The sequence below is a fragment of the Herbaspirillum sp. SJZ106 genome (assembly GCF_006715495.1).
GTDB lineage: Bacteria > Pseudomonadota > Gammaproteobacteria > Burkholderiales > Burkholderiaceae_D > Herbaspirillum.
In genome coordinates this window covers 1-111877 of sequence record NZ_VFNI01000002.1, presented here as the reverse complement: position 1 = coordinate 111877, position 111877 = coordinate 1, and the positions used below count along the sequence as shown (strand labels likewise).

108 protein-coding genes and 1 pseudogene (1 of these 109 cut by a window edge) are annotated in these 111877 nt (G+C 64.6%); 60 read left to right on the top strand and 49 right to left on the bottom strand.

The window, feature by feature from the left end:
• Together FB598_RS05730 and FB598_RS05725 are read right to left on the bottom strand one after the other, a co-directional pair.
• On the bottom strand, window positions 1-518 hold the 5' portion of the coding sequence (locus FB598_RS05730; protein ID WP_141914071.1) for an SDR family oxidoreductase. 289 nt of this gene lie to the left of the window's left edge; only the first 518 of its 807 coding nucleotides appear in the window; the start codon lies at window positions 516-518; its stop codon lies beyond the left edge, outside the window.
• Between the two features lie 251 nt (window positions 519-769).
• Window positions 770-1330, bottom strand: coding sequence for a TetR/AcrR family transcriptional regulator (locus FB598_RS05725; RefSeq protein WP_141914072.1), 561 nt, complete (start codon window positions 1328-1330; stop codon window positions 770-772).
• Window positions 1331-1664: 334 nt separating this feature from the next.
• On the opposite strand from FB598_RS05725, the gene FB598_RS05720 reads away from it, so the two are divergent.
• Complete coding sequence (locus FB598_RS05720; protein ID WP_370455009.1) at window positions 1665-2255, top strand: glutathione S-transferase family protein; 591 nt, start codon at window positions 1665-1667, stop codon at window positions 2253-2255.
• A 23-nt stretch (window positions 2256-2278) separates the two neighbouring features.
• Window positions 2279-3274, top strand: a complete 996-nt coding sequence (locus FB598_RS05715; RefSeq protein WP_141914073.1) for a pyridoxamine 5'-phosphate oxidase family protein — start codon at window positions 2279-2281, stop codon at window positions 3272-3274.
• Between the two features lie 184 nt (window positions 3275-3458).
• Here the strand turns inward: FB598_RS05715 and FB598_RS05710 are convergent, their stop codons facing one another.
• Window positions 3459-4109, bottom strand: coding sequence for a 3-oxoacid CoA-transferase subunit B (locus FB598_RS05710; protein ID WP_141914074.1), 651 nt, complete (start codon window positions 4107-4109; stop codon window positions 3459-3461).
• Window positions 4110-4119: 10 nt separating this feature from the next.
• Entirely contained in the window at window positions 4120-4821 is a 702-nt protein-coding gene (locus FB598_RS05705) for a CoA transferase subunit A (protein WP_141914075.1), read from the bottom strand.
• Between the two features lie 180 nt (window positions 4822-5001).
• Here FB598_RS05705 and FB598_RS05700 point away from each other — a divergent pair, with 180 nt between their 5' ends.
• The gene (locus FB598_RS05700; RefSeq protein ID WP_141914076.1) at window positions 5002-5562 is read left to right on the top strand and encodes a PAS and helix-turn-helix domain-containing protein; all 561 of its coding nucleotides are present in this window, start codon (window positions 5002-5004) and stop codon (window positions 5560-5562) included.
• A 17-nt stretch (window positions 5563-5579) separates the two neighbouring features.
• Here FB598_RS05700 and FB598_RS05695 read toward each other — a convergent pair whose 3' ends face one another.
• Complete coding sequence (locus tag FB598_RS05695; RefSeq protein WP_141914077.1) at window positions 5580-6479, bottom strand: LysR family transcriptional regulator; 900 nt, start codon at window positions 6477-6479, stop codon at window positions 5580-5582.
• 119 nt (window positions 6480-6598) lie between these two features.
• Between FB598_RS05695 and FB598_RS05690 the strand changes: the two genes are divergently transcribed.
• Genes FB598_RS05690 through FB598_RS05680 form a run of 3 tightly spaced genes read left to right on the top strand, consistent with a single transcriptional unit; the run spans window position 6599 to window position 8869 of the window.
• Window positions 6599-7486 carry an MBL fold metallo-hydrolase gene (locus tag FB598_RS05690; RefSeq protein WP_141914078.1) on the top strand — a complete coding sequence of 296 codons (888 nt, stop codon included), beginning with the start codon at window positions 6599-6601 and terminating at the stop codon, window positions 7484-7486.
• A gap of 55 nt (window positions 7487-7541) precedes the next feature.
• Window positions 7542-8153 carry an NAD(P)-dependent oxidoreductase gene (locus FB598_RS05685; RefSeq protein WP_141914079.1) on the top strand — a complete coding sequence of 204 codons (612 nt, stop codon included), beginning with the start codon at window positions 7542-7544 and terminating at the stop codon, window positions 8151-8153.
• Window positions 8154-8155: 2 nt separating this feature from the next.
• Window positions 8156-8869 (top strand): DsbA family protein, encoded by a 714-nt coding sequence (locus FB598_RS05680; RefSeq protein WP_141914080.1) that lies wholly within the window; start codon window positions 8156-8158, stop codon window positions 8867-8869.
• A 277-nt stretch (window positions 8870-9146) separates the two neighbouring features.
• Here FB598_RS05680 and FB598_RS05675 read toward each other — a convergent pair whose 3' ends face one another.
• Both FB598_RS05675 and FB598_RS05670 read right to left on the bottom strand, forming a co-directional pair.
• Entirely contained in the window at window positions 9147-9791 is a 645-nt protein-coding gene (locus FB598_RS05675) for an HAD family phosphatase (protein ID WP_141914081.1), read from the bottom strand.
• Between the two features lie 82 nt (window positions 9792-9873).
• Window positions 9874-11292: a PLP-dependent aminotransferase family protein gene (locus FB598_RS05670; protein WP_141914082.1), complete on the bottom strand. Its 1419-nt coding sequence runs from the start codon at window positions 11290-11292 to the stop codon at window positions 9874-9876.
• Window positions 11293-11638: 346 nt separating this feature from the next.
• Here FB598_RS05670 and FB598_RS05665 point away from each other — a divergent pair, with 346 nt between their 5' ends.
• The 12 genes from FB598_RS05665 (at window position 11639) to FB598_RS05615 (ending at window position 25395) form a co-directional block, all read left to right on the top strand.
• Complete coding sequence (locus FB598_RS05665) at window positions 11639-12961, top strand: aspartate aminotransferase family protein (RefSeq protein ID WP_141914083.1); 1323 nt, start codon at window positions 11639-11641, stop codon at window positions 12959-12961.
• A gap of 57 nt (window positions 12962-13018) precedes the next feature.
• Window positions 13019-14512: a CoA-acylating methylmalonate-semialdehyde dehydrogenase gene (locus FB598_RS05660; protein WP_141914084.1), complete on the top strand. Its 1494-nt coding sequence runs from the start codon at window positions 13019-13021 to the stop codon at window positions 14510-14512.
• 339 nt (window positions 14513-14851) lie between these two features.
• Complete coding sequence (locus FB598_RS20670) at window positions 14852-14992, top strand: hypothetical protein (RefSeq protein ID WP_183405691.1); 141 nt, start codon at window positions 14852-14854, stop codon at window positions 14990-14992.
• Window positions 14993-15052: 60 nt separating this feature from the next.
• The gene (locus tag FB598_RS05655; protein ID WP_141914085.1) at window positions 15053-16246 is read left to right on the top strand and encodes an ABC transporter substrate-binding protein; all 1194 of its coding nucleotides are present in this window, start codon (window positions 15053-15055) and stop codon (window positions 16244-16246) included.
• 167 nt (window positions 16247-16413) lie between these two features.
• Complete coding sequence (locus FB598_RS05650; RefSeq protein WP_141914086.1) at window positions 16414-17280, top strand: branched-chain amino acid ABC transporter permease; 867 nt, start codon at window positions 16414-16416, stop codon at window positions 17278-17280.
• 22 nt (window positions 17281-17302) lie between these two features.
• Complete coding sequence (locus FB598_RS05645) at window positions 17303-18298, top strand: branched-chain amino acid ABC transporter permease (RefSeq protein WP_141914087.1); 996 nt, start codon at window positions 17303-17305, stop codon at window positions 18296-18298.
• On the top strand, window positions 18295-19062 hold the full coding sequence (locus FB598_RS05640; protein ID WP_141914088.1) for an ABC transporter ATP-binding protein: 768 nt from the start codon (window positions 18295-18297) through the stop codon (window positions 19060-19062). The genes FB598_RS05645 and FB598_RS05640 overlap by 4 nt, the downstream gene beginning before the upstream one ends.
• A complete protein-coding gene (locus FB598_RS05635) occupies window positions 19059-19763 on the top strand; it encodes an ABC transporter ATP-binding protein (RefSeq protein WP_141914089.1) in 705 nt (234 codons plus the stop codon). Before FB598_RS05640 ends, FB598_RS05635 begins: the two co-directional genes overlap by 4 nt.
• A gap of 144 nt (window positions 19764-19907) precedes the next feature.
• A complete protein-coding gene (locus tag FB598_RS05630; RefSeq protein WP_141914090.1) occupies window positions 19908-21164 on the top strand; it encodes a Zn-dependent hydrolase in 1257 nt (418 codons plus the stop codon).
• Window positions 21161-22654, top strand: a complete 1494-nt coding sequence (locus tag FB598_RS05625) for a M81 family metallopeptidase (protein WP_141914091.1) — start codon at window positions 21161-21163, stop codon at window positions 22652-22654. Before FB598_RS05630 ends, FB598_RS05625 begins: the two co-directional genes overlap by 4 nt.
• 64 nt (window positions 22655-22718) lie before the next feature.
• The gene (locus tag FB598_RS05620; RefSeq protein WP_255463843.1) at window positions 22719-23639 is read left to right on the top strand and encodes a DMT family transporter; all 921 of its coding nucleotides are present in this window, start codon (window positions 22719-22721) and stop codon (window positions 23637-23639) included.
• 190 nt (window positions 23640-23829) lie between these two features.
• Complete coding sequence (locus tag FB598_RS05615; protein WP_141914092.1) at window positions 23830-25395, top strand: methyl-accepting chemotaxis protein; 1566 nt, start codon at window positions 23830-23832, stop codon at window positions 25393-25395.
• 97 nt (window positions 25396-25492) lie between these two features.
• Here FB598_RS05615 and FB598_RS05610 read toward each other — a convergent pair whose 3' ends face one another.
• The 5 genes from FB598_RS05610 to FB598_RS05590 all read right to left on the bottom strand — a co-directional run bounded on the left by FB598_RS05610 (window position 25493) and on the right by FB598_RS05590 (window position 29293).
• Window positions 25493-26020, bottom strand: coding sequence for a peroxiredoxin (locus tag FB598_RS05610; protein ID WP_141914093.1), 528 nt, complete (start codon window positions 26018-26020; stop codon window positions 25493-25495).
• A gap of 248 nt (window positions 26021-26268) precedes the next feature.
• Window positions 26269-26928, bottom strand: a complete 660-nt coding sequence (locus tag FB598_RS05605; RefSeq protein WP_141914094.1) for a BON domain-containing protein — start codon at window positions 26926-26928, stop codon at window positions 26269-26271.
• Window positions 26921-27517 (bottom strand): phosphoheptose isomerase, encoded by a 597-nt coding sequence (locus tag FB598_RS05600; protein WP_141914095.1) that lies wholly within the window; start codon window positions 27515-27517, stop codon window positions 26921-26923. The genes FB598_RS05605 and FB598_RS05600 overlap by 8 nt, the downstream gene beginning before the upstream one ends.
• A 197-nt stretch (window positions 27518-27714) precedes the next feature.
• A complete protein-coding gene (locus FB598_RS05595; RefSeq protein WP_141914096.1) occupies window positions 27715-28134 on the bottom strand; it encodes a YraN family protein in 420 nt (139 codons plus the stop codon).
• Window positions 28135-28144: 10 nt separating this feature from the next.
• A complete protein-coding gene (locus tag FB598_RS05590; RefSeq protein WP_370511656.1) occupies window positions 28145-29293 on the bottom strand; it encodes a penicillin-binding protein activator in 1149 nt (382 codons plus the stop codon).
• 79 nt (window positions 29294-29372) lie between these two features.
• Here FB598_RS05590 and rsmI point away from each other — a divergent pair, with 79 nt between their 5' ends.
• Window positions 29373-30266, top strand: coding sequence for a 16S rRNA (cytidine(1402)-2'-O)-methyltransferase (rsmI, locus tag FB598_RS05585; protein ID WP_141914098.1), 894 nt, complete (start codon window positions 29373-29375; stop codon window positions 30264-30266).
• A gap of 18 nt (window positions 30267-30284) precedes the next feature.
• On the opposite strand, the gene FB598_RS05580 is transcribed toward rsmI, so the two are convergent.
• From FB598_RS05580 to FB598_RS05550, 7 genes are all read right to left on the bottom strand, one after another.
• The gene (locus tag FB598_RS05580; protein ID WP_141914099.1) at window positions 30285-30617 is read right to left on the bottom strand and encodes an SMR family transporter; all 333 of its coding nucleotides are present in this window, start codon (window positions 30615-30617) and stop codon (window positions 30285-30287) included.
• Window positions 30618-30636: 19 nt separating this feature from the next.
• Window positions 30637-31815: a septal ring lytic transglycosylase RlpA family protein gene (locus tag FB598_RS05575; protein ID WP_141914100.1), complete on the bottom strand. Its 1179-nt coding sequence runs from the start codon at window positions 31813-31815 to the stop codon at window positions 30637-30639.
• A 151-nt stretch (window positions 31816-31966) separates the two neighbouring features.
• Window positions 31967-33076, bottom strand: coding sequence for a rod shape-determining protein RodA (gene rodA, locus FB598_RS05570; RefSeq protein WP_141914101.1), 1110 nt, complete (start codon window positions 33074-33076; stop codon window positions 31967-31969).
• Window positions 33077-33169: 93 nt separating this feature from the next.
• Window positions 33170-35125 (bottom strand): penicillin-binding protein 2, encoded by a 1956-nt coding sequence (gene mrdA, locus FB598_RS05565; RefSeq protein ID WP_141914102.1) that lies wholly within the window; start codon window positions 35123-35125, stop codon window positions 33170-33172.
• 35 nt (window positions 35126-35160) lie between these two features.
• Window positions 35161-35673 (bottom strand): rod shape-determining protein MreD, encoded by a 513-nt coding sequence (mreD, locus tag FB598_RS05560; protein WP_141914103.1) that lies wholly within the window; start codon window positions 35671-35673, stop codon window positions 35161-35163.
• On the bottom strand, window positions 35670-36725 hold the full coding sequence (gene mreC / locus FB598_RS05555) for a rod shape-determining protein MreC (RefSeq protein WP_141914104.1): 1056 nt from the start codon (window positions 36723-36725) through the stop codon (window positions 35670-35672). Before mreC ends, mreD begins: the two co-directional genes overlap by 4 nt.
• Before the next feature lie 279 nt (window positions 36726-37004).
• A complete protein-coding gene (locus FB598_RS05550; protein ID WP_141914105.1) occupies window positions 37005-38048 on the bottom strand; it encodes a rod shape-determining protein in 1044 nt (347 codons plus the stop codon).
• Window positions 38049-38430: 382 nt separating this feature from the next.
• On the opposite strand from FB598_RS05550, the gene gatC reads away from it, so the two are divergent.
• The 3 genes from gatC to gatB all read left to right on the top strand — a co-directional run bounded on the left by gatC (window position 38431) and on the right by gatB (window position 41788).
• Complete coding sequence (gene gatC, locus FB598_RS05545; protein WP_141914106.1) at window positions 38431-38733, top strand: Asp-tRNA(Asn)/Glu-tRNA(Gln) amidotransferase subunit GatC; 303 nt, start codon at window positions 38431-38433, stop codon at window positions 38731-38733.
• A 71-nt stretch (window positions 38734-38804) separates the two neighbouring features.
• On the top strand, window positions 38805-40271 hold the full coding sequence (gene gatA / locus FB598_RS05540; protein WP_141914107.1) for an Asp-tRNA(Asn)/Glu-tRNA(Gln) amidotransferase subunit GatA: 1467 nt from the start codon (window positions 38805-38807) through the stop codon (window positions 40269-40271).
• Window positions 40272-40327: 56 nt separating this feature from the next.
• A complete protein-coding gene (gene gatB / locus FB598_RS05535) occupies window positions 40328-41788 on the top strand; it encodes an Asp-tRNA(Asn)/Glu-tRNA(Gln) amidotransferase subunit GatB (RefSeq protein WP_141914108.1) in 1461 nt (486 codons plus the stop codon).
• Between the two features lie 280 nt (window positions 41789-42068).
• On the opposite strand, the gene FB598_RS05530 is transcribed toward gatB, so the two are convergent.
• Entirely contained in the window at window positions 42069-42986 is a 918-nt protein-coding gene (locus FB598_RS05530; RefSeq protein ID WP_141914109.1) for a cupin-like domain-containing protein, read from the bottom strand.
• A 196-nt stretch (window positions 42987-43182) separates the two neighbouring features.
• Between FB598_RS05530 and FB598_RS05525 the strand changes: the two genes are divergently transcribed.
• Complete coding sequence (locus tag FB598_RS05525) at window positions 43183-44073, top strand: TauD/TfdA family dioxygenase (protein ID WP_141914110.1); 891 nt, start codon at window positions 43183-43185, stop codon at window positions 44071-44073.
• A gap of 212 nt (window positions 44074-44285) precedes the next feature.
• Window positions 44286-44783, top strand: coding sequence for a LapA family protein (locus FB598_RS05520; RefSeq protein ID WP_141914111.1), 498 nt, complete (start codon window positions 44286-44288; stop codon window positions 44781-44783).
• Between the two features lie 100 nt (window positions 44784-44883).
• On the opposite strand, the gene pyrE is transcribed toward FB598_RS05520, so the two are convergent.
• Window positions 44884-45543, bottom strand: a complete 660-nt coding sequence (gene pyrE, locus FB598_RS05515) for an orotate phosphoribosyltransferase (RefSeq protein ID WP_141914112.1) — start codon at window positions 45541-45543, stop codon at window positions 44884-44886.
• A gap of 148 nt (window positions 45544-45691) precedes the next feature.
• Between pyrE and FB598_RS05510 the strand changes: the two genes are divergently transcribed.
• The gene (locus tag FB598_RS05510) at window positions 45692-46468 is read left to right on the top strand and encodes an exodeoxyribonuclease III (RefSeq protein ID WP_141914113.1); all 777 of its coding nucleotides are present in this window, start codon (window positions 45692-45694) and stop codon (window positions 46466-46468) included.
• Between the two features lie 86 nt (window positions 46469-46554).
• Here the strand turns inward: FB598_RS05510 and FB598_RS05505 are convergent.
• The 3 genes and pseudogenes from FB598_RS05505 to FB598_RS05495 form a co-directional block, all read right to left on the bottom strand.
• A pseudogene (locus FB598_RS05505) lies at window positions 46555-47522 on the bottom strand (TIGR03571 family LLM class oxidoreductase).
• A gap of 13 nt (window positions 47523-47535) precedes the next feature.
• Window positions 47536-48339 (bottom strand): 2,5-didehydrogluconate reductase DkgB, encoded by an 804-nt coding sequence (gene dkgB, locus FB598_RS05500; protein ID WP_141914114.1) that lies wholly within the window; start codon window positions 48337-48339, stop codon window positions 47536-47538.
• Between the two features lie 58 nt (window positions 48340-48397).
• Window positions 48398-49561, bottom strand: a complete 1164-nt coding sequence (locus FB598_RS05495; protein WP_141914115.1) for an MFS transporter — start codon at window positions 49559-49561, stop codon at window positions 48398-48400.
• A gap of 125 nt (window positions 49562-49686) precedes the next feature.
• On the opposite strand from FB598_RS05495, the gene FB598_RS05490 reads away from it, so the two are divergent.
• A complete protein-coding gene (locus FB598_RS05490) occupies window positions 49687-50589 on the top strand; it encodes a LysR family transcriptional regulator (protein WP_141914116.1) in 903 nt (300 codons plus the stop codon).
• Window positions 50590-50676: 87 nt separating this feature from the next.
• On the opposite strand, the gene FB598_RS05485 is transcribed toward FB598_RS05490, so the two are convergent.
• The 5 genes from FB598_RS05485 to FB598_RS05465 form a co-directional block, all read right to left on the bottom strand.
• Window positions 50677-53304, bottom strand: a complete 2628-nt coding sequence (locus tag FB598_RS05485; RefSeq protein ID WP_141914117.1) for a DNA topoisomerase III — start codon at window positions 53302-53304, stop codon at window positions 50677-50679.
• A 346-nt stretch (window positions 53305-53650) separates the two neighbouring features.
• Entirely contained in the window at window positions 53651-54127 is a 477-nt protein-coding gene (locus FB598_RS05480; RefSeq protein WP_050467425.1) for a DUF494 family protein, read from the bottom strand.
• A 99-nt stretch (window positions 54128-54226) separates the two neighbouring features.
• Window positions 54227-55375 (bottom strand): DNA-processing protein DprA, encoded by a 1149-nt coding sequence (gene dprA, locus FB598_RS05475; protein ID WP_141914118.1) that lies wholly within the window; start codon window positions 55373-55375, stop codon window positions 54227-54229.
• Window positions 55376-55439: 64 nt separating this feature from the next.
• A complete protein-coding gene (locus FB598_RS05470; RefSeq protein ID WP_141914119.1) occupies window positions 55440-56156 on the bottom strand; it encodes a hypothetical protein in 717 nt (238 codons plus the stop codon).
• Between the two features lie 110 nt (window positions 56157-56266).
• Entirely contained in the window at window positions 56267-56512 is a 246-nt protein-coding gene (locus FB598_RS05465; protein WP_141914120.1) for a hypothetical protein, read from the bottom strand.
• 23 nt (window positions 56513-56535) lie between these two features.
• Here FB598_RS05465 and def point away from each other — a divergent pair, with 23 nt between their 5' ends.
• Window positions 56536-57060: a peptide deformylase gene (gene def / locus FB598_RS05460; protein ID WP_141914121.1), complete on the top strand. Its 525-nt coding sequence runs from the start codon at window positions 56536-56538 to the stop codon at window positions 57058-57060.
• Window positions 57061-57443: 383 nt separating this feature from the next.
• On the opposite strand, the gene FB598_RS05455 is transcribed toward def, so the two are convergent.
• On the bottom strand, window positions 57444-57683 hold the full coding sequence (locus FB598_RS05455; RefSeq protein WP_141914238.1) for a hypothetical protein: 240 nt from the start codon (window positions 57681-57683) through the stop codon (window positions 57444-57446).
• Between the two features lie 159 nt (window positions 57684-57842).
• Between FB598_RS05455 and FB598_RS05450 the strand changes: the two genes are divergently transcribed.
• Entirely contained in the window at window positions 57843-59243 is a 1401-nt protein-coding gene (locus FB598_RS05450; RefSeq protein WP_141914122.1) for a PLP-dependent aminotransferase family protein, read from the top strand.
• 227 nt (window positions 59244-59470) lie between these two features.
• The gene (locus FB598_RS05445; RefSeq protein WP_141914123.1) at window positions 59471-59968 is read left to right on the top strand and encodes a hypothetical protein; all 498 of its coding nucleotides are present in this window, start codon (window positions 59471-59473) and stop codon (window positions 59966-59968) included.
• Window positions 59969-60034: 66 nt separating this feature from the next.
• On the opposite strand, the gene FB598_RS05440 is transcribed toward FB598_RS05445, so the two are convergent.
• The gene (locus tag FB598_RS05440; protein ID WP_141914124.1) at window positions 60035-61099 is read right to left on the bottom strand and encodes an MBL fold metallo-hydrolase; all 1065 of its coding nucleotides are present in this window, start codon (window positions 61097-61099) and stop codon (window positions 60035-60037) included.
• A gap of 255 nt (window positions 61100-61354) precedes the next feature.
• On the opposite strand from FB598_RS05440, the gene FB598_RS05435 reads away from it, so the two are divergent.
• From FB598_RS05435 to FB598_RS05395, 9 genes are all read left to right on the top strand, one after another.
• Window positions 61355-61777, top strand: coding sequence for a MerR family DNA-binding transcriptional regulator (locus FB598_RS05435; RefSeq protein WP_141914125.1), 423 nt, complete (start codon window positions 61355-61357; stop codon window positions 61775-61777).
• A 102-nt stretch (window positions 61778-61879) separates the two neighbouring features.
• Window positions 61880-63064, top strand: coding sequence for an isovaleryl-CoA dehydrogenase (locus FB598_RS05430; protein WP_141914126.1), 1185 nt, complete (start codon window positions 61880-61882; stop codon window positions 63062-63064).
• A gap of 27 nt (window positions 63065-63091) precedes the next feature.
• Window positions 63092-63694: a 2-hydroxychromene-2-carboxylate isomerase gene (locus tag FB598_RS05425; RefSeq protein ID WP_141914127.1), complete on the top strand. Its 603-nt coding sequence runs from the start codon at window positions 63092-63094 to the stop codon at window positions 63692-63694.
• The gene (locus tag FB598_RS05420) at window positions 63694-64119 is read left to right on the top strand and encodes a YchJ family protein (RefSeq protein ID WP_141914128.1); all 426 of its coding nucleotides are present in this window, start codon (window positions 63694-63696) and stop codon (window positions 64117-64119) included. Before FB598_RS05425 ends, FB598_RS05420 begins: the two co-directional genes overlap by 1 nt.
• A gap of 78 nt (window positions 64120-64197) precedes the next feature.
• Entirely contained in the window at window positions 64198-65832 is a 1635-nt protein-coding gene (locus FB598_RS05415) for a carboxyl transferase domain-containing protein (protein ID WP_141914129.1), read from the top strand.
• 23 nt (window positions 65833-65855) lie between these two features.
• Window positions 65856-67871, top strand: a complete 2016-nt coding sequence (locus FB598_RS05410; protein ID WP_141914130.1) for an acetyl/propionyl/methylcrotonyl-CoA carboxylase subunit alpha — start codon at window positions 65856-65858, stop codon at window positions 67869-67871.
• Window positions 67872-67880: 9 nt separating this feature from the next.
• The gene (locus FB598_RS05405) at window positions 67881-68810 is read left to right on the top strand and encodes an MBL fold metallo-hydrolase (RefSeq protein ID WP_141914131.1); all 930 of its coding nucleotides are present in this window, start codon (window positions 67881-67883) and stop codon (window positions 68808-68810) included.
• Window positions 68811-68882: 72 nt separating this feature from the next.
• Complete coding sequence (locus FB598_RS05400) at window positions 68883-69398, top strand: YbaK/EbsC family protein (RefSeq protein ID WP_141914132.1); 516 nt, start codon at window positions 68883-68885, stop codon at window positions 69396-69398.
• 47 nt (window positions 69399-69445) lie between these two features.
• Complete coding sequence (locus FB598_RS05395; protein ID WP_141914133.1) at window positions 69446-70354, top strand: hydroxymethylglutaryl-CoA lyase; 909 nt, start codon at window positions 69446-69448, stop codon at window positions 70352-70354.
• Window positions 70355-70520: 166 nt separating this feature from the next.
• Here the strand turns inward: FB598_RS05395 and FB598_RS20665 are convergent, their stop codons facing one another.
• Window positions 70521-70673, bottom strand: a complete 153-nt coding sequence (locus tag FB598_RS20665; RefSeq protein WP_183405690.1) for a hypothetical protein — start codon at window positions 70671-70673, stop codon at window positions 70521-70523.
• Between the two features lie 294 nt (window positions 70674-70967).
• Between FB598_RS20665 and FB598_RS05390 the strand changes: the two genes are divergently transcribed.
• Window positions 70968-71939, top strand: coding sequence for a nitronate monooxygenase family protein (locus FB598_RS05390; protein WP_141914134.1), 972 nt, complete (start codon window positions 70968-70970; stop codon window positions 71937-71939).
• A 327-nt stretch (window positions 71940-72266) separates the two neighbouring features.
• Entirely contained in the window at window positions 72267-72524 is a 258-nt protein-coding gene (locus FB598_RS05385; protein ID WP_141914135.1) for a hypothetical protein, read from the top strand.
• 129 nt (window positions 72525-72653) lie between these two features.
• Here the strand turns inward: FB598_RS05385 and FB598_RS05380 are convergent, their stop codons facing one another.
• Window positions 72654-73349 (bottom strand): alpha/beta fold hydrolase, encoded by a 696-nt coding sequence (locus FB598_RS05380; RefSeq protein ID WP_141914136.1) that lies wholly within the window; start codon window positions 73347-73349, stop codon window positions 72654-72656.
• 111 nt (window positions 73350-73460) lie between these two features.
• The gene (locus FB598_RS05375; protein WP_141914137.1) at window positions 73461-74618 is read right to left on the bottom strand and encodes an MFS transporter; all 1158 of its coding nucleotides are present in this window, start codon (window positions 74616-74618) and stop codon (window positions 73461-73463) included.
• A 102-nt stretch (window positions 74619-74720) separates the two neighbouring features.
• Here FB598_RS05375 and FB598_RS05370 point away from each other — a divergent pair, with 102 nt between their 5' ends.
• Both FB598_RS05370 and FB598_RS05365 read left to right on the top strand, forming a co-directional pair.
• On the top strand, window positions 74721-75338 hold the full coding sequence (locus FB598_RS05370; RefSeq protein WP_141914138.1) for an HD-GYP domain-containing protein: 618 nt from the start codon (window positions 74721-74723) through the stop codon (window positions 75336-75338).
• A gap of 92 nt (window positions 75339-75430) precedes the next feature.
• Window positions 75431-76642, top strand: a complete 1212-nt coding sequence (locus FB598_RS05365; RefSeq protein ID WP_141914139.1) for a YbfB/YjiJ family MFS transporter — start codon at window positions 75431-75433, stop codon at window positions 76640-76642.
• 18 nt (window positions 76643-76660) lie between these two features.
• Here the strand turns inward: FB598_RS05365 and hisC are convergent, their stop codons facing one another.
• The 3 genes from hisC to FB598_RS05350 form a co-directional block, all read right to left on the bottom strand.
• The gene (gene hisC / locus FB598_RS05360) at window positions 76661-77737 is read right to left on the bottom strand and encodes a histidinol-phosphate transaminase (RefSeq protein ID WP_141914140.1); all 1077 of its coding nucleotides are present in this window, start codon (window positions 77735-77737) and stop codon (window positions 76661-76663) included.
• A gap of 95 nt (window positions 77738-77832) precedes the next feature.
• Complete coding sequence (locus tag FB598_RS05355) at window positions 77833-78498, bottom strand: hypothetical protein (RefSeq protein ID WP_141914141.1); 666 nt, start codon at window positions 78496-78498, stop codon at window positions 77833-77835.
• 82 nt (window positions 78499-78580) lie between these two features.
• On the bottom strand, window positions 78581-79255 hold the full coding sequence (locus tag FB598_RS05350) for a Crp/Fnr family transcriptional regulator (RefSeq protein WP_141914142.1): 675 nt from the start codon (window positions 79253-79255) through the stop codon (window positions 78581-78583).
• Window positions 79256-79436: 181 nt separating this feature from the next.
• On the opposite strand from FB598_RS05350, the gene FB598_RS05345 reads away from it, so the two are divergent.
• Entirely contained in the window at window positions 79437-81071 is a 1635-nt protein-coding gene (locus FB598_RS05345) for an acyl-CoA synthetase (RefSeq protein ID WP_141914143.1), read from the top strand.
• Window positions 81072-81089: 18 nt separating this feature from the next.
• Here FB598_RS05345 and FB598_RS05340 read toward each other — a convergent pair whose 3' ends face one another.
• The 7 genes from FB598_RS05340 to FB598_RS05310 form a co-directional block, all read right to left on the bottom strand.
• Window positions 81090-81689: a molybdopterin-dependent oxidoreductase gene (locus FB598_RS05340; RefSeq protein ID WP_141914144.1), complete on the bottom strand. Its 600-nt coding sequence runs from the start codon at window positions 81687-81689 to the stop codon at window positions 81090-81092.
• Window positions 81690-81699: 10 nt separating this feature from the next.
• Window positions 81700-82986 carry a branched-chain amino acid ABC transporter substrate-binding protein gene (locus tag FB598_RS05335; protein WP_255463841.1) on the bottom strand — a complete coding sequence of 429 codons (1287 nt, stop codon included), beginning with the start codon at window positions 82984-82986 and terminating at the stop codon, window positions 81700-81702.
• A 464-nt stretch (window positions 82987-83450) separates the two neighbouring features.
• On the bottom strand, window positions 83451-84365 hold the full coding sequence (locus tag FB598_RS05330) for a bile acid:sodium symporter family protein (protein WP_141914146.1): 915 nt from the start codon (window positions 84363-84365) through the stop codon (window positions 83451-83453).
• A gap of 266 nt (window positions 84366-84631) precedes the next feature.
• The gene (locus FB598_RS05325; protein WP_141914147.1) at window positions 84632-84910 is read right to left on the bottom strand and encodes a hypothetical protein; all 279 of its coding nucleotides are present in this window, start codon (window positions 84908-84910) and stop codon (window positions 84632-84634) included.
• 305 nt (window positions 84911-85215) lie between these two features.
• Entirely contained in the window at window positions 85216-86883 is a 1668-nt protein-coding gene (ettA, locus tag FB598_RS05320) for an energy-dependent translational throttle protein EttA (protein WP_141914148.1), read from the bottom strand.
• Window positions 86884-86917: 34 nt separating this feature from the next.
• Window positions 86918-87790 carry an EamA family transporter RarD gene (gene rarD, locus FB598_RS05315; protein ID WP_141914149.1) on the bottom strand — a complete coding sequence of 291 codons (873 nt, stop codon included), beginning with the start codon at window positions 87788-87790 and terminating at the stop codon, window positions 86918-86920.
• Between the two features lie 441 nt (window positions 87791-88231).
• Window positions 88232-89473 carry a Bcr/CflA family multidrug efflux MFS transporter gene (locus tag FB598_RS05310; protein WP_141914150.1) on the bottom strand — a complete coding sequence of 414 codons (1242 nt, stop codon included), beginning with the start codon at window positions 89471-89473 and terminating at the stop codon, window positions 88232-88234.
• A 228-nt stretch (window positions 89474-89701) separates the two neighbouring features.
• Between FB598_RS05310 and FB598_RS05305 the strand changes: the two genes are divergently transcribed.
• The 14 genes from FB598_RS05305 to FB598_RS05240 all read left to right on the top strand — a co-directional run bounded on the left by FB598_RS05305 (window position 89702) and on the right by FB598_RS05240 (window position 102775).
• On the top strand, window positions 89702-90529 hold the full coding sequence (locus FB598_RS05305; protein WP_141914151.1) for a ferritin-like domain-containing protein: 828 nt from the start codon (window positions 89702-89704) through the stop codon (window positions 90527-90529).
• Between the two features lie 304 nt (window positions 90530-90833).
• Window positions 90834-92087, top strand: coding sequence for an urea ABC transporter substrate-binding protein (gene urtA, locus FB598_RS05300; protein WP_141914152.1), 1254 nt, complete (start codon window positions 90834-90836; stop codon window positions 92085-92087).
• 239 nt (window positions 92088-92326) lie between these two features.
• The gene (gene urtB, locus FB598_RS05295) at window positions 92327-93943 is read left to right on the top strand and encodes an urea ABC transporter permease subunit UrtB (RefSeq protein ID WP_141914153.1); all 1617 of its coding nucleotides are present in this window, start codon (window positions 92327-92329) and stop codon (window positions 93941-93943) included.
• Window positions 93940-95082 carry an urea ABC transporter permease subunit UrtC gene (urtC, locus tag FB598_RS05290; protein ID WP_141914154.1) on the top strand — a complete coding sequence of 381 codons (1143 nt, stop codon included), beginning with the start codon at window positions 93940-93942 and terminating at the stop codon, window positions 95080-95082. The genes urtB and urtC overlap by 4 nt, the downstream gene beginning before the upstream one ends.
• Window positions 95079-95957, top strand: a complete 879-nt coding sequence (gene urtD / locus FB598_RS05285; RefSeq protein ID WP_141914155.1) for an urea ABC transporter ATP-binding protein UrtD — start codon at window positions 95079-95081, stop codon at window positions 95955-95957. Before urtC ends, urtD begins: the two co-directional genes overlap by 4 nt.
• A 4-nt stretch (window positions 95958-95961) precedes the next feature.
• The gene (gene urtE, locus FB598_RS05280; protein WP_141914156.1) at window positions 95962-96660 is read left to right on the top strand and encodes an urea ABC transporter ATP-binding subunit UrtE; all 699 of its coding nucleotides are present in this window, start codon (window positions 95962-95964) and stop codon (window positions 96658-96660) included.
• 174 nt (window positions 96661-96834) lie between these two features.
• Window positions 96835-97758 carry an urease accessory protein UreD gene (locus tag FB598_RS05275; protein ID WP_141914157.1) on the top strand — a complete coding sequence of 308 codons (924 nt, stop codon included), beginning with the start codon at window positions 96835-96837 and terminating at the stop codon, window positions 97756-97758.
• 69 nt (window positions 97759-97827) lie between these two features.
• The gene (locus tag FB598_RS05270) at window positions 97828-98130 is read left to right on the top strand and encodes an urease subunit gamma (protein ID WP_141914158.1); all 303 of its coding nucleotides are present in this window, start codon (window positions 97828-97830) and stop codon (window positions 98128-98130) included.
• A gap of 22 nt (window positions 98131-98152) precedes the next feature.
• Window positions 98153-98473 (top strand): urease subunit beta, encoded by a 321-nt coding sequence (locus tag FB598_RS05265; protein ID WP_141914159.1) that lies wholly within the window; start codon window positions 98153-98155, stop codon window positions 98471-98473.
• A gap of 4 nt (window positions 98474-98477) precedes the next feature.
• Window positions 98478-100178 (top strand): urease subunit alpha, encoded by a 1701-nt coding sequence (gene ureC / locus FB598_RS05260; protein WP_141914160.1) that lies wholly within the window; start codon window positions 98478-98480, stop codon window positions 100176-100178.
• 5 nt (window positions 100179-100183) lie between these two features.
• Entirely contained in the window at window positions 100184-100711 is a 528-nt protein-coding gene (gene ureE, locus FB598_RS05255; RefSeq protein ID WP_141914161.1) for an urease accessory protein UreE, read from the top strand.
• 5 nt (window positions 100712-100716) lie between these two features.
• Entirely contained in the window at window positions 100717-101397 is a 681-nt protein-coding gene (locus FB598_RS05250) for an urease accessory protein UreF (RefSeq protein ID WP_141914162.1), read from the top strand.
• A gap of 63 nt (window positions 101398-101460) precedes the next feature.
• On the top strand, window positions 101461-102093 hold the full coding sequence (gene ureG / locus FB598_RS05245; protein WP_141914163.1) for an urease accessory protein UreG: 633 nt from the start codon (window positions 101461-101463) through the stop codon (window positions 102091-102093).
• Window positions 102094-102163: 70 nt separating this feature from the next.
• On the top strand, window positions 102164-102775 hold the full coding sequence (locus tag FB598_RS05240; protein WP_141914164.1) for a HupE/UreJ family protein: 612 nt from the start codon (window positions 102164-102166) through the stop codon (window positions 102773-102775).
• On the opposite strand, the gene glpD is transcribed toward FB598_RS05240, so the two are convergent.
• The 5 genes from glpD to phnD form a co-directional block, all read right to left on the bottom strand.
• On the bottom strand, window positions 102757-104352 hold the full coding sequence (gene glpD, locus FB598_RS05235; protein WP_141914165.1) for a glycerol-3-phosphate dehydrogenase: 1596 nt from the start codon (window positions 104350-104352) through the stop codon (window positions 102757-102759). The genes FB598_RS05240 and glpD overlap by 19 nt on opposite strands.
• Before the next feature lie 13 nt (window positions 104353-104365).
• Window positions 104366-105199 (bottom strand): phosphonate ABC transporter, permease protein PhnE, encoded by an 834-nt coding sequence (gene phnE / locus FB598_RS05230; protein ID WP_141914166.1) that lies wholly within the window; start codon window positions 105197-105199, stop codon window positions 104366-104368.
• Entirely contained in the window at window positions 105192-105995 is an 804-nt protein-coding gene (phnE, locus tag FB598_RS05225) for a phosphonate ABC transporter, permease protein PhnE (RefSeq protein WP_141914167.1), read from the bottom strand. Before phnE (FB598_RS05225) ends, phnE (FB598_RS05230) begins: the two co-directional genes overlap by 8 nt.
• On the bottom strand, window positions 105992-106762 hold the full coding sequence (phnC, locus tag FB598_RS05220; RefSeq protein ID WP_141914168.1) for a phosphonate ABC transporter ATP-binding protein: 771 nt from the start codon (window positions 106760-106762) through the stop codon (window positions 105992-105994). Before phnC ends, phnE (FB598_RS05225) begins: the two co-directional genes overlap by 4 nt.
• 159 nt (window positions 106763-106921) lie before the next feature.
• Window positions 106922-107911, bottom strand: coding sequence for a phosphate/phosphite/phosphonate ABC transporter substrate-binding protein (phnD, locus tag FB598_RS05215; protein ID WP_141914169.1), 990 nt, complete (start codon window positions 107909-107911; stop codon window positions 106922-106924).
• A gap of 313 nt (window positions 107912-108224) precedes the next feature.
• On the opposite strand from phnD, the gene FB598_RS05210 reads away from it, so the two are divergent.
• The 3 genes from FB598_RS05210 to FB598_RS05200 are packed head-to-tail and all read left to right on the top strand — an operon-like array spanning window position 108225 to window position 111515.
• Window positions 108225-108908: a response regulator transcription factor gene (locus FB598_RS05210; protein ID WP_141914170.1), complete on the top strand. Its 684-nt coding sequence runs from the start codon at window positions 108225-108227 to the stop codon at window positions 108906-108908.
• A 4-nt stretch (window positions 108909-108912) separates the two neighbouring features.
• Entirely contained in the window at window positions 108913-110319 is a 1407-nt protein-coding gene (locus FB598_RS05205; RefSeq protein ID WP_141914171.1) for a sensor histidine kinase, read from the top strand.
• Window positions 110320-110369: 50 nt separating this feature from the next.
• Entirely contained in the window at window positions 110370-111515 is a 1146-nt protein-coding gene (locus FB598_RS05200; RefSeq protein ID WP_141914172.1) for a J domain-containing protein, read from the top strand.
• Window positions 111516-111877 lie beyond the last annotated feature (362 nt).

The following is a 111877-nucleotide window of genomic DNA, read 5'->3' as shown; positions in this document are numbered from 1 at the left end:
TCCTGCTGCATCGACTGGCTCAGGTTCAGCACGTAGGCCTTGGTGCCGCTGTAGGCGCCATTGAACATTTCCGGCGCCAGCGCCAGCACCGAGGCGACATTGATGATCGCGCCGCTGCCGCGCCGGCCGAAGTTGGCGGCGGCCGCCGCGGCCAGGCGCGTGACCGCCACCACGTTCAGCTGGAGCATCGCCTCGTAACGGTCGATGTCGGCCTCGATCAGCTTGCCCTGCACCGCCATGCCGGCATTGTTGAGCAGGAGCGTGATATCGGCGTCGCCGCGCAGGCGCTGCTCGACCTTGAGCAGGTCGGCCTTGGCGGTCAGGTCGGCCGGCAGCACCTCCACCTGCACGCCGTGCTTGCCGCGCAATTCGGCGGCGAGCTGCTCCAGCCGGGCGGCGTCGCGCGCCGCCAGCAGCAAGTCGTAGCCGCGCGCCGCCAGGCGCTGCGCGTAGGTTGCGCCGATGCCGGCCGATGCGCCGGTGATAAGGGCCTTGCCTGGCCGTTTGCTGGTATTCATTGGGTTTCCTTGTCTGCTTGGTTGGGCGATGTGCCTGGTTCGAGGGAGTGTTGCCGGGTGCGGCGACTTACTTTCATGAAGATAGTTACTATCATTATAAAAGTAACTTGGCGGCTGTCAAGCCGGCATTTTTTCGCGCGGGCGTTTTCGCAACACCGCACCGGGCGGCAAAAAGTGACCCGCCAATGCGACAAGGGCCGCTGCCTTGCGGCGCGGCCCTCGCGGGAACGGAACAGGTTCGGGGAAAACCGCTACGGCGCCAGCAGCATGTCGGGGATGCCGCGCACCACGCGCGTGAAGACGGCAGTGCTGCCCTGGGCGCGCGATACCACCAACGCGCCGTGCAGCATCACCATCCCGTCCTCGGCGCGGCGCACAGCCTCGGCGGGCGCGAAACCGGCGTCTTCCAGCACGGCGGCGATCAGCTTGACGATGTTGCCGATGTTCTGCTTGAACTGCTGCTGGAAGTAGCCTGCCGCCTCGCCGATGGTGAACAGGTCGGTCAGGCAAGGCAGCGTGCCTCTGGCGTAAAAATCGCTCATGGCGGCGAAATAGCGCTTGAGGCGCTTTTCCGGCTCGGCATCCGAGGTCAGCAGCGGGATCACCTTCTCGCGCATCCACTGGCCGACCACTTCGATGGCGGCACGCCCCATGTCGACCTTGCCGTTGGGGAAATAGTGGTAGAGGCTGGACTTGCCCAGGCCGGTGGCGGCCGACAGGCTGGACAGGCTGGCGCCTTCATAACCGGAGCGGCGGAATTCGGAAAGCAGGATCTGCGCGACTTCTTCGCGCGACAGGCTGGGTGCAGGCATGGCGGTTTTCTGTTGGTGCGCAATGTTGCGCCTGCATGCACGGGCATGGCGGGCGCCTTCGAACGAAACTGCAACGCGGGATTGCTCCCGGGGTTGCTACCGATTATAAGACCGCTTGGCATGCCGGACGAGTCCGCTCCCGGCGCTCCGGGATAAAAAATATTTTCCATGCCGATGGTTGACAGCGGGAATCCTATCTTCTATTGTACCGATCGTTCGGTTCATTATATCGCGCAAGACCTCAGCCAGCCGGCAACATGCTTGCCGCCCATTCACCACCCGTCGGGAGAAGAAGATACCGCAACCACAATCCATCCGCCTTTACGGCTTTCCATTGTCCGGCCACGCGCACCGCGTGCGCCTGCTGCTGTCCATGCTGGGCCTGCCGCACGAGGTGGTCGATGTCGACCTGCCGCACGGCCAGCACAAGCAGCCGGAATTCCTCGCACTCAATCCGCGCGGCCAGGTTCCGGTGATCGTCGACGGCGACGTTACGCTGTACGACTCCACCGCGATCCTGGTCTATCTGGCCAAGCGCTACGATGATGGGCGGTGGCTGCCGGCCGATCCGCTGGGCGCGGCGCAGGTGCAACAATTCCTGTCGCTGGCCTCGGGCGAGATATTCGAAGGCCCCAATCGCGTGCGCCTGGTGAAGCTGTTCAAGCGCGAGCTCGACTATGCGCTGGCGCACCAGAAGACCCTGGCCGTGCTGGCATTGCTCGAACGCCATCTCGATGGCCGCGACTTCCTCGCCGCCGGCCACGCCACCATCGCCGATGTGGCCTGCTATGCCTATGTCGCCCACGTGCCGGAAGGCGGCGTGGACCTGGCGCCCTATGCCAATGTGCGCGGCTGGATCGCACGCGTCGAACAGTTGCCCGGTTTCGTTCCCATGCCGGCCTCGCCGCACGCCATCGCCGCCTGAGCATCGCCGCCAAGGAGCCTGCCATGCCATCCACCCCATCCATCCCCGCACCCGGGGCGCCGGACCGGGCTTTCCATCGCGGCGAACTGCTCGCCCAGCAGCGCGCCGGCATGCTGGAGAAGATGGCAACGGTCGGCCCGCGCGTAATCCGCGACTTCATGCCCGACCAGCACCGCGCGTTCTTCGAGCAACTGCCCTTCATGGTGGTGGGGTCGGTGGATGCGGAAGGACGCCCCTGGGCCTCGATCATGAGCGGCGCGCCGGGCTTCGTGCGTTCGCCCGATGCGCGCACGCTGCAGGTGCACGGCCAACATATCGCGCCGGGAGACCCGCTGCATGGCAACCTGCGGCAAGGCGCCAGGCTGGGCCTGCTCGGCATCGAACCGCACACGCGCCGGCGCAACCGGGCCAACGGCATGGTGCAAGCGCTGTCGGACGATGGCATGGCAATCGCCATCGAGCAGAGCTTCGGCAATTGCCCCAAATACATCCAGGCGCGCCAGCCCGAACTGCTGGATGCGCATGCCCTGCCCGCTGCAGCGATCACCGACGCTCCCGCGCTCACCCCGCAGATGGCGCAGATGATCGGCCGCGCCGACACCTTCTTCATCGCCACCGCACTGGCGAGCGACGATGAAGAAGCGCGGGGAGCAGGCCGGCGCCACGGCGTCGATGTATCGCACCGCGGCGGCAAACCCGGTTTCGTCCGGATCGATGGCGACCACATACTGACCGTGCCGGACTTCATCGGCAATTCGTTCTTCAACACCATCGGCAACCTGCTGCTGCAGCCGCGCGCCGGACTGCTGTTCGCGGATTTCGACAACGGCGCCCTGCTCTACCTTGCGGTGCGCGGCGAAGTGATCTGGGAGGGACCGGAGGTGGACGCCTTCACGGGCGCGCAGCGGCTGCTGCGGTTTTCGGTGGAATCGGCGCGGCTGGTACGGCATGCGCTGCCGTTGCGCTGGAAGCCGCCGGAGCTGTCGCCGTTCCTGGCGGCGACCGGGGCGTGGAATTGAATGACCGTCGCCCTGGCGAAAGTCAGGGTCCAGCGTCGTTCAACGGCCGTTGATGCGCAACGGAAGACACTGGATCCCGGCCTTCGCCGGGATGACGCGTTGCAAGCGGGAAGATTGGCTGAACGCAAAAAAACAAGGGCGCCGGAAATCCAGCGCCCTTGCCTTGTCCATCAGGTCAACACGATCAGACCGCGCTCACATCCAGCGGCGCTTCGGTCTTCTCGATCACTTCTTCCTTGGTCACGCCGGCGGCCAGTTCGATCAGCTTCAGGCCGTTCGGGGTGACGTCGATCACGCCGAGGTCGGTGATGATGCGGTTGACCACGCCCACGCCGGTCAGCGGCAGGTTGCATTCCTTCAGGATCTTCTTCGAGGTGGAACCGTCCTTGGCCTTGGCCACGTGTTCCATCAGCACCACCACGCGGCCGACGCCGGCCACCAGGTCCATCGCGCCGCCCATGCCCTTGACCATCTTGCCGGGGATCATCCAGTTGGCCAGGTCGCCTTTGCCGGAAACCTGCATCGCGCCCAGGATGGCGATGTTGATCTTGCCGCCTCGGATCATGCCGAACGAGTCCGCCGAGCTGAAGAAGGACGAGCCGGGGATGGTGGTCACGGTCTGCTTGCCGGCGTTGATCAGGTCGGGATCGACCTTGTCTTCGGTCGGAAAGGGGCCGATGCCGAGCAGGCCGTTTTCCGACTGCAGCCACACTTCGATGTCGGCCGGCACGTGGTTCGCCACCAGGGTCGGCAAGCCGATGCCGAGGTTGACGTAGAAGCCGTCCTGCAATTCCTTCGCTGCGCGCGCAGCCATTTCATCTCTGGTCCAAGCCATTGCTGTCTCCTTATTTCGCCGCGCTGACGGTGCGTTGTTCGATGCGCTTTTCCGGCGTGGCGTTGACCACGATGCGGTGCACGAAAATGCCGGCGGTATGGATCTGGTCCGGATCGAGCTGGCCGACCTCGACCAGTTCTTCCACCTCGACCACGGTGATCTTGCCGGCCATGGCGACGTTGGGATTGAAGTTGCGCGCGGTCTTGTTGAACACCAGGTTGCCTGCCTTGTCGGCCTTCTGCGCCTTGACCAGCGAGACGTCGGCCACCAGCGAGCGCTCCATGACGTACCTGGCGCCGTCGAATTCGCGGATTTCCTTGCCTTCGGCCACCAGCGTGCCCACGCCGGTCTTGGTGAAGAACGCCGGAATGCCGGCGCCGCCGGCGCGCAGCTTCTCGGCCAGCGTGCCTTGCGGGGTGAATTCCAGTTCCAGTTCGCCGGCCAGGTACTGGCGCTCGAACTCCTTGTTCTCGCCCACGTAGGAGGCGATCATCTTCTTGATCTGGCGGGTGGAGAGCAGCTGGCCCAGGCCGAAGCCGTCGACCCCGGCGTTGTTCGAGATGGCGGTCAGGTTCTGCACGCCCGAATCGCGCAGGGCGGCGATCAACGCCTCTGGGATGCCACACAGGCCAAAGCCGCCGACCGCGATGGTCTGGCCGTCCTTGACGATGTCTTTCAACGCGGTGGCCGCGTCTGGATACACTTTGTTCACGAGTCTCCTTTCGGCTCTTGTCTTGCGAGCGTAGCTGCACATTGTGCTATTAAAAAGCGCCAATCATCATAGGTCAGCGAAATAGGCCATACAATACGGTAAAAATACCTGGCGCAATGCAGCATACACCGAGCTGCAGCCGCCAGGCTCGAGGGAACCCCAGGATATCCGCAGCACACCATGAGCACCCCACCGGCCATCGATTTCGAACAGGTATTCATGCATGCCCCGATCGGCATGTGCGTCTCGCATAACCGCATCATCCAGCAGGGCAACCTGGCGATGGCGGCGATGTTCGGCTATGCGGTCGAGGACTTGCGCCAGATGTCGTTCCAGGAAATCTACCCGACCGCCGACGAGTTCGAACGCACCGGCCTGCGCCTGGTGCCCATCCTCAACGAAAAGGGTTTCTACTCCGACGAGCGCATCATGAAGCGCGCCAGCGACGAAATGTTCTGGTGCCACGTCACCGGCCATTCGCTGGTGCAGGGCGATCCGCATGCGGCCGGCATCTGGACCTTCGAGGATGTCAGCGCCAAGCGCCCGATCGCGCCGGGCCTGACGCCGCGCGAGCGCGAGATCGCGGCGCTGCTGGTGGAAGGCAAGACCAGCAAGCTGATCGCGCGCCAGGTGGAACTGAGCCCGCGCACGGTGGAGATGCACCGGGCCCGGCTGATGCGCAAGTTCGCCGCATCGACGTCTTCCGAACTGGTTCACAAGCTGCTCAGCATTACCCCCTGATCGCCCTCTTCCGGCGCTCAGAACGGCTGCCCGCCGAAACGTTCCGCCAGGAAATCGAGCATCGTGCGCAAGGTCGCCGGCATGTGCTTGCGCGAGGCATACACGGCGTACATGCCGAGCTGGATCGGCTCGTACTCCGGCAGCAATTGCACCAGTTGCCCGGAAGCCACCAGCGGCGCCGCCGAATAGGCCGGCATGTGGCCGATGCCCACCCCGGCCAGCACCGCCTGCAGCAACACTGTCACCTCGTTGGCGCTGATACTGCCGCCCACCGCCACCGAAGCCGGCTTGGCGCCCCGTCCCTTGCCTTCGAACTGCCACAGGCTGCGGCCGACGTAGGAGTGCGTGAGGCAATTGTGCAGGGCCAGGTCTTCCACCTTCTTCGGCGTACCGTGGCGCACCAGGTAATCGGGCGCGGCGCAGATCACCGAACGGCACACGGTCAGCTTGCGCGCGATCAGGTTGGGTTCCAGCCGCGTGGTCATGCGGATGGCCAGGTCGATGCGTTCCTCCACCAGGTTCACCGTGCGGTCCAGCGCCACCAGGTCGACCGCCACTTCCGAATAGCGGCGGCCATACTCCACCACCGCCTGCACCAGCTGGCTCTGCGTGAACGACGTGCTGGAGGTGATGCGCAGCAAGCCGCGCGGCGTCTCGCCGGGGGCGTCGACGGCGTGGCGCATGTCGTCGGAAAACTCCAGCATCTGCCGGCAGCGCGGCAGGATTTCGTTGCCGGCCGGGGTCAGCGACAGCCGGCGCGTGGTCCGGTGCAGCAGGCGCGCGCCGACCCATTCCTCCAGTTCGGCCACATAGCGCGACACCACCGGCCGCGACAGGTCGAGCTGCTGGGCCGCCGCCGACAGGCTGCCGCCATCGACCACCGCCACGAATACTTGCATTGCCGTCAATCTGTCCATCGTGCACCCGCCTGTCGATCTGAACGTTTTTAGAAACAAACTGTGATCGATTATGCTGTTTTTAAAAAACAAAAGCGAATCTATGATGAGTACTCCTTCCACCGATACGGAATCTCGCCATGAACTTCCCTACCTGCCTGCTGCGTCGCGCCCTGGCGCTGGCCGCCACCGGTTTCATCGCGGCCGGCGCGCAAGCCGCCGACGCGCTCAAGCTGGACGTCTACAACCCCGGCAAGCAAGCCATCTTCCCTGTCTCGTCGGTACTGGTCAGCGGCCAGCGCGAAGCGATCCTGGTCGATGCGCAGTTCGGCAAGCGCGAAGCGCAGCAAGTGGTGGAGAAGATCCGCGCCAGCGGCAAGAAGCTGACCACCATCTACATCAGCCACGGCGACCCGGACTACTACTTCGGCCTGGACACCATCCACGCCGCCTATCCGGATGCGAAGATCGTGGCCACCCCGCAAACCGTGGCGCACATCCGCGAAACCGTGGAAGGCAAGCTGGCCTATTGGGGCCCCAAGCTGGGCGACAACGCGCCGGCCGTGACCATCGTGCCCGAAGTGCTGAAGGGTCGCAGCCTGACGCTGGAAGGCCGCAAGCTGGACATCATGGGCCTGGACAGCCCGCAACCGGAACGCAGCTTCGTGTGGATTCCGTCGATCAAGGCGGTGGTCGGCGGCGTGGTGGTGGACGGCAAGATGCATGTCTGGATCGCCGATACGCAAAGCCTGAAGTCGCGCAAGGATTGGCTGGGCACGCTGAACCGCATCGAGAAACTGAAACCGAAGGTCGTGGTGCCGGGCCACTTTTCTGAAGGCGCGCCGCTGGACATCGAATCGGTGCGCTTCACCCGCGATTACCTGAAGGCTTTCGACGAAGAAGCCGCCAAGGCCGCCGACTCTACCGCACTGATCGCCGCCATGCAGCAGCGCTATCCGGAACTGGGCGACAGCGCTTCGCTGGAACTCTCCGCCAAGGTCATCAAGGGCGAGATGAAGTGGCCCTGAGCCAATTCTCAACCCTCAACCGCCCACCACATCAACTGAACCGAAAGGAAACACCATGAACATCGCCATCATCGGCGCCACCGGCAACGTCGGCAGCCGCATCCTCGAAGAAGCCCTGCGCCGCGGCCACAGCGTCATCGCCATCGCCCGCGACGCCTCCAAGATCGCAGCGCGCGCCAGCGTCACCGCCCGCAGCGCCGACGTCAAGGACACCGCCGCCCTGGCTGCCGCCATCCAGGGCGCCGACGTGGTCGTTTCCAGCGGCCGCTTCGCCAGTTTCAAGGCGGCCGACCTGCTGCCCCCAGTCAAGCAGGCGGGAGTCAAGCGCATCGCGGTCGTCGGCGGCGCCGGCAGCCTGGAAATCGCACCGGGCAAGGCGCTGATCGATACCCCGGAATTCCCCGCCGAATACAAGCCGGAAGCCTCGGCCGGGCGCGACTTCCTGAACGACCTGCGCAAGGAACAGGACATCGCCTGGACGTTCCTGTCGCCGTCCGCGCTGTTCGTGCCGGGCGAGCGCACCGGCAAGTTCCGCCTGGGCCAGGACCAGCTGCTGGTGGCCGCCGACGGCAAGAGTTCGATTTCCTATGAGGACTTCGCCATCGCCCTGCTCGATGAGCTGGAACAGCCGAAGCATGTGCGTGCGCGTTTCACGGTAGGCTACTGAGCATGAGCGCTGCAACCCAAGTTCTCCACTACATCCACGACCCGCTGTGCGGCTGGTGCTACGGCGCCGCGCCGCTGGTGGCGGCCGCGCGCCGCGTGTTGCCGGTACAGGCGCACGGCGGCGGCATGATGGCGGGCCGCAACCGGCGCCGGGTCGATGCCGGGTTGCGCGACTATGTGATGCCGCACGACCGCCGCATCGCGCAGCTGACCGGGCAGGTCTTTGGCGAGCATTACTTCAACGGCCTGCTCAAAGATACCGATGCGGTATTCGACTCGGCCCCGCCGATTGCGGCCGTGCTGGCCATGCAGGCGCTCAAGGGCAATGACGCCGGGCTGGACATGCTGGCCGCGATCCAGCGCGCGCATTACCAGGATGGCCTGCGCATCTCCGATGAAGGCACGCTGGTTGAACTGGCGCAGAAGCTGGGCGCCGATGCGGATGCTTTTACGCAGGCCTTGCGCAAGATCGAAGAAGAGGAACTGGCCCGGCACATCGAAGCCAGCCGCGCACTGCTGAACCAGGTCGGCGGACGCGGCTTCCCCACCTTCGTGCTGCAGCGGGGCGATGCGCTGGAAGTGCTGGATACGGGAATGTGGCTGGGGCGACCGCAGGAATGGGCGCAGTTCCTGCAGCAGCAAACCCGCGGCGAGACGGCTGGCCATGCCGGTTCATCGGTCGCGCAATGCGATATCGACGGCGGTAATTGCAACTAAGCCGTCTCCATCGATCCGTCCTCCCGACGCAAGCCGGGATGAGGCTGCAATGCCGTTCAGTTAAGACTAATTCTGAAACAGACCCCGTTCGGGCTGAGTAGGCCCGCCAGGGCCGTATCGAAGCCAGCGTGTCACCGTTGGCGCTCTTGCCTGCCCTTCGATACGCTGCTTGCGCAGCTACTCAGGGCGAACGGAGTCTGGACTGCACAAACACAATGCCGTTCAGTGCTTAACTGAACGGCATTAGGGATGAGGCTACATCTTTGCTGCGTCTCTTTTATAACGGCAATCCCAACAGCTTCAACTGCGCACGCGTCTGTCCCGCATCCACATGATGGATGCCGTGCCATCCCAAGGCCTGCGCCGCCTCGATATTCTTCTTCACGTCGTCGATGAACACCAGCTCGCCCGGTTTCAAGTCGGGCAGATGGCGGCCATAGCGCGCCAGCGCGATCTGGTAGATGCGCGCATCGGGCTTGATGCATTTCTCTTCGCCCGACACCACGATGTCCTGGAACACGCCAAGGAAATCATAGTTGTCGCGCGCGAACGGAAAGGTCTCGGCCGACCAGTTGGTCAGGCCGAACAGCGGCACCTGCTTCGCATGCAGTTCCTTCAACAGCGCCACGCCGTCATCCAGCGGACCGCGCAGCATTTCCTTCCAGCGGTCGTAGAAGGCGCGGATCAGGCTTTCATGCTGCGGATGCTGCCGCACCAGCAACTCGGTGCCTTCGGCCAGCGAGCGCCCGGCGTCCTGCTGGATATTCCATTCGGGCGAACAGACCTTGGTGAGGAAATGCAGGCGCTCGGCATCGTTGGCGATCAGGTGTTGGTAGACGTGCAGCGGGCTCCAGTCGAACAGCACGCCGCCAAAGTCGAACACGACGGCGCGAATGCCGGAAGTCGGGGTAGTGATGCTCATGCGTGGCGTTCCTCGCGAATGTGGAACGGCCATTCTACTGTCGCGCCATGACGCCTGCGTGAAGAAGTGTAAGCGGTTCTTGCTACAGGGAGCGGAAGAAATCGAACAGCTCAGGCGCATCCGCGTAACCCACATTGAAACGGAAGCTGGCCTGCTCCGGCGCATCCAGGTGGAAGAAATCGCCGGGCGCCAGCCAGATGCCTTTCTGCCGCGCGCGGTCGGCGATCTCGCGCGCCGACAGGCCGCTGCCTTCCAGCGTGGCCCAGGTGAACATGCCGCCGCGTGCGGCGGTAAACGGCGTCAACCCGGCTTCGGCCAGCTTGGCGTTGAGCGTGGACTGGGCATTCAACAGCGTGGCGTTCAACGTCTGCACATGGCGCCGGTGGTGGCCTTCGGTCAGCACGTTGTGTACCAGGCGCTCGTTGATCTCGGAATTGGTGAGCGTGAGCACCATCTTGGTATGCACGATCTGGCGCGCCAGGTCGCGCTGGCAGGCGACGTAACCCACGCGCAGCGAAGGCGCGATGGTCTTGGAATAGCTGCCCACGTAGATCACCCGCTGCAGGCCGTCCAATGCGGCCAGCATGGGATCGGTGGCCTGGCCCAGCTCGCGGAAGATGTCGTCTTCCACCACCCAGAAACCGTGCCGCTCGGCCGCCTGCAGCACGCGCATGGCGCAGGCCGGGGTGTAGGACGTGCCGGTCGGATTCTGCAGCACGCTGGTGGTGAAGAACATCTTGGGCCGGTGCGCGCGCGCCAGCGTTTCCAGCGTGTCGGTATCGACGCCGCCCGGCGTGCGCGGCACGCCGATCACGTCCAGCCCGGCCAGGCGCAACATGGCGATCAGGTTGCAATAGCCGGGATCGTCGATCAGCACCGTGTCGCCGGGCTGGGTCATGGTGCGGATCACCAGGTCCAGCGCCTGCGTGGCGCCGTGCGTGGTCAGCACCTGGTCGATGGCCACGTCCAGCGACCAATTGCCGAGGAATTGCGCGATCAGCTGGCGCAGCGGCGCATAGCCGAAAGGATGGCCGTAGCCGACCTGCTGCGCGCCGGGCGAACGGATGATACGGCGCTCGGCCTGGTGCAGGCCTTCATCGTTCAGCCACTTGCCGGGCAGCCAGCCGCAACCGGCCTTGATCGGCACCCGCTCGTCGGCGAACATTTCCGACAGCAGCCAGGCCGAGTCGATCACCGGCTCGTGCGGCGTGAACACCGCGCGCGCGCCGGACTGCCCGGCGCGCGCGGCGACGAAGAAGCCGGCCCCGCGCCGCGCCAGCAGCATGCCGCGCGCCACCAGCTGCTCATAGGCCTCGACCACGGTGGAGGCGCCGATGCCGTGGCTTCCGGCCAGTTGTCGCACCGACGGCAGGCGCTCGCCGGAGCGCAGTTCGCCGCGCTCGATCAGCAGCGCCAACCCGTCGGCCACCTGCTCCACCAGCCGGGCGGCGGTATTCCTTTGCAAATCCAGTTGCAGCGGTGCGCGCTGGAGCTTGGCCATGGACATCCTTTCGGCGTGCAGTCGGGCGAGTTCATTGGTCGACCGACTGGAGTGTTTTGCTTTTCCAAGAAGTGTATTGCTTCCGGCTGGCGCAACCTGCGATGCCCTCTCCCTGGCATGAATGGCCGAAATCAGCGCCATTCGACGTTTACCGGCAATACGACCGGATCAGCCGCACGCTGGCATTCCCGCCAGATGAATCAATACAGTTCGCTCAAATAAACAATACAGTCTTGGATCAAATTAAAAAGTGTAGCTAACAATACTGCCAGTGTCTGGCAATAATCAAGCCATTCATCAAGTCATTCCCAACTTCGTCAACCCTCACCCTGCCACGGTGCGCCCCATGACTACTTCCGAACAGAAACCCGGCCTGTCGGCCTACTGGATGCCCTTCACCGCCAACCGCAACTTCAAGGCCAGCCCGCGTATGCTGGTCTCGGCCGAAGGCATGCATTATCGCGACGACGCCGGCAACGCCATCCTCGACGGCACCGCCGGCCTGTGGTGCGTGCCGCTGGGCCACGCCCATCCCAAGATCGTGTCGGCCGTGCAGAAGTCGGTGGCCACGCTGGACTACGCGCCGTCCTTCCAGCTCGGCCACCCGAGCGCCTTCGAACTGGCCGAGCGCCTCAAGGCCTATACCGGCAACCGCTTCGCCAACGTGTTCTACACCGGCTCCGGTTCGGAAGCGGTGGATACGGCGCTGAAGATCGCGCTGGCCTACCACCGCGCCAAGGGCAACGCCACCCGCACCCGCCTGATCGGCCGCGAGCGCGGCTACCATGGCGTCGGTTTCGGCGGCATGTCGGTGGGCGGCATCGGCGGCAACCGCAAGACCTTCAGCAGCGCGCTGATCGCGGGCGTGGACCACCTGCCGCACACCCACAACCTGGAAAAGAACGCTTTCACCAAGGGCCAGCCGGAATACGGCGCGCACCTGGCCGACGAGCTGGAACACCTGGTCGCGCTGCACGACGCCTCCAACATCGCCGCCGTGATCGTGGAGCCGGTGGCCGGTTCCACCGGCGTGCTGGTGCCGCCCAAGGGTTATCTCAAGCGCCTGCGCGAGCTGTGCAGCAAGCACGGCATCCTGCTGATCTTCGATGAGGTGATCACCGGCTTCGGCCGCCTGGGCACGCCGTTCGCCTCCGACTACTTCGATGTCGAACCGGACATCTTCACCACCGCCAAGGGCCTGACCAACGGCGTGGTGCCGATGGGCGCGGTGTTCGTCAAGCCGGAGATCCACGACGCCTTCATGCAAGGCCCGGACGGCATCGAACTGTTCCACGGCTATACCTATTCCGGCCACCCGCTGGCCTGCGCCGCCGGCCTGGCTTCGCTGGACGTGTTCCAGCAGGAAGGCGTGCTGGAGCATGCGCAGTCGGTATCGGACTATTTCCAGGATGCGGCGCATGCGCTGCGCGGCCTGCCGCATGTGATCGACGTGCGCACCATCGGCCTGATCGCCGGCATCGAACTGGCCTCGATCCCGGGCAAGGTCGGCGCGCGCGCCTACGACGCCTTCGTGCGCGCCTTCAACGACGGCATCCTGATCCGCGTGACCGGCGACATCATCGCGCTGTCGCCGCCGCTGGTCATCAACAAGCAGCAGATCGACGAGCTGTTCGGCAAGCTGGCCGCGATCCTCAAGACGCTGGCCTGACCACGGCTGGCCTGACCACAGCCGGCCTGATCACAAATAACGGAGCAACGGGCAACAATGGAAAAGATCACCCACTACATCGGCGGCAAGCGCGTCGATACCGCCAGCGGCCGCTACGCCGATGTATTCAACCCGGCGCTGGGCGTGCCGGTGGCGCAAGTCGCGCTGGGCACGGCCAATGAGGTCGACGCCGCCGTCAAGTCCGGCGCCGCCGCCTTCCCCGCCTGGTCCAACACCCCGCCGCTGACCCGCGCGCGCGTGCTGTTCCGCTTCCTGCACCTGATCCAGCAACGCGCCGACGACTTCGCGCGCATCATCGTGCGCGAACACGGCAAGACTTTTTCCGACGCACAAGGCGAAGTCGCGCGCGGCATCGAGATCGTCGAGTTCGCCGCCGGCATCCCGCAGATGTTGAAGGGCGAATACACCGACCAGATCGCGCGCGGCATCGACGCCTGGTCGATGCGCCAGCCGCTGGGCGTGGTGGCCGGCATCACGCCGTTCAACTTCCCGGCGATGGTGCCGATGTGGATGTTCCCCATCGCCATCGCCTGCGGCAACAGCTTCGTGCTCAAGCCCTCCGAACGCGATCCGTCCGCCGCCTTGCTGATCGCCGAACTGCTGCAGGAAGCCGGCTTGCCGGATGGCGTGTTCAACGTCGTGCAGGGCGACAAGGTGACCGTCGATGCGTTGCTCGACCACCCGCAGGTCAAGGCCATCAGCTTCGTCGGCTCGACCCCGATCGCCGAATACATCTACGCGCGCGGCAGCGCCAAGGGCAAGCGCGTGCAAGCGCTGGGCGGCGCCAAGAACCACATGGTGGTCATGCCCGACGCCGACATGGCGCTGGCAGTCGACGCGCTGATGGGCGCGGCCTTCGGTTCGGCCGGCGAACGCTGCATGGCGATCTCGGTGGCGGTGGCCGTGGGCGCGGCCGGCGACAAGCTGGTGGAAGCCCTGGCCGAACGCGCGCGCAACCTGAAGATCAACGAAGGCATGGCCGCCGGCGCCGAAATGGGCCCGGTGGTGACTGCCGCGGCCAAGGAACGCATCGAAGGCCTGATCGGCCGCGGCGTGGAAGAAGGCGCCAGGCTGGTAGTCGACGGCCGCGGCCACAAAGTGGCCGGTTTCGAGAAGGGCTTCTTCGTCGGCGGCACGCTGTTCGACCATGTCACGCCCGACATGACCATCTACAAGGAAGAGATCTTCGGCCCGGTGCTGTGCGTGCTGCGCGCGCCCGACATCGCCAGCGCGGTGGAACTGATCAACGCGCATGAATACGGCAATGGCGTGGCGGTGTACACGCGCGACGGCGGCGTGGCGCGCGAGTTCGTGCGCCAGATCGAAGTCGGCATGGTCGGCGTGAACGTGCCGCTGCCGGTGCCGATGGCGTTCTCCAGCTTCGGCGGATGGAAGCGCAGCCTGTTTGGCGACCATCACATGTACGGACCGGAAGGCGTGCGTTTCTATACGCGCGCCAAGGCGGTGATGCAGCGCTGGCCGAACACCGCAAGCGCTGGAGCGGAGTTCGCGTTCCCGCAGATGAAATAAGGAAACGATGAAAAACGGCATGAGTCCTTCATGCCGTTTTTTGTTTTTCCACGCCGCGGGAACTGCCGGTTGTTGGTGCCGGAAAGCAGCGGCGCGGCACAAAATGCACCGCAATGTCAGTGAAAAATATGAGAACGCATTTCATCAATAAACGTGAGATGCGTTCTGAGCGCACAAAGGGAGGGAAAAGACGACAATCGCGATGGAGATGAGCATCTCCGGAAAACAAGAAAATCCGCATGGCCACCGCATGAGCATACGTCGGGGCATGGACAACGGATGGCAGCATCGAAGAAAGACCAAAGAGACACTGCATTTCACGGCCAGGAGGAGCCCGCCATGATCGTTCGCATCATGTCATGCCCGTTCGACCATTTTTATCCGCGTTTTTCCGGCGGAGGAATTCGCTCGTCCTGCCGCCATGCCGGCGTCTCATTTCATTCGGATTTTCACTCTTGCTGGGCATGGAATTTGCGTTGATCGCCGTTGAAGTTTTCGTGGATGTCACCTGTCGTTTTTAATCCTGAGGGAGATGTGAATATGATCAGTCGTCGCGATTTTCTGAAGCTGTCCGCACTTGCCGCACCGGGCGCGCTTACTTTCAACGATGTCTTCGCGCAAGCCGATGCGATTTCCTTCGGATGCCCGGTGCCGATGTCGGGCCCCTTCGCCGCCAACGGCAAGTTCGCCGACATGGGCATGAAACTGGTGCTGCAGAAATACGGCAAGGTGCTCGGCAAGAACACCAGCTACGTCACGCTCGATACCGAAGGCAAGCCGGCCACCGCCGTGCGCAAGATGCAGGAGACCATCGAGAAGGGTACGCGCTTCTTCGCCGGCGGCATCCTCTCCGGCGAGGCATTGGCCATGGGCAAGGAAGCCGACAAGGCCGGCGGCATCTTCATCACCACCGCCGGCGCCGACGAGATCACCGGCAGCGACTGCAACCGCTCCACCTTCCGCTGGTCGGTGCCGACCTTCGGCGCCATCGAACAGACCGTGCGCCCGCTGCTGGAGAAGCTGCCCAACGCCAAGCGCTGGTACACCATCACGCCGCAATACGTGTTCGGCGAAGGCCTGCTGACAGCGGCCAAGAATATCTTCAAGGAAAAGGGCATCGAGCACGTCGGCAACAGCTACCACTCGCTGACCGAGAAAGAGTTCTCCGGCTACCTGACCAACGCCATGGCCGCCAAGCCGGACGTGCTGCTGCTGCTGAACTTCGGTTCGCAGTCGTCGGACACGCTGCGCCAGGCAGCCAGCTTCGGCATGAAGAACAACTGTACGATCCTCATGGCCTGGGCTTCGGGACTGGAGCAGTTCGAGACGCTGGGCGCCGACATCTGCGACGGCGTGTACTTCGGCGCGCAGTACTGGCACGCGATCGATTCGCCGTTCAACAAGGAGTTCGTCAAGCTGGTCAACGACACGCTGAAGATCGACCCGAACTACAGCCTGGCCGGCTCCTACATCTGTACCAAGATCATGCTCGACGCCATCATCAAGGCCAACAGCACCGACCCCAAGGCGGTCATCGCGGCGATGGAAGGCATGAAGTACGAAGGCCTGACCGGCACCGAGGAAATCCGCAAGGGCGACCACCAGGTGATCAAGAACTACTATCTGCTCAAGGGCAAGGCGAAGTCGAAGATGGCCAACAAGAACGATTACGCCGACATCGTCTCGTCGGGCAAATCGTTCCTGGCATTGGACAAGACGCAGTGCAAACTGTGATGCGTCCGAGCTGGAGCGGCTACTCAACCGTTCGGACTGAGTAGCCGCTCCAGCGGCGTATCAAAGACGCGACTGCGTGCGAAACATGATGGTGCGTCTTCGATACGACCCTTCGGGTCTACTCAGTCCGAACGGTCATTGTGTATTACTGAGTGTCACGAGGTCTCATGAATATCTACCTGCTGCAGATCGCCAACGGCATAGGCATCGGCATGCTCTACTTCCTGCTGGCGGTGGGCCTGTCCATCGTGTTCGGCCTGTTGCGCTTCGTCAATTTCTCGCACGGCGCGTTCTTCCTGCTGGGCGCCTACCTGTGCTTCCAGCTCGCCGACATGGGCATCGGCTTCTGGTGGTCGCTGCTGGCGGCGCCGCTGGTGGTAGGCCTGTTCGCCTGGGTGGTGGAGCGCTTCGTGCTGCGGCATGTGTATGCGCTGCCGCACCACTTCCATATCCTGTTCACGGTGGGTCTGGCGCTGGTGCTGCAGGAGGCCGTGATCTCGTATTGGGGGCCGCTGGGCAACAATGTCTCGCCGCCCGACATATTGCAGGGCGTGGTGATGGCCGGCGGCTTCGTCTATCCCAAGTACCGCCTGTTCGTGATCGCCGTCACCGCGGTCATGGCCATCCTCTTGTGGTGGGTGCTGGAAGGCACGCGCCTGGGCTCCATCGTGCGCGCCGGCAGCGAGTCGACCGAGATGGTGTCGCTCCTGGGCCTGAACATCAACCGCATCTTCAGCCTGGTATTCGCGCTGGGCGCGGCCACCGCCGGGCTGGCCGGGGCGCTGGCCGCGCCGATCCGCGGCGCCGACCCGTTCATGGGGGTAGAGGCGCTGGGCATTGCCTTCGTGGTGGTGGTGGTCGGCGGCCTGGGCAGTTTCTGGGGCGCGCTGATCGGCGGCATCCTGGTCGGCATCGTCCAGAGCGTGATGAGTACGGTGTGGTCCGAAGGCGCGCACCTGATGATCTATGTCGCCATGGCGGCGGTCATGCTGCTGCGGCCCAATGGCCTGCTCGGCCGGCCGGGCGCGGCGTAATAATGGCGGGAAGAGGAAACTGATGAAACATATCGCGCATTTCCGATACACATTGCTGGCCGCCGCCGTCGCCCTGCTGCTGCCGCTGTGCCTGGGTTCGGGCACGCTGGCCACCGAAGTGCTGGTGTTCGCGCTGGCCGCGCTGGGCTGCAACCTGCTCCTGGGCTACACCGGCCTGATGTCGTTCGGCCAGGGCATCTTCTTCGGCGTGGGCAGCTATACCGCCGGCGTGGTGCTGCTGCAGCTCAAGGCGCCGCTATTGGCGACGCTGGCGATGGCGGCGCTGGGCGGTGCGATGGCCGCACTGCTGGTGGGCTGGTTCTCGATCCGCCAGCGCGGCACCTACTTCGTGATGCTGACGCTGGCCTTCGCCCAGATGTTCTACTTCCTGGCCTACACGATGAAGGACGTCACCGGCGGCGACAACGGCCTGCTCGACATCCCGCGCCCGCCGCTCGCCCTGTTCGGCCTGACGCTGCTGCCGACCACGTCCTCGTGGCAGTACTACACGGTGGTGGCGATCCTGTTCGTGCTGGTGTTCTGGCTGCTGCAGCGGGTGGTCGATTCGGTGCTGGGCCGCACCTTGCTGGCGGTGCGCGACAACGAAGCGCGCGCCTCGGCGGTGGGTTACGACATCCGCCTGCTCAAGCTCGCCGCCTTCGTGATCTCGGGCGCGGTGACCGGCCTGGCCGGCGGCCTGCATGCGATGATGACCGGCGTGGCGCCGCTGTCCAACATCGAGTACCACACCAGCGAGTCGATTCTGATCATGACCGTCATCGGCGGCACCGGCAACCTGTTCGCCTCGGTGCTGGGCGCCTCGTTCTACGTGCTGGCCGGCAACTGGCTCTCCACCTTGTGGCCGCGCTGGCTGATGCTGCTGGGCCTGCTGCTGATCGCGGTCAGCCTGTACATGCAAAAAGGCCTGTTCGGGCTGGCCATGAAACTGGTCAATGCAGTGCGCCCCGCCAAACGCGATAGCTCCGTCGAGGTGGCTGCCAAGGAGAAGCATTCATGAGCACCCCGATCCTGCAAGCGGTCAACGTTACCAAGCGCTATGGGAAGTTCACCGCGGTCAACAACATCACGCTGGATATCATGCCCGGCACCGTGCATTCGGTGATCGGCCCCAACGGCGCCGGCAAGACCACGCTGTTCCATACGCTGACCGGCACCACGCCGATCACCGAAGGCAGCATCCGCGTCGAAGGCGAGGAAGTGGCCCACCTGCCCGGCTACAAGCGGGTCAAGAAAGGGCTGGCGCGTTCCTTCCAGGTGACCAGCCTGTTCCCCAACCTGACAGTGTGGGAAAACCTGCGGCTGGCCGCGCAAGGCCGCCATCCACTGGCTGCACTGAACCCGTGGAAACGCGCCGAGCACCTGCACGCCGCCTGCGAACTGGCCGACAAACTGCTCGCGCGCCTGTCGCTGCAAGGCGTGGCGCAACGCGTCTCGGCCGAACTGTCGCACGGCCAGCAGCGCCGGCTGGAAGTGGGCATGGCCATGGCCGGCCGGCCCAAGGTGATCTTCCTCGACGAACCGACCTCGGGCATGGGCATCGACGACATCGCCGACATGAAGCGCCTGATCCACAGCCTGCGCGAGGATTACACGGTGGTGCTGATCGAGCACAACATGGATATCGTGATGGACATTTCGGATCGCATCACGGTGATGCAACTGGGCCAGATCCTGGCGCAGGGAAAACCCGACGAGATCCGCAACGACGAGCGCGTGCGCCGCGCCTATCTCGGCAGCATGATTACCGGAGGCAAGGCATGATCCTGCAAGTGGAAGACGTTCATGGCTACTACGGCAAAAGCCATATCCTGCAGGGCGTTTCGCTGCAGGTGGATGCCGGCGAAGTAGTGACGCTGCTGGGGCGCAATGGCGCCGGCAAGACCACCACGTTGAAGAGCATCGTCGGCGTGGTGCCGCCGGCCCAGGGGCGCGTGCTGTTCGAAGGCCAGCAGGTCAGCGGCCTGCCGTCCTACAAGATCGCGGCGCGCGGCGTGTGCCTGGTGCCCGAACACCGCGGCATCTTCAAGCTGCTCACCGTCGAGGAAAACCTCAAGATGGCGGCGCGCAAGGAATCGGCCTGGGGGCTGGAGGACGTGTACAAGATCTTCCCGCGCCTGAAGGAGCGCCGCAGGAACGGCGGCGGCCAGCTCTCCGGCGGCGAGCAGCAGATGCTGGCGATCGCGCGCGCATTGATGACCCATCCCAAGGTGCTGATGCTGGACGAGCCGGTGGAAGGCCTGGCGCCGGTGATCGTCGACGAGATCGTGGCGCAGATCAAGCTGATCAAGGGCACCGGGATGTCCATCATCCTGGTGGAACAGAACCTGGAAGTATGCACGCAACTGGCCGACCGCCATTACATCGTCGAACAGGGACGCATCGCCTACAGCGGCAGCAATGCCGAGTTCCTGGCCGACGATGGCGTCAAGGACCGCTACCTGGGCGTGAACCTGGCGGCATGACAAATCGCGCGCCTTCGATACGCCGCTACGCGGCTACTCAGGTCGAACGGTAGCTGGATGTTTTAACTACCGTTCAGCCTGAGTAGGCCGCAGGCCGTATCGAAGGTGCACCGCACTAGGGCCTGTTAACAAAAAGAAAGCATCATGGACATGAAAACCAACACAAACACGCTGCGCATCGATGGCAAGCGCCTGTGGGACTCACTGATGGAACTGGCCCGGATTGGCGCCACCGCCAAGGGCGGCGTATGCCGGCTGGCGCTGACCGACCTCGACAAGCAGGGCCGCGACCTGGTCACCTCGTGGGCCAGGGCCGAGGGCATGAGCGTGACGGTCGACCAGATCGGCAACATCTTCATGCGCCGCCCCGGCCGCAACAACGACCTGCCGCCGGTGATGACCGGTTCGCACATCGACACGCAACCGACCGGCGGCAAGTTCGACGGCAACTATGGCGTGCTGTCCGGCATCGAGGTGATCCGCACGCTGAACCGGCACCGGATCGTGACCGAGGCGCCGATCGAGGTGGCGGTGTGGACCAACGAGGAAGGCTCGCGCTTCGTTCCGGTGATGATGGGGTCGGGCGTGTTCTGCGGCGCCTTCACGCTGGAGCATGCGTACAACGCTACCGATGTCGACGGCAGGAAAGTGAAGGATGAGCTGGCGCGCATCGGCTACATCGGCGAGCAGAAGTGCGGCGACCATCCGATCGGTGCCTACTACGAGGCGCACATCGAGCAGGGGCCGGTGCTGGAGAACGCCGACACCGTCATCGGCGTGGTGCCGGCGGTGCTGGGCCTGTCGTGGTACGACTGCACGGTGACCGGTTTCGAATCGCATGCCGGCCCGACACCGATGGCCATCCGCAAGGATGCGCTGCAGGTCTCCACGTACATCATGCAGGAAGTAGTGGCCATCGCCAACCGCTATCCGCCTTATGGCCGCGGCACGGTCGGCTCGGTGCAGGTGATGCCCAACAGCCGCAACGTGATCCCGGGCCAGGTGAAGTTCTCGGTCGACCTGCGCAATGTCAGCGACGCGCTGCTCAACCAGATGCATGAGGACCTGCTGGCCTATATCGAATCGATGCGCCAGAAGACCGGCCTGCACATCGCGCTGGAACGCGTGTCCTATTTCCCGCCCTGCCCCTTCCATCCGGAGTGCGTGGGCAATGTACGCGATGCCGCCGCCGGCCTGGGTTACAAGACCATGGACGTGGTTTCCGGCGCCGGCCATGACGCTATCTATGCCGCGCGCATGGCGCCGGCCGGAATGATCTTCGTGCCGTGCAAGGACGGGGTATCGCACAACGAGATCGAGGACGCCAGGCCGGAGCACCTGGAAGCCGGCTGCAACGTGCTGCTGCAGGCCATGCTGGCCAGCGCGGGGGTAGTGCAATGAAGCCGAAGATCGTCATCGCCCGCATGAATCACGAGACCAACACCTTCTCGCCGATTCCCACCCCGCTCGAAGCTTTCTCCCCGCAGTGGGACGCGGCGGCTTACAAAGACCAGAAAGGTGCGCGCACCGCGATGGGCGCCTTTCTCGACATCGCCGAAAAACTCGACGCCGAGATCGTCACGCCGCTGGCGGCCTGGGCCAATCCCAGCGCAGCCGTTGCGGCCGATGCCTACACCGTGATGTGCGACGGCATCGTGCGCGCCATCGAACAGGGCTGCGACGCCATCATGCTCGACCTGCACGGCGCCATGGTGGCCGAGAACGCCGATGACGGCGAAGGCGCGCTACTGGAACGCATCCGCAGGATCGCCCCCGATACGCCGATGGCCGTGGCGCTGGACCTGCACGGCAACGTCACGCAAAAGATGGTGGACCATGCCGACATCATCGTCAGCTTCAAGACCTATCCGCACATCGACATGTTTGAGACCGGCGAGCATGCGGGCCGCCTGCTGGTCGACCTGCTCAATGGGAAATCCCGGCCCGCGCTCGGCTGGCGCCAGTTGCCGTTGCTGTCGGCAACGCTGACCAGCAACACCTCGGCATCGGCCATGCAACGCGCGGTGGAAGCCGCCAAGGAGGCCGAGAAGCGGGAAGGCGTGCTGGCGGTGTCGGTGCTGGCGGGGTTCCCGCTGTCCGATTTCCGCGATGCCGGCATGTCGGTGGTGGTGGTCACCGAGAACGACCGTGCCCTGGCCGATGCCGTGGCCGAAGGGATTGCCCGCCAGATGTGGGCCGAACGCGACGACTTCGTCTATGACAGCTTGCCGTTGATGCAATCGCTGGCGCAGGCAAAGGAGCGCAGCCAGGGCGCCGGCAGCGGCCCGGTGCTGCTGCTGGATCATAGCGACAATGTGATGTCGGGCGGCACCTGCAACACCATGGATGTCCTGGAAGCGGCGCTGGCGGCCGGCCTGGAGGGCATCGCGGTGGGCCCGATCAGCGATCCGGAAGCGGTGGCGGATATGGTGGAAGCCGGTGTGGGCGCCACCGTCACGCTGGCGGTGGGCAACAAGGTGCCGCTGATCCAGCAAGGCATCGCCAAGGTGCCGCCGGTGCTGACCGGCAAGGTGGCGGCGATCACCGACGGCAAGTTCACCGTGACCGGGCCGATCTATACCGGCTCGACGATACAGATGGGCCGGAGCGTGCTGTTCGATATCGGCGCGGCAAAAATCGTGGTGACGGAAGAACGCGTCGAACCCTACGACCTGGGCGTGTTTACCAGCTTCGGACTGGATCCGGCGGCGCAGTCCTTCCTGATCCTGAAGTCGCGCATGTACTGCCGTCCGGTATTCGTGCCGATCAGCCGCGGCCTGGTGGAATGCGATTCGGACAGCGGCGGCCCGACCAGCGCCAATTTCAAGCTGTTCCCGATCAAGAAGGTGCGCCGTCCGGTCTATCCGCTCGATGCCGATATCACCTGGTGAAGCGCCATGCCACAGCCGCGGGCGGCTGCGGCCATAATGAACGGGTTCCAAGGAGACGACCATCATGAACGGCGCCGCACCGGCCGGCCACGGCCAATCCAGGGCGCTGCTGGTGCTGCTGGGCATCTTGTGGGGCCTGAACTGGCCGGCGGTAAAAGTATCGCTGACGGGCGTGTCGCCTTGGGCGCTGCGCAGCATCGGCCTAGGCGCGGCGGCCTGCACGGTATTCGCGCTGGGACTGCTGCGAGGAAGCCCGCTGGCGATCCGTTCCGGGCGCGAGCGCCTGCACATCGTGGTGGCGGGGCTGCTCAATGTAGCGCTGTTCAATATCCTGCTGACTTTCGCGCAACTGGGCGCGGCCACTTCCCGGGTGGCCATCATCACCTATTCGATGCCGCTGTGGGCCACGCTATTCGCGCGCTTCGCGTTGGGCGAACGGCTCGATGCGCTGCGCGGCGGCGGCTTGCTGCTGGGCGCTAGCGGCCTGCTGACCCTGCTGTGGCCGCTGGCCGCCAACGGCCTGCCGCAGGGGGTGCTGCTGGCGCTGGGTGCGGCCTTGTCGTGGGCGGCCGGGACAGTGTACACCAAATGGGCGCGGCTTTCGTCAGAGCCGCTGGCCATGGCCGGCTGGCAATTGCTGACCGGTGCGCTGGTGGCGCTGACGGGTCTTTTCAGTTTCGAAAGCGCGCCGTATTTTCCGGCGTGGCATGCGATGCGCGGCGAAGTGATGCTGGCGCTGGGATATCACATCCTGTTTGGCATGGCGCTGGCCCACATCATCTGGTTCTCCATCGTGGCGCGCATGCCGGCCGGCGTCGCCGCGCTGGGCACGCTGCTGGTGCCGGTGGTGGGCGTCACCGGTGCGGTGCTGCTGCTGGGCGATCAACCCACTTCTTCCGACCTGGCCGGATTTGCGCTGATCTTTTGCGCGGCGCTGTGCGTGCTGCTGCCCCGAGGATTGGCGACTCAACGGCGCACGCACTGAGGCGCCTCCCTATCCATCCGAACCCGGTGATTGCCAGGCCTTATCGCCGGCACATTCATCCTGCATTTGCTGCAGCCGCACAGGCATGCGCCTGTGTTACGCTGGACCGGTGCGGCACTGTCCGTGCCGACGTCATCATCGGCCCACCCCAAGCAACAAGAACCAGGGTCGCAACACAAGGGAGACAGGGATGAAAAACCTCAAGATAGGCGTGCGTCTGGCCATCGGCTTCATTGCATTGCTGATGCTCATGGCGGTGATGGTGGGGATCGCGGTCTGGCGCCTGGAGAACATCGGCGACGCTACCGCGGACATGGTCAGTGTCGCCCTGAAAAAGGAACGCGACGCCGAACAATGGCATGCGGCAATCAAGACCAATGGCGTGCGTACTTTTGCGGTGATGAAAAGCGAGGACGCCGCTTTCCAGAAGTTCTTCCAGGCCCAGATCGATACCGAATCGAACAACATCAGCAAACTGCAGAAACGCGTCGAGTCGGCCATCCTCAGCGCCGACGAGAAACGCCTTTTTGATGAAGTCGGCAAGTTGCGCGCCGCCTACCGCGATACGCGCCAGCGCATCTTCGACATGAAGGCGGCAGGCGACGCCGAACGCGCGCGCGCCATGACCGATGGCGAACTGGTGAAGATGATGGATGCCTATGCCGACAGCGTGTTGCGCTATGCGGAGTTCCAGAAACAGTTGATCGACCAGGCGGCCTCCGATATCAACAACAACTACCGTTCCGGCCGCAACCTGCTGCTGGGATTGGGATTGATCGAGCTGGTGCTGGGTGCGGCGCTGGCCTGGCTGCTCACGCAAAGCATCACGCGGCCGCTGAACCAGGCGGTCAGCATCGCGCAGACCGTGGCCGCCGGCGACCTCACCTCCCACATCGCCAGCGATGCGCGCGACGAGACCGGCAAGCTGCTGGCGGCGCTGCGCACCATGAACAACAACCTGCTCGATATTGTCGGCCGCGTGCGCCTGGGCACCGAAACCATCAATACCGCCTCGCGCGAAATCGCCAGCGGCAACATGGACCTGTCGGCGCGTACCGAACAGCAGGCCGGTTCGCTGGAAGAGACCGCCTCGGCCATGGAGGAACTCACTTCCACCGTCAAGCAGAACGCCGACAACGCGCGCCAGGCCAACCAGCTGGCGGCATCGGCCTCGGAAGTGGCGCAACAGGGCGGCGATGTGGTGGGCCGCGTGGTGGCGACCATGGGCTCGATCCACGCGTCTTCGCAAAAAATCGCAGACATCATCAGCGTGATCGACGGCATTGCCTTCCAGACCAATATCCTGGCCCTGAATGCCGCGGTGGAAGCGGCGCGCGCAGGGGAGCAAGGACGCGGCTTTGCGGTCGTCGCCGCGGAAGTGCGCACACTGGCGCAACGCGCCGCGGCGGCGGCCAAGGAAATCAAGCAGTTGATCGACGATTCGGTGCAACAGGTGGATGACGGCAGCCGCCTGGTTGAGCAAGCCGGCAACACCATGAGCGAAGTGGTCGCCAGCGTGGCGCGCGTGACCGACATCGTGCGCGAGATCACTTCCGCCAGCCAGGAGCAAAGCGACGGCATCGAACAGGTCAACCTGGCCATCACGCATATCGACCAGGCCACGCAGCAGAATGCCGCGCTGGTGGAGCAAGCGGCGGCGGCAGCCAAGGCCATGCAGGATCAGGCCACCGCACTGTCGGAGGCAGTGAGCGTATTTCGCCTGGAAAGCGGCGCGCCGGCCTTGCCGCCGCGTTGATCCCTTCCTTGCGGGCGGATCGGAAACGTGGAGGAGCGCAACAACAAAAAACGCCGGCAATTGCCGGCGTTTTTTTCATGATGGGAACATCTCAGGTTCAGGCCTTGGCCAGCGCCTTCTCCAGCAACTGGTGCAGTTCGGAGAACTGCGGCTCGCCGACATAGCGCTTGATGATGTTGCCGTCCTTGCCGATGACGAATGTGGTCGGGGTGAGCTTGACGTCGCCGAAGGCCTGGGCCAGCTTGTCTTGCGTGTCCAGCGCGACCTGGAACGGCAGCTTGCGGGTCTCGGTGTAGTTCAGGACATAGTTCGGCGGATCGTAGCTCATCGCCACGGCGACAAAGTCCAGGCCCTGGTCTTTGAATTTGTTGTAGGTCTCGATCATCTGCGGCATCTCGCCGATGCAGGTGGTGCAGCTGGTGGCCCAGAAGTTGACCATCACCACCTTGCCGCGCAGGTCTTTCAACGCGACCTGCTGGCCATCGAGCCGGGTGAAGGTGACGTCAGGCGCCGCGTTGCCGGCGCTCACCTTGAAATAGGCGAAGACGGCAATGGCCGCGACCACGGCCAGGCCGGCGATCTTGATCCAAAGGCGGTTGCGTGACACTGCGGCTTGTGCTGGCATGAGCTTGCTCCGTTGACGGATTTTTCCCCGGCGCCACAATCCTGGCGGCGATGTCGCGGCGACAACATGGCGCCGGACGCCGAAAAAGCGAAAGGGGAAGGGGAAGGAAACCCGGCCATTATAATCGCGCCGGCCGATTCCTGCGGGCGGCGGCGCGGATGTGAAAACCGCCGGACAAGCCGGCGGTGTTGACCTGCATCAAATGGACCAATCGAACCAATCGGGCCAAACTGGCCCTGGAAACCCGTTCAGGCGGCAGCCTTGTTTTCGCTGGCCGGCTTGCGCTGGTAATCCTGCAGTTCTTCTTCCGAGATGTACTCGAACAGCGTCACCACCTTCTGCACGCCGGAGACGCCGCTGGCGATCTTGGCGCCCAGCTGGCCTTCACGCTGGGTCACGCGGCCCATCATGTACACGATGCCGCGCTCGGTGGTGATCTTGAAGGCGCTGGAATACAGCGTCTTGTCGTCCACCAGGCTGGCCAGGACCTTGCTGGTGATGAGCGCATCGCTGGAACGCGAGCCGAAGCTGGATGCCGGCTCGATCGACAGTTCGTTGAACACGGTCTCGACGTTGGCAATCGCCTTGGCTTCGCGCTCGGCGGCGGCCTTGGACGCTTCATCCGGCACTTCGCCGGTGAGCAGCACCTTGCGATTGAAGGCGGTCACGTTGACGTGCGAACCGGCGGCCACCACGCCGGGAATGCGGCTTTCGCCCTTGACCACGATCGCTTTGTCTTCGGTCTGCGCCCCCAGCGTGCGGCGGTCGGTGGCGGCGAAGGTGCCGGCCAGCGCGCCGCCGGCGAATACCGCGAAGCAGCCTTGCAGGCTCAGGGCCAGCATGCCGCCCAGCGCCACTGCCGCCAGCGGGCGGCGCATCCTAACAAACAGCGATCGTGAATCATTCATTCGCATCATCTCCAAAAAGCGCGACGTCGATGCCGTCGCAAATGCAGTGCAAAGTCACCAGATGCACTTCCTGGATGCGCGCGGTACGGTCATGCGGCACACAGATGTGGACATCGGCGTCGTTGAGGGTCTTGCCAATGGCGCCGCCCCCCTTGCCGGTCATGGCCACGACGCGCATGTCGCGCTCGTGGGCCACTTCGATGGCGGCCAGGACATTGCCCGAATTGCCCGAAGTGGAAAACGCCAGCAAGACGTCGCCCGCCTGGCCGAAGGCCTGGACTTGCTTCGAGAAAATTTCCTGGTAGCTGTAATCGTTGCCGACCGCGGTCAGGATGGACGTGTCGGTGGTCAGCGCCATGGCCGGCAACGGCAGGCGTTCGCGTTCGAAACGTCCGACCAGTTCGGCCGCGAAATGCTGGCAGTCGGCAGCGGATCCTCCGTTGCCGCAGGCAAGAATCTTGTTGCCATTCGACAGCGCGGTAAACATAAGTTCAATCGCCTGTTCGATCGGTTGCGCCAATACGTTGGCTGCCTTCATCTTCAGGTCGGCGCTTTCCTGGAAGTGGGCAAGGATGCGGGGATTTGTCATAGTGCCTGCGATTATAGTTGAGTTGCGCGGCGCCAAGCCGGCGCAATTCGTAAAGAAAAGTTTCTCGATTGCGGCCCATATGATACCGCCAGATACGGCCGGAGGCCGCAAAACGGCGCGCAAAAGCGCACCGCGGCGGCCCGGCGGGCGCCGGCTGGCAGGCGGGCATCAAAGGCGAGCCGCGCCTCCTTGCGGCATTATTCCTCGATGGCATTGCGCAGCCATTCCACCTCCTCGCCGTCGAAACCCAGCACGTCGAAGCGGCATGGCGGCGCAGAGGCGTAACGCTGCAGGAACAAGTGGGCGGCCACGATCAGTCGGCGCTGCTTGGCCGGCGTGATGCTGGCCGCGGCGCCGCCGTGCGAACGGCTGGCGCGGGCGCGCACTTCGACGAAGACCAGCGTGGCGCCGTCGCGCATGACCAGGTCGATCTCGCCGCCCTTGCATTGGAAATTGCGTTCGACCAGCTCCAGGCCCCGACGGCGCAAGTAGGCCAGCGCCGCATCCTCGGCGGCGTCGCCGGTGCGCTGGCGGCCGGTGCGGGAATCGGAACGGGAATCGGAGCGGGCCGGTTGCGCGTCCCCTGCGGCGCGGCGCCAGCGGTCGAACAGGCCCATGGGGGATGCCTCAATACTGGTCGGCGGTCGGCACCGGCAGGCCGTCCTGGAACACGGCCTGGGTCTCCTGGCGCTGGAAGTAGGTGGAGCCGCCCGTGACCATGTTGACGTTGAGGCGTCCGGTGACGCCATCGAGATCGAAGCCGGAACGCTGCTGGGCGATTTCGTAGGCGATACGGTAGGCGTCGATGCCCAGCGCGTACAGGCGCGCCAGGTCGGGATTGGGGCGGTCGCTTTCATTGCCGGCCGGGCGCGGATAGCGCGCCACCGCGATATTGTCGGGCTGCAATTGCCATGGCAGGTCGATCAGCTTGACGCCATCGAGCTCCGGCAGCTTGTCGTTGGGATTGCTGCGATTGAGCGTGAAGGGATTGATCTGCGACGTGCCGTACAGCGGCAGTTCGGCGCCCACCGCGCTGCGCAGCTGCACCGTCTGGCCGGCGTCGAGCGCGGCGAAGATCAGCGCCGGCTTTTCCTGTTCGATGCGCCGGACCAGTTGGGCCAGGCCAGGCGCGCTGAGGGCGTTGCCGGGCGTACTCAGTTCCAGGGCCTCGACCTGCAGCCCGAGCTGGCGCGCGCGAACCAGGAAGGAACGGGCGGCGCGCTTTTGCCAGGCCACCGAGGTGGAAACCGCAAAGATCTTGCCGGGCGCCTTTTCCTTCTCGACCCAGTTGGCCACCTGGCGCGCCTCATCGTCGATGGACAAACCCACGGTGAGCATCATCGGCGGCAATTGCGGTTCGGTTTCGCCGGGCAGGTCGGGCTGGGCCAGGGCAATGGTCGGCTTGGTAACGCGTCCGCTCTGGGCGACCGAGGTGACGGCGCTGCGCGAGAGCGGGCCGATGAGGATGTCGAATTTGCCGGAGGCATCGTCATAGGCGCGCTGCATGTCCGCCGCCGAGTCGCCGCTCTCGACGATGGACAACTGGATGTTTTCCTTCTGGCGCGCATAGGCCGCCAAGAAACCCGTACGCACGGCGTCGGCCGCGGCGCCGAACATGCCGCCGCGATTGGGCAGCAACAGCGCCATGCGCACCGGAGCGGACTGGAGCGCGGCGACATTGGCCGCATCAGTAAACGGAAGCTGCCGCGCGCTCGCCTCAGCCTGCGCCAGCGGGGGTACACTGTCGGCTGTCGGGGATGCCGCCCAAACCGGCATCCAGAATCCGCCGAGGCCGCAGGCCAAACCCGCCAGCGCGGCCATTTTTTTGAATCCAGTGAACATCCCGCCTCCTCCAATGAACCAGAACCCGAGCGTCGCCGCTGCCATCCTGTCTGATGCCGCACAGCAAAACTATCCGGTGTCGGCATTATATGTGCTGGCCACGCCCATCGGAAATGCCTGCGACATTACCCTGCGCGCGCTGCACGTGCTGGCCATCGCCGACGCGGTGGCGTGCGAGGATACCCGCAACACCAGCCAGCTGCTGCAGCGCTACGGCCTGTCCAAGCAGCTGATGGCCACGCACGAGCACAACGAGCGCGAAGCCGCGGCGAAGATCGTCGACCGCCTGCGCCAGGGCGAGCGCATCGCGCTGGTGTCGGACGCCGGCACGCCGGCCGTCTCCGATCCCGGCGCCCGCGTGGTCGAGGCGGTGCGCGCGGCGGGCTTGCAGGTGGTGCCGCTTCCCGGCGCCTCGGCGGCGGTGACGGCGCTGTCGGCATCGGGGCTGGACGAGCAGCGCTTCCATTTCGTCGGCTTCCTGCCGTCCAAGGCGCGCCAGCGCGAAACGGCATTGCAGGAACTGGCTTCGATGCAGGCGGCGCTGGTGTTCTATGAAGCGCCGCACCGCATCGTCGAGACCGTGCAAGCCATGCTGCAGGTATTCGGGCCGCAACGCCAGGTCGTGCTGGCGCGCGAACTGACCAAGCTGTTCGAAAGCATCCATCGTTGCCCGCTCGGCGATGCGCCGGCGTGGCTGGAGGAAGACGCCAACCGCCAGCGCGGCGAGTTTGTGGTGCTGGTCCAAGGTGCGCCGCAGTCCGATGGCGACCAGGCCGATGCCGAGCGCATCCTGCGCATCCTGCTGGAAGAGTTGCCGGTCAAGCAGGCCGCCGCGCTCACCGCGCAGATCACCGGCCAGAAAAAGAATGCGCTCTATGAGCGCGCGCTGGCATTGAAGAACGAATAACCAGGAACCCGTTGGGTCCTAATGCGCTGACGACTTGGAAAACAAGTTCAGCACCAGCACGCCCGCCACAATCAGGCCCATGCCGACGATCGCCGCCAGGTCGAGCTTCTGGCCGAACAGCAGCCAGGCCACGACCGAGATCAGCACCACCCCCAGCCCGGACCAGATCGCATAGGCGATGCCGACCGGAATCGACTTGAGCGTGACAGACAGGAAGAAGAACGCCAGGCCGTAACCGGCCACCACGACCAGCGAAGGCCACAACCGCGAAAAGCCGTCGGAGGCGCGCAGCGCGGAAGTGGCGATGACTTCGGAGACGATGGCGATACCCAGCGCGAGATAAGGATGCATGTGCTTGCCCCGCGCCGGCTCAGCGCTCGACCACGAACGGCGCGCCGACGCTGCGCTGGCGCACCATCAAGGCCGCATTCTGCGCATCGGGGCGGGTCGGATACGGGCCGGCGTAGAGGCGATACAGGCCGTTGACCTGCACCGCCTGCAGGTTGTCGACGATGCCCGACAGGCTCGGCATCAGCTTCTCGCGCGCCTGCAAGGCATTGGCTTCTTGCGAATAGGCGCCGAACTGCAGGTAATAACCGGCGCTCAACGGTACCGCCTGCGGCATGGCCGGCGACGGCGAGGAGCCGCTGGCCACCGCATTGATGATGCCGCCGCCACCGGCCATGCCGGCGCCGTTGGCGGAAGTCGATGTCGTGGCATTGATCGGCTGCACCGCGGCCACAGTCGGCTGCGGCGGCAGGTTCTGGGCCGTGACCGAATTGATGGCCACCGCCCCGGTGGCGACGCCCGCGCCGCTGTCGGCCGCCGCCAGCGCGGTGCCGTTGCGACGGGCATCGGCCATGCGCTGCGCCTCGTCGGGCAGGATGCGCTCGACTTCCAGCTCGCTGCTGCCGGAGCTGAGGTAGCCCAGCTTCAAGGCGGCGGTGTAGGAAAGGTCGATGATGCGGCTGGAATGGAACGGCCCGCGGTCATTGACGCGCACGATCACCTGCTTGCCGGTCTTGAGGTTGGTGACGCGGGCATAGGACGGGATCGGCAGCGTCGGGTGCGCGGCCGTCATCTTGTACATGTCGTACAGCTCGCCGGAAGAGGTTTTCTGGTTGTGGAATTTCTTGCCGTACCAGCTGCCGATGCCGCGCTGGATGAAGGGCTGGTTATCGGTGATCGGCACGTAGGTCTTGCCGAAGATGACATACGGCCGGCTGGCGGCCCTGGAAACGGGTTCGACTTGCGGTTCGGCATCGGCCACGTCGAGCAGGCCGTCCGGGATGTGGTCGCCCGGACCGTCGTCCTTGTAGTAGCCGCCGCGTCCGGAACCCGCGGCCGGCAAGGCCGGCACGTTGGACGGGCGCGAAGCGCCACTGGCCTTGGCCGGCGGCGGCGCCTCGGCGCTCTGGCGCGCCGGCGGCGGCGTGGTGCCGCAGGCCGCGAGCAACACCGGCAAGGCCAGCGCCGCCGCGCGCCAGGCCCTTTGCAAGGCCGGCAGGCGCCGGGCCCGGCGGAAATAGTCGAACGATATTGTGTGCATAGGTGCGTGTATCCGGCTGGAATTTTTCGCAACGATACCAGAGTGCGTTGCCGTATGGCTGACAACGCATCGGCGGCGCAAGTTCATCCGTGTGTCGGGTCGGTTGTCATGCCGGCAACAGAACCGCTGCGCCGGATGCCGCGTCAAACGCTCAGGTCTGCACCAGCTTGCGGTGGCGCTGGATGCTCATGAGGATGCCCGCCCCCAAGCCCAGCGTCACCAGCGCCGTGCCGCCATAGCTCATGAACGGCAGCGGCACGCCGACCACCGGCAGGATGCCGCTCACCATGCCCATGTTGACGAAGGCGTAGGTGAAGAAAATCATCGTGATGGCGCCGCCCAGGAGGCGCGTAAACAACGTCGGCGCATTGGCGGTGATCATCAGGCCGCGGCCGATCAGCAGCAGGTAAAGCACCAGCAGGACGATGTTGCCGATCAGGCCGAACTCTTCCGAATAGACCGAGAAGATGAAGTCGGTGGTGCGCTCGGGGATGAATTCAAGGTGGGTCTGCGTGCCCATCAGCCAGCCCTTGCCGGCAATCCCGCCGGAGCCGATGGCGATGGTCGACTGGATGATGTGGAATCCCTTGCCCAGCGGGTCGGAGGTCGGGTCGATCAGCATCATGACGCGCTGGCGCTGGTAATCATGCATGAACGACCACACCACCGGCAGGCTGGCCGCGCCGGCGATCACCAGGGCTACCAGCACCTTCCACGGCAGGCCGGCGAAAAAGATCACGTAGAAGCCGGCCGCCAGCACCAAGAGGCCCGTGCCCAGGTCGGGCTGGCGGATGATCAGGAACCCGGGGATCAGCAGCAGCACCGCCGCCACCAGGAAGGCGTCCCAGCGCAACATGCCTTCGCGCTTCTGGAAGTACCACGCCAGCATCAGCGGCATGGCGATCTTCATGATTTCGGAAGGCTGCACCACCATGCCGATGTTGAGCCAGCGGCGCGATCCCTTCTTGATGATGCCGAACAGCGCCACCGCGATCAGCAGCGTCACCCCTATCGTATACACCGGCACCGCCAGCCGCAGCAACAGTTGCGGCGAGACGTTGGCGGCGGCCCACATGACGATGAAGGCGATCAGGATATTGCGCAGCTGGTCTTCCACGCGGCCGGGGAAATTCATGCCGGCCGAATACAGCGTGACGATGCCCACCGACAGGATCAGGAACACGATCAGCGACAGCGCGCCGTCGAACACCGTCAGGTGCGGCTTGATGGTTTGCCACAGGGGCGGACGTTGCAGGCTCATGCCGGCTCCCTTGCTAGGTCGGCGGCGTCGGCGCTTCCGGCCGGAAGGCACGGATGGGCGCGGCGCGCACGGGAATGATAAACGAATCGCATGTCAGTCCTGCTGCACATCGGGCTGGACGGTGGGCGTCACGGCGCTGTCCTCGGCCGGCGCGTCGGCCGGGATATCGGCCGGCGCCACCGACTTGATCGGCTCGTTGGGGCGCTTGCCCAGCATGAAGTAATCCATCGCCTTGCGCACCAGCGGCGCGGCCACGCCGGCGCCCCAGCCGCCGTTCTCGACCACCGCGGCAATGGCGATGCGCGGCGCATCCGCCGGGGCGAAGCCGATGTACAGGCCATTGTCGTGGTAGATGCGCGAGAGCTTCTTGGAATCGTACTTCTGGTTCTTGCCGATGTTGACCACCTGCGCGGTGCCGGTCTTGCCGCCGGACTCGTAGGGCGCGCCCTGGAACGCCGCCCGGGCGGTGCCCTCCTTGACCACGCCGACCATGGCGCGCTTGATGAAGTCGATGTTTTCCTGCTTGAGCGGGATGCGGTAGCTCTCCTTGGGCACGGTCTCGGTGCGCTCATGGGTGACGCCATCCTCGATGATCTTGACCAGGTGGGGCTTCATCACCACGCCGTTGTTGGCCAAGATCGAGGTGGCCTGAGCCAGTTGCAGCGGCGTAAAGCTGTTGTAGCCCTGGCCGATGCCCAGCGAGACGGTGTCGCCGGCAATCCAGCGTTTCTGCTCGGGCTTGCGGAAGGCGTTGCGCTTCCACTCGGTGGAGGGCAGGATGCCGCGCCGCTCGTGCTCCAGGTCGATGCCGGTGATCTGGCCCAGGCCGAAGGGTTTCATGAAGTCATGGATGGCGTTGACGCCCATGTCGTTGGCCAGCATGTAGTAATAGGTGTCGCAAGAGATCGCGATGGAACGGTACATGTCGACCACGCCGTGGCCGCCTTCCTTGTCGTCGCGGAAACGGTGGTTGCCGAGGATGAAGAAGCCGGGGTCGCGGATGGAGTCCTGCGGACGGCGCTTGCCCAATTCCAGCGCGGCCAGCGCCATGAACGGCTTGTAGGTCGAACCGGGCGCATAGGTGCCCGACAGCGGGCGGTTCAGCAGCGGCCGGTCGGGCGACTTGTTGAGCTCATCCCAGCTCTGCTGGTCGATGCCCTCGACGAACAGGTTAGGGTCGTAGGACGGCTGCGAGACATAGGCCAGGATGTCGCCGGTGGCCGGGTTGATCGCCACCAGCGCGCCCTTCTGGTCGCCGAAGGCTTCTTCCACCACCTTTTGCAGCTCGATGTCGATCGACAGGATCAGGTTCTTGCCGGGCGTGGCGGGCGTGCGCGAGAGCGAGCGCACCGCGCGGCCGCTGGCCGAGATCTCGACCTCCTCGTAGCCGGTGGTGCCGTGCAACTGGCTCTCGTAGCTCTTTTCCAGGCCTTCCTTGCCGATGTAGTCGGTGCCGTTGTAGTTGGCCTCGTCGTCGGAGTCTGCAATGCGCTCGGCGTCGCGTTGGCTGATGCGGCCGATGTAGCCGATCACGTGGGCCGCGGTCTTGCCGTAGGGGTACTGGCGGAACAGGCGCGCCTGCACCTCCACGCCCGGGAAGCGGTAGCGCTGGGCGGTGAACTTGGCGACCTCCTCGTCGGTGAGGCGAGTGCGGATGGGGACGCTTTCGAAGTTCCTGGACTCTTCCTGCAGGCGGCGGAAGCGGCGCCGGTCGCGCGGCTGGATTTCCACCAGCGTGCCCAGCTCGTCGATCAGGTCGTCGATATTGTTCTTGATCTTGGACGGGGTGATTTCCAGCGTGTAGGCGGAGTAGTTGCGCGCCAGCACCACGCCGTTGCGGTCCATGATCAGCCCGCGGTTGGGGACGATGGGCACCACCGAAATGCGGTTTTCCTCGGCTTGCGCGGCGTAGGCGTCATGGCGCACCACCTGCAGCCACAGGAAACGCGCCAGCAGCAGGCTGAAGCAGATCAGCACCAGCACGCTCATGGCGAGCAGGCGCAGCCTGAACAGCTTCAGTTCATGCGCGGTGTTCTTGAATTCGGTCATGCTGCCTGGCGCCTGTGATGATCTGTTTCAGGCCGTCAGATGGGACGGTTCTCGTCGCGGTTGATCGCGCGGCGCTGCGGCGCCAGCAGCAGCCAGCTCGCCACCGGCCACAGGATGGCCGAGATGAAGCTCTCGCTGAAGTAAAACCAGTGCGGAAACTTGCCCGTCACCATCAGCTGGATCACCAGTTGCACCGCTTGCGCCAGCAACAGCAGCGGCAGCACGTGCAGCGCCTGCGTGCGCAGCGGGAACCACAGCACGCGGCGGTGGATCATGATCGCGAAGTACGACAGCAGCGTATAGGCCAGGGCATTCTCGCCCAGCAGCGTGGCTTCGTTGACGTCCATCAGCAAGCCCATCAGGAACGCCACGCTGATGCCGACCTTGCGCGGCTGGTGGATATTCCAGAACACCAGCGCCAGCGCCACGAAATCGGGCACGCCGACCATCTGCCCCCAGGGCATCAGGTTGAGCAGGAAGGCCGCTACCAGGCTGAACGCGATGAACAGCGGGTTGGCCGGCAACAGGATGTAGTGCGGATCGTTCATCGTGCGTTTTCCTTGCCGGCAGGTTTGGCGGGGGCGGGCGCCGCAGCAGGTGCGGCGCCCGGCGGTATCACGTTGGCCGCGCCCTTGCGCTCTTCGGAGACGTTATCCTTGGGCGTGGCATTGGCGTCGTCGCTGCTGGAGTCGCGCGTGCTGTCGCGCAAGCGGCGCTTGAACAGCTTGGCGGCTTTCTCATCGGTGACTTCCGGTTCGGGACGCGGCGGCAAATTCTGTTCGACCAGCAGGATCAGCAGTTGGCGATGGCGGTCGATGCCGGCCAGCGGCTGGCAGACGATGCGCGCGAAGGAGTCGGCCGAACGGGTTTCCACCTGCGCCACGGTGGCCACCGACAGGCCGGGCGGATAGACGCCGTCGATGCCGGATGTCACCAGGATGTCGCCCTTCTGGATATCGGCGTTGGCCGGCATGAAGCGCAAGTCCAGCACGCCGGCCTGGCCGCGGCCGTAGGCCACGCTGCGCAAGCCGTTACGCAGTACCTGCACCGGGATGGCCTGGTCCTTGTCGGTCAGCAGCGTGACTTCGGCGGTGAACGGAAACACGCGCGTGACCTGGCCGACGATGCCGATAGCGTCGATCACCGGCTGGCCGGTCGCCACGCCCTGCTGGGAGCCGCGGTTGAGGATGATCTTGCGGGTGAAGGGGTCGCGGGCGTCGTACAGGATCTCGCCCACCAGCGACTTGACCGGCACCTTCTGCTGCATATCCAGCAGCTTGCGCAGTTGCACGTTCTCGGCGGCCAGCTGGCGCGCCTGCTGCATCAGCTGGGAATTGACGATCTGCTGTTGCTGCAGGCCCTGGTTTTCCTTTTGCAGCACGCTCAGCGCGGAAAAGTAATCGGCCACGCTGGAGGCGGCGTCGCGCGGCATCATCGCCACCCGCTGGAAGGGATAGAGCACGGTGCCGATGCCCTGGCGGATCGTCCCCAGCACATGCATGCGGGCGTCGACCACCAGCATCACGATCGACAACAGCGCGAACACGGTAACGCGCAGGCGGGCGGAGGCGCCCTGCTTGAACAGTGGTGGGATTTCCATAGCGTCAGGCCGGCCGCAGGGCCGGCTGGTGCGGCCAACTGCAGGACGAGGCACTCATTTCCTGCGTCGTGAACGGTATGAAAAGGGAGCCCGATGCGTCCCCGGCGCGCACGCCGGAACAGTCCTGCAGCCGAGCCTGCGCCATGGGCGGCATAAAAGTCCGCTCCTGTGGGCCAGTCGGTGTGAACTGCGTCATATCGAACGTATCGGTTCCCCGGTGATCCGGCGTGATCCGCCGGTAGAGCTGATGGCCGGCGCAACCCGCCGGCGGCAGGAAGCTTACTCGGACGAGAAGATCGAACCCAGCTTGTCCATGCGATCCAGTGCCATGCCCGAACCGCGCACCACGCAGGTCAGCGGGTCTTCGGCGACGATCACCGGCAGGCCGGTCTCTTCCATCAGCAGGCGGTCCAGGTCGCGCAGCAGCGCGCCGCCGCCGGTCAGCATCATGCCCTTTTCGGCGATGTCGGCCCCCAGTTCCGGCGGGGTCTGCTCCAGCGCGTTCTTGACGGCCGACACGATGTTGTTCAACGGGTCGGTCAGCGCTTCGAGGATTTCGTTGCTGGAGATGGTGAAGGAACGCGGGATGCCTTCGGACAGGTTGCGGCCCTTGACTTCCATTTCCTTGACTTCCGAGCCCGGGAAGGCGGAGCCGATTTCCTTCTTGATCGCCTCGGCGGTCTGTTCGCCGATCAGCATGCCGTAGTTGCGGCGGATGTAGTTGACGATGGCTTCGTCGAACTTGTCGCCGCCCACGCGCACCGAACCCTTGTAGACCATGCCGCCCAGCGAGATGATGCCCACCTCGGTGGTGCCGCCGCCGATGTCGACCACCATCGAGCCGGTGGCGTCGGAGACCGGCAGGCCGGAACCGATCGCCGCCGCCATCGGCTCCTCGATCAGGTAGACCTGCGAGGCGCCGGCGCCCAGCGCCGATTCGCGGATGGCGCGGCGCTCCACCTGGGTGGAGCCGCAGGGCACGCAGATGATGATGCGCGGGGAAGGACGGAACAGCTTGGAGTCGTGCACCATGCGGATGAACTGCTTCAACATCTGCTCGGTGACGGTGAAGTCGGCGATCACGCCGTCCTTCATCGGGCGGATCGCCTCGATGTTGCCGGGCACCTTGCCCAGCATCTGCTTGGCTTCCTTGCCGACCGCCTGGATCGTCTTCTTGCCGTTGGGGCCGCCCTGCTGGCGGATCGCCACGACCGACGGCTCGTCCAGCACGATGCCTTGGCCGCGCACGTAAATCAGCGTGTTCGCCGTGCCCAGGTCGATCGCCAGGTCGTTCGAGAAATAACTGCGTAAAAATCCAAACATGAATTGTCCTGATGCGCCCGCGCGGGGCGCCTAACTTTTTTGATAGGGGAGTGTCCGTTCATGACCGCGGCGACACGAAAAACCGGCGCCGGCAAGGCATTAATCTGACATTCTACCTTATAATTCAACGGAAACCAGCAGGCACAACCGCCAAAAATTCCAGCCCGATAAGGCCATTTGGCGGGCATTTGGCAAGGATTTCCCGTCTTTTCGACTGTAAACCGCTGCCGCCGGAGACGCGCCCGGCAAGCGGGCTTTCCGACCGCAGCGGCGATCCGGAAAAGCGCCTGCCTCCCAAGTGACTGTGCGCGCCCCCGGCCGCCGGTTCGTGCCGACCTCCAATTCAACATCATGCAACGCGCGACGGCGCGCCTTTTCGACCATGTCCCTAGCCCTTTCCGACGTCAAACGCATCGCCAACCTGTCCCGCCTGGAGCTGACCGACGCCCAGGCCGAACAAACGCTGGACAAGCTCAACGGCATCTTCGCCCTGGTGGAGCAAATGAAGGCCGTCGATACCAGCGGCGTGGAGCCGCTCCCGCACCCGATCGCCGCCATCGAGCCGGCACTGGCGCTGCGCCTGCGCGAGGACGAGGTGACCGAGCCCAATCGCCGCGCCGACTACCAGCAGCCGGCCCCGGCCACCCAGGACGGGCTCTACCTGGTGCCCAAGGTCATCGAATAAGGCCCTCGCCGATTGCGCCCCCGGGCGCGGCGCTCCACACGAATACGCAGATACGCAGCGAAACGATAAACATGCACAAGCTCACCCTCAAAGAACTGTCCGCGCAACTGCAGTCGCGCAAGATTTCCGCCGCCGAACTGGCGACGCTGTTCCTCGACCGCATCGAAGCCAGCGACCTCAACGCCTTCCTGCATGTCGACCGCGAACTGACGCTGGCGCAAGCCAGGGCCGCCGACGCGCGCCTGGCCGGCAACGACGCCAGCCCGCTGACCGGCATCCCGATCGCGCACAAGGACATCTTCGTCACCCGCGGCTGGCGCACCACCGCCGGCTCGAAGATGCTGAAAAACTATGTGAGCCCCTTCGACGCAACCGTGGTGGAACAGTTCAACGCGGCCGGCACGGTCACGCTGGGCAAGCTCAATTGCGACGAATTCGCGATGGGCTCCGGCAACGAGAACTCCCACTACGGCCCGGTCAGGAACCCCTGGGACAAGACTGCCGTGCCGGGCGGCTCCTCGGGCGGCTCGGCCGCCGCCGTGGCCGCGCGCCTGGCGCCGGCGGCCACCGCCACCGACACCGGCGGCTCGATCCGCCAACCGGCTTCGCTGTGCGGCGTGACCGGCATCAAGCCGACCTATGGCAGCGTGTCGCGTTTCGGCATGATTGCCTTCGCTTCCTCGCTCGACCAGGGCGGCCCGATCGCCAAGACCGCCGAAGACTGCGGCCTGCTGCTCAACGCCATGACCGGTTTTGACGAGCGCGACTCCACCAGCCTGCAGCGTCCCAAGGAAGACTTCAACCGCTCGCTGGGCGACAGCCTGCAAGGTTTGCGCATCGGCGTCCCCAAGGAATTCTTCGGCGCCGGCCTGGCGTCGGATGTGGAACAGGCCGTGCGCGCCGCGCTGGCCGAATTCGAGAAGCTGGGCGCCACGCTGGTCGATATCTCGCTGCCCAAGACCGAACTGTCGATTCCCGTGTACTACGTGATCGCCCCGGCCGAAGCGTCGAGCAACCTGTCGCGCTTCGACGGCGTGCGCTACGGCCACCGCGCCGCGGACTACAAGGACCTGGCCGACATGTACAAGAAGTCGCGCGCGGAAGGCTTCGGCGACGAAGTCAAGCGCCGCATCCTGGTCGGCTCCTATGTGCTGTCGCACGGCTATTACGATGCCTACTACCTGCAGGCGCAGAAGATCCGCCGCCTGATCGCGCAGGACTTCCAAAACGCGCTGGAAGGACCGAACCGCCAGTGCGACGTGATCATGGGCCCGGTCTCGCCGACGGTGGCCTGGGACCTGGGCGACAAGACCGATGACCCGGTCGCCAACTACCTGGCCGACATCTTCACGCTGTCGACCAGCCTGGCCGGCTTGCCGGGCATGTCGATCCCCTGCGGCTTTGGCCAGGGCGAGAAGAACGCCAAGCGCCCGGTCGGCCTGCAGATCATCGGCAACTACTTCGACGAAGCCCGCCTGCTGAACGTGGCGCACCAGTTCCAGCAAGCGACCGACTGGCACCTGCGCGAACCCGCGTAAGCCTTTTTATTGAAGAGTCGCCAACTAACAGAATTAGAATTCGCAAGGACAACATCATGCAGTGGGAAGTCGTCATCGGCCTCGAAACGCACACGCAGCTTTCGACACGCTCCAAGATCTTCAGCGGCAGCCCGACCCAGTTCGGCGCCGAACCCAACACCCTGGCCAGCCCGGTCGACCTGGCGCTGCCGGGCGTGCTGCCGGTATTGAACCGCGGCGCGGTCGAACGCGCCATCCAGTTCGGCCTGGCCATCGGCGCCACCATCGCGCCGCGCTCGGTGTTCGCCCGCAAGAACTACTTCTACCCCGACCTGCCCAAGGGCTACCAGATCAGCCAGTACGAAATCCCGGTGGTGCAAGGCGGCAAGATCTCCTATGTGCTGGAGAAGGATGGCAAGAGCGAGATCAAGACCCTGCAACTGACGCGCGCGCATCTGGAAGAAGACGCCGGCAAGTCGCTGCATGAAGACTACCAGGGCATGTCCGGCATCGACTTGAACCGCGCCGGCACGCCGCTCCTGGAAATCGTCACCGAACCCGACATGCGCAGCGCCGCCGAAGCGGTGGCCTACGCCAAGGCGCTGCACTCGCTGGTGATGTGGCTGGGCATCTGCGACGGCAACATGCAGGAAGGCTCGTTCCGCTGCGACGCCAACGTTTCGGTGCGTCCGGTCGGCCAGAAGGAATACGGCACCCGCTGCGAGATCAAGAACCTGAACTCGTTCCGCTTCATGGAAGACGCCATCAATTACGAAGTGCGCCGCCAGATCGAGCTGATCGAAGACGGCGGCACGGTCGTCCAGGAAACCCGCCTCTACGATCCGGACAAGAAGGAAACCCGCTCCATGCGCAGCAAGGAAGACGCGCAGGATTACCGCTACTTCCCCGACCCCGACCTGCCGCCGCTGGCCATCTCGCAGGAGTGGATCGAGCGCGTCCGCGCCACCATGCCCGAGTTGCCTGGCGCCATGCGCGAGCGTTTCGTCAGCGACTACGCATTGCCCGAATACGATGCCGCCGTGCTGACCCAATCGAAGGCGATGGCCGCTTATTTCGAAGCGGTGGTGGCTGCCGCCGGCCGCGAACAAGCCAAGTCCGCCGCCAACTGGCTCATGGGCGACGTCGCCTCGACGCTCAACCGCGAGAACACCGATATCGCCGACGCCCCCGTCAGCGCCGCGCAGTTCGCGCTGCTGTTGAAGCGCATCGCCGACGGCACCATCTCCAACAAGATCGCCAAGGAAGTCTTCGCCGGCATGTGGGAAGCCAAGTCCGGCAAGGACAGCCTGGCCGACGACATCATCGAAGCCAAGGGCCTGAAGCAGATCTCCGACAGCGGCGCGCTGGAAGCCATCGTCGAGCAGGTGCTGGCGGCCAACGAAAAGTCGGTGGCCGAGTTCCGCGCCGGCAAGGAGCAAGCCATCAACGCCCTCATCGGCCAGGCCATGAAGGCCACCCGCGGCAAGGCCAACCCTGCCCAGCTGACCGAGCTGCTGCGCAAGAAGCTGGCGGGTTGATCGTCGCCGCTGCTGTCCGGGATCGGGCAGCAGCGACAAGAAAAAACCGCATCCACGGATGCGGTTTTTTTTCGTCCCCGCCATGACAAACCGTACCGGTCTACTGCCCCGGCAGGCCGATCAGCGAGGGCTTGTTCGTGCGCAGCGGCAGCCCGTTCTCGCCGCGGGGAGAATCCATCCATGGATTACGGCCGGGATTTGCCTTGATGTCACCCGATGAACTGGTGCGGGCGGTGGCGCGGCTACAGCGCGCATCGCTACGCAGCCGCCGCTAGCACTGTCACGTCCCCAGCACCAGCGGCCGCGCACGCGCCCAGCGATTGCATGACAGCGAGAAGCTCAGCGAGCTGACCTGGTGGTACCAGCCGGCCGGCAGGTACAGCATCTCGCCCGGTTGCATCACGCAGTCCACCAGCGCGGCCTGGCGCGCCAGCGGAAAACGTTCCAGGTCGGGATGGTCCGGATCGAAGGGCGAGCCGAACAGGATGGCATTGGCTTCGCGTGGATAGAGATATTGATCGTGATGCGGCGGCGCCACCCAGATGCGCTTGCTGCCCCAGATCTGCGTGAAGACATTGTCGTCATAGTCGCAATGCAGCGGCGTGACGGTGCCGGCCGGGCCGATCCAGAAACGCGGCGGCCCCATCTTGTCGAAGAAGTTGGGCCAGTGGCACAGCGCATTGAGTTCACGCAATTCCAGGTTGCCGAGGTAGGGCGGCAGGTCGCCGGAGTCGCGCTCCACCAGGTCCAAGTAGTCCAGCAGGCGCATGTCCTGCATGGCCCGGTCCGGGGCGAAGGCGGTATTGATGTAGTCGCCCACGCGCGCGCGTACCGCCAGTGCGCCGAAACGGGCGCGCAGCGTGGCCACCGTCAGGGTGGACAGCGGCCAGCGCGTGGCCATGCCGGTCATGATGAAGGGCAGGCCGGCGGCGGCCCGCTGACGGAACGCCGCCGTCTTCATCGGCCCCAGGCGCGGGATGTCGGCCAGCACCGGCAGACGGGCGCTGGCCTGGCGGATGGCCGCGCGCATCGCGGCAATGGACGCCACGCCGCGAACCTGCGCATCGCGCCTTTCCTTGTCCTGCTTGCGTGCCGCCGCTTCCTCGGGCGACAGCGCCGCCACCGCCGGACGCGGCGGCAGCGGACGTGCGGGGTGCTGGCTGGCGTCGGCAGAGGAGTCGGAAGTGGCCTGTTTCATCGGCGCTATTGTAGCGCCGCAGACTAGCGCGGCAGGCTGCAGCGACAGCCACCGGCAACGCTGCGCGCATATCGATATGCGTTCTTGTTCCTTGCCCCCTCGTCCGGCAGGCGTTGTAATCAATGTTTTTACTGCCGGGACTGCCTGAGCGATCATGTTGCAGCCTGCAGCCATTGCCGATCATGGAGGAGCGGGCATGTCAGTTGCCACTTTGGAAAGCGCGCCGCGTGCGCACCAGCAGTTCGAGATTCGTCCCCTCGGTGGACCGCTGGGCGTGGAAATCGTCGGTCTCGACCTCAACCTGCCGGTGAGCGACGACGAGCTGGCGCGCATCCGCGGCGCCTTCGTCAAGCACGGCGTGGCGGTGTTCCGCGACCAGCGCATCACGCCCGAACAGCACATCGCATTCAGCCGCCGCTTCGGGCCGCTGCAGGTGCATGTGCTCAACCGCTTCCACCTGAAAGGGCATCCCGAGATCCTGATCGTCTCCAACGTGGTGGAAGACGGCAAGCCGATCGGCCTGGTCGATGCCGGCGCCGACTGGCATTCGGATCTCTCCTACATGCCCAAACCCAGCCTGGGCGCGCTGCTGCATTCGCAGGAACTGCCCGCCGAGCGCGGCGACACGCTGTACGCCAACACCGCCGACGCCTGGGACACGCTGCCGGCGGCGACCAGGAAGCTGCTGGAAGGAAAACGCGCGGTGCATTCCTACGTCTACCGCTACGAGCGCCTGCGCAAGCTCTCGCCGTGGCGGGCCGAACTGACGCAACAGCAGATCGACGAAGTGCCGCCGGTCGAGCATCCGGTGGTCATCACCCACCCCGAGAGCGGCCGCAGGATCCTGTTCGTCAGCGAAGGCTTCACCTCGCACATCGTCGGCATCCCCCTCGACGAGAGCGATGCGCTGCTCAAGGAGCTGCACGCGCACATCACGCGGCCGGAGAATATCTACACCCACAAATGGCAGCCGCACGACATGGTGTTCTGGGACAACCGCAGCACCCAGCATTACGCCGCCATCACGCCGCAGCACTTGCGCCGCACCTTGTACCGCACCACGGTGGAAGGCGACGTGCCGCGCTGATCTTGCCGGTCCGGGCGGCCACTCCCGTCGTCCCGGCGCGCCCCCAAATATGTCCGGATTGGCAACATCCGTTGCCTGCGCAGGAACATCCCTCCGTCCCCGCAGTCCAACCGGCTCATCTTGCCTGTCCGTCAAGACTGGTTCCGATCGCGACTGCACCTGCTACACTCGCAATCGCGTGCCTGCAAACAAACCCAAAACAGGAGGCTGCCATGAGATTCCGGACTATTTTCCTCATCGTTCTGCTGGCGCTGGTCGCCATCTTCGCCGCCGTCAACTGGACCGCCTTCATGACGCCGACCACGCTGTCGCTGATCTACACCGATTTCCAGGCGCCGCTGGGCCTGGTCATGCTGGGCGTGACGGTGGTGCTGACGGCCTTTTTCCTGCTCTATATCCTGGCGCTGCAAACCAGCATACTGCTGGAGAGCCGGCGCCTGACCAAGCAGCTGGAAACGCAGCGCGACCTGGCCGACCAGGCCGAGCATTCGCGCTTCACCGACCTGCGCGGCTACCTGAAGACCGAACTGGATCAGTTGAACCAGCGCCAGGCCGAGCAACAGGCCTTGCTGGCGCAACGGCTGGATACCCTGCAAAAGGACATCGGCCTGCGCGTGGAGCAGACCGAGAACGCGGTGGCAGCCCAGCTCGGCGAGCTGGACGACCGGCTGCAGCGGCATGACGTGGCCGGCGCCATCCGCCCGCTCTAAGATCCCTGCCGCCAGCGGCACGCCCAAGAAAAACGGCTGCATCTTCCGATGCAGCCGTTTCCATTTGGGGCGTTTGCCCGGGCTCGCCGGGCCGATCCGGTCACACGCCGTAACGCGCGCGATACGCCGCCACCGCATCCTTGTACTGCGCCAGCCGCGCGTCGCCGCCGCTGGAGATGTACTCGAACAGGTCGTTCAGGTTGCCGATGGAGATGACCGGCATGCCGTATTCCCGCGCCACTTCCTGCACCGCCGAGAGTTCGGACAACGCGCCGTCCTTGCCCGAACGCTCCATGCGATCGAGCGCGATCAGCACCGCGCACGGCGTGGCGCCGGCGGCGCGGATCATGTCCACCGATTCGCGCACCGAGGTGCCGGCCGAAATGACGTCGTCGATGATCACCACCTTGCCCTGCAGCTTGGCGCCAACGATGGTGCCGCCTTCGCCGTGGTCCTTGGCTTCCTTGCGGTTGAAGGCGAACGGCACGTTGCGGCCCATGCCGGCCAGCGCCACGGCGGTGGCCGAGGCCAGCGTGATGCCCTTGTAGGCGGGGCCGAACAGCATGTCGTATTCGATGCCGGCGTCGGCCAGGGTCTGCGCGTAGAAGCGCGCCACCTGGGCCAGCGTCGCGCCTTCGTTGAACAGGCCGGCGTTGAAGAAATAGGGCGAGGTGCGGCCCGCCTTGGTGACGAATTCGCCAAAGCGCAGCACGCCGGCCGACACGGCGAATTCGATGAATTCCTGTCTCAAGTTGCTCAAGATACATTCCCGGGGAAAAGTGGAGTCGAAGGCTGGCGCAACACATGTTTGCCCATCGGCAAGCCGGGCGCGCAGCGAAATCAGACCGGTATTTTAAATGAAACGCCCTATCGGTTATGCTACCGGCCTTACTTCGCAGGATCAGAACATGCCAACCATCGTCTCCGCCAATCTTAACGGCATCCGCTCCGCAGCCAAGAAGGGTTTCTTCGAATGGCTGCAGAAGGAATCGCCCGATTTCGTCTGCGTCCAGGAACTGAAGGCCCAGGCCGCCGACATGACCGGCCAGTTCCTGGCCCCCGAGGGCTATGTCGGCCACTTCCACTACGCCCAGAAAAAGGGCTATTCGGGCGTGGGCGTCTACAGCAAGCGCGAGCCGGACTCGGTGCGCATCGGCTTCGGCAACACCGAATTCGACGACGAGGGACGCTATGTCGAATGCGACTTCGGCGACCTCACCGTGATTTCGCTGTACGCCCCGTCCGGCTCGTCCAGCGACGAACGCCAGCAGGCCAAGTTCCGTTTCATGGAAGTATTCCTGCCGCACCTGATGTCGCTGGAAAAGAGCGGCCGCGAGATCGTCATCTGCGGCGACTGGAACATCGCCCACAAGGAAATCGACCTGAAGAACTGGAAGAGCAACCAGAAAAACTCGGGCTTCCTGCCGGAAGAACGCGCCTGGATGACCCACATCTTCGAGAAGCTGGAACTGGTCGATGTCTACCGCCTGCTGCATCCGGACACCACCGGCGACGCCTACACCTGGTGGAGCAACCGCGGCCAGGCCTGGGCCAATAACGTGGGGTGGCGCATCGATTACCACGTGGCAACCAAGGGCATCGCCTCCAGCGCCAAGAGCGCGGCGATCTACAAGGAGCAGCGCTTCTCCGACCATGCGCCGCTGACAATCGTATACGGCGGATAACCCCCTCCCGCATTGGCGGGACCGGATTACTTTACTCCGCCAATGCGGACGACGGGCCTTACATGCGATGGAGCGCAGCCTGGGTATCAGACATGGCAAATCTCCTGGGCCGGTACGGCAGCGCCCGCCGGCCTGGCATGGAAAACAGGCAGCACATGCTCGGCGATCTCATGGAAGGTTTCGTCGAGCGGCGCCGGTTACGGCGGAAATGCAGGCCGACATGATCGACGCCGGCGGCATGCAACGCGCGCAGTTCGGCAACCAGCGCCTGGCGGCCGCCGCGCAAGCCGAAACGCCAGCGCAGCATGGGTTCATCGGCGCGCTCGCTCAAATCGAGGTGGATGAAACTGGCATACGGCTTGTCGCCGGCCACGACGCGCCAGGCCGCCACGCGGCGCGCATGATCCTCGGGTGTGCCCGGATAGGCCAAACAGCCGTCCATGTTCTGCCCCACCCATGCCGGACTTTGCTGGGCCAGACCCGCCACCAGCAACGGCAGCGGCGCCTCCATTCTGGGCAGCACATCCAGGCCGGAAGGCAGGCTGGATTGCGCGCCATCGCGCAGCAATGCCACCTGTTCGCGAAAGTTGTCGCCACGGCCGACGAAATCGCGGCCGAACAGCGGATATTCCACCGGCCGGTCGCCGCTGGCCACGCCCAGCATCAGGCGATTGCCGCTCAGGCGCTGCACCGTCGCCGCCGACTTCAGCGTGAGCAGCGGTTCGCGGATCGGCAACACCACCGCGGCGGTGCCAAGCAAGATATCGCGCGTGATGCCGGCCAGGTAGCCCAGGTAGGAAAACACCTCGAATACCTGCGCCGCATCGCCGAAAGACGGGTCGTACACCGGCACGTCGCGCACCCACAGCGCGCGAAAACCGAGCCGGTCGGCCAGTTGGGCCAGTTCGGCATGGCGCTGCAGATCCGGCTCTCCGGGCCGGCGGTCGGCCTGGCGCCGCGACTGCTCGCCAGCGGACGTCCAGTCGTTGTCCAGCGGTGCCTCGATACCGATGCTCAAGCCCCCGTCCGCCAGACATGCCAAAGACGTTGTCATCGCAAACGCTCCATCAATCCCATGCCGGGGCCAGGCCTTCGGGGCTGACTTCGCGGCCGTTGCGTTCCAGTGCGGCGATCTGCGCCATGTCGCCGGCGTCCAGCGTCATGTTGCGCGCCAGCAGGTTGCTGGCCAGGTTCTCGCGCTTGGTCGAAGACGGGATCACCGCATAGCCCAGTTGCAGCGCCCAGGCCAGCGTCACCTGCGCCACCGTGGCCTGGTGCTTGTCGGCGATCTTGGCCAGCACCGGATCCTTGAGGACCTTGCCATAGGCCAGGGTCATGTACGAGGTCACGGCAATGCCTTGCTCCTTCAAGAAGGCGGTCAGCTTATGGCTTTGCAGGTAAGGGCTCAGTTCGATCTGGTTGGTGGCGATCTCGCCCTTGCCGACCGCCGCGATGGCCTGCCTGGTCAGTTCGATGTTGAAGTTGGAGACGCCGATCTGGCGGGTCAAACCCAGCGCCTTGGCCTCTGCCAGCGCTTCCATGTATTCGGCCAGTGCCACGCCGTTACCGGGAGCCGGCCAGTGGATCAGCGTCAGGTCCACGTAGTCAGTGCGCAGCTTCTGCAGGCTGTCGCGCAGGCTGGCGACCAGCTTGCCCTTGGCGTAGTTTTCGGTCCAGATCTTGGTGGTGACGAACAATTCGGAACGCTTCACGCCGCTGGCGGCGATCGCCTGGCCGACTTCGGCCTCGTTGCCATAGATCTGCGCGGTATCGACGGCGCGGTAGCCCACGTCCAGTGCATTGCGTACGGAATCGATCGCGGCCTGTCCGGTCAGGCGGAAGGTGCCGACGCCAAAGGAGGGTATGCTCATAAAAACTCCTGAATCAAATTAGGTAAAAGGAACAATTCAAAGGGAATCGGATGTGCGCTCAGGCGCTGGTCGCCACGCCACGGCGGCCCATATTGCCCAGCCAGACCAAACCCAGGCCGCCGGCCGCCAGCGCTGCGCCGACCAGCGGCACGGCGGCATAGCCCCAGCCCTGGCCGATGACGGCGCCGCCCAGGGCAGCCCCCACCGCATTGCCCAGGTTGAAGGCGCCGACATTGACCGACGAAGCCAGGCCGGGAGCTTGGGCGGCAGCCTGCATCACGCGCATCTGCACCGGCGGCACGATGCCGAAAGCGGCGGCGCCCCACACCACCAGTCCGATAGCGGCGCCCACATGGGTAGTCATCGCCAGCGGCAGCACGATCATGACGATGGCCAGCGCAGCCAGGATCAGCTTGGTGGCGCCGTCCAGCGACCAGTCGGCCAGGCGGCCGCCCAGGCTGTTGCCGAGCGTGAAGCCGATGCCGATCAACACCAGTGCGAAGGCCACGAAGCCCGGGCTGGCATGGGTGATGTCGGCCAGCATCGGCGCGACATAGGTATAGAGCGCGAACATCGCACCGGAACCCAGCACCGTGGTGCCCATCGCCAGCAGGACTTCAGGACGGGTCAGCACCTTGAGCTCGCGCTTCACATCCGGACGCGCGCCCGGCTCGCCCTTGGGCAATGCCAGCCACAGCGCGGCAATGGTGATCAGGCCGAGCGCAGCGGTGCCGCCGAAAGCCAGGCGCCAGCCAAGTTGCTGCCCGATCCAGGTGGCCGCCGGCACGCCGCCGATATTGGCGATGGTCAGGCCCATGAACATGGCCGCGATCGCACTGGCCTGCTTTTCCTTGGGCACGACGCTGGCCGCCACCACCGCCCCGATGCCGAAGAAGGCGCCGTGGTTGAGGCTGGTGATCAAACGCGACAGCAGCAGCGTCGCGTAGCTGGGCGCGAACGCCGACAGCAGGTTGCCGACGGTAAAGATCAGCATCAACGACATCAGTGCCGCGCGCTTGCCGAAGCGGCTGAACAGCAGCGTCATCACCGGCGCGCCAACCATGACGCCAACCGCATAGGCCGAAACCAGCATGCCCGCCGTGGGGATGCTGACCTGCACGCCGTCGGCGATCACCGGCAACAGGCCCATCGGGGTGAATTCGGTGGTGCCGATGGCGAATGCGCCGATGGCCAGGGCGAGTAAGGCTGAGGAAGACTTCATTACAACTTCTCCTTGAGGGAAATCTTGAGTGGAAATCGTGGGTTTTCGATGGATTGCATTGTCCTTGGTTTATATTTGCAGATTAAGCCTCGTATAAGCCAAATACTTTTGATTTCAATTCAACAATGAAAACCACGCTCGACGAATTGCAGGCCTTTACGGCCGTCGTGGATACCGGCTCGATCACGGCCGCCTCGGAGCTGCTGGGATTGACGATCTCGGCCACCAGCCGCACGCTGGGCCGGCTTGAGGAAAAATTGCAGACCACCCTGCTACGCCGCACCACCCGCAGGCTGGAATTGACCGAGGAAGGCACGGCCTTTTTGCAGCACGCCCGCGCCATCCTCGCCTCGGTCGACGAGGCCGAGGAACAGATGGCGGCGCGCCGCATGCGCCCGGCCGGGCGGCTGCGGGTCGATGCCGCCACGCCCTTCATGCTGCATGTGCTGGTGCCGCTGCTGGAAGGCTTTCGCGCGCGCTACCCCGAGGTGGAACTGGAGCTCAATTCCAACGAGGGCATCGTCGACCTGATCGAAAAGCGCACCGACGTGGCGCTGCGCATCGGCCCCCTGAAGGATTCCACCCTGCACGCCCGCCCCATCGGCACCAGCCGCCTGCGGATATTCGGCAGCCCCGCCTATCTCAAGCGCCACGGCACGCCCACCGAACCAGGTGAACTCAAGGAACACGCGCTGCTGGGCTTCAACCAGCCGGAAACGCTGAACGACTGGCCGCTGCGCGACGCCGACGGCAACATCTTCCACATCAGGCCGACGATCGCCTCGTCCAGCGGCGAAACGCTGCGGCATATGGCACTGGCGGGCCTGGGCATCGTCTGCCTGTCGGATTTCATGACACGCGAAGACCGCAGCAGCGGCCGGCTGGTGCAGGTATTGGCCGGGCACACGCTGGATACGCCCCAATCGATCAACGCGGTCTACTACCGCAACACTGCCCTGGCCGCCCGGATCACCTGCTTCGTCGACCATGTGGTCGAGGCGCTGGGCCAGCGGCCGTTCGGCATGTGACCAGCGGAAAAGCGGCCGATAGCAAAAAACCCTCGCGACTTGCATCGCGAGGGTTTTCTTTTTGGGCAGCGCAACAGTGAATGACGATTACGCGCTGGTGGCCTTCTTCGGCGTCGCCTTCTTCAGGGGAGGCTTCTTGATCGCTGCCGCCTTCTTCACCGGCTTGGCCGTTGCCTCAGCGGCATCGCCATCGGCTTGCGCAGCGGCGGCCTTGCCCTTGGCAGGCGCCTTGGCCTTGCGCTCCTCGAACTCGAAGCTGATCTTGCCATCCTTGCCGCGCACCAGGAAGGCCTTGAACGGACGGCGCGTGCGCTGCGAGATGAAGCCCGGCAGCAGATCGGTCTTGCCTTCATTCAGGAGCTTGGCCATCTGCTCGGGCAGGATCTCTTGCTGCAGGATGATGCGGCTGCTGCGGAAGTCGCAGGCCTTGGGCTTGGCCACGGTCTTTTCGCAGACGTAGGCCAGGCCCATTTCATAGACGCCGGAGGCGCACTTGGGGCATGGGCCCAGCGGCGTCTGCTCGCTGAAATCGACCGGCTCGCCGCCCTCGCCTTCGCCGTCATTCTGGCCGAAGTCGAACTCCAGCTTGTAGTTCTTGATTTCCTCGTCGCGCGAAATCTTCAGGATGGCGGCGAACGGCCGGCCCATCTTGGAGCGGAAGCCCTGCAGCGGACCGATGGTGCGGTTCTTGAGCAACTCTTCCACTTCGGCGATTTCGAACTGGCGCCCGCCGGGCACCTTGGTCATCGAGAACTCGCACTTGGTGCAGGCGAAGCGGCGGTAGTTTTCCTTGACCACGCCGCCGCAGTTCGGACAGGGCGTCTGCAGCGTCGCGTAGTCGCCCGGAATGGTGTCGTTGTCGTATTCCTTGGCGCGCTTGACGATGATCTGGGTCATCTGCGCGATCTCGCGCATGAACTCCTCGCGGCTGATCTTGCCGCGCTCCATCTGCGCCAGCTTGTGTTCCCACTCGCCGGTCAGCTCGGGTTCGGTCAGTTCGTCCACACCCAGGCCGTGCAACAGCGTCATCAGCTGGAACGCCTTGGCGGTGGGCATCATTTCGCGGCCTTCGCGCAGCAGGTACTTCTCGTTCAACAAGCCTTCGATGATGGCCGCGCGCGTGGCCGGCGTGCCCAGGCCCTTGCCCGCCATGGCTTCGCGCAGCTCGTCGGAATCGACCAGCTTGCCGGCGCCTTCCATGGCCGACAACAGCGTGGCTTCGGTGTAGCGCGCGGGCGGCTTGGTGGCCAGGCCGGTGGCGACCACCTTGTCGGTCTTGACCTTCTCGCCCGGCGCCACGGCGACCAGGTTGCCGCCGCCTTCCTTGCCGTCCTTGTCGTCTTCCTCGACCTGCTTGCCGTAGATGGCCAGCCAGCCGGGGTTGATCATGACCTTGCCTTCGCTCTTGAACTGGTGGCCCGACACTTCGGTGAAGCGCGTGGTCACCTGGAACTCGGCGGCCGGGAAGAACACCGCCATGAAGCGGCGCGTCACCAGGTCGTACAGTTTCTGTTCCGGTTCCGACAGGTTCTTGGGCACCTGGGTGGTCGGGATGATGGCGAAGTGGTCGCTGATCTTGGTGTTGTCGAAGATGCGCTTGTTGGGCTTGACCCAGCCTTGCTTCAAGATCTGCTTAGAGAACTGGTGGTAATTGTTGTTCTCGGAAAGCGCCTCCATCGTGTCCTTGACGGTGGCGAGGTAGTCTTCCGGCAGGTGGCGCGAGTCGGTACGCGGATAGGTCAGCACCTTGTGCTTTTCATACAGCGCCTGCGCCAGGCCCAGCGTGTTCTTGGCCGAGAAGCCGAAGCGCGAGTTGGCTTCGCGCTGCAGGCTGGTCAGGTCGAACAGGCCGGGCGCCATTTGCGTGGTCGGCTTGGATTCCTCGGTGACCGTGCCGACCTTGTCGCGGCAGGCGGCCACGATGGAGTCCGCCGCCGCCTTGGCCCACAGGCGTTCCGGACGCTTCTCGGGATCGGCTTCATCCTTCTTGTGCGCCTTGTCCAGCCAGCGGCCCTTGTAGATGCCGGCGGCGCAGACGAATTCGGCGTGGACTTCCCAGTAGTCGCGCGAGACGAATTTCTTGATCTTCTCTTCACGCTCGACCACGATCGACAGCGTCGGCGTCTGCACGCGACCCACGGTGGTCAGGTAGAAGCCGCCTTCCTTGGAGTTGAAGGCGGTCATGGCGCGCGTGCCGTTGATGCCGATCAGCCAGTCGGCCTCGCTGCGGCAGCGGGCGGCGTTGGCCAGCGGCATCATTTCGTCATCGTCGCGCAGCTGCTTGAAGCCGTCGCGGATCGCGCCCGGCGTCATCGACTGCAGCCACAGGCGCTTCACCGGCTGCTTGGCCTTGGTGTATTGCGCAATCAGGCGGAAGATCAGCTCACCCTCGCGGCCCGCGTCGCAGGCGTTGATCAGGGTGGTCACGTCCTTGCGCTTGATCAGCTTGGAGAGCACCTTCAGGCGCGACTCGGTCTTGGCGATCGGATTGAGCGCGAAGTGCGGCGGGATCATCGGCAGGTGGGCGAAGCTCCATTTGCCGCGCTTGACGTCGTACTCCTCGGGCACCGCGATTTCAAGCAGGTGGCCGACGGCCGACGACAGGACATATTCATCGGATTCGAAATACTCATCGTGCTTGGTAAAGCCGCCGAGCGTCTTCGCGATGTCGTTCGCGACAGAGGGCTTCTCGGCAATGATGAGGGTCTTGCTCATAGGTATGGGTCTCGAAAGAGAGGTCGGTTGCTGGCGTTGTCAGAAATACCAGCGCCAATCTGGGGCCGGATGTTCCTTAAACAACGCCATGTCGCCCAAAGCATGGGAAATCTTGTTGGTGCGGGCGGCACAGCATGCGTGCCGCTCCTTTGATTGCTTTTGGACAACGGATATTTATATAGTAGCCAATATTGGCCCGGCGCGGGGGAATGATAAGCGTGATGCAAATAAAACGGCAAGCCTGATGGCTTGCCGGGATAAGTTGGATGAAGGCGGATTTGCAAGGTTTCGGACAAGTGCGCCTTGCGCACGGCTGGCAATATTGCCTCGCCGTCAACGCAATGCATCAATGCAACAGGCGCGGTTCGCTGTCTTCCTCGTCGAGGAAAAGCTCCTCGAACATCAGGCCGTCCGGTTCCTTGCCCTGGCTCCAGAGCACCATGAGCACGATGACCTTGAGCTTTTCCAGCGTGATCGGCACCTCGCCGGCGGCCAGCGCGCGTTCGATGACGATCTCGCGCTGCATGCCGTCGAGCATCTTGGCCGACTCCAGGAACTGGATGAAACCCACGGCATCGGTGCCGAGGACGTCGGTTTCCTGGCGTGCGTAGATGCGCGTGCCGAAGGAAAAGGAGGTTTGCCGGGGATAGGAATCGGCGAACTCGTGGTTGGCGACTTCAAGGTCGGTCAGCCAGCCGAGCGCCTGGGAAATTTCATCTTCTTCAAAACCTATCGCGGACAACTTCTTCACCAGCGCCTCCGGTTCGGGGCAGGCATCGGGGCGATAGTAGGTTTCGTACAAGTAAACGAGGACATCGAACATAGGTCTACTCTATCGCGAAGGGTGTGAATACACAAGTCGGCGCCCCCAGTATGGCAGGATTTTTCCGAGCCTGCTGCATAAACTTTTAGGAACCCGCCCCTACGCCAGACGACGATAGCGCGCCCCCGGCAACACTTCGATGCGCCCCGCCAGCTCAAGCGCCAGCAAGATTGCCGAGAGTTGCGCCGCGTCCAGCTTGCAGCGCGCGCCGAGGGTATCCGTGCCGACCGGATCGTGGCCCATTGCCTGCATGACAAGAGCTGTTGCCGCATCGTCATTACCGGCGCCGCCCACGCCCTCCGCTCCGGCAGGTTGCGACCGTTGCCAATCGGGCGACGCAAGCGAGGCATTTCCCTTTGCCGCGAACAAGGGCGGCATTTCCTCCAGGATATCCTGTGTGGTCTCGATCAGCTTGGCGCCCTGGCGGATAAGCTGATGGCAGCCCTTGGCCAGCGGCGAATGGATCGAGCCCGGGATCGCAAACACGTCGCGCCCCTGCTCGGCCGCCATGCGCGCGGTGATCAGCGAGCCCGACTGGGCCGCCGCCTCCACCACCAGCACCGCCCGCGCCAGCCCCGAAATCAGGCGGTTGCGGCGCGGAAAGTTGGCCGCCAGCGGCGGCATGCCCAGCGGATACTCGCTGACGATGCAGCCTTCTTGCGCAATGCGTTGCGCCAATGCACGGTTGCGTGGCGGATAGTCGATGTCGATGCCGGTGCCGATCACGGCCACCGTCGAACCCGGTCCGCGCAAACCGCCGACATGCGCGGCGGCGTCGATGCCCAGCGCCAGGCCGGAGACGATGGCAAGGCCCGCATGGCTCAATTGTTCCGAGAAGCGCTCGGCATGCGCCAGCCCCTGCGCGGTGGCGTTGCGGCTGCCGACCACCGCCAGCGCGTTGGCCTCCAGCAGCGCGATGTTGCCCCTCACGTAAAGCAGTAGCGGCGGGTCGGGAATATTGAGCAAGGCTCGCGGATAGTGCGCATCGGCCAGCGTGACGATCGCGTTGCCCGGCGCCTCGGCCCAGGCGAGCGTGGCATCGATGTGGGTGCGCATGGCTGCGCCGGGCGGCTTGCACAAGGCGTTGGCTACGCGCGGCGTGACCAGAGCCTCCAATGCCGCCCGCCCGGCGCGCAGCACCAGTCCCGGCAAGCCGAAGGCGCCCAGCAGGCGCCGCCCGGTTTCGCTGCCGACGCCATCGGTCAGCGTCAATCGCAACCATGCCTCCAGGGAGGCCGGATTCTCCATCGCGGGAAGATCCGGGGAAAGCGGGAAATCATCCATATCGTTCACACAGGCGTTGAATCGGACATCAATCGGGGCAAGCCGCGACGCAAACTTCGTCGCCCCCGGCCAGCAAAGCGGCGCCGTGCTCCAGCCGCGCCACCGACGCCCGGCCGCCGGCGTGCAGCACGCGGCCGACGACATCTCCCGTGCGGTCGCATTCCACCGCGCGCAGGCACATGCCGGCGCGCACGCCGTCCAGCGCACCACGGTCCAGCCCCGCCACCTGGCCCATGGCGGCCAGGCGCATGCGTTCCGCGCCGGACTGCAACGCCACGCGCGCAGCCACCGCGCGCACGGTTTCTTGCCTTGCTGCGGCCGGCCATGCCCGCGCATCCAGCACGATGTCGCCCGCGGCGATCTCCCGGTTGCCGTGGGCAATCACCGCCTTGGTCGCCTTGCCATCCGCATCGCGGCGGACGATGCGGGCGCTGCCGATCCGGTAAGCCATGCGCCCCAGCGCCGTACGGCCGTCGGCAGAACCGAGCACCGGGCCAAGGCGGTAGATCGAAACGCCCTCTTCCAGCGGCGCGCCGGATGCGCCAACCGGGGCAATGCGCACCACCTGGCCGGACACGAACATCTGCGCGGCATCCCGCACGACATCACGCGCCGCCACAAGCCCGGTCACCTCGGCAAACGGGCCGGCATCCCCATCCAGCACCATCGCCTGCGGCCACGCACCGTCATCGGCCGCCTGTTGGGCTTGCGGCAACGGCGCCAGCACGCGCGGTCGCGGCGACAAGATGTATTCCGGCAGCGGCGGAGAAACAACGAACGGCGGCGGCTCCTGCGCCGAAACCGCCCCTGCGGGCACCCAGCAAGCGAAAAGCAGCGGGCCTGTGCTAAACTTTTTCATCGTTTCGGGAAGATCAAAACAAAGCTGGCCAGTGTCGGCAAGGCATACGGCGACAGCAGCCGGAACCGGCATGCCGCCCGGATTTGCCGGGCACCAATCCCGCCGACGGGAGCTGTCATTCTGCCGTCGCCGCACTTGATGCCGCGTAATCCGACCTTATTTAAAAGATATTCCCGATAAAAATTTTCCCGTTGCTCACAAAATGGCGAGCGACGATGTACCAGACCTTTTCCGACTTCCAAGTCGATTGCCGAGATTCACGCGTATGGCCCTGCTCAATATCCTCCGTTACCCCGATCCGCGCCTGCATAAGGTGGCCAAGCCCGTCACCGTGTTCGACGAGCGTATCAAGAAGCTGGTCGCCGACATGGCCGAGACCATGTACGCCGCGCCCGGCGTCGGCCTGGCCGCGACTCAGGTCGACGTGCACGAACAGGTGATCGTCATTGACGTTTCCGACAACGGCGGCGAGCTGCGCGTATTCATCAATCCGGAAGTGCTGTGGGCCAGCGAGGAAAAGCGAGTCTACGATGAAGGCTGCCTGTCGGTGCCCGGCATCTACGACGGCGTCGAGCGTCCGGCGCGCGTGAAGGTGCGCGCCTTCGACGCCGACGGCACCCCGTTCGAGGTGGAAGCCGACGAGCTGCTGGCCGTATGCATCCAGCACGAGATGGACCACCTGAAGGGCAAGGTCTTCGTCGAATACCTGTCGCCGCTCAAGCGCAACCGCATCAAGACCAAGCTGCAGAAGGAAGAGCGCGAGATGAAGAAGAGCGCGGCCACCGCCTGAACCTGCCGCACGCTCAGCCAGACAAAACGCCGGACCGATCGTCCGGCGTTTTTTATTTCACGACATGCGATTGCGGGCATTTACGCGATACTTGAGAAAAGCATGCCCGCCGGCGATCAACCCCGGGTCATGATGTCTACCGTCTTCTTCGAAGTAGCGGACGGCTGCTGGGGGGCGAACGGCGCCATCTGGAAGCTTCCCGAGTTCGCCAGAGCCGCAGGGTATGGACATCTGCAGCACCTCGTGCCGGCAGCGCTTCCTGAGTGACACATGCGAGCCTTCGCCTGCTTTCGGCGGCCAAGGCCGTCATAGATTCTCGATAGCCTCATCCCGACCAGGCGGCGGCGAAACCATACAATGCCCATGCCGGCTATTGCTTGCCATCATGGGAAGGTCAAGTCCAACCCCTGCATCCTGGTAACGGCGAAAGTGGCGAGTCCCAGCCCCAGGAGCGATAGCACGAAGACTACGGCCACCTTGCCGCTGGCGCGCAGCACCGCGCGCTGCACTGTCTTCCTCCCCTTTTTCCCTTGATCGTAATGCCACTTGATGGCAAAGAACATGCCCGTGCCGAGCACGAGCACCTTGAATGTAACGAAGACTATAGGAACCCAATCCATCATTTTGCGTATTTCCAGGCTATTGCTTGACATCGACTGTCGTGAGGAACACCACCTCCCCGATGAGAGAGGCAAAAACGCCAGCGGCTGCCATGCAAGGATGGTGTTGCCGCACGTTCCGGGACATACTACTTAAAAGCAATTTCCATACATTGAGACAAAATGTCCCAGCCCAAAACCGTACAAGATGACAATGTGCCCATCTGGTTGCCAAGATTGGCCATGCACGGCGGGCCACGTTTTTTGCAGATTGCGGATGCGTTGCAGGCCGCAATGGCAGACGGATCGCTGAAACCGGGTGACCGTCTGCCTCCGCAGCGCCAGTTGGCGGCACAACTGGATGTCGACCTGACGACGATCACGCGCGCATACGACGAAGCCAGACGCCGCAACCTGTTGGAAGGCCGCGGCGCTCGAGGCACTTATGTCGCCGCGCCGAAAGTCGAGTTGACCCCGATCCTCGACCTGAGCATGAATACCCCGCCGCCGCCGGATGGCGTGGACTTCGACGATATGCTGAAACAAGGTTTGTCCCAAGTATTGATGAGGGCGGATAATGAATTGCTGATGACTTACCACTTGGCCGGGGGAAGCGACTCCGACCGCAAGGCTGGAGCCACATGGCTCGAACCGATGTTTGGGCATCTGGATGCCCGGCAGGTTGTTGTCTGCCCGGGTGCGCAAGCGGCAATCGCCGCATTGATCCTTGCGCTCACGGAGCCGGGCGATGCCATCCTGGCAGAGCCAATGAGCTATCCCGGCTTGCGTGCCGCAGCGACCCAATTCGGCCGGCACATCATTGCCGTGGAAACCGACCAGCACGGAATGCTGCCCGAGATGCTTGAGCAAGCCTGCCGCCAGCACAAACCCGGGCTGCTCTACCTCAATCCAACACTACAGAACCCGACCGCCATCACCATGCCGGAACACCGGCGCAAGGAGCTCGCCAGCATCGCGAAGCGCTGCAATGTCCGCATCGTCGAGGACGATCCCTATTGGCTCCTTGCCGATGCGCCGCCACCGCCTGTCGCCACGTTTGCCCCGGAACAGGTGTACTACATCTCAACCCTGTCGAAATGCCTGACGCCCGGCTTGCGGGTCGCCTTCGTGCTCGTACGCGACCCGCACGAACGCGAACGCTTCCTGGCCGCGCTAAGATCGTTTGCGCTGATGGTCGCGCCGCTGACGGCCGCACTGGCCACGCAGTGGATCCTCGACGGTTCGGCCGACGGATTGATGCAAGGCATACGCAACGAAGCGCGCCTGCGCCACCGGATGGCCCGGGATATCCTGGCGGGACGGTACAGCGGCGCCGGAGACGGCCTGCATGTATGGCTCGAGTTGCCGGCGTATTGGAGCTCATCACAGCTTGCGCGCGCAGCCGACGGCGAGGGCATCGCAATCACGCCGGCGGAAGCATTCGCAACTGGCAGCGGCTCCGTCAATGCAATCCGGATCTCCTTGGGTAGCATCAAGGACCGCGGGCGCTTGCAGGCGAGTCTTCAACAGCTGTCCCACCTGCTTGCGCGGCGGCCCGAGACGTTCAGCGCTGCGGTGGTTTAACTGGGCTCCTGGCGAAGTTTTGGCGAAGACGTTCCGATGAACGTACTGATCGTGATGCGAAACAATATCGGATGCGATAATTAATGCCCTCAGGTCACCCGCTATGCAAACGTTGGTGAGTCAACGCAATGCTCTTGCACAGAAAAACTGAAGCTCATGAACTTCTTTGGGATTGTGTTCATAAGGTGCAACCTTTTAATGGGGCAGCAGCTTACTAAACCAGAAATATGAAATTCCCAATAATCACTTTGATTTTGGCTGTGACATTGTCTTCTGCAAATGCAGCGTCACTGTCCTTACCTACACAGCAAAAGGAAATACTGTGTGCAGTGGCAATTGCCGGTGAATTGGAATACAGAACAGAAGACTTAAGGGCATTCGCCGCCGTGGCTCGTGGATGTATGGAGTTATCAAACGCAGAAAAATACGGCATTCAAAATCCGGACTCCACGCGGTGTTTGGCCACGCTTCAGCGCGCACGAGAATCAATGAATGGAAAATCTATCGCAGTCGAGGAACATGCTATTACAGCCATGTGTTTAAACGTGTTGGAAGCCAAGTCGCTCGATGAAACCATTTTACGCAGTGGCAAAGATGCATACATCCAGGACGTCAGCCAAAATGCGATTTTTAGATCAATTTTTTGTAAGCAGCACCGCATGTCCGGATATCAATGCGTGCTCTTTTATAGAGAATTGGCCGGTGATACCTCTGCAACACAATAAGCCATCCAAGAAGATGGACTGTTTCCGGCTAGAAACTGCCATAAATTCGCAATAACCACTTCCCAACTAGACGGCAACAAAACGATAAACCCCGTCCTCGCCCAATTCCCGCCGCAACGCACCGTCGTACCAAAGCTTGTGCAAGTGCGCCACCGCCTCGCCCAGGGCGAACGAAAGCTGGTGCGTATCCAGCGCGCGCTTGAACAGCACCGGCAGGATATCCACCCCGGTCTGCGGCGTGGCGCACGCTTCCAATACCTCGGCCAGGCGCAGGCGATGGTGCTCGTCGAGCTGGGCGATGCGGGTGTGCAGGCCGCGGAACGGCTTGCCGTGCGACGGCAGCACCAGCGCGTCGGCTGGCAGGTGCGCATACTTCTTCAATGAATCCAGGAATTGCTGCACCGGGTTGGATTCCGGTTCGATCGCAAATACCGAGACATTGGTCGAGATGCGCGGCAGCACCATGTCGCCTGAAATCAGCACGTTCAATTCGCCGCAGTACAGCGATACATGTTCCGGCGAATGGCCGAAGCCGGTGATAATTTCCCAGTCGCGCCCGCCGATGCGCACGGCGTGCCCATCCTGCAGCCGCGCATAGGCATGCGGCATCGCCGGCACCAATTCCTGGTAGTAATTGTTGCGGCCCTGCAGCGTGGCGATCGTCTGCGGATCGGCCAGGCCGTGGCGCTGGAAATGCGGCGTCGCCGCCGTCCCCTCGGCGCCCGGCAAGGCCGCCGACATGACGCGCGCGAACGCATAATCGCCGGCGCTCATCAGCAGCGGCGCCTGCCAGCGCCGGCACAGCCAGTCGGCCAGGCCGACATGGTCCGGATGGCAATGCGTGGCCAGCACGCGCAGGATCGGCAAGCCGTTCAACTCCTCGGCGAAGATGGTTTCCCATGCCTGCCTGGTCGCATCGGTGGCGATGCCGCAATCGACCACGGTCCAGCCGCGCCGCAAACCTTGCGGCGTTTCGACTTCATCTTCCAGCAGCCACAGGTTGATGTGGTTCAGCGCGAAGGGCAAACCCATGCGCAACCAGCGCACGCCTGGCGCCACCTCCATGGTGCGGCCGCTTTCCGGCATGGCGTCGCCGAAGGCGTAGTCGAGCTGGGATTCAAGTTCATTCATGAAATACCTGACAAGATGAAACGAAAGAAAGCGGAACGAAGAACGGGCAAGACATTGCCGTACGGACAATAAAACGCCCAGGCCGTCATGTCTCCTGCATTTTCCACTGGACGACGGAGCACAATATACTTTACGTTAACGTAAAGTGCCAGTTCCGGAAGTTTCGATGCCGCATCCGTTCCGTGCAAAGAGACGCATGGCGGTACCTCCGGACCAGCTTAACCAATATTCCCGTTCGACGCAGAGCGAGCCATCATGCCCACCTACACCATCAGCGAACTGGCGGAAGAGTTCGGAATCACCCCGAGGGCGATCCGTTTCTACGAGGATCACGGCATCCTCAATCCCAAGCGCGAAGGCGCGGGCGGCCGCAACCGCGTCTATCCGGCACGCGAACGCACGCGGCTGAAACTGACGCTGCGCGGCAAGCGCCTCGGCTTCACGCTCTCGGAGATCAAGGATCTGATCGACATGTACGAATCGCCCAAGGATACCGAGCCGCAATTGCAGCGCTTCCTGGGCGTGCTGCAGCAGCACCGCGACAAGCTGGAACGCCAGCGCGAAGACCTGGAATTGACGCTGGCCGAGATCGCCGCGCATGAAGACGAATGCCGCGCGCTGCTGGAAGACGCGGGCAAAAGAAGCGGCGCGCCGAAGCCCCGCCGCAAGGCCGCCTGAAGATACCGCGCACACCGGAAGACAATATAGTTGACGTTAACGTCAACACGCCGGCACAGAACCGGCATCGAAAAAACGACTACCGACAATGAGGAGACAAGCATGCCCGACCTGCCAGGACTGAGCTTCAACCACGGCGAAGACATCGATGCGCTGCGCGCGGCCGTAGCCACCTTTGCCGCCGCCGAAATCGCCCCGCGCGCCGCCGAGGTCGACCGCAGCGACCAATTCCCGATGGACCTGTGGAAGAAACTGGGCGACCTCGGCGTGCTGGGCATCACCGCCAGCGAGGAATACGGCGGCGCCAACATGGGTTACCTGGCGCACATCGTCGCGATGGAAGAAATCTCGCGCGCCTCGGCCTCCATCGGCCTGTCGTACGGCGCCCACTCCAACCTGTGCGTGAACCAGATCAAGCGCAACGGCAACGACGCGCAAAAACAAAAATACCTGCCCAAGCTGATCTCCGGCGACTACATCGGCGCGCTGGCGATGTCCGAACCCAACGCCGGTTCCGATGTGGTCAGCATGAAGCTGCGCGCCGACAAGAAGGGCGAGCGCTACGTGCTCAACGGCAGCAAGATGTGGATCACCAACGGGCCCGACGCCGACGTGCTGGTGGTGTACGCCAAGACCGACCTGGAAGCCGGCGCGCGCGGCATGACCGCCTTCCTGGTGGAAAAGGGCTTCAAGGGATTCTCGGTGGCGCAAAAGCTCGACAAGCTGGGCATGCGCGGCTCGCATACCGGCGAGCTGGTGTTCCAGGATTGCGAGGTGCCGGAAGAAAACGTGCTGGGCGGCGTCGGCCGCGGCGTCAACGTGCTGATGTCGGGCCTGGACTTCGAACGCACGGTGCTCTCCGGCGGCCCGCTGGGCATCATGCAGGCCTGCATGGACGCGGTGGTGCCCTACGTGCACGACCGCAAGCAGTTCGGCCAGGCCATCGGCGAATTCCAGCTGATGCAGGGCAAGCTGGCCGACATGTATTCCACCATGATGGCCTGCAAGGCCTATGTCTATGCCGTGGGCCAGGCCTGCGACCGCGCCGCCTCGCCGGAACAGGTGCGCGCGCTGCGCAAGGACGCCGCCGGCGCCATCCTGTACTCGGCCGAGAAGGCCACCTGGATGGCCGGCGAAGCGATCCAGGCGCTGGGCGGCAACGGCTACATCAACGAATATCCGGTGGGCCGCCTGTGGCGCGACGCCAAGCTCTACGAAATCGGCGCCGGCACCAGCGAGATCCGCCGCATGCTGATCGGCCGCGAACTGTTCGCCGATACCCTCTGACCTTTTTCCCCGTACCCACACCACATCATGAGCAAGCCCATCGACTTCTACTTCGACTTCAGCTCCCCCTACGGCTACTTCGGCGCCGTCGAGATCGGCAAGCTGGCGGCGAAATACGGCCGCCAGGTCAACTGGCATCCCATCCTGCTGGGACCGATCTTCAAGAACATCGGCACCAACTCGCTGGTCACCATCCCGGTCAAGGGCGAATACTCGCGCCACGACATGGGGCGCACCGCCCGCTTCCACAATATCTTCTTCAAGGAACCCGGCAACTTCCCCATCGGCACGCAAGTCGCCGCGCGCGCCGCGCTGTGGGTGCAAGAGCAGCAGCCGGCGAAGGCGGTCGATTTCATCCAGACCGTCTATAGCGCCTACTTCACCGAAGACATCGACATCAGCGTGCCGGCCAACGTGCTGCGCATCGCCGGCGACCTCGGCATCGACCATGCCGCGCTGGAAGCGGCGCTGGGCACCCAGGAGATCAAGGACAAGCTGCGCCTGGCGACCGAGGAAGCAGCAAAGCAAGGCGTGTTCGGCTCGCCCTTCGTGATCGTGGACGGCGAACCGTTCTGGGGCTTCGACCGCTACCCGCAACTGGATGCCTTCCTGGCAAACGGGAAGATCTGATGGCCGCCAAGAAAGACCACGCCAAGGGCAGCGCATGCCCCTGCGGCAAGGGCGCCTTCGCCGCCTGCTGCGGCCGCTTCATCTCGGGCGCGGAAATTCCCGCCACGGCCGAACTGCTGATGCGCTCGCGCTACAGCGCCTATGCGCTGCGCGATGAAGCCTACCTACGCGCGACCTGGCTCCCCGAGACCTTGCCGGAAGAAGATCTGACCGGCGAGACCGACGTCAACTGGATCGGCCTGGACATCAAGAAGCAAACCCATGTCGCCGGCAGCGACGAAGCCACGGTGGAGTTCGTGGCGCGCTTCAAGGTCGGCGGCAAGGCGCACCGCATGCACGAGATCAGCAACTTCGTGCGCCAGCCGGACGCCGATGGCACGCCGCGCTGGTACTACGTCGATGGCAACTTCCCGGGCGACGCATAAGCCCCACCATAAGCCCCGCCATAAGTCCATCACAAGCCCACCACCGGCAGACAGAAAAACTGAAGAGAGAGACACGACATGCCGCAGATCGAAAGCAAGCTCAACCCGCGCAGCGAGGATTTCCAGGCCAACCGCGATGCCATGCAACGCATCGTCGACGACCTGAAGCAAAAGGTCGCGGCGATCGCCGAAGGCGGCGGCCAGGCCGCGCGCGACAAGCACCTGGCGCGCGGCAAGCTGCTGCCGCGCGACCGGGTGCAGATGCTGCTCGACCCCGGCACGCCCTTCCTCGAATTCTCGCAGCTGGCGGCCTATGGCATGTACCGTGAAAAGGACCGCGACGGCAACCTGAAAGACGCCGCGCCCTCGGCCGGCATCATCACCGGCATCGGCCGCGTGGCCGGGCAGGAATGCCTGATCGTGTGCAACGACGCTACGGTCAAGGGCGGCACCTACTACCCGATGACCGCCAAGAAGCATTTGCGCGCGCAAGAGATCGCCGAGTTCAACCACCTGCCCTGCATCTACCTGGTCGACAGCGGCGGCGCCAACCTGCCCAACCAGGACGAGGTCTTTCCCGACCGCGACCACTTCGGCCGCATTTTCTTCAACCAGGCCAATATGTCGGCCAAGGGCATCCCGCAGGTTGCCGTCGTGATGGGATCGTGCACCGCCGGCGGCGCCTACGTGCCGGCCATGAGCGACGAATCCATCATCGTCAAGGAACAGGCCACCATCTTCCTGGCCGGCCCGCCGCTGGTGAAGGCCGCCACCGGCGAAGTGGTCACGGCCGAGGAACTGGGCGGCGGCGACGTGCATACGCGCCTGTCCGGCGTGGCCGACCACCTGGCGCAAGACGACCTGCATGCGCTGTCGATCGCGCGCGGCATCGTCGGCAACTTCAACCGCAAGAAACCGCAGCAACTGGCGCTGCGCGAGAGCGTCGCGCCGAAGTATCCGGCGCATGAACTGTACGGCGTGATCCCCACCGACACCCGCAAGCCCTTCGACGTGCGCGAAGTGATCGCGCGCATCGTCGACGGCAGCCAGTTCGACGAGTTCAAGGCCCGCTACGGCACCACGCTGGTGTGCGGCTTCGCCCACTTGCATGGCATGCCGGTGGGCATCGTCGCCAACAACGGCATCCTGTTTTCGGAATCGGCCGAGAAGGGCACGCACTTCATCGAGCTGTGCTGCCAGCGCAAGATCCCGCTGATCTTCCTGCAGAACATCACCGGCTTCATGGTCGGCAAGAAAGTCGAGAACGAAGGCATCGCCCGCCACGGCGCCAAGATGGTGACGGCAGTGTCGACCGCCGCCGTGCCCAAGCTGACGGTGATCATCGGCGGCAGCTTCGGCGCCGGCAATTACGGCATGTGCGGACGCGCGTTCTCGCCGCGCTTTTTGTGGATGTGGCCCAATGCGCGCATCTCGGTGATGGGCGGCGAGCAGGCCGCCAGCGTGCTGGCCACCGTCAAGCGCGACGGCATCGAAGCGCGCGGCGGCAGCTGGAGCGCGCAAGAAGAAGCCGCCTTCAAGGAACCGATCCGCGCGCAATATGAAACGCAGGGCCATCCCTACTATGCCTCGGCGCGCTTGTGGGACGACGGCGTGATCGATCCGGCCGACACCCGCACGGTGCTGGCGCTGGGCCTGTCGGCGGCGCTCAATGCGCCTATCGAAGAAACCAAATTCGGCGTGTTCCGCATCTGAACCGCGCCCACGGAGGAGACCCCATGTTCAACAAGATCCTGATCGCCAACCGCGGCGAAATCGCCTGCCGCGTGGCGGCCACCGCGCGCCGTCTCGGCATCGCCACGGTAGCGGTGTATTCGGATGCCGACGCCCGCGCCAAGCACGTGCAGAGCTGCGACGAAAGCGTGCGCCTGGGCCCAGCGCCGGCCAAGGAAAGCTACCTGTGCGGCAACAAGATCATCGCCGCCGCGCTGGCCGCCGGCGCGCAGGCCATCCATCCCGGCTACGGCTTCCTGTCGGAAAATGCGGAATTCGCCCAGGCCTGCGCCGACGCCGGCCTGGTCTTCATCGGCCCACCGGCTTCGGCGATCCGCGCAATGGGTTCCAAGTCGGCCGCCAAGGCGCTGATGGAAAAGGCCGCGGTGCCGCTGGTGCCGGGCTACCACGGCGAGCGCCAGGAGAGTGATTTTCTGCGCGCCGAAGCCGACCGCATCGGCTACCCGGTGCTGTTGAAGGCCAGCGCCGGCGGCGGCGGCAAGGGCATGCGCGTGGTCGAGCGTTCGGCAGACTTCGAGGCCGCGCTGGCGTCCTGCAAGCGCGAGGCGATTTCCAGCTTCGGCGACGATCGCGTGCTGGTCGAGAAATACCTGACGCGGCCGCGCCATATCGAGATCCAGGTGTTCGCCGACACCCACGGCAACTGCGTCTACCTGTTCGAGCGCGACTGCTCGGTGCAGCGGCGCCATCAGAAGGTGTTGGAAGAAGCGCCGGCGCCCGGCATGACCGCCGAACGCCGCGCCGCCATGGGCGACGCCGCTGTCGCCGCCGCGCGGGCGGTCGGCTATGTGGGCGCGGGCACGGTGGAATTCATCGCCAATCAAGATGGCAGCTTCTACTTCATGGAGATGAATACGCGGCTGCAAGTGGAGCACCCGGTCACCGAAATGATCACCGGCCAGGACCTGGTCGAATGGCAATTGCGCGTGGCGTCCGGTGAAGCGCTGCCACTGGGGCAAGAGCAGTTGCGCATCCACGGCCATGCGATCGAAGCGCGCATCTATGCCGAGAATCCGGAGAAAGGTTTCCTCCCTTCGATCGGCACGCTGGCGCGCATGCGCACGGCAAGCGCCGTCGAATTCCGTTTGCATGAGGCGGGCGCGGCGCAACCGGCCGCCGTGCGCATCGACTCCGGCGTGCGCGAAGGCGACGCCATCTCGCCCTTCTACGATCCGATGATCGCCAAGCTCATCGTCTGGGGCGCCGACCGCGCGGCCGCATTGCGCAACATGTCGCGCGCGCTGGCGCAATACCAGGTGGTTGGCCTGGCGACCAACATCGGTTTCCTGCAGCGCCTGGTTGCCGGCGCCGCGTTCGCGCAGGCCGACCTCGATACCGGCCTGATCGAACGTCATCACGACGCGCTGTTCCCGCCGCCCGCAGTGGCATCCATCGACACGCTGGCGCTGGCCGCCGCTGCGCTGCTGCAAGGCGAAGCGCGCGCCGCCAGCGGCGCGGATCCTTGGTCGTCCACCCATGGCTGGCGGCTCAACGGCAAGCTGCTGCGCACGCTGCAATTGAGCGACCAGTCCGGCCCGTCGACACTGCAACTGGAATATGCGGGCGACGGCAGCGGCTGGAAATTACTGGCCAACGGCCACGTCCATGCCATGCGCATCGAATCCGCCGACGGCGATACCCTGCGCCTGTCGCTCGACGGCCGCATGCTGCAAGCCGAGGTGGTGCGCGAAGGCGAACTGCTGCATGTGTTCGACGGCCGCGCGCAATCCAGCCTGCGCTATGCCGATCCGATGGCGCATGCCGGGCACAGCGAAGCCGAAGGCGGCCGCCTGACCGCGCCCATGCCGGGCAAGATCGTGGCGATCCTGGCGCAGAAAGGCAGCATCGTTGAAAAGGGCGCGCCGCTGCTGATCATGGAGGCGATGAAGATGGAACACACCATCGCCGCGCCCGCCGGCGGCACCGTCGAAGACATGCTGTACGCGGTGGGCGACCAGGTCGCCGAAGGTGCGCAACTGCTCGAATTCAAAACCGCATAGGCGCCGGCAATGAACGCACCGGCCCTGCATGTGCCGCCGTCGATCCATGTGCTGGAGCGCGGCTGGCTGTCGTCCAACAATGTGCTGCTGTTCGGGCGGGACGAGGTGGCGCTGATCGACAGCGGCTATGTCTCGCATGCGGAACAGACGCTGGCGCTGGTGCGCCACGTGCTGCGCCAGCGCGGGCGCGACAAGCTCGACCTGCTGCTCAACACCCACCTGCATTCCGACCATTGCGGCGGCAATGCCGCCTTGCAGGCCGCTTATGGCTGCCGCACCGCCATCCCGGCGGCAGAGGCGCAAAAGGTCGGCGCCTGGGATGAGGATGCGCTGAGCTACCGCGCCACCGGCCAGCGCTGCGCGCGCTTCGGTTTCAACGATACGGTGCGCGCCGGCGATATGCTGCGCCTGGGCGACCTCGACTGGCAGGCGCTGGCGGCGCCTGGCCACGATCCGCATTCGCTGGTTTTCTACTGCGCGCCGGAAGGCATTTTGATCTCGGCCGACGCCTTGTGGCGCAACGGCTTCGGCATCATCTTTCCCGAGCTGGACGGCGAATCGGGTTTTGCCGAAGCGCGCGCCACGCTGGAGCTGATCCGCACGCTGGAGGTGAAGCTGGTCATTCCCGGGCATGGCGCGCCTTTTTCAGAGGTGGACGATGCGCTGGAGAAGGCCTTCTCCCGCCTCGATTACCTGCAAGCCGATCCGCTGCGCAATGCCCAGAACGGCATCAAGGTGCTGGTGAAGTTCCTGTTGCTGGAGCGGCAGCGCATCGCACTGGCCGACCTGCCGGCGATGATGTGCGAAATCCCCTTGCTGCGCATCGCCAATGAACGCTTCATGCACATGGACGACGATGCGCTGGCGCACTGGGTTGCCGCGCAACTGGAACGCGCGGGCGCGGCGCGCAACGACGGCATGTTTTTGCTGGATGCCTGAACCGATGGCTGCCCAAACGGACATGCGCGCCGCTGCTATCATGTCGGATCAGTTTTCATTCCCCGCCATGCCATGACCCAGACCGCCGATACCGCCGCCCTGCCCTCTTCCGCCCAACGCGTTTCCGACCTGCTGGCCCAACTCGGGCATGACAAACCGGTGGTGATGCTGCCGGCGACCGGCCGCACCTCGGCCGAAGCCGCCGCCGGCCTGGGCTGCAGCGTGTCGGAAATCGCCAAGTCGATCATCTTCCGGCGCGTGACCGACGATGCGCCGGTGCTGGTGATCGCCAGCGGCAGCAACCGCGTCGACGAAGCCAAGGTGACCGCGCTGGTAGGCCCCCTGGGCAAGGCCGACGCCAGGTTCGTGCGCGACAGCACCGGCTATGCGATCGGCGGCGTATGCCCGGTCGGCCATGTGGTCAAGCCGGTGATGCTGATCGACCGCGACCTGTTCCTTTATCCCAGCGTGTGGGCGGCGGCCGGCCATCCGCACGCGGTGTTCAACCTGACCGCCGCCCAGCTGGAAAAGATGACCGGCGGCCTGGTCGCCGACGTCAAGCTGGATCCCGTACCCAACGCCGCCTGATGCCACCGCATCGCCGGCCATACAAGAGACAAGAGGAGACACGCAACATGAGCCTGCCGAAAAAAGTAAAAATCGTCGAAGTCGGCCCGCGCGACGGCTTGCAGAACGAGAAGGAAACCATCTCCGCCGAGGTGAAGATCGAGCTGGTGAACCGGCTCACCGCGGCCGGTTTTCCCAATGTCGAGGCGGCCTCGTTCGTCTCGCCCAAGTGGGTGCCGCAGATGGCGACCTCCAGCGAAGTGATGCATGGCATCACGCGCAAACCCGGCGTGGTGTATTCGGCGCTGGTGCCCAACATGAAGGGCTTCGAGGCGGCGCTGGAAGCCGGCGTGGATGAAGTGGTGATCTTCGGCGCGGCGTCCGAGGCGTTTTCGCAAAAGAACATCAACTGCTCGATCGCCGAATCGATCGAGCGCTTCCGCGAAGTCGCCACGGCCGCCAAGCAGCACCGCAAGCGCCTGCGCGCGGCCGTCAGTTGCGCCTTCGGTTGCCCTTACCAGGGCGAGGTGCCGCTGGACGCGGTGGCCGATGTGGTGCGCCGCTTCCGCGAACTGGGCTGCGACGAGATCGACATCGCCGACACCATCGGCGTGGCCACGCCCGACAAGGTGCGGCCGGTGATGGAAACGGCGATCCGCGAATTCCATATCGAGGGCCTGTCCGGCCACTTCCACGACACCTACGGCCAGGCGCTGGCCAACATCTACGCCAGCCTGCAGGCCGGCATCACCATCTACCATTCGTCGGTGGCGGGCCTGGGCGGCTGCCCCTATGCCAAGGGCGCGACCGGCAACGTGGCGTCGGAAGACGTGTTGTACATGATGCAGGGGCTGGGCATCGACACCGGCGTCGACCTCAATGCGGTGGTCGACGCCGGCCAGTTCATTTCGCAGCACCTGGGCCGCAAATCGGTCAGCCGCGCCGGCAATGCCATCGCGGCCAAGCGCGCGGCCTGAACGCTTCGCATGCGCCAAACAAAAACGCCGGGGCAATCCCGGCGTTTTCTTTGGAAGGCCTCGGTTCAGCGAAACATTTTGATGACCGCCGGCAAAACGCCAGCCCGGCCAGCCGGCAAGGCAAGCCGCGATACATCGGCCGGCGCGGCAAGGCGGTCACGGGCGGTCACTGGCGGTATCGGCGCAGGCCGCGCACGTGCCGCTTGTCGGCGGTGACGACGGCCTTTTTCAGGAAGCGGTGGTGCAGCACCGCACACAGAACCAGCCCGCCGCCCAATGCGGCAACGATGGCGATATTGGCGAACTCGAAGGTTTCCATGACTTTCCCCACAACGGATCGTGCGATTGCATGACAACGATGGATCCTGCCATCCGTGCCGGAAACGCTCCGGACACCGGGGGCACGCGCCCCGGCGCGGCCCATCCATACATGCATTACGGCAGGTACGAAAAAAACATAACACGCAGGCCGGCCGATCCTGGAAATTATTTAGCAATTTCCGGATGAAATTCACGTCCGCGCAACAAAAAGCACGATCGTAATATTTTCACCTATAATCGTCGAACAAATTCAGGACCAGCGCCTTTCCATAACGACAACCGAGAGACAGCCATGCCCCAGCCTGCTTACCCGAAAGCCTTGCAAGATCTGCGCCTGCCCATCATCTGCTCGCCCATGTTCATCGCCAGCGGCCCGGCCCTGGTGGCGGCCCAGTGCAAGGCCGGGCTGGTGGGCGCCTTCCCTGCCCTCAACGCCCGGCCGGCCGAACAGCTGGATGTGTGGCTGACCCAGCTGCAGGCCGAGCTGGCCGAGTGGCAAGAGCAACATCCGCAACGCAAGGTCGGGCCGATCGCGGTCAACCAGATCGTGCACCAGTCCAACGACCGCCTGGCGCATGACGTCGAGGTCTGCGTGCGGCACCAGGTGCCGATCATCATCTCCAGCCTGCGCGCGCCGCCCCGGGAGATGCTGGATGCGGTGCACAGCTACGGCGGCATCGTGCTGCACGACGTGATTTCCATTCGCCACGCCGAGAAGGCGCTGGAAGCCGGCGTGGATGGCCTGATCCTGGTGGCGGCCGGCGCCGGCGGCCATGCCGGCCCGCTATCGCCGTTTGCGCTGGTGGGCGAGGTGCGCAAGATGTTCAAGGGGCCGCTGGTGCTGTCGGGCGCCATCGCCACCGGCGACGCCGTGCTGGGAGCGCAGGCCATGGGAGCGGACTTCGCCTACATCGGCTCGCGCTGGCTGGCAACCAAGGAGTCCAACGTCGACGAGGCTTACCGCCAGGCCATCGTGGAATCGACCGCCGCCGATGTGGTATACACCAACCTGTTTACCGGCGTGCACGGCAATTACCTGAAAAAATCCATCGTCAACGCCGGGCTCGACCCGGACAACCTGCCGGAAGCGGACAAGACCAAGATGAATTTCGGTTCTGGCGGCAGCAGCAAGGCCAAGGCATGGCGCGACATCTGGGGCGCCGGCCAGGGCGTGGGCCTGATGGACGACATCCCTTCGGTGGCCGAAATGGCCGACCGCCTTGAAGCCGAATACCGGGCGGCGCGGGCGCGCCTGGCGCTGTAAGGCGATATCGCCCGGTGCGGCCTGGCTGCCGCGGCAGCGCATGCGCCAGACCGAACCGCCTCGCCGCGATTGAACGCAGCGGCAGGTACGGAGCTCCAAACGGCTTCCCGCCCGCCGCCACCTGCCCCATCCCTCCTCCGCTTGTCCGAATTGTCCGTCGGACAACGCCCTTACTTTCCGCTCAATTTGTAACGTCCGGCACTTCTTCCTGGGCAACCGGTCGTATCAGTTCGCTTCCATCTTTTTGCGCGCGGCGCCATTGCCGCAATCTCCGCCACGGTAATCCGCAACGATGGAAGAAAGTCCAACATTTGACGCGAGGACAACATGACCAGCTTTCTCAGAACCAGAAAAGACCGTCATCCCAAACACGACAAGCCGCGACTGCCGCATGAGCATGACCAGAGCTTCGACCGCCAGGATCCGGCAGACAGCGGCCGCAAGGTGGAACGGCCGGAGATTCGCCAGGCCTACGACGATATCCGCGAAGGCAAGGTCGATACCGACCTGCGCGGCAGCGGCGGCCTGGATGAAATGAACAAGGCTCCCGGACGCGTGGCCGCCGACGCGCCGCGCAAGAAGTAAGGCGCTGCCGGAAACGCCCGGCGGCTCCAGGCAGGCTTTTCCCGCCTGCGCCGGAAAAAGAAAGGCAGCCGGCGATCGTCCGGCTGCCTTTCGCTTTGCTTGCCGCCGGGCGCGGCGCCCGCCCCCGCCTCACAGGCCCGATTGCGCGATCCAGTCCTGGATCAGGGCGAACAATTCATGCGGCTTTTCCATCGGCGTCATGTGGCCGCAATCGGCCACGATCTCAAAACGCGCCTGGGGGATCTGCCGCACCATCTCTTCCGATTCTTCCACCGTGCGCAACTTGTCCTGGTCGCTGGCCACCACCAGCACCGGGCAGCGCAGTTGCTGCAGTTGTTCGGCATTGCTGTCGCGCAGCGTCTGCAGCTGGCGCAGGAACACCTCTTTGCCATTGGACAGCGCCATCGCCTGCAAACGGTCGAGCAGCGCGCGCTCGGCACTGCGCGCGGGATGCAGCGACGAAGCCAGTGCCCGCGACGTCAGGCCCTTGAACGGCGTGCGCTGGGCGATCTCCAGTTGCGCCTTGGTGGCGGCCGACTCCTGCGCGGTCTGCGGACGTGACGAGGTATTGAGCAGCGCCAGGCCAAGCACCCGCTGCGGCGCCTTGAGCGCGATCGCCTGGGCCACGAAGCCGCCCATCGAAAATCCGAACAGGATGAATTTCTCCGGCGCCTGGCTCAGTACCGCGTCGGCCATGGCCTGGATGCCGACCTCCTGGCCCAGGTCGCCGAAGGTGAGCGTGCCCAGCGTGGCGAGGTCGCCCTGCATGTCGTCCCACAGGTGCCGGTTAAGCATGAAGCCTGGCAACAGAACCAGGTTGCGCATGATGTTTCCCCTTATTGCATGAACGATGCGGCGCTGACGCCGGGCATCGGCAAAACCGCCATTTTATTTCTTTTCGCTATCTTGCCTGGGCAGTCGCCAGGAGCCTGCGCCCTATTCCAGCCACTGCGCGCGGCTGCTGCACACGGCAATGGCCAGGCACAGCGCGCCGATCAGCGCCAGGGCTGCCGGCAAGCCCCAGCCATGCGCCAGGAAACCGACCGCGGGCGGACCGATCAGGCTACCGCTGTAGCCCAGCGTGGCCACCGCCGCCAGCGCCGTCGAACCATGCCGGCCGGCGGCGCTGAAGACGAACGGGAACACCGCCGCCACGCCGGCGCCGGCGATGGCGAATCCGAGGACGGCGGGCGCCATGCCCTCAGCCATCACCGCGATGCCCATGCCGAATGCGGCGGCCAGCGTGCCAACGGCCACCACGCGGCGCGCGTTGTAGCGCTCCTTCAGGCGGTCGCCCACCATGCGCATGACCAGCATCATGCCGGCGAAGCCCGCATAGGCCAACGGAGCGCCGCCGTCGCTGGCATGGATGTGATCCTTCATGTAGATGCCGCTCCAGTCGGCGATCGAGCCTTCGACGATGGCGCCGCAAAAACCGATCACGCCCAGCACCACCAGATGGCCGTGCGGGATGGCAAAGATCTTGCGGTGCGGATCGTGCTCGGGACGGTCGTCCGGCAGCGCGTTGTAGGCCATGCACAGCGGCGCCAGGAACAGCGCCGACACCAGCAGGAAATGCCAGACCGGCGTAATGCCCATGCCCGCCAGGGCGCTGGCGACCAGCGCGCCGGTGAAGGTACCCACGCAGAACCAGCCATGCAGCATGGACATGATGGGACGAGCGGCCTCCTTCTCGGCCTGCGCGCCCAGCGCATTGATGGCCACGTCGAAGCAACTGGAGGCGGCGCCATACAGCGCACTGGCGGCCATCAGCGTCCACAGGCCGGGCGCCAGCGCCAGCAGCGGCAACGAGAGCAGCAGCGCCAGCCCCGCATACAGCGTGCTGTGGCGCGCGCCGTAATGGCCGGTCAGCCAGGCCGCCAGCGGGAACGAACCCACCGCGCCGATGCCGCCGCACAGCAGCACCAGCGACAGCGTGGCGGCGTCGAGCTGCAGGATGTCGCGGATGGACGGGATGCGCGCGGCCCAACTGGCATACACCATGCCCAGCAACAGGAAGAACAGCAAAATGGCGATCTGGCGGCTGCGGATGGTCGGCAGGCCCGCGCGTGAAGTGGAAAGCTTGATTGTCATTGATACATCGTGAAGGTAAACTGCTTCGGGATTGCAGCCGCTATTATCCGACATCCGGGGCATCCGCTCCCGGCCGGCGCGCTGCGATATCGCAGGAATCGCATGCCAGACTCAGACTCAAACCCGCACCAAAATCCGATCTACCAGGAAATCATCGATGCGCTGGTGGCCATGCACCGGTTTACCGATGGCTATACCCCGAGCCACGAAGACTGCACCGCGACGCTGTGCGTGAAAATCGCGACACAGCTCGGCCTGCCGCGCGAACGCATCGACGTCTTGCGCATGGCGGCGCAAGTGCATGACATCGGCAAGGCCAGGATACCGCTGGCGCTGCTGACCCAACCCGGCCGCATCACCGACGAGCAATACGCGCTGCTCAAGACGCATGTGCAGGCCGGCTACGACATCCTCAGCAAGATCGGCTTTCCCTTCAACCTGGCCGAGATCGTCTGGTGCCATCATGAATATCTCGACGGCAGCGGCTATCCGCGCGGCGTCACGGCCGAATCGATCCCGCTGGAGTCGCGCATCCTGACGGTATCCGACATCGTCGAGTCGATCTCGGCCGACCGCCCTTACCGCAAATCGCTGGGCATGGCGGCAGCGCTCGACGAGATCCGCCGCCTGAGCGGGACGCGCCTCGACCCGCGCGTGGTGGACGCCTGCCTGCGCGTCTTGGCGCAAGACGCCGCCGGGAACCGAAGCGCGGCCGCCTAAGCGGTACCGGGACCGGCCAAGCGGCGCCGGCCCCATTTGGGCTACACTTGGCGCACATAAAATGAGGCCCCAGGCTTCGGAGACGCCAGCCCATGTCCGCCACCACCGATCCCGCCCCGCGCGATTGCATCCTGCGCCATCCCATCCTGACCGCGCTGGCCTTGTCGCTGGGCACCGCCATCGCCCTGGGCGTGGCGCGCTTTTCCTATGCGCTGCTGCTGGCGCCGATGCGCGCCGACCTCGGCTGGCCCTACCTGGTCGCCGGCGGCATGAATACCGGCAACGCGCTGGGCTATCTGCTGGGCGCACTGATTACGCCATGGCTGATGCGGCGCTACATGGCGCCTCGCGTGCTGATCGGCGGCGCCTTGGCTACCGCATTGCTGACCTTCGTCCCCGGCTTCGTCACCGACACTGCCGCGCAACTCGCGCTGCGCGTGGCCACCGGCATCACCAGCGCCTTCCTCTTCGTCGCCGGCGGCTTGCTGGTCAGCCGCCTGGCGGCATTGCACCCACAACGCGCGGGATTGCTGCTGGGACTGTATTACGGCGGCACCGGCATCGGCATCGCCGTGGCCTCGCTGACGGTGCCGGCGGTCATGCAAGCGGCCGCCGAACACGGCGCGGCGCATCCCTGGCAATGGGCCTGGCTGCTGCTGGGCGCGCTGGCGCTGGCGGCCAGCATATTCATGTCGCTGCCGGCGCGCCATATCCCGGCGCCGGCCGCGCAGGCGTCGGCAAGCGGCAGCTTCAAGCCGCGCAGCCTGATCTTCGGCCTGGCTGGATATTTGTTTTTCGGGCTCGGCTATATCGGCTACATGACCTTCGTCATCGCGCTGCTCAAGGAGCAAGGCATGGCGCCGCAGCGCATCACGCTGTTCTTCACGCTGCTGGGCGTGGCCACCTTCGCCTCGTCGCGCATCTGGGCGCGCATGCTGGACCGCTTTCGCGGCGGCCAGTCGCTGGCCATCCTCAACACGCTGCTGTGCGTGGCCACGCTGATCCCGGCACTCACCAGCCAGGCGGCGGCGGTGTTCGCCTCGGGCATCCTGTTCGGCGCCTGCTTCCTGTCGGCGGTGGCCTCCACCACGGCGATGGTGCGGCACAACCTGCCGCAGGCCGACTGGCCGGCCGGCATCAGCGCCTTCACCATCATCTTCGCCGCAGGGCAGATCGTCGGCCCCACCATCGTCGGCTGGATCGCCGATGGCGCGGGCGGATTGCAACGCGGGCTGGTGTTCTCGGCGCTGACGCTGCTGGCGGGCGCGCTGGTCGCATGGCGGCAGCGCCCGCTGGAAAAGTAACGCCGACTGGCCCTCTCTTCAGGAAAGGTGGCGCTGCAACGCCTGCACCAGCGTGCCGCAAGCCTCGTCGGTACCGATGGTGATGCGCAGGAACTGGCTGATGCGCGCGCTGCCGAAGTGGCGCACGATGATGCCGTCGCCGCGCAGGGCGGCCGCCAGTTTGGCCGCGTCGTGCTGCGGATGGCGCGCGAACACGAAGTTGGCGGCCGATGGCAGCACCTCGAAACCGAGCTGCGCCAGCGAGGCGACCAGCTTCTCGCGGCTGGCGATGACCATGTCGCAGGTCTTCCTGAAATATTCCTCATCCTCGATGGCGGCGGTGGCGCCGGCGATCGCCGGGCGGTCCAGCGGATAGGAATTGAAACTGTTCTTCACCCGCTCCAGCGCATCGACCAGGTCGGCGTGGCCGATGGCGAAACCGACCCGCATGCCGGCCAGCGAACGCGACTTGGACAGCGTCTGCACCACCAGCAGGTTGGGATAACGCTGCACCAGCGGGATCGCGCTGTCGCCGCCGAAATCGATATAGGCCTCGTCCACCACTACCACGCGCTGCGGGTTGCCCTGCACGATGCGCTCGACCTCGGCCAGCGGCAACAGGCAGCCGGTGGGGGCGTTCGGATTGGGGAAGATGATGCCGCCGATGGCGTCGCCGTGGCCGAGATAGTCGTCGGCGCGCAGCGTGAAATCGTCGGCCAGCGGCACCGTCCGGTATTGGACCTGGTACAGGCCGGCGTAGGTCGGATAGAAACTGTAGGTGATGTCCGGGAACAGGATCGGCTTGCCATGCTGGAGCAGCGCATGGAAGGCATGCGCCAGCACTTCGTCGGAGCCGTTGCCGACGAAGACTTCGCGCGCGGTGATGCCATCGGCGGCATGGCGGCGGGCGATGGCCAGCTTGAGCGGCTCGGCATCGGGGTTGGGATACAGGCGCAGGCTGTCGCCCACTTCGCGCGCGATCGCCTCGAGCGCGCGCGGCGACGGCCCGTAGGGATTCTCGTTGGTATTGAGCTTGACCAGGTTGGCGATCCTGGGCTGTTCGCCCGGGGTATAAGGCGTCAGGCGGCTGACGATGGGACTCCAGAACTTGCTCATGGGGAAATCGGCCCGCGAAGGGCAACAGGGAATGGAAAAGGAAACGCAGATGGTAGCAAACTTGGCGCTACCGGCGACAGCTGCCGCGGCAGCATTCAGAAATAGGGCCGGTAGCGCGGGCGGCGCAAAGCATCGCCCAGCGGCTCGGGCGCCGGCTGCAGCGGCGCCGGGCTCAACAGCGCAATGGCGCGCTGGGCGATCTCCGGCGGCAGTCCGATGACATCCTGGCAAGCCTGCGCCATGGCCGCCGCCGAAGCGAACCCGGCTTCGGCGAAGCCGCCGCCGGCGCCGTCCATGCGCGCCAGTTGCGCCAGCACCCTCGCCACGCGCTGCTCGCGCACCAGCGCCCGCAAGGATTCGCCTTCGGCAAACAGGAAGGCGCGCAAACGCGCCGGCGTGACTTGCCACATGCCGGCCACCCGCGCGGCACGCCAGTCGGCGGCGGGATCGTCGAAGATGGCCGCGGCCAGTTTGCGCGTCCACGGCTTGCTGGCGTCGGCGGCGCGTTCCATCTCCGGGCTGGCGTGCGCCTCCAGCGCCAGCGACCACACCGCCGGGCGCGCCTGGCCCGGCGCCAGGCGCGGATGCGCGAGGCAGGAGAAACGCACGAAAGGCGGCACGGTAAAGCTCTCCCCTGCGCGCAACTCGATGGCGACGCCGCCGCTCTTGAGCGTGGCCGCGCCCTTCCACACTTTCACGCGCGCAGGCGCGGCGAAGCGCAGTTCGCGCAGCAGCAAAGTATGGTGGGTGACGATGGCCATGAGCGTTGGAAACGGAATACCGATGATGGATGTTAAGCGAGCGGGCAACCGCAGACTGTCATTGCGGCGACCATGATACGTCTCATAGCGAAGCCATGCCGAAGGCGCGCAAACCGTCGAGGTCGACCACGCGGATGCTCTGGTAGGAAATCTCCACCAGTCCCAGTCCGGCCAGCGTGCGCATGGCCTGGTTGACGCGCTGGCGCGACAAGCCGGTCAGCAGGCCGATCTCTTCCTGCGACAGCTCCAGCACCGGCGAGGTGCGCGGATACAGCATCGGGTGGAACAGCTGGGCGATGGCCAGGGCCACGCGCGCGTCGACGCCGAGCAGGCGCTCGTTCTGCACGGTGGCGATGAACTGGCCCATGCGTTCGTTCAATTGGCGGATCACGAAGGAGTTGAACGGCAGGCTTTCGGCCATCAGGCGGTGGAACGTGTCGGCCGGCACCAGCATGATGTGCGAGGCGCGCACCGCGATCACGTCGTAGCGGCGCGGCTCGCGCTTGATCACGCTGCCCTCGCCGCACCAGCCGCCTTCGGGGACGCCCGACAGCGTGCTGCTGCGCCCGTCCACGCTGTAGACGGCGAGCTTGATCAGGCCCTCTTGCACGCCGATCCAATAGTTGGAAGCCTCGCCGCGCCGGGCGATAAACGAGTCGGCCGCAAAGCGCGCCAGTTGGGCGCTCGCCGCCGCCAATCTGCGGTGTTCGCCGGACAGCGCACAGAACCAGTCGTGCTGCGATAATTGTTGCTCCATCCCCGATGCCGTTGCCAGTCGATATGCGCCGATTGTCGCACGAGCGCCCTGTCGCCCTGATGACAAAGCGCACACGCCATTGGTGCTACCCTGCTCACAGGGCCTTGTTCCCACTCCATCTGCGAGATGCGGAACGGCAGCCATACGAATAATGCAAACGCACCATCAGGAGACAGGCACCATGGCAGATTTCGACACCGGCCTCGGCCGCAACGCCGCCAACTACGCGGCACTCACGCCCATCGATTTCATCGCGCGCGCCGCCGAGGTGTACGGGCAGCGCCTGGCCATCGCGCACGGCACGCTGCGCCAGAACTGGGACCAGACCTACCGCCGCACGCGCCGCCTGGCCAGCGCCTTGCAGCAACTCGGCGTGGGCAAGAACGACACGGTGGCGGCGATGCTGCCCAACACGCCGGCCATGGTGGAATCCCACTTCGGCGTGCCGATGGCGGGCGCGGTGTTGAATGCGCTCAACATCCGGCTCGACGTCGAATCGATCGCCTTCATGCTGCGCCACGGCGAAGCGAAAGTATTGCTGGTCGATAGCGAATTCGCCGGGATGGCGCGCCAGCTCAAGGCGCAGTTGCCGGCGCTGGAGATCGTGGAAGTCCATGACGCGCTGGGGCCGGTCACCGAAGAAGCTTTCGGCGACTGCGAATACGAGGCCCTGCTGGGCGGCGGCGACGAATATTTTGCCTGGCAATTGCCGGCCGACGAATGGGATGCGATCGCGCTGAACTACACCTCGGGCACCACGGGCGACCCCAAGGGCGTGGTCTACCACCATCGCGGCGCGGCCATCAATGCGATTTCCAACATCCTCGAATGGGACATGCCCAAGCATCCGGTCTACCTGTGGACGCTGCCCATGTTCCACTGCAACGGCTGGTGCTTCCCCTGGACGGTGGCCGCGCGCGCGGGCGTGAACGTGTGCCTGCGCAAGTTCGAACCGAAGCTGGTATTCGACCTGATCCGCGAGCACAGCATCAGCCACTACTGCGCCGCACCCATCGTGCATGCCGCGCTGGCCAACGCGCCGGCCGAATGGCGCGACGGCATCCGCGGCCCGGTGCGCGGCATGGTGGCGGGAGCGCCGCCGCCGGCCGCGGTGCTGGCGAAGATGGAGGCGATGCAGTTCGAGCTGGCGCATGTATATGGCCTGACCGAAGTCTACGGGCCGGCGGCCGTGTGCGCCGAGCAGGACGACTGGGCCGGCAAGACGGTGGACGAGCGCGCGGTGCTGAAGTCGCGCCAGGGCGTGCGCTACCACCTGCAGGCGGGCGTGAGCGTGCGCTCTCCCGACACCATGCAACCGGTGCGGGCCGACGGCGAGGAAATCGGCGAGATCATGTTCCGCGGCAACATCTGCATGAAGGGTTACCTGAAGAACGACAAGGCAACGCAGGAAGCCTTCACCGGCGGCTGGTTCCATACCGGCGACCTCGGCGTGGTCAACCCCGACGGCTACATCAAGATCAAGGACCGCAGCAAGGACATCATCATCTCCGGCGGCGAGAACATTTCCAGCGTCGAGGTGGAGGATGTGCTGTACCGCCATCCGGCGGTGCTGGCCGCGGCGGTGGTGGCGCAGCCGGACGAGAAATGGGGCGAGACGCCATGCGCCTTCGTCGAGTTGAAGGATGGCGCGCAAGTCGATGCGCAGACCCTGATCGATTTCTGCAAGGGCCACCTGGCCGGCTTCAAGGCGCCCAAGGCGGTCTACTTCGGTCCGTTGCCCAAGACCTCCACCGGCAAGATCCAGAAGTTCGAACTGCGCAAGCGCATGAAATCCGACAGCGCCATCGACGTCTGAAGCGATGGCGCGCCGCGCTCAGCCCTTGGCGCGCTTGCGCACGGCGATGTGATAGATGCCCCAGGGGCACAAGCCGAAGCGCTCCGTCACCGGGCGCGCGGCCATCTCGGGAAAACGGTCGGCCTCGTACACCGCCCACAGCGGCCCCAGCCCGCCCAGCGGCATCGGCTTGCCGTCCAGATGGGTGGCGACGATGAAACGGTACTTCAAGGCATCCTCGCGCGGCACCATCACGGCATAGCCGTCGATGGCGCGCAAGACATAGCCCTCGGCGTCCGGATCGGCGCCGGCCGCGCGCATCACATCGGCCAGCAGCGGGCCGCGCAGCGCATGGCGCTTGCCGTCGTATTCCAGCGTGGGGCGGATGCCGACCGCGGGCAGCGCCGCCAGCGCGGCGAAGTCGAAGGTGCGGGCCTTGTCGAATTCCAGCTTCTGCTTGTGCATCATCTGGTCCAGCGCGGGATCGATGGGGCCGCGGTTGGGCGCGGAAATCTCGCCGGTGACCGTCAGCAGCACCGGGCCGGACGGCGCCGGCTTGCTGCCGGCGGCCATGGCCGGCACGGCCGCCGCAGTCGCCAGCGCCGACGCGGCGGTACGCAGGAAATCCCTCTTCTTCATGTTCCTCCTCTCAATGGCGTGCCCCGGAAACCGGCTTATCCGGCGCGGCGCCGGCATTGTAGGGCTTGCCGCCGTCAGGGCCGGCAAGGGGCGTCTCCGCGGCTTCCGCCGCTATTGGGGCGGCGGCGGCCGGATAACCCTCATACGTCTTCAACGGAACCCAGCGCTGTCCCTGCCCCTGGTAGACCGTGAAGACGGGAATGCGCGGATCGCCGTCGGGCTCAAAAGCCACCGTCCCCGTCAATCCCTTGAAGACGATCTTGTGCAGCGTGTCGATGAGCGTGCGCGGATTGGTGCTGTTGGCCTGGCGCATCGCCGCCACCAGCACCTGCACGGCATCGTAGGCAAACGGCGTCGTGCCGTAGATATTGAGGCCGAAGCGCTGGTGGTATTCCTCCTCGAACCGCCGCCAGCCCGGCATGTCCCGCGGTGGCATGCCGGACTCGATAGCCACCACGCCGTTGGCCGCCGAGCGCGCGGCGATCAGGTAAGTGGCCCCGGCCACGCCGCTGGAGGCCAGCAAGAGCCGCATGCCGCCGCCTTCCTGCTGGATCAGCTGGGTCAGCAATACCGCCTGTGCGCTGTAGCCGCCGAAGAACAAGGCCTCGGCGCCGCGCCGCTTCATCTCGCGGATCATCTGCCGCAAGTCGCTGGTGTAGCTGATGCGTTCGCGCCCGACCACCGTGATGCCCGCCTGGCGCGCATACTCGGTGACGCTGGTGGCCAGGCCGATGCCAAACATGGACTCGTTATCCACCACCCCGAGACGGCGGATCCCCATGCTCCGCGCCGCGTAATCGACCAGGTTGGCGGCCGCAAGGTCATCGCGTCCGACCATGCGGAAAAATCCCTCGTTGCCCTGTTCGCTCAGCGACGACGCGCTCGCCGCCGGGGTGAGCATGGGCACGCCGGCATCGGAATAGATCTTGGCAACGGCTTGCGCGGTGGTGGAGTTGGACGTGCCGATCACCGCCACCACCCCGGCCTGCAGCAATTGCCTGGCGACCGCCACGGCGGTCTCGGGATCGTTGCGGTCATCCTGGCGCAACAGGCGGAAAAAGACGCGCTGGTTGCCGATCCTGATTTGCTGGCGATTGATCTCGCCCAGCGCCATGTCGGCGGCGTTGGCCATGCTTTTGCCGAACGTCTCCGACACCCCGCTCAAGGCACCGGAAAACCCGACCAGCACGACCCGCGCCTGATCGTCGGCATCCGGCGCGGCCAGGCCCGGCAGCGGCAACAGGCAGGCGAGCACAACCAATGCGATACGTCGGGCAAAACAATAAACACGGGACATGCACATCTCCAAACCCTGCCGGCAGCGCGCCTGGCAGTTCGCAAGGCTGGCGGCCGACTTGAAAAAGCAAGAAAGGTAGCTGCTGGGTAACGGCAAGAATACGCCCAGGGAAAATATTTTGGAAATATCGAAGTGGATCGAAATAATATTGCTTTCCGAAAACAAAAACGGAGCCGCAGCCCTAATACCGTTCCGTTAAAGCTAATTCTGAAGCACTCATCCCTCCTATCCCGTTCGGGCTGAGTAGGCCCGCCAGGGCCGTATCGAAGCCAGCGTATCAGCGTGCCAACCTTACCGATCTTGCCTGCCCTTCGATACGCTGCTGCGCAGCTACTCAGGGCGAACGGGGTCTGGGCTGCACAAACAAAAATGCCGTTCAGCGCTTAACTGAACGGCATGAGAGCCGCAGCCCCGTTCTTGCCCTTCTCCGCCCATGGCATGGGCGGCAACACATCGCGACTGCGTCAGTCGCGCGGAGGGCGTCCGCGCCAGTAGCCGGCCAGCAGCGAACCCGAGAGGTTATGCCAGACCGAGAACAATGCGCCCGGCAACGCCGCCACCGGCGTGAAATACAGCTTGCCCAGCGCCGCCGCCAGGCCGGAGTTCTGCATGCCGACCTCGATGGCCAGCGTACGGCAGATCGCCTCGTCGAAACCCAGCAAACGCCCGCCCCAGTAACCGCCCAGCAAACCCAGGCCGTTATGCAGGATCACGCCCGCCAGCACCACCAGCCCGACCGAGGTAATGCTGGCCTGGCTGCCCGCCACCACGGCCGCGATGATCAGCAGGATCGCCACCATCGACACCAGCGACAGGTAAGGTTCGATACGGCGGATGAAGCCGCCGGCGAAGATGTTGAGCACCAGGCCGACCACGATCGGCACCACCACGATCTGCACGATGGACATCAGCATCGCATGCGCGTCGAAATGGATCGACGCGTCCACATACAGTTCGGTGAGCATCGGCGTGGCGAACACCGACACCAGCGCCGACAGCGTGGAGATGGTGACCGACAGCGCGACATCGCCGCGCGAGAGATAGATCATCACGTTGGAAGCGGTGCCGGAAGCGACGCTGCCCACCAGCACCATGCCGGCGGTGAGGTCGGGCGGCATGCGCAGCGCCTTGGCGATGATCCACGCCGCCAGCGGCATGACCAGGTAATGCAGCACGATGCCGGCGGCCACCGGCGCCGGGCGCTTGATGATGCGCTTGAAGTCATCGACCGTCAGCGTCACGCCCATGGTCAGCATGATCAGGGTCAACAACTGGGTGACATATTTGCCGATCGGCGTGAAGGTCGGCGGAGTGAAATAAGCTGCCGCCGAAAGCAGCAGCGCCCACACTGGAAACAGGCGGGTAATGGTTGCGAGCATGATGGAATCCGGATGAGTAATTACTGTCCCCGTCTTTCGTGAAAGACATGGGAGGCGCGTTTAGTTTAGTTATAGGAAGATCGCGGGTTGCGCGGACAACAGACAGGCAGGTTCGGCTCGCACCCGATGCGGCGGCGGCCTCTTCTCGTTATCACGCCTTGTGGGCGCAAGGACGGGATTTTACCCGCCTGCGGAAAATCCTGCCGGCGCCGGCGATTGCCTGCCGAAACCGCAACGCGCCGGAAGTAAGCGCCTGGCGTCGACTCTCAGGAAACCTTGTCGCACTTGAACGTGATCAGCGCCTTGGGCGGCAAAAAAAACACCACGCCCTCGGAACGCTCGCTGCCAACCACCCGCATGCGTCCGCCCAGGTTCTTGCAATAGGCATCGGCCTGCTGCAACCCCTGGATAGCCACGCCATCGTTGCCATGCCAGCGCGAGCTGGCGGTGAGCATGTAGGTATCCTGGCCCAGCTGCGTCACTGGCCCGGACGAAGCGCACGCCGCCAGCAGCAACGATGCCGCCATCCCATATCGCTGATTCATCGCCGCTCCCACGGTGTTCTTATGTTCGACGATGTTAGCGGGGCACAGCGATGACGTCATGCGTTCCTACAACTCTTTACATTGGAGAAAGGACACCGAAGAAAAATCGCGAACCCCAACACCGAAGCCGCAGGCGAGCCGGACACGAAGTCCGCTTCTGACCAGCCTCTCCCGGCGCTCCCCTCCGACCGGAGAAAGAAAAGCATAAAGCCAGTACACCAACACGCAGCAAGACCAGACTACCCCCAAAAAACAAAAACGCCGCTAAACATCAGCGGCGTCTCCATCAAAGCAAAACAAAAAAATCAGCGAGTAACAGGCTTATAGCGAATCCGCTTAGGCTTGGCAGCCTCCTCACCCAACCGCTTCTTCTTGTCCGCCTCATACTCCTGATAGTTGCCATCAAAGAAGCTGACCTGCGAATCGCCCTCAAACGCAATGATGTGGGTAGCGATACGGTCCAGGAACCAGCGATCGTGGGAAATCACCAGCACGGTCCCCGCAAACTCCAGCAAGGCATCTTCCAGCGCCCGCAAGGTTTCCACGTCAAGGTCGTTGGACGGTTCATCCAGCAGCAGCACGTTGCCGCCCTGCAGCAGGGTCTTGGCCAGGTGCAGGCGGCCGCGTTCACCGCCGGACAGGTTGCCGACGATCTTCTGCTGGTCGCCGCCCTTGAAGTTGAAGCGCCCCAGATAGGCGCGCGACGGCATTTCGAAACGCCCCACGGTCAGGATATCGGCGCCGCCGGCGACATCTTCGAACACGGTCTTCTTGTTTTCCAGATCCTCGCGCGACTGGTCCACCAGCGAAATCTTGACGGTAGGGCCAAGCACCAGTTCGCCGCTGTCGGGCTGTTCGCGGCCGGCCAGCATGCGGAACAGGGTCGACTTACCGGCGCCGTTGGGGCCGATGATGCCGACGATGGCGCCGGCCGGGATCTTGAAGTTCAGGTTGTCGATCAAGAGGCGGTCGCCGTAGCCCTTGCTGACGTTCTTGAACTCGATGACTTCATTGCCCAGGCGCTCGGCCACGGGAATGAAGATTTCCTGGGTCTCGTTGCGCTTCTGGTATTCGTGTTCGGAGAGTTCGTTGAAGCGCGCCAGGCGCGCCTTGCTCTTGGCCTGGCGGCCCTTGGGGTTCTGGCGCACCCATTCCAGTTCCTTGGCGATGGTTTTCTGGCGCGCCGATTCGCTGGCCTCTTCCTGCTTCAGGCGGGCTTCCTTCTGCTCCAGCCAGGATGAATAATTGCCTTTCCACGGAATGCCGTGGCCGCGGTCCAGTTCCAGGATCCACTCGGCGGCGTTGTCGAGGAAGTAGCGGTCGTGGGTGATGGCCACCACGGTGCCGGGGAAGCGCTGCAGGAACTGCTCCAGCCAGTCCACCGATTCGGCGTCCAGGTGGTTGGTCGGCTCGTCCAGCAGCAGCATGTCGGGCTTGGACAGCAGCAGCTTGCACAGCGCCACGCGGCGCTTTTCGCCGCCCGACAGCACGCCCACCTTGGCATCCCACGGCGGCAGGCGCAGCGCGTCGGCGGCCATTTCCAGCTGCTGGTTCAGGCTGTTGCCGTCGGCCGCGGCGATGATCGCCTCCAGGCGCGCCTGCTCGGTGGCCAGCGCGTCGAAGTCGGCATTCTCCTCGGCATAGGCGGCATACACCGCGTCCAGCTTGGCCTGCGCCTCGAACACCTCGCCCAGCGCGCTTTCCACTTCCTGGCGCACGGTCTTGTCGGCGTCCAGTTGCGGCTCCTGCGGCAGGTAGCCGATGTTGAGGTTGGGCATCGGGATCGCCTCGCCTTCGATCTCGCGGTCGATGCCGGCCATGATCTTGAGCAGGGTCGACTTGCCCGAGCCGTTCAGGCCCAGCACGCCGATCTTGGCGCCGGGGAAGAAGGACAGCGAGATGTCCTTCAGGATCTGCCGCTTCGGCGGCACGATCTTGCCGACGCGGTTCATAGTGAATACGTATTGAGCCATGTTTACGATGCCAAAGAAAGAAATGATGGATGTGCTAGGCGGTTTGCGCACGGGTGCGCCAGAAGCGCCACAAGCCTTCGGCGGAGTATACCGCGAGCGCCAGCCAGATCACGCTAAAACCGACCGCGCGATCGCCGGCGAAGGACTCGCCGTAGATCAGCACGCCAGTCAGCAACTGGATGGTGGGCGAGATGTATTGCAACAAACCCAACAACGACAATGGAATGCGGCGCGCTGCCTGGGCGAACAACAGCAGCGGCACCGCGGTCACCGGCCCGGACAGCGCCAGCAGTAGCTGCGCGCCAGGCGAGGCGGTGAGAAAACTGTTGCTGCCGCGCCAGGTATCGACGCCCAGAAAAACCAGCACCAGCGGCAGCATCATCAGCGTCTCCAGCGACAAGCCTTCCAGCGCGCCCAACGGCGCGGTCTTGCGCAGCAGGCCATAGAGCCCGAAGGTGGCGGCGATGATCAGGCCGATCCAGGGCAGGCTGCCGTTGGCGATGGTCAGCCACAGTACCACCCCCAGCGCCAGGACCACTGCCAGCCACTGCAGCGGCCGCATGCGTTCCTTCAGGAGCAGGTAGCCCAGCAAGACGCTCACCAGCGGGCTCATGAAGTAGCCCAGGCTGGTGTCGACGATGCGCCCGGCGTTGACCGCCCACACATACAAGGTCCAGTTGCCCGACAACAGCAGCGCCGACAACAGGAAACCGAGCAGCACGCGCGGTTGTTGCGCGGCCCGCTTGAGCCACGCCCACTGGCGCCGCCACAGCAGCACCCCGGTGAGGAATATGAAGGACCAGAACAGGCGATGGATGACGATATCGAAGGAGGGAATCTCCTTGAGCATCTTGAAGTAAAGCGGGAACAGTCCCCACAGCAGGAAACTGGAGATGGCGTAGAGCATTGCGGCGCAGGAAATCGGAAAAAAACCGGGCCTTGTTATGGTTGGCGTAGCTGCCCGATGAGAGGCGACATTATTGCAGGATTCGCCCTTTTCGGCTGGCCGCCGGTCAATCCGCCGCCGCGGATGCCGGCAGGCGCACCTCGATGCGCCCGCGCAGCGCCACCACTTCGCAATCCTCCTCGTGCGCCACGCCCGGCCTGACTGGTCAGACCGCGACAACAGGATCAGCAATTAGCGAGCCAAACGCCGGCGAACCATGGCGCGGGAAAATGCGGGGAACGATGCGGCGGATGCCGGCCATCCAGCGCCAAGAATGTGCGCGCCGGGGAGGGCGTGCGCCAAGTTGGGAATGCCGCGGGCGCGGCGCGTATCCGCCGCCCGCAAAAGAAAACGCCGCTGTCACCAGCGGCGCTCACCCCTTCAACCCCGGATCGGTTCAGGTCATCGCGGCGCCACCGCCGGCGCCGCAGTCTCATGCTTGGCCACCAGGTGATACAGCAGGAACGCCGATATGCCGCATACTGCCATCACCGTCACCAGCGGCAGGGCCGTGCCGTCGTGCCACAAGCTCATCGCCACGCCCGACAGCACGCCCATGCCGAATTGCAGCGTCCCCATCAATGCCGCCGCGGTGCCGGCCTGGCGGCCCTGGTGCTTCAAGGCGACGGCCGTGGCGTTGGGGCCGGTGAAACCGTAGGAGGTAAGAAAGCCGAAGAAGCCGACCAGCAGCAGCGGCAGGCTTTCCTGGCCGGCCGCCACCATCAGCGCCACGAACAGCGACAGGCCGGCCGGCAGCCACAGCACGCGGCCCAGCACGCGCTCGGCCGAACGCTTCATCACCAGCCGCGCATTGACCTGCGAGGCGGCGATCAGGCCGATGGCGTTGGAAGCGAAGACGAAGCCGAAGTACTGCGGCTTGATGCCATGCAGCTCGATGATCACGAACGGGCCGCCGGCGATGTAGGCGAACATGCCGGCCTGCACCAGGCCGCCGCACAGCACATAGGCCATGAACTGCTTGTGGCGCAGCAGCCCCCAGTACTGGCGCAGCGTGCGCCCCAGGTGCAAGGGCTCGGCCTGATGCACGTCGACGGTCTCGGTCAGGTACTTGCGGGTGCCGACCAGGCACAGCAGGCCGAAGATGGTCAGCACCACGAAGATGCCGCGCCAGCTCGCCATCACCAGCATGATGCCGCCGATGAACGGCGCCAGGATGGGCGCCAGGCCGAACACCAGCATCAGCATCGAGAAGGCCTTGGCCGAACCTTCGGCGCCCATGCGGTCGCGCACCATCGCGCGCGGGATCACCATGCCGGCGCTGCCGCCCAGGCCCTGGAAGAAGCGCAGCACGATCAGCGTCTCGATGTTTTGGGCGAAGATGCACAGCAGCGAGCAGATGAAATACAGCGTGATGCCGAAGAACAGCGGCGGCTTGCGGCCGAAGCGGTCGGACAGCGGGCCGTAGAACATCTGGCCCAGCGCCAGGCCGACCAGGAACGTGGCCAGCGTGAGCTGGACCAGGTTGGTGCCGACGTTGAGGTCTTGCGCAATGGCGGTGAAACTGGGCAAGTACATGTCGATGGCCAGCGCGCCCATCGCGGTGAGGGCCGCGAGCACCGCCAGCCATGGGGGAAATTTGCCCGTTGAGAGCGATGTGTCTTGCGAGGTTTCTTTGATGCTCATGGGAAATCGGTAGGACGGCCTGCGGACGGCCGGTGAAGTGAGTCGGTCATTATAAGTCCTCAGCCATTTTCCTTCAGGCAAGGGAAACCGGACGTGCGCTGACACAGGCCTGACAACTGGCCCAAATACGCGCCGACATGCAAAGAAACGCAAGGCGACGGCCATTGCCTGAACCAAAGATACCGTGCTGCATCATACCTTGATGCCAACCACGCCGAGGACAAGCAAATGACCATACGCCGTGAAGCAAAAACGCACTGGACCATCGAGGATATCGATTTCGCACGCATCGACACCGCGCGTGCCCGCAAGGATGAGAATCTGTTCTACCTCGTGGCCTGCGCTTCCTTCGTCGAAAGCGGCTCCGACCTCTATACCCACAACCTGGTCGAGTATTACCGCGGCGACGATGAGGTGGAAAGCTGGCTGCGCGAACAATGGGAGCGCGAGGAACTGCAGCACGGGGCCGCGTTGCGCGCCTATGTCGCATATGTATGGCCGGAGTTCGCATGGGAACGCGCCTACGCGAGCTTCCTTGATGAGTATTCGCAATATTGCAAGGTGGAACTGCTGGAATCCACCCGCGCCCAGGAGCTGGCCGCCCGTTGCGTGGTCGAGACCGGCACCGCGACTTACTACCGGGCGCTGGCGCGCGCTACCGATGAGCCGGTACTGAAACAACTGGCCGGGCTCATCGCCAACGATGAGGTGAACCATTACAAGCACTTCTACCAATACTTCCGGCGCTACCGCCGCCTGGAGAAGATCGGCCGTTCGCGCGTGCTCGGCACGCTCGGCCGGCGCACGCTGGAACTGAAGAACGAAGACGCCGACTGCGCCATCCGCCATGTGGTGAAAGCGCACCGCCCGGACCTGGCGGCCGACCCGGCGCGCCTGAAGGAGCTGGCATCGCGGATGAGCCGCACGGTGCGCATCAACCTCAAGCCGGAAACTACGATCAAGATGATCATGCGGCCGCTGGAGCTGCCCGTCATGGTGCAGAACATGATCGAGTTCCCGATCCGCCAGTTCATGCGGCACGTACTGCTGCGCTGAACCGCCTCACTCCCGCCTCGCCGGCATGACAATGGCCATGCCGGCCCGCCGCGCGCCCCAACTTCGCGCACGCGTCAGCGCCAGCTTGGTGAAAGCGCTGGCCGGATCCTGGCCTTGCCGACAAAACTTCCCATATTTGGTGCGTAAATTTACGCCCATTGGCAACATTGTTGCCCCTCCCTCGCCCTCCCCCGCCCCGCTTTGATGCATGCGGCCACCCGCGCCCCATCATTGGCACGCATTCTGCTAAAGCGACAAGGCAGTCAGAAAAACTCTTCCAACTCTATTCTCTGAGGGAGCAACCATGTCACGTCGTACCGTACTGAAAGCAACTGCACTTGGCGCATTCGCACTGGCCGCATCGTCCTGGCTTCCGTCCGCCTTCGCTGCGGACACCATCAAGGTCGGCATCCTGCATTCCCTCTCCGGCACCATGGCGATCTCGGAAACCTCGTTGAAGGACGTGGCGCTGATGACCATCGATGAAATCAACGCCGCCGGCGGCGTGATGGGCAAGAAGCTGGAACCGGTGGTGGTCGACCCGGCATCCAACTGGCCGCTGTTCGCCGAAAAGGCGCGCCAGCTGATTTCGCAGGACAAGGTCTCGGTGGTGTTCGGCTGCTGGACCTCGGTGTCGCGCAAGTCGGTGCTGCCGGTGTTCAAGGAATTGAACAGCCTGCTGTTCTACCCGGTGCAGTATGAAGGCGAAGAGTTGGAGAAGAACGTGTTCTACACCGGCGCGGCGCCGAACCAGCAGGCGATCCCGGCCACCGAATACCTGATGTCGAAAGAAGGCGGCGGTGCCAAGCGCTTCGTGCTGCTGGGCACCGACTATGTCTACCCGCGCACCACCAACAAGATCCTGCGCGCCTTCCTGCACAGCAAGGGCGTGAAGGATTCCGACATCGACGAGGTCTACACCCCGTTCGGCCACTCCGATTACCAGACCATCGTCGCCAACATCAAGAAGTTCGCGGCCGGCGGCAAGACCGCGGTGATCTCCACCATCAACGGCGACTCCAACGTGCCGTTCTACAAGGAGCTGGGCAACGCCGGCCTGAAGGCGACCGACGTGCCGGTGGTGGCGTTCTCGGTGGGTGAAGAGGAACTGCGCGGCGTCGACACCAAGCCGCTGGTGGGCCACCTGGCGGCCTGGAACTACTTCGAATCGGTGAAGAACCCGGTCAACGCCGCCTTCATCAAGAAGTGGAAAGCCTATGCCAAGGCCAAGGGCCTGCCCAACGCCGACACCGTGGTGACCAACGATCCGATGGAAGCGACCTACGTCGGCATCTACATGTGGAAGCAGGCGGTGGAAAAGGCCAAGTCGACCGACACCGACAAGGTGATCGCGGCCATGGGTGGCCAGACCTTCAAGGCGCCGTCCGGCTACACGCTGGAAATGGACAAGACCAACCACCACCTGCACAAGCCGGTGATGATCGGCGAGATCAAGGCCGATGGCCAGTTCAACGTGGTCAACAAGACCAAGGGCACGATCCGGGCGCAACCGTGGAGCCCGTATATCCCGGGCAACGAAGGCAAGCAGAAGATGTAATTGCAGTCATGGCGCTGGGGTGCGCCTGCGATACGCGGCTACGCCGCTACCCAGTCCGAACGGGACCTGTTATACCCACCGCCCGTTCGGACTGGGCAGCCGCAGCGCGGCGTATCGAAGGCGCGCCGCCAGTCCAGCGGTCACACCCACCACGACAAAACAGCCGCTTCCCGCTGTGCCTGCCGCCCGCCGTCCGGCATATCGCCCTACGTCCGGCAGCGCCGGGACCAGAACCAAAAATGAAAACAGCCTTCAAGCTCTTACGCGCGATGCTCGCGATGTGGCTCTGCGCACACGCGCTGGCCGCCGGCGCCGCCATCGCGCCGGATCTGTTGAAACCCTTGGGAGGAGACGATCCCGATGCCCGCATCGAGGCGGTCAACAAGATTGCCGCGCTCGCCAATGATGACGCGGCGAAGATCCTCAATGCCCTGAACAGCGACGCGCTGTACGCCACGCCGGCCGGCGAGGTGCTGATCGTCGACGATGCCGGCAACGCCTTCAACCCGGCCACCGGCCAGAGCGGCCCGGCGCCGGACGATGCCGAAGGCATCACCGTCAACAACCGCCTGCGCGGCGCGGTCGAAGGCGCGATGTCGGGACTGAAACTGCTGTCCCAGGAGCGCAACATCCGCCTGGCGGCCGCTGCCGACCTGCTCAAGAATGCCGATCCGGCGCAGCTGCCGCTGATCGAAAAGGCGCTGGCCAAGGAAACCGATCCGCAGATCAAGGACGTGCTGCAGCAAGTGCAGGCCACCGCCAACCTGCATGCGCCCGATCCCGCCACCCGGCGCGCCGCGGTGAAAACCCTGGGCGACACCACCAACGCATCGCTCAAACCCGCGCTGCAACAGATGCTGGCCAAAAACCCCGACGGCAGCTACCTCGAACCCGACGAAGGCGTGCGGATCGAAGCCGTGCGCACGCTGGCGGCGCTGGAGCGCCACCTGTCGATCGTCGATTTCGCCGGCAAGCTGTTCTACGGCATCTCGCTGGGCAGCGTGCTGCTGCTGGCGGCGCTGGGCCTGGCCATCACCTTCGGCCTGATGGGCATCATCAACATGGCGCACGGCGAGCTGCTGATGATCGGCGCCTACACCACCTATGTGTGCCAGCTGGTGTTCCGCAAATACTTCCCCGGCGCCATCGACGCTTATCTCGTGGTGGCATTGCCGGCGGCATTCATCGTCGCCGGCGCGGTCGGCATCGCGCTGGAGCGCCTGGTGATCCGCTGGCTCTATGGCCGTCCGCTGGAAACCCTGCTGTGCACCTGGGGCATCAGCCTGATGCTGATGCAGGGCGTGCGCTCCATCTTCGGCGCGCAGAACGTCGAGGTCGCCAACCCGAGCTGGATGTCGGGCGGCGTCACCGTGCTGGGGTCGCTGGTGCTGTCCTACAACCGCATCGTGATCGTGTTCTTCGCGCTGTTCGTGGTGTTCGCGGTGTGGCTGATCCTCAACAAGACGCGCCTGGGCCTGTTCGTGCGCGCGGTCACGCAGAACCGCCGCATGGCCGACTGCGTGGGCGTGTCCACCGGCAAGATCGACATGATGACCTTCGGCCTGGGCTGCGGCATCGCCGGCCTGGGCGGCGTGGCGCTGTCGCAGCTGGGCAACGTCGGCCCCGACCTCGGCCAGGGCTATATCGTCGACTCTTTCATGGTGGTGGTGCTGGGCGGCGTCGGCCAGCTGGCCGGTACCGTGATCGCGGCATTCGGCCTCGGTGAAGTCAACAAGTTCCTGGAACCGGTGGCCGGCGCGGTATTGGCCAAGATCGCCATCCTGGTATTCATCATCGTCTTCATCCAGAAGCGTCCGCAGGGACTCTTCGCACTCAAGGGAAGGAGCGTGGAATGAACGCCATGATCATGCGACCCTCTTTATTTTCCAGGCCCGCCTGGACCGGCATCGTGGTCTGCACCGTGATCCTGGCGCTGCTGCCGCTGTGCAACCTGGCCTTCCCCGAGGGCAGCGCGCTGCATGTGTCGGGCTACACTATCGCCCTGGTCGGCAAGTTCATGTGCTATGCCATGGCGGCGCTGGCGCTGGACCTGGTGTGGGGCTATACCGGCATCCTGTCGCTGGGCCATGGCGTGTTCTTCGCGCTGGGCGGCTATGCGCACGGCATGTACCTGATGCGCGCCATCGGCCGCGACGGCGTGTACCAGAGCGACCTGCCGGACTTCATGGTGTTCCTCAACTGGAAGGCCTATCCGTGGTACTGGTGGATGACCGAGCACTTCTGGTTCGCCATGCTGCTGGTGGTGCTGGTGCCTGGCCTGCTGGCGTTCGTGTTCGGCTATTTCGCCTTCCGTTCGCGCATCAAGGGCGTGTACTTCTCGATCATCACGCAAGCGATGACCTTCGCCTTCATGCTGCTGTTCTTCCGCAACGACACCGGCTTCGGTGGCAACAACGGCTTCACCGACTTCAAGCGCATCCTCGGCTTCACCATCACCGCGCCGGGCACCAAGGCAGCCCTCTACCTGGTAACGCTGGCGCTGCTGTTCGGCGCGCTGTTCCTGTGCCGCCTGATCGTCACTTCCAAGCTGGGCCGGGTGCTGCAGGGCGTGCGCGATTCCGAGTCGCGCCTGATGTTCATCGGCTACAACCCGCTGTGGTTCAAGCTGTTCGTGTGGACGCTGTCGGCCGTGATCTGCGGCATCGCCGGCGCCCTCTACGTGCCGCAGGTGGGCATCATCAACCCCTCGGAAATGTCGCCGGCCAACTCGATCGAGATGGTGATCTGGGCCGCGGTGGGCGGACGCGGCACGCTCCTGGGCCCGATCATCGGCGCGTTCACCGTCAATGGCCTCAAGAGCTGGTTCACCGCGGCTTTCCCCGACCTGTGGCTGTATGCGCTGGGCCTGATCTTCATCCTGGTCACGCTGTTCCTGCCGCAGGGCATCGTCGGCTTGATCCAGAAACTGAAAAAGCGCGACGCGCCGCCCTCGCCAGCCGGCGAAGGCGAGGCCGCGACCAAGGAGGCAGCATGAGCGCAATCGAACCGGGCAAGGCGCCCAGCGCCCCGGCCGGCATCGGCGGCTTGGGCGGCAATGTCGACACGCCGCACGCCGACCACGGCACGTCCTACGAACGCATCAAACCCGAAGGCGTGGACACCATCCACGGCGCCATCCTCTACCTGGAAAACATTTCGGTCGTGTTCGACGGCTTCCGCGCCATCAACAACCTCAACCTCGACATCTCGGTGGGCGAACTGCGCTGCATCATCGGTCCCAACGGCGCCGGCAAGACCACCATGATGGACGTGATCACCGGCAAGACGCGGCCGACCGCCGGCACCGCCTTCTTCGGCCAGAGCATCGACCTGACGCGAATGACCGAGTACGAGATCGCGCACGCCGGCATCGGCCGCAAGTTCCAGCGTCCTACCGTGTTCGAGCAGCACACGGTGTTCGAAAACCTGGAGCTGGCGATGAAGATGGACAAGCGCGTCAAGACCACGCTGTTCGCGCGCCTGTCGTCGGAACAGATCTGCAAGATCGAGGAGATCCTCAAGCTGATCCGCTTGAACGGCCAGGAAAACCGCCTGGCCGGCCTGCTCTCGCACGGCCAGAAGCAATGGCTGGAAATCGGCATGCTGCTGATGCAGGAACCGCAATTGCTGCTGCTGGACGAACCGGTGGCCGGCATGTCCGACGCCGAGACCGTGCGCACCGCCGAACTGTTGAACGAGCTGCGCGGCAAGCATTCGATCATGGTGGTGGAGCACGACATGGGTTTCGTCGAGGAGATCGCGCAGGGCGGCAAGGTCACGGTGCTGCACGAGGGTTCGGTGCTGGCCGAAGGCAACATGCAGCAGGTGCAGTCCAACGAACGCGTGATCGAAGTCTATCTGGGGCGTTAACACTATGCTGCAAGTCAACCAACTGAACCAGTACTACGGCGCCGCGCACACGCTGCGCGGGGTGTCGCTCAACGTCGAAAAGGGCAAGTGCCTGTCGCTGCTGGGACGCAACGGCGTGGGCAAGACCACGCTGCTCAAATGCCTGATGGGCGTGCTGCCGGTGGCCAGGGGCAACGTCACGTTCGACGGCCACGACATCACCAAACTCAAGCCGCACCAGCGCGCCAAGCTCGGCATCGCCTACGTGCCGCAGGGCCGCGAGATTTTCGCGCGCCTGACGGTGGAAGAGAACATGCTCATGGGCATGGCCACCAAGTCCGGCCGCAAGGCCTCGATGATCAAGGGCGAGGTCTACGAGCTGTTCCCGGTGCTGAAGGAAATGCTGCACCGGCGCGGCGGCGACCTCTCCGGCGGCCAGCAGCAGCAACTGGCGATCGCCCGCGCCTTGCTGGCCGAGCCCAAGCTGATCATCCTGGATGAGCCAACCGAAGGCATCCAGCCTTCGATCATCAAGGATATCGGCCGCGTCATCAGCCTGTTGCGTCAGCGCGGCGATATCGGCATTTTGCTGTGCGAACAATATTTCGATTTCGCGCGCGAGCTGGCCGACACCTTTGCCGTGATGTCGCGCGGCGAAGTGGTGGCGGCCGGCACGCAAGACCAGATGGATGACGAGAACGTCAAGAAACACCTGGCGGTGTAACGCCGGCGGCCCCGCCGCCGCGCATGCCGCTTCGGCAAGGCATGCGTTTTTGCGGCAGGTCTGCTATAACAACGCATCTTCATGCCGTGCGCGCAGGGAGCGTTCAACTTCCCGGCGCGCGGCGTTGCCGCCCGTTCCGAATTCCAGCCCGAACTCCAGCATTGTCGTCTTTGTATGAAACGCATTTCCGGCCAAGCCGACGCCGCCAGCACGTCCCCGCCCCTTCCCGTCGCCGCGACAGGAGGGAGCGCTGCGCATGCTGAGCAAAAACACGCGCCGGACCACGCCCGCCTGCTGCTGGGCTTCACCGATGACGCCGGCACCACGCGCCTGACGCGGCGCCAGCACTTCGGCCCGCTACGCGTGCAAAAACCGCTGTACCCCGAAACGCCCGCGGTGTGCCACGCCATCATCGTGCATCCGCCCGGCGGCATCGTCGGCGGCGACCAGCTGGCGATCGCGGCCGAGCTTGGCGACGGCGCCCATGCGCTGCTGACCACGCCGGGCGCCGGCAAGTGGTACCGCGCCAATGGCGGCGTCTCGCGCCAGGCGGTATCGCTGCGGGCCGGCGCCGGTGCGACGCTGGAATGGCTGCCGCAGGAAACCATCTTCTTCGATGCCGCCGACGTGCGCATGGAGCACGAGGTCGAACTGGCCGCGAATGCCGCCTATATCGGCGCCGAGATCCTGTGCTTCGGCCGCACCGCCTCCGGCGAGCGCTTCAACAGCGGCAGCGTCGGCCAGCGCACCGCCATCCGCCGCGGCGGCAAGCTGGTATGGTTCGAACAGGGCAAGCTGCAAGCCGAAGCCGGCGCCATGCACGGCCCGTTGGCGCTGGATGGCCAGACCGTGTGCGCCACCCTGGTCGCGGTAGGCGACGGCATGGACAATGCCCTGCTGGGCGCCTTGCGCGAGACCATCGGCGCGCTGGCGCTGGAAGGCCGCAGCGGCGCCACGCTGATGAAGCAGGTGCTGGTGGCGCGCTACATGGGTCAATCCAGCCAGGTGGCGCGGCAATGGCTGCACGCGGCGTGGCATGTGCTGCGCCCGCCGCTCATGCGGCGCGATGCGGCCATACCGCGCATCTGGAATACCTGAATACACAAGAAGCATCCAACCCTAGAACATTCGTAGAACCTGAAGGCCGCAAGCCGGCCGGGAGCCAACATGGAACTGACACCAAGGGAAAAAGACAAGCTGCTGATCTTCACCGCGGCGCTGCTGGCCGAACGCCGCCGCGCGCGCGGGCTGAAGCTGAACTATCCGGAATCGGTGGCGCTGATCACCGCCGCCATCATGGAAGGCGCGCGCGACGGCAAGACCGTGGCCGAACTGATGGCCGAAGGCGCCACCATCCTCACGCGCGCCGATGTCATGGAAGGGGTGCCGGAAATGATCCCCGATATCCAGGTGGAAGCCACCTTCCCGGACGGCAGCAAGCTGGTGACCGTCCACCATCCGATCCCTTGAATTTCTGACACAGGAGCACGCCATGATCCCAGGCGAAATGCTGGTCGAGCCCGGCGACATCGAACTCAATGTCGGCCGCGCCACCGCCACCATCACCGTGGCCAACAGCGGCGATCGGCCGATCCAGGTCGGTTCGCATTTCCACTTCTATGAGACCAACCCGGCGCTGCTGTTCGAGCGCGACGCGGCCTACGGCATGCGCCTCAACATCGCCGCCGGCACCGCGGTGCGTTTCGAGCCGGGCCAGCAGCGCACGGTCGAGCTGGTGGCGCTGGCGGGCGAGCGCCGCGTCTATGGTTTCAACGCGCTGGTGATGGGCGGCCTCAAGCAACGGAAAGGGTAAGACGATGAGCAAGATCTCCCGTTCGGCCTATGCCGAGATGTTCGGCCCCACCACCGGCGACCGCGTGCGCCTGGCCGATACCGAGCTGTTCCTGGAAGTGGAAAAGGATTACACGATCTACGGCGAGGAAGTGAAGTTCGGCGGCGGCAAGGTGATCCGCGACGGCATGGGCCAGTCGCAGCGCGCACACGCCGACGTGATGGATACCGTCATCACCAATGCGCTCATCGTCGACCATTGGGGCATCGTCAAGGCCGACATCGGCATCAAGTCGGGCAAGATCGCCGGCATCGGCAAGGCCGGCAATCCGGACATCCAGCCGGGCGTGACCATGGCCATCGGCGGCGCCACCGAGATCATCGCCGGCGAAGGCATGATCGTCACCGCCGGCGGCATCGACAGCCACATCCATTTCATCTGCCCGCAGCAGATCGAGGAAGCGCTGATGAGCGGCGTGACCACCATGATCGGCGGCGGCACGGGGCCTGCGGTGGGCACCGCGGCCACCACCTGCACGCCCGGCCCGTGGCACATCCATTCGATGCTGGCGGCGGCCGATGCCTTCCCGATGAACCTGGGCTTCCTCGGCAAGGGCAACGTCAGCCTGCCGCTGCCGCTGGAGGAACAGGTCCGCGCCGGCGCCATCGGCCTCAAGCTGCACGAGGACTGGGGTTCGACCCCGGCCGCCATCGACAACTGCCTGACGGTGGCCGACCGCATGGATATCCAGGTGGCGATCCACACCGATACGCTGAACGAAGGCGGCTTCCTGGAACACACGCTGGCCGCCTTCAAGGATCGCACCATCCACACCTTCCACACCGAAGGCGCGGGCGGCGGCCACGCGCCCGACATCATCGCGGCGGTGGGGCAAGGCAATGTGCTGCCCTCCTCCACCAACCCGACCCGGCCGTTCACCGTCAACACGCTGGACGAGCACCTCGACATGCTGATGGTGTGCCACCACCTCGACCCGGCGATTGCCGAAGACATCGCCTTCGCCGAATCGCGCATCCGGCGCGAGACGATCGCGGCCGAAGATATCCTGCACGACATCGGCGCGATCTCGATGATGTCGTCCGATTCGCAGGCCATGGGCCGCGTGGGCGAAGTGATCATGCGCACCTGGCAGACCGCGCACAAGATGAAGGTGCAGCGCGGTTCCCTGAAGGAAGACCCGTCGCGCAACGACAACTTCCGCATCAAGCGCTACATCGCCAAGTACACCATCAATCCGGCCATCACGCACGGCGTCTCGCATGTGGTGGGTTCGCTGGAGATCGGCAAGATCGCCGACATCGTGCTGTGGAAGCCGGCCTTCTTCGGCGCCAAGCCGTCGATGATCCTGAAAAGCGGCATGATCGCGGCGGCCCAGATGGGCGACCCCAACGCCTCCATCCCGACCCCGCAGCCGGTACACTACCGCATGATGTTCGGCGCCTACGGCGGCGGCCTGAAGACCTCGATGACCTTCGTCTCGCAGGCGGCCTTCAACGCCGGCATCGGCGAGCAGTTGAAGCTGAACAAACCGCTGGTGGCGGTGAAGAACATGCGCAACCTGCGCAAGAGCGACATGATCCACAACGGCGCCACGCCGAAGATGGAAGTCGATTCCGAAACCTATGAAGTGCGCGCCGACGGCGAATTGCTGGTATGCGAACCGGCCAGGTCGCTGCCGCTGGCGCAACGTTATTTCCTGTTTTGATACCTATGCTGACACTCAATACCAAGATCGAACAGGCCGACCGGATCGATGGCGAACTGGTGCTGCCGTATGACCAGCGCGAGAAGAGCCGCCTGCGCGCCACCCTGGTTTCCGGCGAGGATGCGGCAGTGTTCACGCTGCGCGGCACGGTGCTGCGCGACGGCGACCTGCTGCGCGGCGACGACGGCCGCGTGGTGAAGATCACCGCCGCGCTGGAGCCAACCTACCGCGTCGACGCCGCCGATGCGCACCTGCTGCTGCGCTGCGCCTTCCACCTCGGCAATCGCCATACGCAGGCGCACATCGGCCACGAGGGCGGCGCCGGTTTCCTGCGCATCCGCAAGGATCCGGTGCTCAAGGAAATGCTGGAAGGCCTGGGCGCGCGCGTGTCCGAAGAGCAGGCCGCGTTCGAGCCGGAAGCGGGCGCCTATGGCGGCGGCCATCACCATCATGGCGATGACCACCACAACCCGCTGGCGCCGATCCCGCTGCGCCAGAAGATCCATCGCCCCAACGATCCGCAGCCATCCTGAACGCCATGCAAGCCACCGCCCTGCTCCACTTGCTGCAGCTGTCGAGCCCATCGCTGCCGATTGGCGCATACAGCTATTCGCAAGGACTGGAAGCGGCCATCGAGAACGGCAGCGTGAGCAACGAGGCCGGCGCCAAGGCCTGGATCGCGCAAGCCTTGCATGAAGTGGTGGCGCGCTTCGAGGCGCCGGTCTTCCTGCGCCTGATGCAGGCGTTCCAGAGTCGCGACGCCGCGGCGGTCGCGCTGTGGAGCGAGCGCTTCACGGCCGCGCGCGACACCTCGGAATTCCGCGCCGAGACGATCCAGATGGGCTATTCGCTGGGCAAGCTGGCCGCCGACCTCAAGCTGGGCGACGCCGAGCTGCTGGCGATCCTGCAGGCGCAACCCGAGATACCGCTGCCCACCGCGCTGGCGTTCGCCGCCGTGGCGCTGGAGGTGCCGCTGGCCGAAGCGGTGCTGGGCATGCTGTTTTCCTGGGCCGAGAACCAGGTGCTGGCCTGCGTGAAGACCGTGCCGCTGGGCCAGGTCGCCGGCCAGCGCATGCTGCTGGCGCTGCGGCCCGAACTGGAACGGGCGGCGGCCACGGCGCAGGCGCTGCCAGACGACGAACTGTCGAACTGGTCGCCCGGCCTGTCGCTGCTGTCGATGCAGCACGAGGTGCAGTACAGCCGCATCTACCGATCTTGATATCGACCTGATATCGCCCAGGATGCCAACCCGAACATTCAACACCACCAAGAGACCGAACATATGAGCAATCCCACTTCCAATCCGCTGCGCGTGGGCATCGGCGGCCCGGTCGGCTCCGGCAAGACGGCGCTGTGCGAAATGCTGTGCAAGCGCATGCGCGACCGCTACGACATGGCCGTCATCACCAATGACATCTATACCAAGGAAGACATGGAGATCCTGCTGCGCGCCGATGCGCTGCCAGCCGAGCGCCTGATGGGCGTGGAGACCGGCGGCTGCCCGCACACGGCCATCCGCGAGGACGCCTCGATCAACCTGGAGGCGATCGCGCGCATGAGCGCCGACTTCCCCGACCTCGACCTGATCCTGGTGGAGTCCGGCGGCGACAACCTGGCCGCCACCTTCAGCCCGGAACTGTCGGACCTGACCATCTACGTGATCGACGTGGCCGGCGGCGAGAAGATTCCGCGCAAGGGCGGCCCCGGCATCACTCGTTCGGATCTGCTGATCATCAACAAGACCGACCTGGCGCCGTATGTCGGCGCCAATCTGGATATCATGGCGGCCGATGCCAAGCGCATGCGCGGCGAGCGCCCCTTCGTCTTCACCAACCTGCGCAGCGGCGACGGTGTGGAAAAGGTGATCGACTACATCCGCAAGCAGGGCCTGCTGGACAACAAGCCGAAGAACTGAGGCGCCGCGCTGCGCCGCCCCATCCAACGATTTCAGACGATTTGATTTCAGCTACGCACAAGGAGAAAACATGTTTGCACTCTCGACCAAACACCGCGCCCGCCTGGGCATGCTGGCCGTGACCGCGCTGGCAGCCGGTTCGGCGGCGGCGCACCCCGGCCATCCGGATTCGGTGATGCACGCCTCGGCCAGCTTCATGAGCGGCTTCGAACATCCGTTCTCGGGCATCGACCACCTGCTGGCCATGCTGGCGGTTGGCCTGTGGGCCGCGCAGAACAAGCAGCGCACACTGTGGGTGTTGCCGCTGGCCTTTCCGCTGATGATGGTGGCGGGCGCGCTGCTGGCGATCGCCGGCCTGAGCGTGCCGGCGGTGGAAACCGGCATCGCCGCTTCGGTGGCGGTACTGGGCTTGCTGATCGCGTTCGCGGTGCGCATGCCGCTGTGGGGCAGCACCCTGGTGGTATCGCTGTTTGCACTGTTCCACGGCTATGCGCACGGCGCTGAACTGCCGCACGGCTCGTCGGCCGCGATGTACGGCATCGGCTTCATCCTGGCCACCGCACTGCTGCATGCGGCCGGCCTGGTGGTGGGGGTGGTGGCCGGCCGCCAGATGGCCGACCGCGTAGTGCGCATCGGCGGCGTGGGCATCGCCGCCGTGGGCGCTTACCTGCTGGCGGCCTGAAGCGCGTCCTGATCCGCGTCTTGTTCTGAACGGCGGCCGCCTGGCGCGGCCAGCCAGCCATCCAGCACGGTCTCGCTGCCCTTGGGCAGATGCAGGCCGAGCTTGGAGCGCCGCCACAGGATGTCGGCGGCGCAGGTGGCCCACTCGTGGCGCACCAGATAGTCCACCTCGGCGGCGTACAGCCCGGCGAGGATTTCCTCCCCCATCTCTTCGAGCTTGCCGCGGCCCTTGAGCAGTGTATGCGTGCGGCTGCCGTAGGCGCGCGCATAGCGGCGCAGCAGTTGCGGCGGCAACCAGGCGTATTGCGCCTGCAAGCCTTGCACGAAGCCGTCGAACTCGCGCACCGAACGATTTTCCGGCAGCGCGCCGAACAGGTCGCCGCCCGGCAGGCAGGCGCCGGCGGTCCATGCCGCGCGGTTGTTGCCCAGCAGCGGCGCGATCATGTCGACCGCCTCTTCGGCCAGCTTGCGGAAGGTGGTGATCTTGCCGCCGAACACCGACAGGAGCGGCGCGCCTTCCCGGTTCAGGTCGAGCTGGTAGTCGCGCGTGACGGCCGAAGCGTCGGCCGCCGCGTCTTCCAGCAGCGGGCGCACGCCGGCATATGACCACACCACGTCGGCAGGCGCGATGGGCTTGCTGAAGTAGCGGTTGGACAGCGTGCAGAGATAGGCGATTTCATCGGCCGAGATGGCGACGTTTTCAGTGGCGCCCCGGTACTCGACGTCAGTGGTGCCGATCAGCGTGAAGTCGCGCTCATAGGGAATGGCGAACACGATGCGGCCGTCCGGGTTCTGGAAGATGTAGGCGTGGTCGTGCTCGAACAGGCGCCTGACCACGATGTGGCTGCCCTTGACCAGCCGCACCGACTTGCTGGAACGCACATGGGCGGACTCGCCCAGGAATTGCGCCACCCACGGGCCGCTGGCATTGACCACGCAGCGCGCGCGCAACTGCAGCAGGTGGCCGTCCGCCTGGCGCAGGCTGGCCTGCCACTGCTCGCCCTGGCGGACGATGGATTCGCAGCGGGTGCGGGTGAAAATGCGCGCGCCGTTCTCGGCGGCGTCCATGGCGTTGAGCACGACCAGCCGGGCATCGTCGACCCAGCCGTCCGAATACACGAAGCCGCGCGTGAACTCGGGCTTGAGCGGGGCGCCCGAGGCGTGGCGGCGCAGGTCCAGCCCGCGCGAGCCCGGCAGCAGTTCGCGCCGCGCCAGGTGGTCGTACAGGAACATGCCCAGGCGGATCAGCCAGGCCGGGCGCTGGCCGCGGTCGTGCGGCATGACGAAACGCAACGGCCACATGATGTGCGGGGCGCTGCGCAACAGCACCTCGCGCTCGATCAGCGCCTTGCGCACCAGGCCGAACTCGTAGTGCTCAAGATAACGCAGGCCGCCGTGGATCAGCTTGGACGACGACGACGAGGTATGCGCCGCCAGGTCGTGCTGTTCGCACAGCGCCACCGACAGGCCGCGGCCGGCCGCGTCGCGCGCGATGCCGGCGCCGTTGATGCCGCCGCCGACGACCAGGACGTCGCACTCCAGGGGGAAGGATACCGATTGTTTGCTGTGTGCTTGCATGCCGTATCGCCTCTTACAGGACGCGCTTGCGGATCTGCGTCACCGCCACTTCGGTGACGATGACGATGGCGAAGATCGAGACCAGCACGGTTGCCACGCGCGGCCACTGGAACAGGTTCAGCGCGGTATCGAGCACCATGCCCACGCCGCCGGCGCCGACGATGCCCAGCACCGCCGATTCACGCACGTTGATGTCCCAGCGCAACAGCACGATGGACATGAAGGCCGGTTTCAGCTGCGGCCAGTAGCCGTACCAGATCTCGGAGAACTTGCCAGCCCCCGAGGCCTGCAGCGCTTCGATCGGCCCGCGCGGCATCTGCTCGATGGTTTCGCCGGCCATCTTGCCGACGAAGCCGATCGAGCGGAAGGCAATGGCCAGGGTGCCGGCCAGCGGGCCGGGGCCGAAGATCGCCAGGAACAGCAGCGCCCACACCAGCGAATTGACCGAACGGCTGGCCACCAGCACGATGCGCGCGAACAAGTTGAGTCCGCGGTGGGGCGTCAGGTTGGAAGCGACCAACAGGCCGAACGGGATCGCCAGCACGATCGACAGCAGCGTACCCAGCGTGGCGATATGCAAGGTCTCGATCAGGCCGGCCTTCACATCGGTGCCGAAGTAATCCCAGTCGATGGGCCACATGCGGCCCAGCATGTCGCTCATCTGTTCCGGCGCGTCGTACAGGAACTCGGGGATGATCTCGATGTAGCGCAGCGACTGCACCACGGCGGCCGCGATGACCAGCCAGACGGCGAAGCGCAGCAGGCGCTGCAACGGCGTATGGCGCTGCCATTCGCGCTCGGCCGGACTGATGGCGGCCTGCGGGTTGCGGAGTGCGGTATCAGACATGGAAGACCTTCTTGACCGAGTTCGCCAGCAGTTCGCCGACGACGATGATGGTGATGATGGTGACCAGGATGGTGAACACGAAATCGTAGTCGAAGCGCTGGAAGGCGGAGAACAGCACGCCGCCCACGCCGCCGGCGCCGACGATGCCGACCATGGTCGAATTGCGCAGGTTGGAGTCGAGCTGGTAGGTGGAGAAGCCGACGAAGCGCGACAGCACCTGCGGCAGCACGCCGAACAGGATCACGTTCATGAACGAGGCGCCGGTGGCGCGGATGGCTTCGACTTGCTTGATCGAGATCTCTTCGATGGCTTCGGCGAACAGCTTGCCGATGAAACCGATCGAGGCCACGATCAGCGCCAGCACGCCGGCCAGCGCGCCGAATCCCACCGCCTTGACGAACAGGATGGCGACGATCACCGGATGCAGCGAACGGCACACCGAGACGAAGGCGCGCGCGGGCCAGGAGATCCAGGCCGGCATCAGGTTGCGCGCGCCCATCAGGCCGATCGGCAGCGAGAGCAGGATGCCGAACAGCGAGGCCAGCACGGCGATCTGCAGGGTTTCCTTGATGCCGTCCCACAGGATGTCGCCCTTGCTGACGTCAGGCGGGAACATGCGGCCGAGGAACTTGGCGCCATTGCCCAGTCCCGCGGAAAAACGCTCCCACGAAAAGCCCAGTTGGGTGGCGGCGTAGACCGCGTACAGCAGGATCAGCCAGACGGCGATGCGGGTGGCGAGCTGCGGGCGGAAGGCCAGGCTGACGCGGCCGTTGTTGGAATGGAGGACGGTGCTCATGCCAGCCAATCCTCGCCGCCGTAGATCTGCTTGAGGAAATCGTCGGACAGGTTCTCGGCATTGCCGTCGTAGACCACGTGCCCGCCGGACATGCCGATGATGCGGTCGGCGTAGCGCTTGGCCAGTTCGACGTCGTGGATGTTGACGATCACCGGGATCTTCTGCGCGCGGCCCTGTTCCTTCAGCAGCGAAATGATCTCGAAGGAGGTCTTGGGATCCAGCGAGGAGGTCGGCTCATCGGCCAGCAGCAGGCGCGGGCGCTGCATCAGCGCGCGCGCGATGCCCACGCGCTGGCGCTGGCCGCCGGACAGCGCGTCGGCGCGCTGGTTGGCAAAGTTGCCCAGGCCCACGGTATCGAGCAGCTCGAAGGCATGGGCGATGTCTTCCTTGGCGAAGTTGCGGCGCCATGCGGTCCAGGCGTTGACGTAACCGAGGCGGCCGCAGAGCAGGTTTTCCATCACCGACAGGCGCTCCACCAGGTTGTATTCCTGGAACACCATGCCGATGTGGCGGCGCGCCTCGCGCAGGGCGCGGCCGCGCAGTTCGGCCAGGTTCACACGCCTGCCTTCGCTGTCGAACCAGATGGCGCCGCGGCTGGGGTCGACCAGGCGGTTGATGCAGCGGATCAGGGTCGACTTGCCGGTGCCGGAAGGGCCGATGATGGCAACCAGGCCGGCGTCGCCGATCTTCAGGTCGATGCCTTTGAGGATGGGATGGCCGGGCTTGTATTCCTTGACCAAGCCCTGGATTTCGATGGCGTGTGACATGGGCGGAGCTTTCTCTCGGTGGTCGCGGCGCGGCTGCAGGACGCAGGCGGCCGCGGCCCGGGATCGCTCCCGGGCCGGTGTTGCGTGAATCGGTATGTTGCGGTTGTTGCGCAGCCCACGCCGCTATGCGCGTGCATGGCCGTGGGCGGATGACGCGGCTTACTTCTTGCCGGAGTTCTGCTTGTCGTAAGCGGCGCGGTTGAAGGATTCGCCGGCGGCGTGGGCGACGAAGCGCACCATTTCGAAGTCCTTCTTGTAGTTGATCGGGTAGAAGCGGTCGGCGCCGGCGAAGGCCTTCTTCAACTCATCGGTGAAGCGGTAATCGTAGAAGCACTTGAGCATCTTGTCGCGGAAGACCGGCTCCAGATCGTGCGCGTAGGCGAAATCCTGGGTCGGGAATTTTTCGCTGTGCCAGATCACGCGGAAGTTCTCGGCCTTGATCACGCCGCGCTCCACCATGCGGTCGAACACGTCGGAGGCGATCGCGGCGGCGTCGTAGTCGCCCGAGTTCACGCCCAGGATGGACTGGTCATGCTTGCCGGAGAAGATGACCTTGTAGTCCTTGTCCGGCGTCACGCCCAGCTTGGGGAACAGGGCCATCGGCGCCATGTGGCCGGAGTTCGACGAGGGCGCGGTGTGCGCGACTTTCTTGCCCTTGAGGTCGGTCATCTTCTGGATCGTGCTGTCCTTGCGTACGATCACGTTGAGTGTATAGCCCTGGTAGCCCTTGGCGTCGCCGATCACGGCGAACGGCACGGCGCCGGCGATGTTGACGGCGAAGTTGGTGGGGCCCGGCGAGAAGCCGCCGACGTGCAGGCGGCCCGAGCGCATCGCTTCGATTTCAGCGGCGTTGGACTGCACCTGGAAGAACACGACCTTCTTGGCGGTGCATTGCGACAGATAGTCGGTGAAGGGCTTGAAGATCTTGTCGTAGACGGCCGGGTCCTCCACCGGGGTGAAGGTGAACACCAAGGTGTTGGGGGTCTTCAGCTTCTTGGGATCGGTCGGGGTATCGGCCGTCAGGTCGTTGTTGGCGTCGCAGTATTGCTGGTCGAGGTCGCCGCGGTTGGGGCAATTGTCCTGCGCGAAGGCGATCGCCGGAACGGCGAGGGCCAGGGCGAGCAGGGTCTTGATCAGACGCTGGGTCATGCTGTCTCCTGAAGATGGTTATGGTCATTGCCGGATTTCATGCGTCATGTGGGGCGCATGCCGGAAGATGTGCGGGAGTGTAGGCGAGGGCCGCGGCTTTTGCCACCCTGCGGCCGATGAAAGCCGCACTTTCCTTGCAGCGACCTTTCCGCCGGCTTTCAATCTGCTTTCAAGGGCGGCCCTGTGTCCATTTGCCGGGCGCGGCAACGGCCCCAGGATACCCGCCACGCCCACCACACCCGCAGCGGGACTCGCGCCGGGCGCGGTTTGGCGGTATAAAGGCGGCTGACCAACAAGAACCACACCGGAGATCATGCATATCCTGCTGGTAGAGGACGACATCGACATGTCGCGCGCCTTGCTGAGGGCGCTGGAGCGGCGCGGCTTCCAGGTCACGCATTGCGCCGACGGCATCAGCGCGCTGTCGCACATCAAGGATGGCATCGGCGACCTGGTGGTGCTGGACCTCAATATCCCCGGCCTGGATGGCTTGCACCTGCTGCAGCGCATCCGCTCGCAGGACATCCATACGCCGGTGATCGTACTGACCGCGCGCGGCGCGGTGGGCGACCGCGTGGTGGGGCTCAATGCCGGCGCCGACGACTACCTGGCCAAGCCGTTCGACCTGGATGAACTGGATGCGCGCATCCGCGCCTTGCTGCGCCGCCGGAACAATGCCGAGGACGGCTTCCTGCGTTGCGGCCGGCTGAAACTGGAGCGCGGTTCGGGTGCCGCCTATTGCGACGACGATCCGCTGGAATTCACGCCGCGCGAGCATACGCTGTTAAAGGCGCTGATCGCCAAGCCGGGGCATGCCGTGACCAAGGAACGCCTGTTCAGGCTGGTGTTCCCGATGGAAGACAATACCCAGATCGAGGCCATCGAGGTGGTGGTGCATCGCCTGCGCAAGAAGCTCATGCCCACCGGCACCGAGATCATGACGCTGCGCGGCCTGGGCTACCTGCTGCGCGTACGTCCAGCCGATAACGGGGACTGAGAAGATGCGCCTGCTGTCGCGCCGCCGCTCGGTACGCACTTACCTGCTGGCCTGGATCATCTCGCCGATCGCGCTGTTCATCGTGATCGATTCCTTCTCGCTGTATCGCAATACGCTGGAGTCGGTCAACACGGCCTACGATCGCATGCTGATCGCGTCGGTGCATTCGATCGGCGACTTGCTGCGCATCGAAAACGGCGAGCTGAAAGCCTCGCTGCCCTATGCCGCGCTGGAGATCTACGAGGCCGACTATTCCAGCCGCATGATCTATCGCATCAACGACCTCGACGGCAAGCTCTTCGACGGCGATGACGATTTGCCCGCCTATTCGGGCAAGGCTGACAGGTCCGCCATCTATCCATCGCTGGCGCATATCTATGAAGATACTTATAACGGCGCACCGGTGCGCGTGGCCGCGCTATTCCAGCCGGTAGCGACCAATGGCCCGCGCGGCACGGCGCTGGTGCAGGTAGCCGAGACCATGGAGAACCGCAGCGCGCTGGCGCGCAAGATCTTCTGGGAGACGCTGGTGCGCCAGATGGCGTTGCTGGTGGTGATCGTCTCGGTGACGCTGTATGTGGTGTCGCGCGCGCTGCAACCGGTCGACGCGCTGCGGCGCCAGCTCGATGAGCGTAGCGCCGATGATTTGTCGCCGGTGGCGCCGCCCATGTCGCCACGCGAATTGCAGCCGTTCATCAATGCACTGAACCAGTTGATGGCGCGCCTGCGCCGCCTGCTGGATCACCAGCAGCGCTTTGTCGCCAATGCCTCGCACCAGTTGCGCACGCCGCTGGCGGTGCTGAAGACGCAGCTGCAGTCCGGCTTGCGCGGCGATGCGCCGGCGCAGGAAATCCTGGCCGAGATGTCCGGCACGGTGGACCGTGCGACCAACCTGGCCAACCAGTTGCTATCGTTGGCCAAGGTGGAGCAATTGCGCGGGCGCGGCGTGCAGGAGGTATGCGACCTGGGCATGCTGGCGCGCGAGACGGCGGTCGACCTGTCGCCGCTGATCGCTGAGAAGAATCTCGATTTCGAGTTGGAGGGCGGCAAGGCGTTCGTCATGGGCCATCCGTGGATGGTCAGCGAACTCATTTCCAACCTGCTGCATAACGCGATCCGCCATACGCCTGCGGGCGGCAGGCTGGGCATACGCATCCGGCAAGAGAATCAACGCATCGAATTGCTGGTGTGGGACAGCGGCGGCGGCATCGCCCCCGAAGCGATGGATACCGTGTTCAAGGCATTTTCTTCCAGCGGTTCTTCCTCAGGCGGCCTGGGCCTGACCATTTGCGGCGAGATCGTCGATTCCATGGGCGCCACCATTAATTTGCATAACCGCTTCGAAGGCGGCCATGCGACCTGCGTTGGGCTCAATGCCAGTGTCGTGTTCCCGATAGTTCCGCATTCCTGATGCCAGCGGTTGCTACACTGGGAACCCGCCGTTTATTTTATTAGTCCCTTATGGCTGCATCATCTATCAAGGCTGTCGCGCTCAGCGCGGCGTCACGCTCCGGCTCCATCTTGTCGACGGAGCAGGAAGCATTCAATGCCTTGATCCGGCAGATCGGCCGGCAACGGGAGTTGCTTGCCGCCTGGGAGCAGGCAGGCGGATTGTTCCAGAAGATCTATGCCGCGGAATTAGTCCCGCTGCGCCTGACTGCCAGCCGTCTCGCGCGTGAACTGATATTGAAGCTGGACGCGCATGAAAGCCATGAGGAACTCAGTTCTTCGGAGCGGCAAACGATATCGGCATTGGTTCTCAGGCTGCTGCGGGAGTTTGACAGCGAGGCATTGGATGCGGAACTCAAGGTAATCTACAACCGGCATGGTTCTTCCGACTATGACCAGGAAGTGGCGCTGGAAGTGGCTGACATGAAGGCCGAACTTGAACAGATGTTCGGCGAGTCGCTGGGTGAAGATCTTGATGTGAGTTCGCGGGAAGAACTGATGCGGCGAGCGCGCGCCAAATTGGCACAGCAGCAAGCCAGGGAAGCGGCCAAAGAAGAAGCGCGAGCGCGCAGGAAAGATGAAAAGGCGTCGAAAGCCGGCCGCGCGAAGGCAGGGAAATCGACTGAATCCCCACTACGCAAGGAAAAATTGCAGGCTGAACTGGCCCAACCGCTGCGGGAGATCTATCGCAAGCTGGCCAGCGCCTTGCATCCCGATCGCGAACCCGATCCGCAATTGCGGATACGCAAGACCGCGCTCATGCAGTCATTGAACCAGGCCTATGCCGCGCAGGACTTGCTGAGATTGCTGGAACTGCAAATCGAGCTACAGCAGATCGATCGGGATGCGCTGCACGATATCGGCGATGAGCGGCTCAGGGAATACAACAGCCTGTTGCGAAATCAATCAGAGGCGCTTGAGAGAGAAATCCAGCAGACTGAAGCACAATTCGTTCACAGCTACGGCCTGACGGCTTCCCGGGACCTGGCGCCGGATACGCTTATTGCTTCGCTGCGTGCCGACATGGAAGAAGTGAAAACGAGCATCGATGTCATGGAAGACAGTCTGGGGAAATTTTCCGACCTTAAGGTGTTGAAGCGCTGGCTCAAGGACGAGAAGAAAAATATCAGGGCAGGTCAGGGCATCAGCGGTGGATAGCTGAAAGCTGCTGTTTTCTTGCTGGTCTTGCGAAGTCCTATTTCTTCGGGGGAGAGGAGAAGCCGGCATCAGCCGGTTTTTCTATTGTCCGCAGCGAAGGCGGATGGCCTTGCCGGTTTTATCAAGGTGAACCTGGGCAGTGATGTTGAATCACACGCGGGAATGATCCTGCGCCTGCAGTCCAGGAGTGATGACGGGATGCGTATGGACCTGTAAGGAGGTAGATGCAGGGGTTGCCACCGAATACGGCGTGCCTTGGCGGCGGGTATGGAGGTACGCTCGCAGAGGCAGCCCAAGCTTCCAAGCCGAAGCGAAGCCCAGAGCCAGAAGGGCTAAACGCTAAAACGCTCCCCCAACGCGGC

Excerpts from the sequence above, each read along its gene's own strand:
- FB598_RS05725 (WP_141914072.1), bottom strand. The coding sequence starts at position 1,330 with ATGCCTGCACCCAGCCTGTCGCGCGAAGAAGTCGCGCAGATCCTGCTT.
- FB598_RS05715 (WP_141914073.1), top strand. The coding sequence starts at position 2,279 with ATGCCATCCACCCCATCCATCCCCGCACCCGGGGCGCCGGACCGGGCT.
- FB598_RS05710 (WP_141914074.1), bottom strand. The coding sequence starts at position 4,109 with ATGGCTTGGACCAGAGATGAAATGGCTGCGCGCGCAGCGAAGGAATTG.
- FB598_RS05700 (WP_141914076.1), top strand. The coding sequence starts at position 5,002 with ATGAGCACCCCACCGGCCATCGATTTCGAACAGGTATTCATGCATGCC.
- FB598_RS05695 (WP_141914077.1), bottom strand. The coding sequence starts at position 6,479 with ATGGACAGATTGACGGCAATGCAAGTATTCGTGGCGGTGGTCGATGGC.
- FB598_RS05690 (WP_141914078.1), top strand. The coding sequence starts at position 6,599 with ATGAACTTCCCTACCTGCCTGCTGCGTCGCGCCCTGGCGCTGGCCGCC.
- FB598_RS05685 (WP_141914079.1), top strand. The coding sequence starts at position 7,542 with ATGAACATCGCCATCATCGGCGCCACCGGCAACGTCGGCAGCCGCATC.
- FB598_RS05680 (WP_141914080.1), top strand. The coding sequence starts at position 8,156 with ATGAGCGCTGCAACCCAAGTTCTCCACTACATCCACGACCCGCTGTGC.
- FB598_RS05675 (WP_141914081.1), bottom strand. The coding sequence starts at position 9,791 with ATGAGCATCACTACCCCGACTTCCGGCATTCGCGCCGTCGTGTTCGAC.
- FB598_RS05670 (WP_141914082.1), bottom strand. The coding sequence starts at position 11,292 with ATGGCCAAGCTCCAGCGCGCACCGCTGCAACTGGATTTGCAAAGGAAT.
- FB598_RS05665 (WP_141914083.1), top strand. The coding sequence starts at position 11,639 with ATGACTACTTCCGAACAGAAACCCGGCCTGTCGGCCTACTGGATGCCC.
- FB598_RS05660 (WP_141914084.1), top strand. The coding sequence starts at position 13,019 with ATGGAAAAGATCACCCACTACATCGGCGGCAAGCGCGTCGATACCGCC.
- FB598_RS20670 (WP_183405691.1), top strand. The coding sequence starts at position 14,852 with ATGATCGTTCGCATCATGTCATGCCCGTTCGACCATTTTTATCCGCGT.
- FB598_RS05655 (WP_141914085.1), top strand. The coding sequence starts at position 15,053 with ATGATCAGTCGTCGCGATTTTCTGAAGCTGTCCGCACTTGCCGCACCG.
- FB598_RS05650 (WP_141914086.1), top strand. The coding sequence starts at position 16,414 with ATGAATATCTACCTGCTGCAGATCGCCAACGGCATAGGCATCGGCATG.
- FB598_RS05645 (WP_141914087.1), top strand. The coding sequence starts at position 17,303 with ATGAAACATATCGCGCATTTCCGATACACATTGCTGGCCGCCGCCGTC.
- FB598_RS05640 (WP_141914088.1), top strand. The coding sequence starts at position 18,295 with ATGAGCACCCCGATCCTGCAAGCGGTCAACGTTACCAAGCGCTATGGG.
- FB598_RS05635 (WP_141914089.1), top strand. The coding sequence starts at position 19,059 with ATGATCCTGCAAGTGGAAGACGTTCATGGCTACTACGGCAAAAGCCAT.
- FB598_RS05630 (WP_141914090.1), top strand. The coding sequence starts at position 19,908 with ATGGACATGAAAACCAACACAAACACGCTGCGCATCGATGGCAAGCGC.
- FB598_RS05625 (WP_141914091.1), top strand. The coding sequence starts at position 21,161 with ATGAAGCCGAAGATCGTCATCGCCCGCATGAATCACGAGACCAACACC.
- FB598_RS05620 (WP_255463843.1), top strand. The coding sequence starts at position 22,719 with ATGAACGGCGCCGCACCGGCCGGCCACGGCCAATCCAGGGCGCTGCTG.
- FB598_RS05615 (WP_141914092.1), top strand. The coding sequence starts at position 23,830 with ATGAAAAACCTCAAGATAGGCGTGCGTCTGGCCATCGGCTTCATTGCA.
- FB598_RS05610 (WP_141914093.1), bottom strand. The coding sequence starts at position 26,020 with ATGCCAGCACAAGCCGCAGTGTCACGCAACCGCCTTTGGATCAAGATC.
- FB598_RS05605 (WP_141914094.1), bottom strand. The coding sequence starts at position 26,928 with ATGAATGATTCACGATCGCTGTTTGTTAGGATGCGCCGCCCGCTGGCG.
- FB598_RS05600 (WP_141914095.1), bottom strand. The coding sequence starts at position 27,517 with ATGACAAATCCCCGCATCCTTGCCCACTTCCAGGAAAGCGCCGACCTG.
- FB598_RS05595 (WP_141914096.1), bottom strand. The coding sequence starts at position 28,134 with ATGGGCCTGTTCGACCGCTGGCGCCGCGCCGCAGGGGACGCGCAACCG.
- FB598_RS05590 (WP_370511656.1), bottom strand. The coding sequence starts at position 29,293 with ATGCCGGTTTGGGCGGCATCCCCGACAGCCGACAGTGTACCCCCGCTG.
- rsmI (WP_141914098.1), top strand. The coding sequence starts at position 29,373 with ATGAACCAGAACCCGAGCGTCGCCGCTGCCATCCTGTCTGATGCCGCA.
- FB598_RS05580 (WP_141914099.1), bottom strand. The coding sequence starts at position 30,617 with ATGCATCCTTATCTCGCGCTGGGTATCGCCATCGTCTCCGAAGTCATC.
- FB598_RS05575 (WP_141914100.1), bottom strand. The coding sequence starts at position 31,815 with ATGCACACAATATCGTTCGACTATTTCCGCCGGGCCCGGCGCCTGCCG.
- rodA (WP_141914101.1), bottom strand. The coding sequence starts at position 33,076 with ATGAGCCTGCAACGTCCGCCCCTGTGGCAAACCATCAAGCCGCACCTG.
- mrdA (WP_141914102.1), bottom strand. The coding sequence starts at position 35,125 with ATGACCGAATTCAAGAACACCGCGCATGAACTGAAGCTGTTCAGGCTG.
- mreD (WP_141914103.1), bottom strand. The coding sequence starts at position 35,673 with ATGAACGATCCGCACTACATCCTGTTGCCGGCCAACCCGCTGTTCATC.
- mreC (WP_141914104.1), bottom strand. The coding sequence starts at position 36,725 with ATGGAAATCCCACCACTGTTCAAGCAGGGCGCCTCCGCCCGCCTGCGC.
- FB598_RS05550 (WP_141914105.1), bottom strand. The coding sequence starts at position 38,048 with ATGTTTGGATTTTTACGCAGTTATTTCTCGAACGACCTGGCGATCGAC.
- gatC (WP_141914106.1), top strand. The coding sequence starts at position 38,431 with ATGTCCCTAGCCCTTTCCGACGTCAAACGCATCGCCAACCTGTCCCGC.
- gatA (WP_141914107.1), top strand. The coding sequence starts at position 38,805 with ATGCACAAGCTCACCCTCAAAGAACTGTCCGCGCAACTGCAGTCGCGC.
- gatB (WP_141914108.1), top strand. The coding sequence starts at position 40,328 with ATGCAGTGGGAAGTCGTCATCGGCCTCGAAACGCACACGCAGCTTTCG.
- FB598_RS05530 (WP_141914109.1), bottom strand. The coding sequence starts at position 42,986 with ATGAAACAGGCCACTTCCGACTCCTCTGCCGACGCCAGCCAGCACCCC.
- FB598_RS05525 (WP_141914110.1), top strand. The coding sequence starts at position 43,183 with ATGTCAGTTGCCACTTTGGAAAGCGCGCCGCGTGCGCACCAGCAGTTC.
- FB598_RS05520 (WP_141914111.1), top strand. The coding sequence starts at position 44,286 with ATGAGATTCCGGACTATTTTCCTCATCGTTCTGCTGGCGCTGGTCGCC.
- FB598_RS05510 (WP_141914113.1), top strand. The coding sequence starts at position 45,692 with ATGCCAACCATCGTCTCCGCCAATCTTAACGGCATCCGCTCCGCAGCC.
- dkgB (WP_141914114.1), bottom strand. The coding sequence starts at position 48,339 with ATGAGCATACCCTCCTTTGGCGTCGGCACCTTCCGCCTGACCGGACAG.
- FB598_RS05495 (WP_141914115.1), bottom strand. The coding sequence starts at position 49,561 with ATGAAGTCTTCCTCAGCCTTACTCGCCCTGGCCATCGGCGCATTCGCC.
- FB598_RS05490 (WP_141914116.1), top strand. The coding sequence starts at position 49,687 with ATGAAAACCACGCTCGACGAATTGCAGGCCTTTACGGCCGTCGTGGAT.
- FB598_RS05485 (WP_141914117.1), bottom strand. The coding sequence starts at position 53,304 with ATGAGCAAGACCCTCATCATTGCCGAGAAGCCCTCTGTCGCGAACGAC.
- FB598_RS05480 (WP_050467425.1), bottom strand. The coding sequence starts at position 54,127 with ATGTTCGATGTCCTCGTTTACTTGTACGAAACCTACTATCGCCCCGAT.
- dprA (WP_141914118.1), bottom strand. The coding sequence starts at position 55,375 with ATGGAGAATCCGGCCTCCCTGGAGGCATGGTTGCGATTGACGCTGACC.
- def (WP_141914121.1), top strand. The coding sequence starts at position 56,536 with ATGGCCCTGCTCAATATCCTCCGTTACCCCGATCCGCGCCTGCATAAG.
- FB598_RS05455 (WP_141914238.1), bottom strand. The coding sequence starts at position 57,683 with ATGATGGATTGGGTTCCTATAGTCTTCGTTACATTCAAGGTGCTCGTG.
- FB598_RS05450 (WP_141914122.1), top strand. The coding sequence starts at position 57,843 with ATGTCCCAGCCCAAAACCGTACAAGATGACAATGTGCCCATCTGGTTG.
- FB598_RS05445 (WP_141914123.1), top strand. The coding sequence starts at position 59,471 with ATGAAATTCCCAATAATCACTTTGATTTTGGCTGTGACATTGTCTTCT.
- FB598_RS05440 (WP_141914124.1), bottom strand. The coding sequence starts at position 61,099 with ATGAATGAACTTGAATCCCAGCTCGACTACGCCTTCGGCGACGCCATG.
- FB598_RS05435 (WP_141914125.1), top strand. The coding sequence starts at position 61,355 with ATGCCCACCTACACCATCAGCGAACTGGCGGAAGAGTTCGGAATCACC.
- FB598_RS05430 (WP_141914126.1), top strand. The coding sequence starts at position 61,880 with ATGCCCGACCTGCCAGGACTGAGCTTCAACCACGGCGAAGACATCGAT.
- FB598_RS05425 (WP_141914127.1), top strand. The coding sequence starts at position 63,092 with ATGAGCAAGCCCATCGACTTCTACTTCGACTTCAGCTCCCCCTACGGC.
- FB598_RS05420 (WP_141914128.1), top strand. The coding sequence starts at position 63,694 with ATGGCCGCCAAGAAAGACCACGCCAAGGGCAGCGCATGCCCCTGCGGC.
- FB598_RS05415 (WP_141914129.1), top strand. The coding sequence starts at position 64,198 with ATGCCGCAGATCGAAAGCAAGCTCAACCCGCGCAGCGAGGATTTCCAG.
- FB598_RS05410 (WP_141914130.1), top strand. The coding sequence starts at position 65,856 with ATGTTCAACAAGATCCTGATCGCCAACCGCGGCGAAATCGCCTGCCGC.
- FB598_RS05405 (WP_141914131.1), top strand. The coding sequence starts at position 67,881 with ATGAACGCACCGGCCCTGCATGTGCCGCCGTCGATCCATGTGCTGGAG.
- FB598_RS05400 (WP_141914132.1), top strand. The coding sequence starts at position 68,883 with ATGACCCAGACCGCCGATACCGCCGCCCTGCCCTCTTCCGCCCAACGC.
- FB598_RS05395 (WP_141914133.1), top strand. The coding sequence starts at position 69,446 with ATGAGCCTGCCGAAAAAAGTAAAAATCGTCGAAGTCGGCCCGCGCGAC.
- FB598_RS20665 (WP_183405690.1), bottom strand. The coding sequence starts at position 70,673 with ATGGAAACCTTCGAGTTCGCCAATATCGCCATCGTTGCCGCATTGGGC.
- FB598_RS05390 (WP_141914134.1), top strand. The coding sequence starts at position 70,968 with ATGCCCCAGCCTGCTTACCCGAAAGCCTTGCAAGATCTGCGCCTGCCC.
- FB598_RS05385 (WP_141914135.1), top strand. The coding sequence starts at position 72,267 with ATGACCAGCTTTCTCAGAACCAGAAAAGACCGTCATCCCAAACACGAC.
- FB598_RS05380 (WP_141914136.1), bottom strand. The coding sequence starts at position 73,349 with ATGCGCAACCTGGTTCTGTTGCCAGGCTTCATGCTTAACCGGCACCTG.
- FB598_RS05375 (WP_141914137.1), bottom strand. The coding sequence starts at position 74,618 with ATGACAATCAAGCTTTCCACTTCACGCGCGGGCCTGCCGACCATCCGC.
- FB598_RS05370 (WP_141914138.1), top strand. The coding sequence starts at position 74,721 with ATGCCAGACTCAGACTCAAACCCGCACCAAAATCCGATCTACCAGGAA.
- FB598_RS05365 (WP_141914139.1), top strand. The coding sequence starts at position 75,431 with ATGTCCGCCACCACCGATCCCGCCCCGCGCGATTGCATCCTGCGCCAT.
- hisC (WP_141914140.1), bottom strand. The coding sequence starts at position 77,737 with ATGAGCAAGTTCTGGAGTCCCATCGTCAGCCGCCTGACGCCTTATACC.
- FB598_RS05355 (WP_141914141.1), bottom strand. The coding sequence starts at position 78,498 with ATGGCCATCGTCACCCACCATACTTTGCTGCTGCGCGAACTGCGCTTC.
- FB598_RS05350 (WP_141914142.1), bottom strand. The coding sequence starts at position 79,255 with ATGGAGCAACAATTATCGCAGCACGACTGGTTCTGTGCGCTGTCCGGC.
- FB598_RS05345 (WP_141914143.1), top strand. The coding sequence starts at position 79,437 with ATGGCAGATTTCGACACCGGCCTCGGCCGCAACGCCGCCAACTACGCG.
- FB598_RS05340 (WP_141914144.1), bottom strand. The coding sequence starts at position 81,689 with ATGAAGAAGAGGGATTTCCTGCGTACCGCCGCGTCGGCGCTGGCGACT.
- FB598_RS05335 (WP_255463841.1), bottom strand. The coding sequence starts at position 82,986 with ATGTCCCGTGTTTATTGTTTTGCCCGACGTATCGCATTGGTTGTGCTC.
- FB598_RS05330 (WP_141914146.1), bottom strand. The coding sequence starts at position 84,365 with ATGCTCGCAACCATTACCCGCCTGTTTCCAGTGTGGGCGCTGCTGCTT.
- FB598_RS05325 (WP_141914147.1), bottom strand. The coding sequence starts at position 84,910 with ATGAATCAGCGATATGGGATGGCGGCATCGTTGCTGCTGGCGGCGTGC.
- ettA (WP_141914148.1), bottom strand. The coding sequence starts at position 86,883 with ATGGCTCAATACGTATTCACTATGAACCGCGTCGGCAAGATCGTGCCG.
- rarD (WP_141914149.1), bottom strand. The coding sequence starts at position 87,790 with ATGCTCTACGCCATCTCCAGTTTCCTGCTGTGGGGACTGTTCCCGCTT.
- FB598_RS05310 (WP_141914150.1), bottom strand. The coding sequence starts at position 89,473 with ATGAGCATCAAAGAAACCTCGCAAGACACATCGCTCTCAACGGGCAAA.
- FB598_RS05305 (WP_141914151.1), top strand. The coding sequence starts at position 89,702 with ATGACCATACGCCGTGAAGCAAAAACGCACTGGACCATCGAGGATATC.
- urtA (WP_141914152.1), top strand. The coding sequence starts at position 90,834 with ATGTCACGTCGTACCGTACTGAAAGCAACTGCACTTGGCGCATTCGCA.
- urtB (WP_141914153.1), top strand. The coding sequence starts at position 92,327 with ATGAAAACAGCCTTCAAGCTCTTACGCGCGATGCTCGCGATGTGGCTC.
- urtC (WP_141914154.1), top strand. The coding sequence starts at position 93,940 with ATGAACGCCATGATCATGCGACCCTCTTTATTTTCCAGGCCCGCCTGG.
- urtD (WP_141914155.1), top strand. The coding sequence starts at position 95,079 with ATGAGCGCAATCGAACCGGGCAAGGCGCCCAGCGCCCCGGCCGGCATC.
- urtE (WP_141914156.1), top strand. The coding sequence starts at position 95,962 with ATGCTGCAAGTCAACCAACTGAACCAGTACTACGGCGCCGCGCACACG.
- FB598_RS05275 (WP_141914157.1), top strand. The coding sequence starts at position 96,835 with ATGAAACGCATTTCCGGCCAAGCCGACGCCGCCAGCACGTCCCCGCCC.
- FB598_RS05270 (WP_141914158.1), top strand. The coding sequence starts at position 97,828 with ATGGAACTGACACCAAGGGAAAAAGACAAGCTGCTGATCTTCACCGCG.
- FB598_RS05265 (WP_141914159.1), top strand. The coding sequence starts at position 98,153 with ATGATCCCAGGCGAAATGCTGGTCGAGCCCGGCGACATCGAACTCAAT.
- ureC (WP_141914160.1), top strand. The coding sequence starts at position 98,478 with ATGAGCAAGATCTCCCGTTCGGCCTATGCCGAGATGTTCGGCCCCACC.
- ureE (WP_141914161.1), top strand. The coding sequence starts at position 100,184 with ATGCTGACACTCAATACCAAGATCGAACAGGCCGACCGGATCGATGGC.
- FB598_RS05250 (WP_141914162.1), top strand. The coding sequence starts at position 100,717 with ATGCAAGCCACCGCCCTGCTCCACTTGCTGCAGCTGTCGAGCCCATCG.
- ureG (WP_141914163.1), top strand. The coding sequence starts at position 101,461 with ATGAGCAATCCCACTTCCAATCCGCTGCGCGTGGGCATCGGCGGCCCG.
- FB598_RS05240 (WP_141914164.1), top strand. The coding sequence starts at position 102,164 with ATGTTTGCACTCTCGACCAAACACCGCGCCCGCCTGGGCATGCTGGCC.
- glpD (WP_141914165.1), bottom strand. The coding sequence starts at position 104,352 with ATGCAAGCACACAGCAAACAATCGGTATCCTTCCCCCTGGAGTGCGAC.
- phnE (WP_141914166.1), bottom strand. The coding sequence starts at position 105,199 with ATGTCTGATACCGCACTCCGCAACCCGCAGGCCGCCATCAGTCCGGCC.
- phnE (WP_141914167.1), bottom strand. The coding sequence starts at position 105,995 with ATGAGCACCGTCCTCCATTCCAACAACGGCCGCGTCAGCCTGGCCTTC.
- phnC (WP_141914168.1), bottom strand. The coding sequence starts at position 106,762 with ATGTCACACGCCATCGAAATCCAGGGCTTGGTCAAGGAATACAAGCCC.
- phnD (WP_141914169.1), bottom strand. The coding sequence starts at position 107,911 with ATGACCCAGCGTCTGATCAAGACCCTGCTCGCCCTGGCCCTCGCCGTT.
- FB598_RS05210 (WP_141914170.1), top strand. The coding sequence starts at position 108,225 with ATGCATATCCTGCTGGTAGAGGACGACATCGACATGTCGCGCGCCTTG.
- FB598_RS05205 (WP_141914171.1), top strand. The coding sequence starts at position 108,913 with ATGCGCCTGCTGTCGCGCCGCCGCTCGGTACGCACTTACCTGCTGGCC.
- FB598_RS05200 (WP_141914172.1), top strand. The coding sequence starts at position 110,370 with ATGGCTGCATCATCTATCAAGGCTGTCGCGCTCAGCGCGGCGTCACGC.